Genomic DNA, 112,079 nt, shown 5'->3' with positions numbered 1-112,079 from the left:
CTTGGGATCGACGAGACCGTTGCTGCGCCCGACGATCTCATAATTCCCGGCCTTGGCGACGGCGGTGTACATCTTCATCTTGCAGTGCCGCTTGCCCGGCACCATCTCGGCGGGTCCGCCCGGACCTTCGGCGATCTTGGCATGGTCGAGCGCGGCGGCCACGGACTCGCGGTCGATCTTGCCGGCTTCCTTGACCGCGGCCTCCCACAGCTTGAGGCCGCGATAGGTGCCGGTGGCAGCGCTGCCGGCGGCGAACAGGAAGTTGCCGGGGAAATCCTTCTCGTAGGCCGCCTGGATCTTGGCGTCGAACGGGTTCTCCTTGGTCAGCACCTTGAAATAGTCGAGGCAGCTCGCGAGCCCTTCGATCTCTGCGGCCTGGTTGATGTTGAGCGTGTTCTCGTCGTAGTAGACGCAGGCCAGACGCCCGCCGTTCTTGAGGAAGCCGGCTTCATAGAGCTGCTTGAAGAACGGGCCGACGCCGGGCGGAATGACGGTGTTGAAGACGACGTCGACCTTGTTGGAGATGATGCGGTTGACGGTCGCGGAGAAGTCGACCTGGTCGAGCGGGTAATATTCCTCGAACACGACCTCGCCGCCATTGGATTCGATCACCTTGCGGGCGTAGACGTTCAGCGTGTGCGGCCAGACATAGTTGGCGCTCGGCAGCGCGAACTTCTTGCCGCCGTTCTTGATCAGCCAGGGGATGAACTCGTCGCATTGCTGCGCCGGCGTCGGGCCGGTGCAGAACAGGTACGGCGTGCACTCCTTGCCCTCGTAGAGCTGCGGATAGATGTAGAGGGTCTTGCCGCGCGCGACGATCGGGTCCTTGATCGCGTTGCGCATCGATGAGGTGATGCCGCCGAGCACCATGTCGACCTTGTCGCGCTGGATCAACTTGCGGACGTTGCCGACGGCGACGGATTCGTTGGAGGCGGTGTCCTCGATGTAGAGCTCGAGCGGACGGCCGAGCAGGCCGCCGGCTCCGTTGATCTCCTTGATCACCATTTTCGCAACGTTGGCATCGGCGTTGCCGGCATAGGCGATCGGGCCGGTGAGATCGGTGGCGATGCCGACCTTGATCGGCGCCTCGGCCGCATTGGCCCAGGGCGCCGGGATCACCCAGCTGCCGACGCCGGTTGCGACCGCGCCGGATGCAAAGGCGAAATTGGACAGGAAGCGACGTCGTGTGAGCTGAGTACGATCGAGCATGTGATTAAACCCCTTTTCCAGCGATGAGACCTTGCGGACGGAATTTGATGAAGACGATGGCCAGCACGAAGACGAGGACGTCGGCGACGACGGGTGCCATTACCCAGGGCAGCGCCGCGCTCAGCGTGCCGATGACACCGGCGCCCGCGACCGGGCCGATGAAGGAGCCGACCCCGCCGACCATGACCGCGACAAAACCCTGGATCAGGAAGCGCAGGCCGAGATCGGCAAACAGGCTGAACACCGGCACGATCAGCGCGCCAGCAAGGCCCGCGAGCGCCGCACCGAAGGCGAACGTCGCGCCGTAGATCAGCGGCGTCGAAATGCCCGACGCACGCGCCAGCGACGGGTTCTCCAGCGTCGCCCGCACGCGCAGGCCGAAGCTGGTGCGCGACAGCAAGAGATAGCAGAGGCCCATCACCAGCAGCGTGATGACGATGATGGTGAAGCGCCAGGCCGAGATATGCATGGCGCCGATGTCGATCGAGCCGCCGATCGGCTCCGGCACGGTGAGGTAGAAGCCGCCGATCAGCCCGCGAACGGCCTCGCGGATGATCAGGCCGAGCGCATAGGTGCCGAGCATGGCAACGATCGGCGCTGCGTAGAATCGCCGGATGATCAGCGCCTCCAGCACGAAGCCGAGCGCACCGACCACGAAAGGCGCTGCAACCATGCCCGCCCAGATCGGCAGGCCCTTGGCATAAGCGAGATAGGTGATGTAGGCGCCGAGCAGGACGAACTCGCCCTGCGCGAAGTTGAAGATGCCCATCATGCTGGCGATGATCCCGAGCCCCAGCACGATCAGGACGATGATCGCGCCGAAGCTCAGGATCTCGAACGCCGCGATGAACGCGTTAGCCATGCGTTGCGTTTCCGCCGAGTTGAAGCGAAGGTTTCCTCACATCTTCTTCCAGTCGCCGATCTGCTCGAAGGCATGGGCGGCGCGGTAGATGGTGGATTCCTCAAACATGCGGCCGACCAGCATCAGCCCGACCGGCAGGCCGTCGACCATGCCGCAGGGCAGCGACATCGCGGGATGGTGCGTGATGTCGAACGGCGCGGTGTTGGAGATCATCTCGAGCGCGCGAGCGACGTAGTCCTCGCGGCTGGCATTGGGCTCCGGCAGCTTGGTCGCCTTCATCGGCGTCGTCGGCAGCAGGAGCAGGTCGTAGTCCTTGAAGGCCTTGTCGTAGGCCGCGGTCAGCCGGCGCGAGATGTTGAGCGCCTTCCCGTAGAAGCGCGGGCCGAAATTGTTGTTGATGTAGGTGCCGAGCATCATGAACAGTTTGGTGGTCTCGGACAGCGAGTCGGCCTGCCTGCGCCAGCCGCGGTGGAAATCCATCAGGGAAGTCGAATAGAGATCGCCGCGGCTGAGGCCGTAGCCGTCGCCGAACATCATGGTCTGGGTCAGGCCTTCGGTGCCGATCGGCGTCCAGATCGCCCCGCCCATGAGGTGCATCGGGATCGAGACGGTCTCGACGCTGGCGCCGAGATCCTTGAAGCGCTTGGCGGCCTCGCGCACGCTTTCATTCACCGCGGACTCGGCGGTCGGCTGCTCGAAGCCCTCCTTGAGAATGCCGATCTTCATGCCTTTGACGCCCTGGCCGAGCGCCTTGGTGTATTCCTCCACTTTCGGGGCCTTGATCCTGGGATCGTAGCCGTCGTCCCCGGCGAGCACCTCGAGCAGCAGCGCATTGTCTTCAACCGTTGCCGTCATCGGGCCGGTGTGGTCGACGTAGATCTCGATCGGCATGATGCCGGTGTAGGGGACGAGGCCCCAGGTCGGCTTCATGCCGTAGATGCCGCAGAACGACGACGGCATGCGGATCGAGCCGCCCTGGTCGCCGCCAATGGCCATGTCGACCTCGCCGAGCGCGACCACGACGCCCGATCCCGACGACGAGCCGCCGGCCGAGTAGCCCATCTTGTGCGGATTATGCACCGGCCCGTAAGAGCCGGTGTGGCTGCCGCCGGACAGGCAGAAATGCTCGCAATGCACCTTGCCCTTGATCTCGGCACCGGCATCCAGCATGCGCGTGACGATGGTGGCGTCGAAATCGGGCACATAGCCTTCCAGCGTCGACGAGCCGTTGGTCATGGGCACGCCGGCCAGCATGATGTTGTCCTTCAGCGCGACGGTCTTGCCCTTGAGCTTGCCGCTGGCGGCGCCCTTCACGGTCGACTTGCGATACCAAGCATTGCGCGGGTTCTCCTCCGCCGAAGGCCGGTAGCCCGGCGTGCGCGGATATTTCACTTCGGGCAATTCGTCCGGCATCGCGGCAACGAGATTGTAGGCTTCGATCGAGCCCTGCATGAGACCGCGGAACGAGGCGACGTCATCATCGGTGAGCGAAAGGCCGCATTGCTCGGCGACACTGCGAAGTTGGGCTGGCGTGGGAAGGGCAACGGTCACGGCGCTCTCCTGGAGTTCTCTGGATCGACCTTGGGCGTGCGTCTACGTTTTGCGCGACGAGCGCACCGGCCCGGCGCAAACATTCAAAACGGAAATATTTTCCTTTTCAAGTATTATTTTGAGCTTGGCCCGGCACGGATTGCCGCGCCCTGTCAGATCGGCTTGATCAGCTTGAAGTCGAGACCATCCGCCTCGGCGAGATGCATCGCCATTCGCACGTGCCCGTTGCGGACGGTGATCGGACCGCGGGCGCCGCTGTAGACGATGTTGCGGCCGGCGGCGACCAGCGGCCGCATCGACAGCGAACCTGCCTTGTTGGCAACGGCTTCGAGGAAGCGCATGCCTTCATAGCTCGACTGCCCCACCGAGCCGATCGGCGGCGCATTCGGCCCGAACATCGCGTGATAGCGGCTCTGGAAGTCGTCATTGGCGCGCATGCCGGTGCCGGTGAAATAGCCGGAAGCACAGAACATGTTCTCGCTGTTGTCGGCGCCGATGCCAAGAAGCACGGTATCGTCCATCGCGCCCGCGAGCCGCAGCGTCGTGGCGCCGAGCCCGCATTCGCCGAAGGCTCGGTTGAAGGTGATGCTGTCGGTGCCGATCAGCGAGATCAGCACGACGTCAGGCTTGGCGGCCCGGATGCGCGCCAGATGCGGCTCGTGATTGTCTTCGCCCAGCGGTACGAACTCTTCGCCGACGACGCGGCCGCCGGTTTCCTTGATGTAATTCTTCACCGCCCGATGCGATTGCCAGGGCCATACATAGTCGCTGCCGATCAGGTACCAGCGTTTGGCGTTCTTGACGTCGGCAAGCCAATGGATGGCGGGGCGGCTCTGCCAGCGCGGCGTCTCGCCGATCGCCATCACGCCGGGCGTGCGTTCGCCGCCCTCGTAGACCGGCGTGTAGATGTAGGGAATGCGGTGGCGCGTGGTGACGTCGCGAAGGCCAACGCGGACCGCGCTGGTGTGCAAGCCGACTATCAGATCGACCTCGTCGAACGCGATCGCCTGCTCGGCGCGGTCCAGGACCTCATCCAACGGCCCGCCGGCATCGTAGATCGACAGCTCGATCTCGCGGCCGAGAATGCCGCCGCGCTTGTTGATCTCGGCGACGGCGAGCTGGGCACTGTTGGTGGCACAGGGCCCCCAGACTCCAGGCGAGCCGGTGCAGCAGATGAAGCCGCCGATGCGCAGCTTGTTGACGCCGCGCGGCTTGAACAAGGCGTGATCGCGCGGCGACAGAGCACCGCCGGCGACGGATGACGACAGATTCCTGAACAGCAAGGACGGCGGTAACGCCGGACCGCCGTGAGCCGGGAAGTTTACCGTCGCGCGCACGCCAACTCCTGTCTGAGACCAGACCCGAAAGCACATTCTCCGGGCGACCGCGGCATCCGCCCTTTTGTTGGGCAATGATCCTATTTTGAAAATATTGAATATTCAAGAATTGAAGTGCATATAGATGCAGCATCGATTGCAAGACATTCACTCATTTGGGTCAAGGCGAAGTCTCAGCCGTGGCAAAACCGCCGAAACAAAATTCCCCGATCACCGAACACCTCGCCTACCTGCTCGCGCAAGCCAACCGGGAAATCAACCGACAGCTCGAATTGCGGTTGAGCAGGGAGGGCGTGCCGGTCGAGCAATGGCGCATCCTGAAAGTGCTGTCGGATGGCGAGGGCCATTCGATGGGCGAGCTTGCGGACGCCGTCCTGCTCAACCATCCGACGCTGACCAAGATAATCGACCGCATGGTCTCCGACACGCTGGTCTACCGCGTGCAGGACCCGAACGACCGTCGCAAGGTGCTGATGTTCATCTCCGACCGCGGCAAGGTGCTGTGCAAGAAGCTCAACTCGCTCGCGGTCGACCAGGAGGAGCACATCCTGGAGAGCTACGGCGACAAGTCGACGAGCGAGCTCAAGCGGCTGCTGGAGAGCTTGATCGACAGCTCGAATTAGACCTCGTGAAGTGGAGCGTGGCGCCTTGCGAAGCGCACACACACATCTGCCGTTTCAATGCATGGCCAGAGGAAAGCACTCGCGCATCATCGCCAGCACGAGAGGCGATAGCGTTGGCCATTCCATGTCGTCCAGCCCACGGCCTTGTTGCTGACCGGCTTGGCTAGATACCATCTGTTGCCGTCGGCATGGTTGAAGTACACGCCGCCCTGGGTTCCGGTGCGTGGATTTGTCAACTTCACCCATCGCGAGCCATTATCTGAGAAGCGGCCTGACCAGCGTGCTCCCGAAGTGCTGGTGCAAGTGTTGCCGTTGCAGGTTGTCTGACTGTCATCGACGGCCGCCCATTTCATCCGCGCCGGGCGGCCGTCGATGTTGCACGACCATGTTCCGCCCCACCATCCGCCCACTTGGCTCGCAGGGGCGGAACCGCAGGCGTAAAGACTCAGGGCAAGGACACAAAAGGCGGTTGGCAGCGCGCGTTTGGGCATTGTCTGGCTCCAATTTTCAGGCCGCGTCTCGTGATCCAATCAAACCACGGATTGAGCTCTGTAGCGGTGATCCAGATCACAATGAGCAGTGGTAAAATATTGGATCGTCTACCCGAGGGCGTTCGCCGAGACACGATGCCGCGATTTGACCATTGGCTCTCCGGGCGAAGAGTTCTTCAGCGACGCAGCGGCGCGAGCGAGTGGCCGCCGGCCATCTGCAGAAGTAGCAGCACTCCGGAGTGATCACAGGAACAGGCGCTGAGGCGGGTTGCCAGATGGCTGAAGCGTGGTCAGCCGCGCGTGACGGAGACCGGACCGTGTGACAATTGTGCGCCAGCCATCCTCAATGGCGTGCGCCTACCATTCGTGATGCAACGGAAGACCAGCAGGCATCATATGGATCGGAAGCATTCGACGCCCGGCGAACTCGTGGGCAAAGACAACACCGCGAGTTCGCTGGGTTTTGAGATCATCGATCAAGCATACCGCCCGTGGCAGTGCTTGTACTTCTTGCCGGAGCCGCACGGACAGTCCTCGTTGCGGCCGACCTTGCCCCAGCTGGTCGGGTTCTTCGGATCGCGCATCGACGCATCCGTGGCCTGGGCGCCCAGGGTGACGCTGGCGAGGGCCATCTCGTCCTCGCCGGTGTTCGGATCGAACTTGTGCGCTTCCATCGGCGGCAGCACCGGGGCTTCCTGCTCCGGCGGAACGATCTCGACGCGCATCAGCTGCGCCGTGACGGCCTCGCGCAGGTGAGCGCTCATCTCCTGGAAGAGATTGAAGGCTTCGGTCTTGTACTCCTGCAGGGGATCGCGCTGGCCGTAGCCGCGCAGACCGATGACCTGGCGCAGATGGTCGAGCATGATCAGGTGCTCGCGCCAGAGATGGTCGAGCGTCTGCAAGAGGATGGTCTTCTCGACGTAACGCATCACGTCGGGACCCCATTGCGCGACCTTGGCCGCCATGTGCTCGTCGGCCTTGGTCTCGATGCGCGTCAGCAGCTCCTCGTCGGCGATGCCCTCTTCCTTGGCCCATTCGTCGACCGGCAGGTCGAGATCGAGCACGCGCTTCAATTCGTCCTTGAGCCCGGCGACGTCCCACTGCTCGGCATAGGCATGCTCGGGCACGTGCTTGGCGACGAGGTCGTCGATGAAGGCGTGGCGCATGTCGGCGACGGTCTCGGCGACGCTCTCGTCCTTCATCAGCTCGACGCGCTGGTCGAAGATCACCTTGCGCTGGTCGTTCTGGACGTTGTCGAACTTGAGCAGGTTCTTGCGGATGTCGAAGTTGCGCGCCTCGACCTTCTGCTGCGCCTTCTCCAGCGCCTTGTTGATCCAGGGATGGATGATGGCCTCGCCCTCTTGCAGGCCGAGACGCTGCAGCATGCTGTCGAGACGGTCCGACCCGAAGATGCGCATCAGGTCGTCTTCCAGCGACAGGAAGAACTTCGAGCGGCCGGGATCGCCCTGACGACCGGAACGGCCGCGCAGCTGGTTGTCGATGCGGCGGGATTCGTGGCGCTCGGAGCCGATGATGTAGAGGCCGCCCGGCTTCTTCACGGTCTTGGCAGGCTTCGAACCCTTCGCCGGCTCGACTTCGACGGTCTCTTCGGCCTTAAGCACGATGTCGCGGAAGTGCTCGATATCGGCCTTGATCTGCTCGATCTTCTTGGCCTTCTCGGCCTCGTCGGTGATAGCAGCAATCTCCTGCTGGATGCGCATCTCCAGGGAGCCGCCGAGCTTGATGTCGGTGCCCCGGCCGGCCATGTTGGTGGCAATCGTGATCGCGCCGGGCACGCCGGCTTCGGCGACGATGTAAGCTTCCTGCTCGTGGAAGCGCGCGTTCAGCACCGCGAACAGCTTCGCCGGCTTGCCGGCGCGGGCGGCGGCATAGAGCTTGTCGAGCGCGCCCTCCTTGCCGAAATCGATCTGCTTGTAGCCGTTCTTCTTGAGGAATTCGGCGAGCACTTCCGACTTCTCGATCGAGGCGGTACCGACCAGCACCGGCTGCAGGCGCGCATTGGCGCGCTCGATCTCGGCGAGGATGGCCTGATATTTTTCCTTCTGGGTCCGATAGACCTCGTCGTCCTCGTCGAGGCGCGCGATCGACAGATTGGTCGGGATCTCCACGACCTCGAGCTTGTAGATGTCGAACAATTCGTCCGCTTCGGTCGCGGCGGTGCCGGTCATGCCCGCCAGCTTCTCGTACATGCGGAAGTAGTTCTGGAAGGTGATCGAGGCCAGCGTCTGGTTCTCGGGCTGGACCTGGACGTGCTCCTTGGCTTCCAGCGCCTGATGCAGGCCTTCCGAATAGCGGCGGCCCGGCATCATGCGGCCGGTGAACTCGTCGATGATGACGACTTCGCCGTCGCGGACGATGTAGTCCTTGTCGCGCGTGAACAGCGTGTGAGCGCGCAGGGCCTGGTTGATGTGGTGCACGACGGAGACGTTCTCGACGTCGTAGAGCGACTCGCCCTTGAGCTGGCCGGCATCGCGCAGCAGCGTCTCGATCTTCTCCATGCCGCCTTCGGTCAGCGTCACCGTGCGCTGCTTCTCGTCGACCTCGTAGTCGGTCTTGTCGAGCTTGGGCAGGAACCCATCGATGGTGTTGTAGAAGTCGGAGCGGTCGTCGAGCGGGCCGGAGATGATCAGCGGCGTGCGCGCTTCGTCGATCAGGATGGAGTCGACCTCGTCGACGATGGCGAAGAAGTGCGGCCGCTGGACCATGTCCTCGAGCCGGTACTTCATATTGTCGCGGAGATAGTCGAAGCCGTATTCGTTGTTGGTGCCGTACGTGATGTCGCAGGCATAGGCCGCCTTGCGCTCGGCATCGTCGAGGCCGTGCACGATCACGCCGGTGGTCATGCCGAGGAAGCTGTAGATCTGGCCCATCCAGCCGGAGTCGCGGCGGGCGAGGTAGTCGTTGACCGTGACGACGTGGACGCCTTTGCCGGCGAGCGCGTTCAGATACACCGCAAGCGTCGCGACCAGCGTCTTGCCTTCGCCGGTCTTCATCTCGGCGATGTCGCCCTCGTGCAGCACCATGCCGCCGATCAGCTGGACGTCGAAATGGCGCTGGCCGAGCGTGCGCTTGGCGGCCTCGCGCACGGTGGCGAAGGCCGGGACGAGGAGATCGTCCAGCGTCTTGCCGTTCGCGAGCTGCTGCTTGAATTCCGCGGTGCGGGCCTTGAGCGCCTCGTCGGAGAGCTTGGCGAGCTCAGGCTCCAGCGCATTGATCGCGTTGACGCGGGACTGATATCCCTTCACCCGCCGGTCGTTGGCGGAGCCGAAAAACTTGCGGGCGAGCGCGCCGATCATGCCTGGTTCCTGTGTTCGCGATTCAACCGCGTTGGGCCTAAGAAGTTGTCACCCGCCCGCCTATCAACTCACCGTGACGCTTCGCGGCGTCAGAGCCCGGACTGCGGGGGACATCCGCCATATGGGTGGGAATTGGGCAAGTCTGGGTTCAACGGCCAAAAACGCAGCAAAATAAACGCCATCGCCATGGTCGCGACCGCGCAGAGATATGGCCCGGTCGGGGCCTTGTCAACGGCGGGCGCAGTGCGGCTAATTCATCATTTTGACAGACTTTTCGCGTTGCCAAGCCCCCCTGATTGGGCGAGTGTCCGCCCCGCTCGAGCAGCCCCCTGCTTCAACATAAGGATTTTCCATGACCACCTCGTTCCCGGCAACCCAGCGCTTCCGCTCCGCGTCCGCCCTGGCTGGCAGCCTCGCTCTGGCGCTGTCCCTGGCGTTTGCGGGCCCGCTCCGGGCCGCCGATGATCCGGTGCTGGCGAAGGTCAATGGCGCGGAAATCAAGAAGAGCGACGTCACCATGGCCGAGGAGGAACTCGGACCGAGCCTTGCCCAGATGGATCCGGCCACCAAGGACGAGAACGTCCTGTCGTTCCTGATCGACATGAAGATCGTCAGCAAGGCTGCCGAAGACAAGAAGATCGCCGACGGCGAGGAATTCAAGAAGCGCCTGGCCTTCGCCCGCAACCGGCTTCTGATGGACAGCCTGCTCGCCAGCGAGGGCAAGGCCGCCACCACGCCGGACGCCATGAAGAAGGTCTATGAGGAGGCCGCCAAGCAGATCACCGGCGAGCAGGAGGTGCGCGCCCGCCACATCCTGGTCGAAACCGAGGACGAGGCCAAGGCGGTCAAGGCCGAGCTCGCGAAGGGGGCCGATTTCGCCGAGCTCGCCAAGAAGAAGTCCAAGGACCCCGGCTCCGCCGACGGCGGCGACCTCGGCTTCTTCACCAAGGAGCAGATGGTGCCGGAATTCTCGGCCGTGGCCTTCTCGCTGGAGCCGGGCAAGATCTCTGACCCCGTGAAGTCGCAGTTCGGCTGGCACATCATCAAGGTCGAGGAAAAGCGCAACCGCAAGGCGCCCGATTTCGAGCAGGTCAAGGCCCAGATCGAGCAGTACGTGACCCGCAAGGCCCAGGCCGAGTATGTCGCCAAGCTGCGCACCGAAGCCAAGGTCGAGCGGCTGGACCAGCCGGCGGCCGATGCGTCGAAGGACGCCAAGTCCGATGCGAAGCCGTCCGACAGCAAGATGGCGCCGCCGGCGAAGAAGTAAGAATTCGCTGTCACTTCGCGGACGCCAAGTATATCTAACGTCGCAATGGCCGGGGCTCCCCCGGCCATCTGCATGTCCAGACCCTACCAAGGCGCCCGCGATGTCCTCCTCCGTCTCTCCGCTCGCCCCCAAAACCGTCCCCGATATGCCCGTGATCGCGGGCATCCGTCTGGCGACGGCCGAAGCCGGCATCCGCTACAAGAACCGCACCGACGTGCTGCTCGCGGTGATGGACAAGGGCACTGCCGTGGCCGGCGTCTTCACCAGGTCGAAGTGTCCCTCGGCCCCGGTGGAATGGTGCCGCGCCAAGCTGAAGGGCGGCAAGGCGCGCGCGCTGGTGGTCAATTCCGGCAATGCCAACGCCTTCACCGGCAAGACCGGCCGCGCCTCCACCGCGCTGACGGCGAAGATCGCGGCCAAGGCGGTCGGCTGCAGCGAGAGCGAGGTCTTCCTGGCCTCGACCGGGGTGATCGGCGAGCCGCTGGATGCCACCAAGTTCGACGGCGTGCTCGGCCGCCTCGCCGAGATTGCCGAGCCGGGCGACTATCTCGCCGCGGCCAAGGCGATCATGACCACCGACACCTTCCCGAAGGTGGCGACCGCGACCGTCAAGCTCGGCAAGGCCAAGGTCACCATCAACGGCATGGCCAAGGGCGCCGGCATGATCGCGCCCGACATGGCGACAATGCTGTCCTTCATCTTCACCGACGCGCCGATCGCGCCCGCCGCGCTCCAGGCGCTGCTCAAGAGCGGTGTGGAGGATACATTCAACGCCGTGACGATCGACGGCGACACCTCGACCTCGGATACACTGCTGGCCTTCGCCACCGGCGCCGCCGCCGAGCACGGCGCGCCGAAGATCAGCCGCGCCAGCGACCCGCGCCTGAAGGCCTTCGTCAAGGCGTTCAACCAGGTGCTCGGCAATCTCGCCGAGCAGGTCGCCCGCGACGGCGAAGGCGCGCGCAAGCTGGTCGAGATCACCGTGGAGGGCGCCAAGACCAAGGCCTCGGCTCGCAAGATCGCGATGTCGATCGCGAACTCGCCACTGGTGAAGACCGCGATCGCCGGCGAGGATGCCAATTGGGGCCGCGTGGTGATGGCCGTCGGCAAGGCCGGCGAGCCGGCTGATCGCGACAAGCTGTCGATCTCGTTCAACGGCATCCGCGTCGCCAAGCGCGGGGCGCGCGATCCCGATTATGACGAAGCGCAGGTGTCGGAAGCGATGAAGGCGCCGGAGATTGCGATTCTGGTCTCGCTCGGCCTCGGCAAAGGCCGCGACCGCGTCATGACCTGCGACCTCACCAAGGAATATGTGGCGATCAACGGGGACTACAGGTCGTAGGCCTTCTCACCTCTCCCCGTTCTTGCGGGGAGAGGTGAGCGCCATCATCCGGAGATCCGCGCGTCCGCGACCGCCTTCTTGAACAGCGCGTTCATGGCGTCCGCGATGCCTTGCGTCGGGCTGACCTCGAAATACAGGCCCGGCGAAGCGCAGCTCTGCATGTTCTGTGCGATCTGGCTGTTCGGCGACGGGCCATAGGGGCCGGCATTGAACGGATCGATCCACTTCATGTACCAGGGGTTGGTCGGCAGCGCGAGATACGTCGTGTACAACACCGCGACCTTGACGCCGCGATCCTTCATCGTCTTGCAAAGCGCGGGGTTGAGCGGCGACTGGCACCGCGTGCTGCCCGAGAGCGGTTTCAGGCATCCGGTGTTGCTCTCGTCGGCCACGCCGTCGGAGACGAAGAACAGGTATTTGAGCGGACTGGCCGACGTGCCGCTTCCGGGGGAGCTGATCTCGCCGTTGATCGCGGGAAAGACCGCGGTGAATGGGGTATCCTGATCGTTGTTCTCGTTCTGGCCGTTCACCGACATCAGGTCGATCTTGCCGGCCGCCGACTTGGCGCTGGAGAGAGAGGCCGACAACGAAAACAGGCTGCGCAGGCCGAGCGAGCTCGCAGAGCCGCCGAAATCATAGATCGCCATTCTGAACTGGTTCGAATAGGTCTCGGTGGCGTTTGCCGTATCCATCAAGGACTCCGTGGCGCTCCGAAGCACGTCGATCCGGGTGGTCACGCCAAGCTTCTTGGCCAAATCGTAATAGTTGTTCTTGTCCTTCAGATCGTGGCAGGCGAAGGCGCACTTATCCGACGTGTTGTCGACCATCTTCTTCACGTCGGCCGGGGTCGCACCGACACCCATTGACGGCGAATTGTCCAGCAGCAGATAGAAATCGATGTAGAGCGGCATGCTGGCCGTCGCCTTCGACGTGCCGCTCAACGTCAGCACGGACTTGCCGATCACGCCGAGGAACATGGTGTTCAAAGTTGCGGTGAACGAAACCGTCGCGGTGACGGTCGAGCCGGACTTGACAACCGTCGGCGTGAGGCCGGTCAGCGTGTAGCCGGTCTGACTGGCGCGATTGGCATTGAAGATGTTCGTGGCGTCCGTGACGCCGACCGAAATCGAGCCGTCCGCAGTCATGTTGCCGGCGGCCTTGAAGGCGGGCGAAGCCTTGGCGATCGAGCCGACGCTGGCGGCATCCGCCGCGGCCTGAAGCTTGGATCGGATCAGCGTCGCGCGCGAATAGTCGATGGCGCAGCCGACCGCACTGATCAGGGGAACGCAGGCGAGCGCGAAAATCACCGCGATATTGCCGCGCCGGTCGTGGACGAACCGGCGGAGGAGAGCCGAAAGCGCAGCGCGCATGGGTTGGCCTAGAGTGGTTTAAGGAGTTCCCACTCTAGGAACTGCGGATTAAATATGACTTATGGTGACTTTGGAAACTTGGACGGCAACGAGGTTAACAAACCATTGCAAACGATCTCAGCGAGCGACAGACACGCATGGCCGATCTCAAAGTGACACTGGTGGTGGCCTGCGCGCTCGTCGATGCCGACAAGCGCGTCCTGATCGCGCAGCGCCCGGAAGGAAAGGCCCTGGCCGGCCTATGGGAATTCCCCGGCGGCAAGCTCGAGCCGGGCGAGCGGCCGGAGCAGAGCCTGATCCGGGAGCTTCATGAGGAGCTCGGCATCAACGTCGCCGAGCCGTGCCTCGCGCCGCTGACCTTCGCCAGCTACGGTTACGAGACCTTCCATCTCTTGATGCCGCTCTATATCTGCCGGCGCTGGGAGGGGATGGTCACCGCACGCGAGGGCCAGAACCTCGCCTGGGTCCGCGCCAACAAGCTGCGCGACTATCCGATGCCGCCCGCGGACATCCCGCTGATTCCGCATCTGATCGATTTGTTGATGTGAGGTCGAAGGGTACCGCTCTCTGGCGTCATGCCCGGGACAAGCCCGGCCATGACGGAAGAGAGAGATCACTCCTTCCCCGCCTTCTTCACCGCCTCCGCCAGGCTCGCTTTCGCCGACCCCGGCTTCAGCGGCTGCTGCTGGCTCGCATGCGGGGCCCAGCCGGAGAGCCAGACGATGTCGAACGTCGCACGGATGCGGCCGTCGGCATCGGCAAAACGCTCGGCGTAGATCTCGGCCATCCGCAGCAGCGTCGCGCGCCGGCTCGGTGTGCGGCGCCGCTCGATCAGCACATTTGCCGCTCCCATGCGGCGCAGATCCTGCATCAAGGCGAACGCATTGGCATAGCGCACCACGACACGGTCGACGTCGGTCACCGGCAACGCAAAGCCCGCCCGCTGCAATAGCGCACCGATGTCCCGAAGGTCAGCGAACGGCGCCACGCGCGGTGACACACCGCCCTCGCATTCGGCTTCCGCCGCGGCAAACGCCTGGCGCAGCTCGGTGAGGCTGTCGCCGCCGATCATGGCAGCAAGCAGCAGCCCGTCCGGCTTGAGCGCCCGGCGGATTTGCGCGAGCACGCCGGGCAGGTCGTTGACGTATTGCAGCGCCAGCGCCGAGACGACGAGGTCGAGGCTCTCCGGCGCGAGCGACAACTTCTCGGCACCCGCCTCATCGAGCGCGATCCGTTCGATGGACGGTAGCCGAGCGCGTAGCGCCGCGAGCCCCCCGCCGGGCGTCCAGAGATCGGCCGGTGCTTGAAATTCTCGCATCACTGTGGCCAGCCGATCGGACATGTCCTCGGCGACCCGCTCGAGCAGGAATGTGACCGCGCCTTGGGCCTGGGCGCGCTGCTGCCGCCTCTGCAGCAAGGCACGATCAAACAAGGCGGGCGGGATTTGAGCGGTCCGGACCATGCCGCTGGTTACGCCGATCTCCACAGTTCTGGCAATCCGCTGCGTGCAGCGTTACCCTTCCCACATGGAAGCCGACGCTCCCCCCATCCGTTCCATCGCCGCACCGCTGCGGAGCGCGTGGACGGCCGGCCGCCAGGTGCTGGCGCGGGCGGCGCGGCTGGCGCTCGACATCGCGCTGCCGACACAGTGCGTATCCTGCCACGAGCCGGTCGATGGCGAGGGCGTTTGCGCTTCCTGCTGGGCGCGGCTGTCGTTCATCGAACGGCCCTATTGCCCGCGGCTCGGCATTCCCTTCGTTTATGACCCCGGTCCCGAGATGCTGTCGATGGAGGCGATCGCAAGCCCGCCGGCCTATCAGCGCGCCCGCGCGGCGGTACGCTACGACGACGTTGCGCGTACGCTGGTGCATGCGCTGAAGTATCAGGACCGTACCGATCTGGCGCCGGCCATGGGCCGCTGGATGGCGCGCGCGGGCGGCGAGTTGCTGACCGGCGCCGACATGCTGGTGCCCGTGCCCCTGCATTGGCGGCGGGCCTGGCGGCGCCGTTACAACCAGTCCGGCGCGCTCGCGCGTGTCATCGAGCGGCAGAGCGGGATCAAGGTGCGGGGCGACGTGCTGCGGCGGGTGCGCGCCACCGAGCAGCAGATCGGCCTGTCGCGGGCCCAGCGCGCCACCAATGTGCAGGGCGCATTTCAGGTATCTCCCGACCGTCAGGCCGAGGTCCAGGGCCGCCGCGTTGTCCTGATCGACGATGTCCTGACGTCTGGCGCGACTCTCGACACCTGCGCGCGGGCCCTGCTGCGCGCCAAAGCGGCCCAGGTCGACGTGCTGGTCTTTGCCCGGGTTGTCGAGAGCGGGCCCCGTCCCATATAATTCAATGAATTCATGACATGAGAGCGCCAGACGAATGACTGCTGCTGTCGAGATCTACACCCGGCCGGGCTGCGGCTATTGTTCCGCCGCCAAGTCACTGCTGACCCGCAAGAAGGCGACCTTCACCGAATTCGATGTCGCCAAGAACCCGTCCTGGCGCCAGGAAATGTACGGCCGCGCCGGCCAGGGTTCGACCTTTCCGCAGATCTGGATCGGCGGCACCCATGTCGGCGGCTGTGACGACCTCTATGCACTCGATCGCGAAGGCAAGCTCGATGGCATGCTCGAAAGCGTGAAGGCGGTATCATGAGCGAGAACCGCACGTTCACGGCCGCCATGGTGCAGATGCGCACCGGCCTGATGCCCGGGCCGAGCCTCGAGCAGGCCACGAAGCTGATCCGGCAGGCTGCGGCCGATGGCGCCGATTACGTGCAGACGCCCGAAGTCAGCAACATGATGCAGCTGAACCGCAAGGCGCTGTTCGAGCATCTCCAGAGCGAAGAGGATGACGCCTCGCTGAAGGCGTACCGGGCGCTCGCGGCGGAGCTGAAGATTCACCTCCATGTCGGCTCGCTGGCGCTGCGCTTCTCGCCGGAGAAGGCGGTCAACCGTTCCTTCCTGATCGGGCCCGAGGGCAACGTGCTCGCGAGCTACGACAAGATTCACATGTTCGACATCGAGCTGCCGGACGGCGAGAGCTATCGCGAATCCGCCAATTACCAGCCGGGCGAGACCGCCGTGATCTCGGATCTGCCCTGGGGCCGCATCGGCTTGACGATCTGCTACGATGTGCGCTTCCCCGCGCTGTACCGTGCGCTCGCAGAAAGCGGCGCCTATTTCATCACCGTGCCGTCCGCCTTCACCCGCAAGACCGGTGAAGCGCATTGGCACGTGCTGCTGCGAGCCCGTGCGATCGAGACCGGCTGCTTCGTCTTCGCCGCGGCGCAGGCCGGCACCCACGAGAACAAGCGCGAGACCTACGGGCATTCGCTGATCGTCGATCCCTGGGGCGAGATCCTCGCCGAAGGCGATGTCGAGCCGGGCATCATCATGGCCAAGATCGACCCGGCCAAGGTCGAGACCGCGCGCCGGGCGATTCCATCGCTCCAGCACGGCCGCCGCTTCGGCGTCTCCGATCCCAAGGCCGGGCCGGACCATTTGCACCTCGTGCGGGGCTCGGCATGATCCGCTACGCGCTCCACTGCGACCGCAATCACGCCTTCGAAAGTTGGTTCCAGAGCTCGTCGGCCTATGATTCGCAGGTGAAGCGCAAGCTCGTGACCTGCCCGATCTGCGGCTCGGCCAAGGTCGACAAGGCGATCATGGCGCCGCGCATCGTCGGCAAGAAGGGGCGCGGCCGCGCCACGCCGCCGCCGGAGCCCGTGGCCGCGACCACGCCCGAGGCTGCGCCGTCAGGGCCGACCTCGCTGCTGATGGCGCAGGAGCGCGAGCTGCGCGCCAAGCTGAAAGAGCTGCGCGACCACATCGTCAAGAACGCCGACAATGTCGGCGAGCGCTTCGCCAACGAAGCCCGCGCCATGCATTACGGCGACAAGGAGCATCGTCCGATCTATGGCGAGGCTTCGCCCGAAGAGGCGAAGTCGCTGATCGACGAAGGCATCGAGGTCTCACCGCTGCCGACCCTGCCGGAAGACCGGAATTAAGCTCCCACCAGCACAGCGACCCCGACGACGATCAGCGCGATGCCTGCAAGCTCGCGCGGCGCGATCGGCTGCTTGAACGAGTAATACGCCACGGCTTGCGCGAACAGCACCTCGATCAAGGCGAGCGTGCGGACGTTGGCGGCCGCCGTCAGCGCAAAGGCGAGGAACCAGAATTGCGAGGCGAAGGCGCCAATGAAGCCCGCGAGCATCGACGGTCGCCATAACCTGAGGATTCCTCGCAGCACGTCCGGCGTGCGCCAGAGCAGGTAGATCGTCAGGATCAGCGTCTGCACGAACAGGCCGAGCACCAGCGTGATTGACGCCGCGGTCACGAAGGACACGCCGGGCACATTGATGATGGCGCCGCGAAAGCCGACCGCTGACAGCGCGAAGGCCGCCGCGGCAACGAGGCCGGTGATGGTCGGCTTCAGCTCGGCAAAGCTCTTGTCGCCGCCGGGGCGGAGCGCGGTGATGACGACGCCGATGGTGGCGATCACAATCGCGAGCACCTTCAGCCAGGTCAGGTGATCGCCGAGAAAGACGAAGCCGAAGATCGCGGTCTGGATCGCCTCGGTCTTCAGGTAGGCCGTCGTCACGACAAAGGAGCGGTCGTTCATCGCGAGCAGCATCAGCCCGGTGGCGACGATCTGGCTGAGCGCGCCCAACAGCAGCCATGGCCAGAACACGGCCGGCGGCGCGCTGAGATGATCGCCGGTCGCGAGCAGCACCAGCCCCAGGAACAGCAGCGAGAACGGAAAGCCGAACAGGAAGCGGATATTGGTCGCGCCCCAGGTCCCCAGCGGCTTCGTCAACGACCGCTGCATCGCATTGCGCGCGACCTGCCCGAGCGCGGCAATGATGGTGAAGGGAATCCAGAGGCTGGCGATGGTGAACATGGGGGTGGCGGGCGCGAGGATGCGGGCCAACGTGCCGCTAGCGGTGAAGCAGGTCAATCACACCGATGTCATGGGTGCGATGCTCTCGCACAAACTCGGTGCCTGCGAACGCAGGGACGGCGCTTGTAATGTGGCGTCTGCCCTAAACCTGCGGCTTGGCCGTCGCGCCACGGCCATTCCGCCGGCGATAGATCCACATCCCCACGCCCAGCACGACCGCAACCCCGACGACGGTCAGCATCCAGATGTGCTTGCCGACATGCGCATGATGATGCAGCCCGGCATATTCATGCAGGGCCGATACCGCCAGCACGCCCGGCAGCACATGAGCCGGCGCCCAGACCAGGATCGCCGGGATGTTCACGGCATAGAATGTCGCGGGCGCCATGCCCAGCGCGCCGGCGGTCACCGGGACGAAGGCGCGGATCGGCGGCACGAAGCGGGCGAAGAACACGGCCCAGGTACCGAAGCGGTGAAAGAAATTCTCGCTCTCGGCGACGACGCGCGGATAATTGGTCAGCGGCCAGGTGTTGAGGATCTCGCGCTGCCGCCTGTGCCCGATCCAATAGGCCGACCCGTCGCCGAGTACGGCACCAGTTGCGGCCGCCAAGAGCACCCATGGCAGCTGCAATTCGCCGCCGGGGACCAGGGCGCTCAGCGCCAGGATGATGGTCGAGCCGGGGATCACCGATCCCACCACCGGAACGGCTTCGAGCAGCGCCGCCAGGAACAGGGTCAGATAGGCCAGCCACGCATGGGCGGAAACGAAGGCGATGAGGGGATCGAGAAAGGACGTCACGTCGTCTCTTGAAGGGCTGGAGCATGGGGCTTCGGACCCTACATAAGTAACTGCATACGGCCAAAGTACCATTCGCACGGATTGGGCGCGACCCGCCCGAATTTCGGCGTGATTCGCAAGGCAGCCCTCCAAAAACTGCGCTCCTTGCCTATCTAGATGAAAAGACAACGGAACTTTGATTGGTGGGCGGGCTTCTGCCGGCTCGTTGTCTCTGATAGGTTGATTTTCAGCACCCAGCCGCAGCCAACGTGCGAATAACCGGTTTCGGGACCGCCCGGGACCTCGGAGGATTGATGACGACCGCCGCCCTGTCCAAAGTTGAGGAAGTTTCCGGCCTGCCCGACATGAAGGTGTCGGTGCGCCAGGTGTTCGGGATCGACAGCGATCTCGAAGTCCCGGCCTATTCCGAAGTCGATCCTCATGTGCCCGAAGTGGATTCCGATTACCGCTTCGACCGCGCCACCACGCTGGCCATTCTCGCGGGCTTTGCCAGGAACCGCCGCGTGATGGTGACCGGCTATCACGGCACCGGCAAATCCACCCATATCGAGCAGGTCGCCGCCCGTCTGAACTGGCCCTGCGTGCGCGTCAACCTCGACAGCCACATCAGCCGTATCGACCTCGTCGGCAAGGATTCGATCGTGGTCCGCGACGGCAAGCAGGTCACCGAATTCCGCGACGGCATCCTGCCCTGGGCGCTGCAGAACAACGTCGCGCTGGTGTTCGACGAATACGACGCCGGCCGCCCGGACGTGATGTTCGTGATCCAGCGCGTGCTGGAGGTTTCGGGCCGCCTGACGCTCTTGGACCAGAACAAGGTGATCAAGCCGCATCCGGCGTTCCGGCTGTTCGCCACCGCCAACACCGTCGGCCTCGGCGACACCTCGGGCCTCTATCACGGCACCCAGCAGATCAACCAGGGCCAGATGGACCGCTGGTCGATCGTCACCACGCTGAACTATCTCAGCCACGACGAGGAAGTCGAGATCGTGCTGGCCAAGGCCAAGCACTATCGCACGCAGGAGGGCCGCGACATCGTCAACAAGATGGTGCGCCTCGCCGACCTCACCCGTAATGCCTTCGCCAACGGCGATCTGTCGACGGTGATGAGCCCGCGCACGGTGATCACCTGGGCGGAAAACTCCGACATCTTCGGCGATATCGGCTTCGCCTTCCGCGTCACCTTCCTCAACAAATGCGACGAGCTCGAACGGCCCCTGGTCGCCGAGTTCTACCAGCGCTGCTTCAATGCTGAGCTGCCGGAATCGGCAATCAACGTCGCGCTGAGCTGATCTCTCACGGTGTGTCGTCCCGGCGAAGGCCGGGACCCATACCGCGTGATGTCTCGATTGAAGCGACGCTGATAGTTTCCTGACACAACAGCGGCCGGTGGTTATGGTCCCGGCCTTCGCCGGGACGACAGATAGGGTCAGATGACCACCTCCAACTCCAAATTCCGCAGCAACAAGGAAGCGCCGACCGAGCCGTTCAAGCGCTCGGTCGCCTCCTGCCTGAAGGCGATCGCGAAGGCGCCCGAGCTCGACGTCTCCTTTGCCGCCGAGCGCCCGGGCCTTGCGCCCGGCAAGGCGCGGCTGCCTGAGCCCGCGCGCAAGATGACGAAGCGTGACGCCGCGATCGTGCGCGGCCATGCCGATTCCATCGCGCTCAAGCTCGCCTGTCACGATCCCAAGGTTCACCGCAAGCTGATGCCCGGCAATCCACAGGCGCGCGGCGTGTTCGAGGCGGTGGAGCAGGCCCGCGTCGAGGCGATCGGCGCGCGCCGCATGGCCGGCGTTGCCAAGAACCTCACCGCGATGCTCGACGACCATTTCCACCGCGGCAAGTTCGACGAGATCACCGACCGCGCCGACGCGCCGCTGGCGGACGCGCTGGCGATGCTGGTGCGCGAGCGCCTCACCGGCATGGCGCCGCCGACGGCCGCCAAGAAGATGGTCGACCTCTGGCGGCCGATCCTCGAAGACAAGATCGGCAAGCGGCTCGACCGGCTCGACGGCGTGCTCGAGGATCAGACCAAGTTCGGCGATGCCGTGCATGACCTGCTGTCGGCCCTCGAGCTCGGCGACGAGCGCAACGCCGACAGCGAGGACAATGACGAGAACGAGGAGAACCAGGACGGCGACAACGACCAGTCCGGCGCCGAAGGCTCGCCCGATTCCGACGCCGCGCAGGAGATGAGCGCCGACCAGGCGCAGGCAACCAGCGAGGAGATGAGCGAGAGCGCGATGGAAAGCGCGCAGGCCTCCACCTCCGACACCTTCGACGACGGCGAGCTCGGTGATGACGAGACGCCGGGCGAGGCGACGCGCCCGAACCAGCACGGCAGGAACGAGCCGCGTGGGCCGGAATATCATGCGTTCGCGCCCAAGTTCGACGAGGTCATCGCCGCCGAGGATCTCTGCGACCATGACGAGCTGGAGCGGCTGCGCGCCTATCTCGACAAGCAGCTCGCACATCTGCAGGGCATCGTCGCCCGTCTCGCCAACCGGCTGCAGCGCCGCCTGATGGCGCAGCAGAATCGCGCCTGGGAGTTCGACCTCGAAGAGGGCATCCTCGACCCTGCGCGCCTGTCGCGCGTCGTCACCGATCCCTATCACCCGCTATCCTTCATGCACGAGAAGGAGGCGACGTTCCGCGACACCGTGGTGACGCTGCTGCTCGACAATTCCGGCTCGATGCGCGGCCGCCCGATCACGGTCGCCGCGACCTGTGCCGACATCCTCGCGCGCACGCTGGAGCGTTGCGGCGTCAAGGTCGAGATTCTCGGCTTCACCACGCGGGCCTGGAAGGGCGGGCAATCGCGCGAGGCGTGGCTTGCCGCCGGCAAGCCGGCCAATCCCGGCCGCCTCAACGATCTCCGCCACATCATCTACAAGTCCGCGGACGCGCCGTGGCGTCGTGCGCGGAAAAACTTGGGCCTGATGATGCGCGAGGGCCTCTTGAAGGAGAACATCGACGGCGAGGCGCTGGACTGGGCGCACAAGCGCCTGCTCGGCCGGCCCGAGCAGCGCAAGATCCTGATGATGATCTCGGACGGCGCGCCGGTCGACGATTCCACGCTGTCGGTCAATCCGGGCAATTACCTCGAGCGGCATCTGCGCCACATCATCGAGGAGATCGAGACCCGCTCGCCGGTCGAGCTGATCGCGATCGGCATCGGCCATGACGTGACGCGCTATTATCGCCGCGCGGTGACGATCGTGGACGCGGAAGAGCTCGGCGGCGCGATCACCGAAAAGCTTGCCGAGCTCTTCAGCGAGACCAACACGGCGCCAACGCAAGCGGCCGGTCGCCCGCGACGCAAATTGCATTCGTGAGCACGCATCCATCCCGCCGCAGCTTCGTCAGCCTCGCGGCGGCGGGATTTTCCACTCTCGCGTTGCCGCGCTTGGCGCAGGCGCAGCTGCAGCCCAAGTCCGAGCCGCCGCCGCGCGCGCTCCAGCTCGAGCATGCCGTCACCGCGCCGGTCAGCGTCGAGGTGAACGCGCGCAGCATTGCCAATTTCGAGCCGCGCGACCGCTCGCGCACGCGCTTCGGCTCGCTGGATTTTCGCAGCGGCCTGGTGCTGACCTCGCCCTATCGCGGCTTCGGCGGCCTGTCGGGCCTCCGCTTCCTCGACGCCAAGGGCGAGCGTTTTCTCGCCATCTCCGATCAGGGCGGCTGGTTCACCGGCACGATCCGCTATTCCGGCCGCGAGATGGTCGGGCTCACCGATGTCGAGGCCGCGCCGGTGCTGGGCGCCGACGGGCGGCCGATCACCGAGAAGCGGCTCTGGTACGATACCGAGTCGCTCGCGCGCGACGGCAACCTCGTCTATGTCGGGCTCGAACGCGTCAACCAGATCCTGCGCTATGATTTCGCCAAGGGTGCCACGGGCGCCCGCGGCGAAGTGATCGCCGTCCCGCCGGCCTTGCGCAAGCTGCCCTACAACAAGGGGCCGGAGGCGATGGTCGTCGTGCCCAAAGCGCAGGGACCGGGCAAGAGCCAGGCCCAGCCGCTCGCGGGCACGCTGATCGCCTTTTCCGAGCGCGGGCTCGATGCCGACGGCAACCTCCTCGCTTTCCTGATCGGCGGCACCACGCCCGGCCAGTTCAGCGTGCGCCGCTCGGAGAATTTCGACATCAGCGACGCGGTGCTGCTGCCCTCGGGCGATCTCCTCATCCTCGAACGCAAATTCTCCTGGTTCACCGGCGTCAACATCCGCATCCGCGCGATCCCGCTGAAGGGAATCGCGCCGGGCGCCGTCGTCGACGGCCTGACGCTGTTCGCCGCCGATCTCGGCCACGAGATCGACAACATGGAAGGCATCGACGCCCACGTCACCGCCGACGGCGAGACCGTGCTGACCCTGATCTCCGACGACAATTTCTCGATGCTGCAGCGAACCCTGCTGCTGCAATTCACGCTGGCGGAGTAGCCGGCACTGCCCTGCGGCAAACTCCGCTGTCGTCCCGGGCTCGCGCGAGGCGCGCCCCGAGACGACGACGGAGTCTGTGGCGCAGCTGACCATCAAGCCATTGCCGGAATGCACGAACAGGCGACCCGCCATTCCCGCGCCCCGCTAGCAATCCGCCGCGCGCCCACTACACTGATCCCATCTCCCTCCATCCCCCGGAACTCCCCGCATGTCCGTCCTGTTTTCCCCGATCAAGCTGCGCGGCCTGACGTTAAAGAACCGCCTCGTGGTGTCGCCGATGTGCCAATATTCGGCCGACGACGGCGTCGCCACCGACTGGCACTTCACCCACATCAACAATCTCAGCCTGTCGGGCGCGGCGATGTTCTGCATCGAGGCGACGCATGTCGAGGCGATCGGCCGTATCACGCCGGGCTGCCTCGGACTCTACAGCGATGCTTGCGAGGCCGCGCTGAAGCCGATCCTGCATTCGGTTCGCAAGCATTCCTCCACCGCGATCGCAATGCAGCTCGCCCATGCCGGCCGCAAGGCCTCCAGCGCGCGCCCCTGGGACGGCGGTCAGCTGATCCCAGTCGAGCAGGGCGGCTGGCAGACGGTCGGGCCGTCGGCGGTGCCGCACAAGGAGGGCGAGGCCGCGCCGCTCGCGCTCGATGCCGCGGGCTTGAAGGGCATCCGCGAGGCCTTCGTCGACAGCACAAAGCGCGCCGCGCGGCTCGGCATCGACGCCATCGAGGTCCATGGCGCGCATGGTTATCTCTTGCATCAATTCCTGTCGCCGATCTCCAACAAGCGCACCGACGAATATGGCGGCAGCCTCGAGAACCGCATGCGCTTTCCGCTGGAGGTGTTCGACGCGGTGCGCGCCGCGTTCCCCGCCGACAAGCCGGTCGGCATACGGGTGTCGTCGACCGATTGGATCGAGGGCGGCTGGGATCTGGCACAGACCATCGAATTCGCGAACGCGCTGAAGGCGCGCGGCGTCGACTGGATCGATGCATCCTCCGGCGGCGTCTCGCCGCTGCAGAAGATTCCGCTCGGCCCCGGCTATCAGGTGCAGTTTGCAGAGGCGATCAAGCGCGAGACCGGCCTGCCCACCATCGCCGTCGGCCTGATCACCGAGTCGAAACACGCGGAGGAGATCGTCGCGTCGGGCAAGGCCGACATGGTCGCGCTCGCCCGCGGCCTGCTCTACGATCCGCGCTGGGGCTGGCACGCCGCCGCCGAGCTCGGCGGCGTGGTCGAGGCGCCGCCGCAATATTGGCCTCGCAGCCGTCCACGCAGAAGGCGCTGTTCGGCAAGACCACGTTCGGGGCGAGGTGACTCTCTTCACCTCTCCCCGCTTGCGGGGAGAGGTCGGATTGCGCGCAAGCGCAATCCGGGTGAGGGGGTACAGGTGCGGCGAAAATCTCATGTGTGGAGAGAAGCCCCTCACCCCAATCCTCTCAGCGCGAGCGAAGCTCGTCGCGCCCCCGTAAGAACGGGGAGAGGGAGTTAGACCCCTCACGCATCCGTAAACCTCCTCGCACCTTCCATGCCCCCCAAAACTGGCCTAACCTCTCCACACTCAACGCCTCGCGGAGGCTGGCCATGCGCTTTCGTTTTCGTAAAACTGCCCATGTGTTCGAGCGCGTTGGCCTTGCCATGGCGGGAGCCGCGTGCGGATTGTTCGTCGGCGCCTATGTCGGCTCGGCGATCCCCACGCTCACCACGCAGGGCTTCCTGCTGCTGATGATGCTGCTCGGCGGCATCGGCTTCTATCTCGGCATCGACACGCCGCAGATGCCTTTCGACGATGCGCATAGCCAGATCGACGCCGCCGAGCTCATGAGCGCCGCCGGCACGCTCTCCGCTACGCTCACCGCCTTCGCCTCGGTGGCCGTGATCGTGCTCCGGCTCGATCCGCATATGGCCTGGACCTGGCTCGTCTTGGTCGGCTGGATTGCCGGCGTCGCCATGCAGATCGTCGCCGGCGCCAAGGCCAGGCTGCGCAAGTAGCCCTCTCTATCGTGATGGGCCCGCCTCAAGCGGGCATCTCGACGACCGCGGCTAGGAAAAGCTCACAATTCCGAGAGCCCGTCGTTCACGGCAGGGTTCGGCTTGCCCCAACTGCGTTGCTTGGCACCGTCTCTCTCCCTGTCAACCCGCCATCCGGTCAGGGCGTCATTCAAAGTATTGCCCGCGCATTGGTCTTGAAGAGTTCATCTTTGCGACCCATCTTGCAGCGCCCGCAGGTAGAGGCGTACCCTGCATTTTCTGCGGCTTTGATGCGAGGACCTGGGGATGAGCGGACCGGACGGAAGCAGGCAGTTGATCAAAAAGCACGATTTCGTTCAGGTCAGCGCAGCCGCCGGGCTTCTCGCCGCCGCGTTCGCCCTGTCCGGCTGCGACAAGCCGGCATCGCAGGCTGCGGCTCCGCCGGCGCCGGCGGTGACGGTCGCCCAGCCGGTCAAGCGCACGGTCACCGATTGGGACGAGTTCACCGGCCGCTTCGAGGCGGTGGAGGAGGTCCAGGTGCGGCCGCGGGTTGGCGGCTTCGTCAATTCGGTCGAATTCCAGGACGGCGCCATCGTGCGTCAGGGTGACCTGCTCTACGTGATCGATCCGCGCCCGTTCGAGGCGGTGGCCACTCAGGCGGAGGGCCAGCTGTCCGACGCACGGGCGCGAGTGGAGCTTGCCAAGCGCGAGCTCGATCGTGGTCTCAGCCTCGTGCAGACCAGCGCGGTCTCCGAACAGGTTGTCGATCAGCGCCGCCAGGCCTTGCAGGCCGCGCACGCCGCCGAGATGCAGGCCGCAGGCGCGCTGAAGGCCGCCAAGCTTAACATCGAGTTCACGCATGTGGCAGCGCCCTTGACCGGCCGCGTCAGCCGCCATCTCGTCAGCCCCGGCAATCTCGTGCAGGGCAGCGACACCGGCACCTCGACGCTGCTGACTTCGATCGTCGCGCTCGATCCGATCTACATCTATTTCGACATGGATGAAGCGACCTTCATCAAATACAGCAAGCTGTGGTTCGAAGGCCGGCGGCCGAGCTCGCGCGATACCGCAAACCCGGTGCAGGTGACGCTGGCCGGCGAGACCAAGCCCTCGCGCGAGGGCACCGTCAACTTCCTCGACAATCGGCTGGACGTCTCGACCGGCACGCTGCGCAGCCGCGCCGTGGTGAAGAACACGGATCTCTCGATCCTGCCCGGCCAGTTCGGCCGCGTCCGCCTGATCGGCAGCGCGCCCTACGAGGCGCTGCTGATTCCAGACGTTGCTGTTGCGACCGACCAGTCCCGCAAGATCGTGTTCGTGGTCAAGGCGGATGACACGGTCGAGGCACGTCCCGTGGTGCTCGGTCCGCTCGACGACGGCCTGCGTGTGATCCGTGAAGGGTTGAAGCCGGACGATCGCGTCATCGTCAACGGCATCCAGCGCGCCCGCGTCGGCGCCAAGGTCGCTCCCCAGACCGCGCAAGCGCCGGCCGGTGGCAAGTCATGAATCTTGGCCGCCTCTCCATCAACCAGCCCATTTTGGCGATGGTGCTGTCGATCGTGCTCCTGATCGTCGGCGCGCTCGCCTACACCACGCTGCCGGTCTCCGAATATCCGCAAGTGGTGCCGCCGACCGTCGTCGTCACCACGCAATATCCCGGCGCCTCCGCCCAGACCGTGTCCGACACGGTCGCAGCTCCGATCGAGCAGGAGATCAACGGCGTCGAGGACATGCTGTATCTCTACAGCCAGGCGACGTCGAACGGCCAGCTCACCATCACCGTCACCTTCAAGCTCGGCACCGATCTCGACAAGGCCCAGGTGCTGGTGCAGAACCGGGTCGCGATTGCGCAGCCGCGCCTGCCGGAGGAAGTGCAGCGCAACGGCGTCACCACCCGCAAGAACTCGCCCGACATTCTGATGGTCGTGTTCATGCTGTCGCCGGACGACACGTTCGACCAGCTTTACATCTCCAATTATGCGCTGCTCCAGGTCCGCGACCAGCTCTTGCGCATCGACGGAGTCGGCGACATCCAGATTTTCGGCGCCCGCGACTATTCGATGCGGCTGTGGCTCGATCCTGACAGAATCGCCAATCTCGGCCTGACCTCGGCCGAGGTGCTCGCGGCCATCCGCGCCCAGAACGTGCAGATCGCGGGCGGTCAGATCGCCGAGCCGCCGATCGCCGATCGCGCCTTCCAGCCCAACCTCACCTTCACCGGACGTTTGAAGGACCAGAAGCAGTTCGAGGACATCCTGATCAAGGCCGGCCCTGACGGCCGCACGGTGCGGCTGCGCGACGTCGCCCGCATCGAGCTCGGGGCGCTGGCCTACAGCACCAACAGCTTCCTGCTGCGCAAGTCGGCGGTCGCCATGCTGGTGACGCAGCGGCCGGGCTCGAACGCGCTCGCGACCGCAAAGAACATCTCCGACACCATGACGAGGCTCAAGGAGAGCTTTCCCAGGGGGCTCGACTTCAATATCGGCTACAACCCGACCGAGTTCATCGCCCAGTCGGTCCACGAGCTGATCAAGACCATCTACGAGGCCATGCTGCTCGTGGTCATCGTCGTGCTGGTGTTCCTGCAGGGATGGCGGCCCGCGATCATTCCGATCATCGCGATTCCGGTCTCGCTGGTCGGCACGTTCGCGGTGATGGCGGCGCTCGGCTTCTCCATCAACAATCTGACCCTGTTCGGGCTCGTCCTCGCGGTCGGCATCGTGGTCGACGACGCCATTGTCGTGGTCGAGAATGTCGAGCGCCATCTCGAGCACGGCCTCAGTCGTCGCGATGCCGCGCTGAAGACGATGGAGGAGGTCGGCGGCGCACTGGTCTCGATCGCCCTGGTGCTATGCGCGGTGTTCGTCCCGACCGCGTTCCTCGGCGGCATCTCCGGGCAATTCTTCCAGCAATTCGCCGTCACCATTGCCGTTGCGACGGCGATCTCCTGCTTCTGCTCGCTGACGCTCTCGCCCGCGCTGGCCTCGCAGATCCTCACGCCACACCAAGAAAAGCGGCCGCCAGCCGCCTGGAACGTCATCGCGCGCGGCTGGAATGCGTTCACCGGCGTGTTCAACCGTCTGTTCGACCGGCTGGCGCATGGCTATGCCGGCCTCGCCAATTTCGCGATTCGCCATTCGGTGGTGATGCTGCTGATCTACGTCGTGCTGATCGGCGGCGCCGGCTGGCTGATCGTGACCACGCCGCAGGGCTTCATCCCGGCGCAGGATCGCGGCTACGTCATCATATCCGTGCAGTTGCCGGGCGCGGCGTCGCTGGCTCGCACCACCGAGGTCGTTCGCGAGATCGAGCGGATCTCGCTGGATACGCCGGGCATCGTTCGAGTCGCCGCCTTTGCCGGTTTCTCCGGCGCCACCCGCACGCAAGCCGGCAATGCGGCGGCGCTGTTCCCGGTGTTCGACGAGCCCGAGGCGCGGCTGAAGAAGGGCCTGTCCGCGAACGCCATCACGGCCGAGCTGCGCAAGCGCCTGTCCGCGATCCAGGGCGCCTTCATCATCGTGATTCCACCGCCGGCCGTGCCCGGCATCGGCACTGGCGGCGGCTTTGCCATCCGCATCCAGGACCGCCAGGGCCGCGGGCCTGAAATGCTCGCAGCCGCCACCGACGAGCTTGTCGCCGCGGCGCGCAAATCGCCCTCGCTGCTCGCCCCCTCGGTGTTTTCGCCGTTCACCGCCAACACGCCGCAGCTCTTCGTCGACATCGACCGCACCAAGGCGCAGAAGCTGGGCGTGCCCATCTCCAACATCAACGAGACGATCCAGACCTATTTCGGGTCGACCTATGTCAACGACTTCAACCTGTTCGGCCGCACCTACCACGTCACTGCGCAGGCCGACTTTCCGTTCCGGAAAGAACCGAGCGACCTTGCGCGCCTGCGCACGCGCAACGCCTCCGGCGACATGGTGATGCTCGGCAGCGTGGTCGAGTTCAAGGACGTCTCGGGACCCGACCGCGTGGCGCGCTACAATCTCTATGCAGCGTCCGAGCTCCAGGGCGAGCCGGCGCCGGGCACCAGCTCGACCACCGCTCTCAACGCCATCAAGCAGCTCGCGAACGATACCTTGCCGAGCGGCTTCACCTTCGAATGGACCGATCTGTCCTATCAGCAGGTCACCGGCGGCAATGCCGGTCTCTACGTGTTCCCGATCTGCGTGCTGTTCGTCTATCTCGTGCTCGCCGCGCAATATGGCAGCTGGACACTGCCGTTCGCGGTCATTCTGATCGTGCCGATGTGCCTGTTAGCCGCCACCATCGGCGTTCGCATCATGGGCCAGGACGTCAACATTCTGACCCAGATCGGCTTCGTCGTGCTGGTGGGACTAGCGGCAAAGAACGCGATCCTGATCGTCGAATTCGCGCGCGACATCGAGAACGAAGGCAAGCCGCGGCTGGAGGCCGTGATCGATGCCTGCCGCCTGCGCTTGCGGCCGATCCTTATGACCTCGTTCGCCTTCATCCTCGGCGTCTTGCCGCTGGTGATCTCGACCGGCTCGGGCTCGGAGATGCGCCAGGCCGTCGGCGTCGCCGTGTTCTTCGGCATGATCGGCGTCACCCTGTTCGGTCTTCTGTTCACACCGATCTTCTACGTCGTGGTGCGGAACCTGGCGGAAGGGCGGCGCGACAAGAAGCCCGAGGCGATGGCCTGATGCTGCCTCTCTATGACCGTAGCCGTCTCCGTATGTTCCGTCATCCCCGCGAAGGCGGGGATCCATAACCACAGGGAGTGGTTTGGCGCGACAGCGGCAACTCCGAGTCTTCGCCAAACACCATCCTGTGGCTATGGGTCCCGGGCTCGCGCTCCGCGCGCCCCGGGACGACAGCGAGAGCTTGGCGCGCAGAATCCCATACTAACGACCAACATGAAACGGATGGGCGCACGCGGGGTTCTTCACTACTATCCGCGCGATTTCACAGAAGAATGCCGGGAGTTAAACATATGAAATCAGCACTTTGGGCCGCAGCGGCCTTGGCCCTCTTGATTGCGGTTCCCGCCTCCGCGCAAGGCGTCAAGATCGGCATCCTGAACGACCAGTCCGGCGTCTATGCCGATTACGGCGGCAAATGGTCGGTCGAAGCGGCCAAGATGGCGATCGAGGATTTCGGCGGCGAGGTGCTCGGCCAGAAGATCGAGCTCGTCACTGCCGACCACCAGAACAAGCCTGACCTCGCAAGCTCGATCGCGCGGCGCTGGTATGACGTCGAGAACGTCGACATGATCACGGAGCTGACGACCTCCTCGGTCGCGCTCGCGATCCACGAGCTCTCCAAGGAAAAGAAGAAGATCGACATCGTCGTCGGCGCCGCGACATCGCGCCTCACCGGCGATGCCTGCCAGCCCTACGGCTTCCACTGGGCCTACGACACCCGCGCGCTCGGCGTCGGCACCGGCGGCGCGCTGACCAAAGCCGGCGGCGACACCTGGTTCTTCCTCACCGCGGACTACGCCTTCGGCTACGCGCTGGAGAAGGATACCAGCGAGATCGTCACCGCCAATGGCGGCAAGGTGCTCGGCTCGGTGCGCGTTCCGCTCAATTCGTCGGACTTCTCCTCTTTCCTGCTGCAGGCGCAGAGCTCGAAGGCGAAGATCGTCGGCCTCGCCAATGCCGGCCTCGACACCACCAATTCGATCAAGCAGGCGTCCGAGTTCGGCATCGTCGCGAGTGGCCAGAAGCTCGCGGGCCTCCTGATGACGCTTGCCGAAGTCAACGGCCTCGGCTTGCAGGCCGCACAAGGCCTGGTGCTGACGGAGGGTTATTACTGGGATCTCAACGACAGGACGCGCAATCTCGGTGAGCGCTTCCTCAAGCGCACCGGGCGGATGCCGAGCATGATCCACGCCGGTACCTATTCGGCGACGTTGAGCTATCTCAAGGCCGTCAAGGCTGCTGGGAGCAAGGATCCGGATGCCGTCGCCAAGAAGCTGAAGGAGCTGCCGGTCGACGACGACTTCGCGCAAGGCGGCAAGGTGCTCGAGAACGGCCGCATGATCCACGACATGTATCTGTTCGAGGTCAAGAAGCCCTCGGAGTCGAAGAAGCCCTGGGACTATTACAAGCTGCTCGCCACCGTCCCCGGCGACAAGGCCTTCTTCACCGCCAAGGAGAGCGGCTGTCCGCTGACGAAGTAGGGAAGTGGCACAGCGAGCGCCACACACTCGCTGTCTTCCCGGACAAGCGCGCCTCAAGCGCGCGCCGATCCTGGACCCATAGCCACAGGCACGCGTGGTTACGGGGACTCGGAGTGATCAGCTCACGTCACGACACCTTCCTGTGGTTATGGGTCCCGGATCGGCGCTTACGCTTGTCCGGGACGACACCGGAATGTGTGGCGGCGGATTGCCTCACACCAACCGCAGCACCACCGCCCCGAGCGCCCCGACCCACAGCGCCATTGCGGCGAGCGCCTGGATCGCAAAGCCGGTGCCGCGCTTGGCCACGGCTTGCGAATAGCCGATGAAATAGACGATCCGGCCGATGATCCAGATCGCGCCGATGCCCGCCGCGATGGCGTCGCTGATATAGATCGCGAACAGCCAAAGAGCTGGCAGGACGATCGGCATCCATTCCAACGTGTTCATCTGGATTCGGAAGGCCCGTTCGAAATCCGGATGCCCCGACATCGCAGGCACCTTGACGCCGGTCTTGGTGCGCGAGCGCGAGACGTTGATGGAGGTGAAGAAGTAAAACGCGATCGCCAGCAGCGTGACGAGGGCGGTGAGATGATACATCGTCGGTTCCTTCGAAGAGATCGCGCCTCAATAGCCGGTCAGCTCGAGATAGCCAACGCCGTCATGTGTGCCGGCAAAGCTGATCGGCCCTTCCCAGTACGAGAAGCCGGTCCCCATCCAGGCGTTCGGATTGAGCGGCTTGCAGAGGATCGAGAATGATCGCGCGGGTATCGCGATCTGCCATTGCACCGGCAGCTTGCGTCCCGCAACCTCAGCCGTCGCCTTCGGCATCATCTGGATGTCGCTGCCTGCAATCATCTGCGTCTCGCCGGCCGCGCTGATCCAATTGCCGAACGGATAATTTCTGCCGTCCTTCTGCCGCAGCCGGTACAGCATCAGCTTGTCTCCGGATGACAGATGCAGCGACAGCCAGTCCCAGCCGGTCTGGTCGGCGTCGAGCGGCTGGCTGCTCCATTCCCGGTCCATCCAGGCCTGGCCCGACACATCGACCGGCTTGTCGTCGATGCTGAGCGTGCCGCGCGCGCGGTAGAACGGCTGACTGTAGTAGTACGAGGCCTGCCCGCGCTCCGACTTGCGGCTGTAGCCGCGATCGCCCTGCAGTACGACCGGCCGCTCAGCCTCCAGCCTCAGCGCATAGCTGAAATCGGCGCCAGACGCCTTCAGCGTCAGCGGTGCCAAGGTGCGATCGTCGAGGCGCTCGAGACCCCTCATCTCCCAATCGTCGATCCAGGCCTCGAACGGCTTCGCCGTCACGCCGGCTTGCGCGACGCCACCGCGTGAAAACGTTTCGGAGAAGCGGTGAGTGTCGGCGCGCGTCACCGCCGCATGCGCCATCCAGACCTGTTGATTGGCCCAGCCCTCGCCTTGCGGACCTGGCTGCGCCGCCTGGCGGAACAGCGTCCATTGCAGGCCGCAAGGAGCGCCGCTCGCGTCGACGAGGTTTGCCGTGAGATACCACCATTCGATACGAAACTCCGGATGTGGACCGTGATCGGCTGGGAAGGTGAACGTCTTTCCCGGCGTCACCTTTGCAAACCCATCGGCGGTCTCGCCGAGTCCGGCATAGCCCTGCGCGCCGGCGCGGCGCGCGAGGGCGAGGGCGGCGATGCCGCCGGCGAAGGCGCGCCGCGTGATTGCTTCAGCGCTCATTGGCAAACACTTTGACGAGGTTCGCCGGCTGCATCCGCGCCAGCCGCACCATCGGCAGCAGCGCCGCAAGCAGCGAGGCGAACAGCGCCACCGCGACCAGCTCCACTAGCTGCAATGGGAAGACGTGGAACGGCAGGCGCCAGCCGAAGGCTTTCACATTGACGATGGCGATGAGGCACCAGGCGACCAGCAGTCCGAGCGGCACGGCCAGCAGTGCCGTGAACAGCGCGACCGAGAGCGTCTTGGTCAGCTCGATCGCGGCAAGGCGCGGCCGCGTCAGGCCGATCGCCCACAGCGGTGCAAGCTGCGGCAGTCGGGAGTTCGCCAGGGTCAGCAGGCTCGTGAGCAATGCGATTCCGGCGACGCCGAGCGTGAAGGCGTTCAGCGCCGACGTCACCGCAAAGGTGCGGTTGAAGATGCGAATCGATTCCGCCTTCACCGTCGCCTGGTCGGCGATTCTGCGGTCGTCGAGCCCGAACTGCTTCTGCAGGGCCGCGATCAGGCCGGGGATGTTCTCTCTCGCGACGATCAGGCCGATCCGCGTCTGCGGCGTTTGCGGAAACTGCCGGATCAATGCGGCAACGTTCACCGTGAGCTGACCCCTGGGGTTGCCGTAATCCGCGTAGATGCCGACGATGTCGAGCTCCCAGCTCCCGCCCGGCGCGGGCACCTCGACGACGTCGCCGATCTGCACGTTCAGCCGCCGGCTCAATTGCTCGCTGATGAAGGCGGCATTGCCCGGTACCAGGCGGGTCCAGGCGCGCGGCGCCGTCTCGAGCAGCGGCCAGCGCTCGCGATAGAGCGCGTGATCGGGCAGGCCGAGCAACTCGACCGGCTGGCCCCGGACCTGCGCCTCCGCGCGCCCGCCAGGGAGGATCGCCTGAACATCGCTGCGATCCTTCAGCCAGTTGCGGATCGCCGTACCTTGCGCGTTGTCGGAGGCGCTGATGTAGACATCGGCCGCAAGCCGCCCGTTGAGCCAGCCGATGAAGGTGCGGCTGAAGGTCTCCACCATGGTGGAGACCCCGACGTTGACGGCAAGCGCGAGCAAAAGCGCCATCAGCGCCAGTGACAATCCGGAGAGCTGCTGCCGGCTGTCCGCCCAGAACCACAGCGCGAGCGGGCCTCGCACGAGTCGCTGGCCTACGAGCAGGATGATGTCGAGGAAGGCCGGCAGGATCAGTGCCGCACCGAACATCAGCGCGGCCAGCACGCCGAACCCTGCGATCAGTGATTGCCCGTAGTAGAACAGCAGCAGCGCGACGGCGAACGCGCCGCAGGCCGCACAGCTCTGCAGGATCAGCCAGCGGCGTTGCCGCTGCTGCCAGGCGCCCGGCTGCGCCGTCGCCAGCACCGGCATCCTGATCGCCTTGATCAGGCTGGTCGCCGCCGCCACAAGCGCACCCGCCACGCTGATCCCGATGCCGGCGAGCCACCATTCGGGCCGCAGGCTGAGCTGCCCAGGGATCTGCGCGCCATAGAGTCCGCGCAGCGAGGCCGCGACATCGGGCAGCAGGGCGGCTGCGATGAAATAGCCGCACGCGAGCCCGATCAGGCCGGCGACCAGCGCCAGTGCAACCAGCTCGACCACCAGCACCGTATTGACCAGCTGCGCCGAGGCGCCACAGGCCCGCAAAGTGCGCAGCATTGGCAGCCGCTGCTCGAAAGCAAGGCCCACGGCCGAATTGACGATGAACAGGCCGACGAAGAACGACAGCAGGCCGAAGGCGGTGAGGTTGAGATGAAAACTGTCGGTGAGATGCTCGAGCTCCGTCTCCGCATTGGGCTCGACTCGCTCTAACTGCTCGCCGACCACGCTCGCGAGCGGTGCGGGCTTGCCCCTCGGCTTGCCGATCAGCAGCCGCGAGACCTGGTCCGGCTTGCTCAGCAGCCGCTGTGCCACGCCGATATCGACCACGAGCACATCGGGTGCGAGCTGCGGCTGGACGCGCAGCGGCGGCAGCTTTGCGCCGCTGCTGATCGCCGGGGCCGCGCCTTCTGCTTGCTGCAAGCCCCTCAACGTTTCCCGGGCCACCAATGTCTGGCCGGGCGGAGCAACGAAGCTGCTGAGATCCGCGGCACCCAGGCGTGGCGCGTTGCCGACATCGACCGGCAGCGTGACCGGCTCGATGCCGAGCAGCCGCACCGAATGCCCGTTGATCTGGACGCGCCCCTCCAGCACCGGCGACACCGGCCAGCCGGCGCGGCGGAGCTTTATGAACAGCTCCTGCGGGAAAGTCGCCGCATTGGGGGCGACCAGCATCGCCGTGCGCACGCCGCCGAATGTCGCTGCGGCGCGGTCATAGGCATTGCGGGCCTGCTGGTTGATGGCCTGCACCCCGCTCCACAGCGCGGTTGCAGCGATCAATCCGATGAGCAGCGTCGCGAATTGCATCTTGTGGCGTCGCCAATGGCTGAGCAGCACGGCGAGAACCCAGAGCGCGCGCTTCATGAAATGCGCCCCGCATGCAACGTGAGATGACGGTCGAGCGTGGCGGCGAGATGCAGGCTGTGCGTCACCATCAGGAAGCCGCAGCCGGTGCGCGCCACGAGATCGCGCGCCAGCGCCAGCACCTCCTCGGCGGTAGCTTCGTCGAGATTGCCGGTCGGCTCGTCCGCCAGCAGCAGCGCGGGCTTTGCCGCCAGCGCCCGGCCGATCGCGACGCGCTGCTGCTGGCCACCCGATATTTGCTCTGGATAACGTTTGAGCAGGCTGCCGAGTCCGAGCCGCTCGACGAGCTCTCTTGTCCAGGCCGCATCATGCCGGCCGGCGATCCGCGCCTGGAAGGCGAGATTGTCCGCGACGGAGAGGCTCGGGATCAGGTTGAACTGCTGAAAGACCAGGCCAACGCGATTCCGCCGCAAGCTGGCGCGTCCGGCATCCGATAGCGTGGTGACCTCGGCGTCACCCAGCCTGATCGAGCCGCCATCGGCGGCGTCGAGGCCGGCGATCAGGTGCAGCAGCGTGCTCTTGCCGCTGCCGGATTCACCGGTCAGCGCGACGCGCTCGCCAGCCCCGAGGTCGAGGTCGACGCCGCGCAGAACATGGACGGGCTCGCCGGCCGAAGAGAAGGTCTTTGAGAGGTTTCGGATGCTCAGCACGGGCCTGCCACTTCTCTTCCACCTCTCCCATAGGGAGAGGTAAGAATGCTGCCTAGCACACCTGATGCGGAAATGCCGGGGTTGCGTTGGCCCTGAAGCCGCTGTTAGCTTCCAAGACGGCCAAATCAAAAAGGTACCGAAAAGACATACGGGGAGAATGATGAGCGCTCAGGAAATGCCGAATGTGGCGGCTAAGACGACCAAAACGCCAAAGGGCGCCTGGACTATTACATTTCTCCTCTTTCTTTTCATGGTGGTGAACTTCGCGGACAAGATCGTGGTCGGTCTCGCCGGCGTGCCGATCATGACCGACATGAAGCTCAGCGCCGAGCAGTTCGGCCTGCTCGGGTCCTCGTTCTTCTTCCTGTTCTCGATCTCGGCCATCGTGGTCGGCTTCATCGTCAACAAGGTGCCGACGCGCTGGGTGTTGTTGACGCTGGCGGTGATCTGGGCGGTGTCGCAGTTCCCGATGGTCGGCACAGTCTCCTTCACCACGCTCTTGATCTGCCGAATCGTCTTGGGGGCGGGCGAAGGGCCGGCCTTCTCGGTCGCCGCGCACGCCATCTACAAATGGTTTCCCGACGAGAAGCGCACGCTGCCGACCGCAATCCTGTCACAGGGCTCGGCCTTCGGCGTCATCCTGGCGGTGCCGGCGCTGAACTGGATCATCGTCAACCATTCCTGGCACTACGCCTTCGGCGCGCTCGGGGTCGTCGGCTTGATCTGGGTCGCAGCCTGGCTCGCGCTCGGCAAGGAAGGCCCGCTGGAGGATACCGAGGTCCTGGCCGCCACCGAGCCGAAGATTCCGTACGTGCAGCTGCTGACCTCGCGCACCTTCCTCGGCTGCGTGGTCGCGACCTTCGGCGCTTATTGGGCGCTGTCGCTCGGCCTCACCTGGTTCACGCCCTTCATCGTCAAGGGGCTCGGCTTCTCGCAGAGCCAGGCCGGCTTCATCTCGATCCTGCCCTGGGTGTTCGGCGCCACCATCGTTCTCCTCACCGGCTGGATCTCGCAGGTGATGATGGCCCGCGGCTACACCACGCGCGTCTCGCGCGGCGTGCTCGGCTCGGTGCCGCTGGTGATCGGTGGGTTGATCCTCGCGATGATGCCGCATGTGCAGGGCGCCGGCCTGCAGATCGCGCTGCTCGTCGTCGGCTCCGGACTCTGCGGCGCGATCTACGTGGTCTGCCCGCCGATGCTCGGCGAGTTCACCCCGGCCTCGCAGCGCGGTGCAGTGCTCGCGATCTACGGCGCGCTCTACACGCTTTCAGGCATCATCGCGCCGAGCGTGATGGGCACCGTGATCCAGCGCGCCGGCAGCATGCTCGACGGCTACCTGACCGGCTTCACCATCAACGCGGTGGTCATGATCGGCTCCGGCGTCATCGGCCTGCTGCTGCTGTGGCCGAACACGGAGAAGGCCAGGCTGACGCGTGGTACGACGGCGCAGGGCACGGCGCTGAAGGGCGCAGTGTCGCCGACCTAAGTGGCGGCTCTCTCTTACCCTCCAGGGGAGGGTAAGCGGCCGCCGCGCTGGTTCGCCAAACCCTGCGCCCCGCGAATTAGATTGCCCGACCGCCGCGCCACTCAATCTGCTTTCGTCGCCCGGCGCTCCGTGAACGGCGACAGCACCACCGTCGCCACCATGAAGATCACGGACGCGCCGAACACCCAGTGCGGTGCGCTTTGATCCATGATCCAGCCGAACAGCAGCGGTGAGACGATGCCGCCGAGGTTGAAGCCGGTGGAGACGATGCCGAAGGCGCGTCCCGCGGCTCCCGGAGGCGCGGCATTGCGCACCAGCATGTCGCGCGAAGGCGCGATCACGCCGGAGAGGAAACCTGCGGTCGCCATCGTCGCGGTCAGGGCCCAGCCCGGCAGCGTCACCAGCGCGATCAGCAGCACGATGGCCGCATTCGCGGCGAAGCAGGCCGCCGCGACATAGCCGTGGCGCTCGGTGCGGTCGGCGAGGAAGCCGCCGGCGAGCACGCCTGCGGCGCTTGCCGCGAGAAACGCAGTCAGCGCGACGTTGGCGATCGAATAGGACGTGCCGTAGCCGCTCATCAGCGCCACCACGCCGAAATTGTTGATGCCGGCGACCGACAGGCTGAGCAGCATGAACAGTGCGGTCAACGTGATCAGCGCCGGCGTGATCACGGCCTGCTTCGGCGCGCTTGCGCTGCCCGATTTCTTCTTGTGTGCGCCGGCCTCGGGGATGCCCATGGCCACCAGCAGCATCGCCACCAAAATGGCGATCGCGCCAGAGGCGATCAGCGCACCGACGCCGCCCCATACCATGACCAATGCCGCCACGATCGCCGGCGTCACGGCGCCGCCGAGATAGCCGGCGAAGGTGTGGACCGAGAAGGCGCGGCCCATCCGCGCCTCGTCCATGTGCTCGGCCAGGATCGCGTAATCGGCGGGGTGATAGACGCTGTTGGCGAGCCCGAGCAGCACGGCGCAGGCGATCAGCGCAGCGTAGCTGAGGTGCAGACCGAGCAGGATCAGCGCGCAGCCGCCGAGCGTCAGCCCGATCAGTAGGATTTTGCGCGCGCCAAAATGATCGACGAGGTAGCCGGTCGGCGCTTGCGTCAGGCCGGAGACGAGGGCGAGCGTGGTCAGCGAGAAGCCGAGCTCGACATAGCCGACGCCGAGCTTTTCCTTCAGGAACGGAAACAGCATCGGCAGGACCAGCAGATGGAAATGGCTGACCCAATGCGCGATCGAGATCCCCGTCAGCGTGCGCAGCGCACTGTCCGTCTTGCCTTGTTGCGGTGCGGCGAGAACGTCGACCATTGCAGTTCCGTTTCACTCCCGATGGACCGGCAAACTATCGGGGCTGGCGGTTATTTGTCCATGAACGCAGACGCATGGCAGGTAGTGCGGGTAGGGCTCCATCCCACTAGCGCGCGATCAATCAACGTCCCCCTCAGAACGGCTCGTCGTCCGGGCCATAGCGATCACGTTTCGGCGTCGCGATGTCGCCGTCTTCGTAATCGTCGTCATCGGTCTCGCGCCGGCGCGGGGCTCTCTTCGCCTTGTTGTCCGCGGGCTTGTTCTCGGTGGTCTTGGGCGGCTCGCTCGGCTTGCCGGTCTTGGCCATGGCTGGTCCCGGATGGTGATGCTGCATCCGAATGTACCTGCCAAATATGTGCGGCGCCTGATTTATCTCAAGGGGCGACGAGGCCGTCAGTGCACCACCGGCCCGCCCGCCTTCTTCCAGGCATCGATGCCGCCGGCGATATGTGCGGTGTTGAGAAGCCCCGCCTCTTTTGCGGCCGCAACGGCCATGGCCGAGCGTTCGCCGAAGGCGCAGAAGAACACCACGCGGCGACCTGTTGCGGCCACGACCTCGCGCAGCATGCCGCCGGGCTTCAGGCTCTCTTCGACGGAGGGATAGGGCGTGTGCAGCGCGCCCTCGAGCATGCCGTGCTTCATCCGCTCATTGGTCTCGCGCAAGTCCACCAGCAGGATGTCGGGCCGGCCGAGGCTGCGGATCGCCTCGATTGCGCTGAGCGCGCGGCCTTCCTTCTCCAGCTCTTCCTGATGCAGGCCGACATGCATGTTGGCGGGGATCGCCACGTCCATCATCTTCGGATTGGGCAGCTTCAAATTGGCCATCAGCTCGACATATTCCTCGACCGAGCGCACCTGGAGCCGCGGATTGTAGCGTCTTTCCTCGCCGATGGTGGAGACGGTGTCGCCCTTGTAGTCGTGGGCCGGAAACACCATCGTCTCGTCCGGCAGCTTCAAGAGGCGGTTGAAGATCGAATCGTATTGCGCGCGCGCCGAGCCGTTCTGGAAATCGGTGCGGCCGGTGCCTCGGATCAGCAGCGTGTCACCGGTGAAGACGCGGTCGCCCATCAAATAAGAATAGGAATCGTCGGTGTGGCCCGGCGTGTACATCACGTCGAGCGACAGGCCCTCGATCGTCACCTTGTCGCCGTCGGCCACCCGCATGGCGACGACGTCGGCCTTGGTCTGGTCGCCCATCACGGTCATGCAATGGGTGCGGTCGCGCAGCTCGCCGAGGCCGGTGACGTGGTCGGCATGCAGATGCGTGTCCACCGCCTTGACCAGCTTGAGGTCGAGCTCGCGCAGCAATTGGCAGTAGCGGTCGACCTTCTCCAGCACAGGATCGAGAATCAGCGCCTCGCCGCCGGGGCGGCTGGCGAGGACGTAGCTGTACGTGCCCGAAACGCTGTCGAAGAGCTGTCGGAAGATCATGGCAGGACCCGGCTTGGAACTGACTTCCAAGATTCTACTACAATACGGGTCGGAAAGAGAAGTAAGTCACTGCATGAGCAGAAAAATTTAGAAGATTATTATTATGGCCAGCATGATCGCGGACAAAACACATCATCCCAGTCCTGCAATGCCTGGATTGCCCTCGACCCCTTTCAGCGTCACGCCGGAGCCGAGCTGTTCGGGCATCATCCGGCCCGAGCGCAGATATTTGCCGACCACGTCCCACACCGGCGCGCCCTGCTGGCCGTTGACTGAGGCCCAGCCCGCGACCTTGTAGCGGTGGCTGGCGCTGAGCGCCTTGCCGCTGCCGAGCTTCAGCTCCGAGATGCGGCTGCCGATCGCAGCGTCCGGCGTGCAGGTGTAGCTGAGCCCGCCGGCACGGACCATGTCTCCGCCCTGCTGGTAGTAGGGATCGCCGTTGAAGAGGTTGTCGCAGACGTCCTCGAGCAGGTCCTTGATCTGGGCCCCCGTCATCTCCTGCACATAGGTCTCGGGATAGGTGATCGCGGTTTCCGCCAGCAGATCCTCCATCGTCATCGCCTGGCCGGACAGCGCGGTGATGCCCCAGCGGAAGCCCGGCGACAGCGCGATTTCGGCATCGAGCTCGGTGCGCAGCGCGGTGCAGATCAATTCGTCCATGGGGCCGGAGAAATTGCCGCGGCGATAAAGCAGCCGGTCGGGCGTTGCGATCTTTTCCGACCAGTCGGCCACGTGCGGCGCACGGACCCGGCCGATCAGCTCGGCCATCGCCGGATCGGGCTTCAGCAGCTCCGAATAGACCGGCAGCAACCGATACCTGACGTCGCTGACCTTGCCGCTGTCGAGCGCGAGGTCGAGCACACCCAGAAATTTTCCGTTGGAGCCGGCATTGGTGACGAGCGTCGTGCCACCTGCGTTCTTCACTGGCATAGGCTGCGGCACGGCATCATGGGTGTGGCCGCCGAGAATGACGTCGATGCCGGTGACCCGGCTGGCGAGCTTGAGGTCCACGTCCATGCCGTTGTGCGACAGCAGCACGACGGCGTCGACCTTGTCGGTGCCGCGCAAGGCATCGACATGCTTCTGCAGCTCCTCCTCGCGGATGCCAAAGCTCCAGTCCGGTGTAAACCTCCTGGGATGCGCGATCGGAGTGTAGGGAAAGGCCTGGCCGACGATCGCGATGCGATGCCCGCCGAGCTCCTTGATGACGGAAGGCTTGAACACGCGCCCAGTGGCCTTGTCGAAGGCGGGCGCGTCGTTGAACGCGGCCTCCTCAGTCAGGAACACGTTCTGCGCCAGAAACTCGCCCTTGAAGCGTTCGAGATTGTCGCGCAGCGCCTGCTCGCCATAGGTGAATTCCCAATGCCCCGTCATCGCCTCGATGCCGAGCAGATTGGCGACCTCGACCATGTCGCGGCCCTGCATCAGGTTGGCCAGCCCCGTGCCCTGCCAGAGATCGCCGCCGTCGACAAGCAGTGAACGCCGCTCGCCGACATCGGCGCGCAGGCGATCGACCAGCGTCTTCAGATGGGCAAAGCCACCGAGCTTGCCGAAGCGGCCTGCGGACTTCTCGAACTCGAAGCAAGTGAAGGCATAGGCATCGGCGCTGTCGGAGCGGATGCCGAAGCGCTCGAGAAAGGCCCGGCCGACCAGATGCGGCGGCCGTCCCGCCATCTCGCCGATGCCGATATTGACGCTGGGCTCGCGGTAATAGACCGGATTGAGCTGCGCATGCGTGTCGGTGATGTGCAGAATCCGCGCATTGCCGAACCGTTCGAGGTCATAGATGCTGGCGGCGTCAGCGCCGCAGGCGAGCCGCGGCAGGCCGATCGTTGCGGCGGCAACGCCTGCACCTTTCAGGAAATCGCGGCGGCGGATCGCCATTCAAGAATTCTCCGCGCCTCTCGTGGGGACTGCGTTCACCGCGGGCAGTCTAGCGGATTTCCATCGCCTTCCAGGCTTCTTTTTCGGAAACAGCCTGGAAGATCGACGCTTTCGCCAGCGCTTCGGCTTCCCTGGCTGCGGCCACCGCACGGCCGAAATCGCCGCCATCGGCAGCCCTTTTCGCCGCCGCCAGCGCAGACACGGTCACCGTCCACTGGTTGCGCATGCCGGCCGCCTCCTTGGAGGCGGCTTCGGCGGCGGCATAGGCCGCCTTGTAGTCCGCCTCACTCGCCGCGCGCGCGGATGGCGCAAGGCTCAAGGCGAGCAGCATGGCCAAGCCAAGTGACAGCTTCATGGCCGTGCTCCCGGTCCCGAGATCGGCAGGCCGTTGGCGACGTAGGACAGGAAATATTCGACGTCGCGATATTCATCCGACTGCGGCTCCAGCGGAACCGCGCGGGTCTGGCTGTTGCAGGTGACGAAGCGGCGGCTGGTCGTGCCCATGCCGCTCCATTCGGAGCGGTAGATCGGCATCGCGTTGAGGATGCCGAGCGCTGGGGCGAGGGTCTCGGCGCGGATGCGCTCGCCCGGGCTCTGCACGTGGCAGCTCGCGCAGGAGAAATTCATCTGGCCGCGCCGCGTGTAGAAATAGCGCTTGCCGTTCTCGTACGCCGCCAACGCGCGGGGATCATCGGGGATCTTGATGTCCATCAGCTTGCCGCGCGAGGTGTAGGCCATGTAGGCGGTGAGCGAGGCCATCTCGTCCTTGACGTAGGAATAGGGCGCCTCGCCATTGGCCTCGCGGCAGCGGTTGAGCGCAAGCTCCAGCGTGACGACCTTGCCTTCGCCGCTGTCGAAGTACGGATAGTTCTGGCGGATGCCGATGCCGCCGTTCGGAAAGCAGTCGGCATAGGTCTTGCCGTTCTTGAACGGGGTCGAGAATATCTCCTTGCCGGCCTCGAGCGCGAACTCGTAAGGCGGGAATTCCTCCTTCTCCTGCCACTGCCGCTTCATGTCCTCGTTCATGGAATACGGACCGTTGACGAAATCCTCGTGCTTCACGTTCGGAAACTTCTGGAAGAAGAAGTTCTGGAACGCCTTGGCGTCGGCGACGGGATCGACCTTGTCGGCAGCGATCACGCGCGGCGCGGCGAGCGCGAACGCGACGAGCGCAGCGCTGAGCGAGCCAAGCAGGAGGTGGATGCGGGCGTTCATCACGCGATCTTCGCGGTGGTCGTATCCGAGCCGCCCTTGTTGTCGGTCCAAGAGATCTTGAGCTCGTCGCCCTTCTTGGCGCCCTTGAAGCTGAACTTGACGTAGGGGTCCTTAGAGACCGCTGTACCCCAATCGGCGACGAACACGTCCTTGCCGTTTACACTCGAACTTCAGCTGCTGGATGAAATGTGCCGGGATCAACTCGCCCTTGGAGTCCTTGACGAGGCCGGTGTCCATGGGGTGCTGGATCAGCGTCTGCACCTCGGTGATGTCGCCGGTCGATGTTGCGCGCACGCGAATGCTGGATGCCATGTCGAACTGCCTCGCTTAGCCGCCGCAACCGCCGACGGTGACCTTGACCTCCTTGGTCGCGCTGTAGAGCTTGCCGTCGGCCTCTACGATCGCGGTCAATTTAGTGGTCCTGGCCATCTTCAGCCGGTTGGCGACGGCAGGGATCGTGCCACCGGGAATCCTGTAGCTGGCCGCCAGCGCGTTCGGGTTCTCCGCCACGAAGAACGAGATCGAGGTGACCTTATCCAGCGTCGTCGTCACCGAGATCGGCACGACACCGCCATTCTCGGCGATCTCCGGCGCATCCAGCTTGACCTTGTCCGACGGCTCGGCGGCCTTGCCGTAGAGCGCCTTGATCGCATCCGCCTCGCTCTTCTGCCTGAAGGCCTCTTCCGGATATTTGTCGTTCGCCGCGGCGCGCGCGGGCGCGAACGGCAGATTGCCGAGGCCGAGCAGCGCCACGGAGGCAGCGCCCTGAAGGATCAGGCGCCGCGTCGGATGAGGCCTCCAATGAGGCTTGGGGGTCGTGGTCATCTCAAGTCTCCTGTGGGCCGCCGGCGGTTACAGGGTCTGCAGGAAATCAACGATCGCGTCGATCTCCTGTTCGGTCAAAATCCGGTTCCGGCCGAACGGCGGCATCATGGTTTGCGGATTGCGCTTGGTCTCGTCGAAGATGATCGCAACCAGCTCGTTGCGATCGGGGTATTTGGCCTTGATGTCCTTCAGCTCCGGTCCGATCGTCCCCGGCAGGTCGCCGCCTTTGATGACGTGGCAGGTGAGGCAATTGCCCTTGCCGCGGTCGAAGGCAAGCTTCTGGCCCTCCGTCACGGTGGATTGCGCCTCCGCCGGGGCCATTGCCGCGCCGGCGAGGAGGGCCAGCGCAGCAAGCAGAGCGGGCTTGCGAGGAAAGGCGGTCAAGGCATCGTCCCGGCGTTATCTCGATGATCTCGTTTGCGGAATTGTTCAAAAGCACAAAGGCCATCGTCTGACAATCAAGACTATGCACGCGGTGAAATGGAGTTAATATCCTGCGCATTGCAACTGACGAGATAGTTCGTTCATTCGGATGGGCGTGAACTAGCAGATTATTCTCGGACGTTTGGCCGCCTTTTCCGGTTCGCATTTTCTGGGGACGTCACTTGGCTGAATATGTGGTCGAATTTGGCAGGGATGGCGGACGGGTCGAGCCGGATGGCCGGCTCGATGCGCCGGCCTTCCATCGCAATCACGAACCGATCTGGGCAGCGCTGGAAAAGCATCTCGCGGATGCGACCGGCAACGTCGTGGAACTCGGCAGTGGAACCGGGCAGCACGTGGTGCATTTCGCCCGCCACACGCCCGGCCTGATCTGGTGGCCGAGCGATCTCAATCAGCGCCACCTCAAGAGCATCGAAGCCTGGCGCGTGCATGCCGGCCTGCCGAACATCCGCCCACCCCTGCGCATCGATCTCACCGATCCCGACTGGTGTCCGGAAATGAAAAGCGGGCAGGGGCCGACCAGCCTCGCGGCCGTATTCTGCGCCAACGTCATTCACATCGCGCCCTGGGCCGTGGCCGAAGGCCTGTTCGCCGGCGCCGGCCGTTATCTGCGCCGTGACGGCAAGCTGTTCCTCTACGGCCCCTTCAAGCGCGACGGCAAGCATACCGCGCTCAGCAACGCGGTGTTCGACACCTCCTTGCGCGAGGGCAATCCCGAATGGGGCGTGCGCGACGTCGTCGACGTCGAGAAGCTGGCGAAGGCGGCAGGCCTCGGCCTCATCGACACGATCGAGATGCCCGCGAACAATCTGACGCTGGTGTTCGCAAGAGGCTAGGAGGTCGTCATGCCCTGGCTTGTCCCGCCTGCGCGGCCGAAGCCGCTTCGGCGAGGCGAAGGCCCGGGCATCCACGTTCTTCGGGCGGTAAGGCAAGGCGTGGATGGCCGGGTCAAGCCCGGCCATGACGATGTGGAGACGTCAGCGCACCCGCCTCTAGCCTTCATCCCTCCACCCGATCTTCTCCTTCAAGAACCGATAGCCCAGCACCTCGAAACCGGCGCGCTCCTTGTTGTCCTTGCCGTAGCCGTGGCCGCCTGCCGGCGGCTCGTAGAACCAGGCCTCATAGCCCATGGCCTGCAGCTTTGCCGCCATCTTGCGGGCATGGCCGGGATGGACGCGGTCGTCGCGCCGCGTGGTCGCGATCAGGATCGGCGGGTACGCCTGGCCGCCCCTGACGTTGTGATAGGCGGAATAGGTCTTCAGCCATTCCCATTCGTCGGGCTTGTCGGGATCGCCATATTCCGCGATCCAGCTCGCGCCGGCGAGCAGCTTGGTGTAGCGGCGCATGTCGATCAGCGGGATGGTACAGAACAATGCGCCGAAACGCTCGGGGTAGCGTACCAGCATGTTGGTGATGAGGATGCCGCCGTTCGATCCGCCCTGCGCGGCGATGCGTTTTGCGCTCGTCACACCGCGGCGGACGAGATCGGCGGCGACGGCGGCGAAATCGTCGTGAGAGAGCTTCTTGCCGGCAAGCCGTCCGGCATCGTGCCAGCGCGTGCCGAACTCGCCGCCGCCGCGCAGATTCGCCTGCACAATCGTGCCGCCGCGCTCCAGCCACAGCTTGCCGAGCGAGGAATTATAGTACGGCTTCACTGAAACGCCGAAGCCGCCATAGGCGCTCAGATAGACCGGCGCATCGCCGGTCTCGCCAGCGGGGCCGGTCTGCACATAGGGGATGCGCTCGCCGTCAACCGAGATCGCCTCGTGCTGGATCACAACGAGGCCATCGGCGGTGAACGTCTTCGGCGCCTGCTTCAGCACGATCGGGCTTGCGATGCCGCGCTCGATCAGCAGCAGCGCCGGCGGCGTCAGCGGATTCTGCACATTGGCGAGCAGATCGCCATTGCTCTCCGATGCATGGCGGTCGAGCGGCCAGACATCGACGACGCCGATCTGCGGCAGGCCGCCAAGTGTCTCGCGGCTCCAGCTAGTGGCGGACGGTGTGCAGATCTCGAAGCGAGGTTTGAGCTCGTCGAGAATCGACAGCACCAGCTTTCCTGCCGCCCAGAACAACCCTTGCAGCGCGCGCCGCGGTGCGGGCTCGAACAGGACGACAAAATCGCGGCTGCCGGCGAGGAAGGCCGAGAGCGAGATGCCGAGCACGGTGTCGGTGGCATAGGTCCGGCCATCGACCTGCCAGTCCTTGCGTAGCTTCATCGCGAACCAGTCGCCATGCGCCTGCATCCAAATCCCGGTCGGCAGATCGAGCTTCGTCGTCGTGCCGGCCGCATCGCGCAGCCAGACGGTGTGGTTGAAGAAGTCGATCTGGTCGACGATCCAGACCCGGGGCGCCGCTCCGGTGTCGTCGGCCATGCCATAGATCACCATGTGATCGGCGGTGGTCTCGAGGACCATCTGCGCCTGATCGACCGGCTGGCCGCGCCGCCACAGGCGGACGGTGCGCGCATAGCCCGAGCTCGTCGCCATGTCCTCGCCATGCGCGCTTGACAGCAGCAGCGTGTCGGCATCGAGCCAGTCGACGCCGCCTTTCGCTTCCGGCAGCGCAAAGCCGTTCGCCACGAAACTTTTCGTGGCGAGGTCGAATTCCCGCAAGGTGACGGCGTCGCTGCCGCCGCGCGACAGGCTCAGGATCGCCCGCGAGCTTCCCGGCATCGTGGCGATACCGCTAAGCAACCAGTCCTCGTCTTCGCTTCTCGCGAGCTGGTCGATGTCCAGCATGGTCTCCCATGCCGGATCGGCTTTACGAAATTCCGCAAGCGAAGTCCGTCGCCACAGGCCGCGCGGGTTGGCGGCATCTTTCCAGAGATTGTGCAGGTCGTTGCCGCGCCGGCTGACATAGGGAATGTTGTCCGGTCGGTCATAGATCGCCGCGAGGATGTCGCGATCGTGCTCGAAGGCCTTGCCGCCGAACGCGGCGAGCGTCAGGCTGTTCTGCCGCTCGACAAAATCGAGCGCTTGCCGGCCCTCGATCTCCTCCAGCCACAGCCAGGGATCGTCGTCGGGCGCTTGAAGCGTGGGCCTGTCGTCGACGGACATGAAGGTAACTCCCGGGAAGATGGCGGCGGATAGGATTTGATCGAGCGCAAGCCGTCAAGGGTGCGCAGCGTTATCATTCCAGCGATTGCGTCAGGGGCATGGCCCGCGCCCGTTTGCGCCGGTTGCCGGCCCTCTCTCACCCCTCCATAGTGCCGCGAATCAACAGAGCCCTTTGGGCGGAAATGCCGATGCTGGACGTGACTGCCGCCAATGAGATCGCCGACGACGCCCGCGTGCGCGCCAACGTGGTGCGCCTCGCCGCCGCGCAGGCGCTGACCGGCGCCAACTCGGCCGTGATCTTCGCCACCGGTGCGATCGTCGGCGCCACGCTCGCGCCGGACATGTCGTTCGCGACTGTGCCGATCTCGATGTATGTGGTCGGGCTCGCCGCCGGCACACTGCCGACCGGTGCGATCTCGCGCCGCTTCGGCCGCCGCGCCGCCTTCGTCATCGGCACGGGTCTCGGTACGCTCACCGGTCTGCTCGGCTCGTTCGCGATCCTGCGCGGCTCGTTCGCGCTGTTTTGTCTGGCGACTTTCCTCGGCGGTCTCTACGGCGCGGTGGCGCAATCCTATCGCTTCGCAGCCGCCGACGGCGCCAGTGCGGCCTACCGGCCGAAGGCCGTGTCCTGGGTGATGGCGGGCGGCGTGTTCGCCGGCGTGCTCGGTCCGCAGCTCGTGCAATGGACCATGGATGTCTGGCAGCCTTATCTGTTCGCCTTCAGCTTCCTGGTGCAGGCCGCCGTCGCGCTGATCGCGATGGGCATCGTCGCCGGCGTCGATATGCCGAAGCCCGCGCCGGCCGATCTGCACGGCGGCCGGCCGCTGCTCACGATCGTGTCTCAGCCGCGCTTCATCGCGGCGGCGCTGTGCGGCGTCATCTCCTATCCCATGATGAACCTGGTCATGACCTCGGCGCCGCTTGCGATGAAGCTGTGCGGCCTGTCCGTGTCCGATTCCAATTTCGGCCTGCAATGGCACATCGTTGCGATGTACGGGCCGAGCTTCTTCACGGGCACGCTGATCGCGCGCTTCGGCGCTCCGAAGATCGTCGCCGCCGGCCTGCTGCTGGAGGCGGGTGCCGCCATCATCGGTCTCTCCGGCCTCACGGCGATGCATTTCTGGGCGACGCTGATCGTACTCGGCGTAGGCTGGAATTTCTCCTTCATCGGCGCCTCCGCGCTGGTGCTGGAGACGCATCGCCCGCAGGAGCGCAACAAGGTGCAGGCCTTCAACGATTTCCTGGTGTTCGGCATGATGGCGATCGGCTCGTTCTCGTCGGGCCAGCTGCTCGCCAATTACGGCTGGTCCGCGGTGAACCTCGTGGTGTTCCCGCCGGTGGTGCTGGGTCTTGCGGTGCTCTCGCTGGTCTCCTGGGCGAAGCGCCGCAAGGCGCGGCTGGAGGCGGCCATGGGCGAATTCCCCGACGCGGTCTAGTTTGGCAAGAGGCTGTCAGCAGCGTTGATACTTCGATGCAGGTCGAAGTGATTTTCGAGAGCCGCGTTGTTACATGATGCTCGTCATGAAGAGGCGAGCGCAGAGCCGGGCGCTTGCGGGGATGCGAAGGAGAAGCGCAAATGCTCGACAGTCCCCGCCACGCTGTGCCAATCGACGAATCCTCGCTCCGCTATGAAGGCTGGCGCATCGTCGCGGTCTGCTTCGTGCTCGCCACCTTCGGCTGGGGGCTTGGCTTCTACGGCCAGAGCGTCTATGTCGCCGAGCTGCAGCGCGCGCGGGGCTGGCCGGCCTCGCTGATCTCCTCCGGCACCACGTTCTTCTACCTATTCGGCGCGCTGTTGGTCGTCTTCGTCGGCGAGGCCGTGCGGAAATACGGCCCGCGGCTCAGCCTGATCGCCGGGACGCTGGCGATGGCGGCGGCTGCGGTCGCGATCGGCGCGGTGCGCGAGCCCTGGCAGCTCTATCTCGCCGATGCCGTGCTCGCCTTCGGCTGGGCCGGCACCAGTCTCGCCATGATCACCAACACGATCAGCCTGTGGTTCGACCGGAAGCGCGGCATGGCGATCAGCCTCGCGCTCAACGGCGCCAGCTTCGGCGGCATCGTCGGCGTGCCGCTGCTGGTGATGCTGATCGGCCATGTCGGCTTTGCCAGCGCGATGTACGCCGCCGCCGGCGCCATGCTCGTGCTGCTCCTGCCAGTCATCCTCCTTCTCGTCGGCAGCCCACCCGATCGCCAGGGCTTCCACGCGAGCGCGAAAACGAAGCCGCAATCATCGACGGAGATCCGCGCCTGGGCGCTGCGCGACGTTGGTTTCCTCACGGTGACGATCGCCTTCGCCCTGGTACTGTTCGCCCAGGTCGGCTTCATCGTGCATCTGATCTCGTTTCTCGATCCCGTGATTGGACGCGAGCGCGCCGCATTGGCCGTCGCGGTGCTGACCGCAATGGCGGTGGTCGGCCGCGTGCTGTTCTCGCTGGTGATCGACCGCATCAATCAACGCCTCGCGTCCGCGCTGTCGTTCCTCAGCCAGGCCGCCGCGCTTCTCGTCGTCGTCAACTTGCACAACGATTACGTGCTGATCGCGGCCTGCGCCGTCTTCGGCTTTTCGGTCGGCAACCTCATCACGCTGCCCTCGCTCATCGTGCAGCAGGAGTTCGACTCCGCCGCCTTCGGCGTGCTGATCAGCCTCAACACGGCGATCAACCAGGTGACCTACGCGTTCGGTCCCGGCGTGGTCGGTTTCCTGCGCGATCTCTCCGGCGGCTATACGCTGCCCTTTTACCTCTGCATCGCGCTGGAGGTGATGGCGGCGGCGCTGATCATGGTGCGGGGGAAGCCGCGTCTCTCTGAGATGACATCCGCTTAGCGCGGCGTCGGAGCATGATCCGGAAAAGTGTGTAGCGGTTTTCCGAAAAGATCATGCTCAAAGGAATAACCTAAAGCGCGATGACGATCCCAATCGCATCGCGCTTTAGTCCGCCACGATCTTGACGCGGTCGCGCACCTTCACCTGCGCGGTGCGATCGAGGCCGTTCAGGACGCGGAAGCGCTCGGCGGGATGGTCGACGCCGGCCATGCGGTGGGAGAGCGACTCCACGGTATCGCCGGGCTGCACGGTGATGACCTTGATGCGCAGCGGGCGCGCGGCCTGGATTTCCTCCAGCGTCAGCCGGCGGAACGAGTTGACCGTCTCGCGCGCATTCCGCTCGCTCTCGGTCGATTTCTGCCGTGCCGCGAAGATGAAGCGATAGACGTCGCTGCCGAAGCGCAGCGCATAGACCTTGAACTGCCACTGGTCGCCCTTGGCGGTGGCGGACGCCGCTGGAAAACCGTTGACGGTGAGATCCTCGGTCGAAGCCTTCTCGACGCCTTCCATCCAGCCGGAATTGAGGTAGTCGCCGAGCGACTGTTCGGCCGGCACGCGCACGACGTCGAAGCGCATCGCCTGCGCGCCGCCCTCGCGGACGCCGATCACGGCCTGCGCGGTGTTGTCGAGCGTGAAATTGTCCGGCGCCTGGAAGGTGAAGCCGAGCTTCGGATGCAGGAAGCGCCGGCCGCGGACAAAACCTTCGCTCGGGTCCTCGCCATAGACGAGGTTGTCGATCGCGGCGAGATAGCTTTCGCGATCGCGCTCGGCGCCTTCAGGCGCGGTGTATTGGCGGGCAATGTTCTGCGCGTTCTGGACGCGTTCCGGAGTTGCCGGATGCGACGAGGTGAAGTCCTGCGCGCGCGGATCGAGCGAGCTCTTGCCGGCCTTCAGCTCGGCATTTCGCTCCATCGCGGACAGGAAGCGCGCCGCGCCGTACGGGTCGAAATGCGCCTTGGCGGAGATGCCGACGCCGATGCCGTCGGCCTCGAACTCCTGCTTGCGCGAGAAGCTCGCCATGGTGAGCTTGGTCTTGGCTAGCGCCAGCGCGGTGAGGTCGGGATCGTTGCTCATGTCGGTGACGACGCGGGTGACGATCGCGGCCTGGCGGGCCTGATCCTCGCGCATTGCCGCGTGCTTGGACAGCACATGCGCCATCTCGTGGCTGAGCACGGAGGACAATTCGGAGGTGTCGCTGGCGAGCGCCAGCAGGCCGCGCGTGACATAGAGCTGGCCGTTGGGCAGCGCGAAGGCGTTCACCGCCCCGGAATTGAGGATGGTGACCTTGTATCCCTGGTCGGGCCGCTCGGAGGCCGCGACCAGCCGGTCGACGGTCTTGCTGACGAGCGCCTCGAGCTTGGGATCGTCATAGGTCCCGCCATAGCTCGCCAGGATGCGCTCGTGCTCCTTCTCGGTGGCCGGGGTTTGGGCGACGGCGGGCTTCGGCTTCGGCATCGCGACGGCTGCCGGGGTCGCCGCAGTCTGGAACCGGCCCATATCGCCGCAGCCAGCGAGAAGTCCGCCCAGCGCAAGGCAAAGCGCGGCCGGCGCAGCCCGCAGGCGGCGGCAATCGCCCAGTCCGTGCCGTTCTAGCACCCCATTCACGTCGTTTAACCCGTGCCCGGCCTGTCTTAAGGCCTTACCCCTGTCGGCTCGTTTGTGCCCAGCAACTCGATCTGCCCCACGAGGCGTACATCGATGCGTGGCCCCGTATTCCCCTCAACCCAGCCCCGAACGCGAATACGCCGATTCTCCAGGGACTTAAGGGCCATACCAGCGCTTTCGAACGCCGCTAGCGTGCGCTTTGAAATAGTCACGGCAAAGCCGCGTGTCCAGTTTCGTCCGAAGTTGAGGTAGGTCGTTGCCCCAGCTTGCCGGACCGACAGGACTTTGCCCTCGACCACCGTAAAGCGCCCGATCTCCGCCAAAATATCGTCCGGACTTTCCGCGTTTTTTATGGCCGACGGGTCAGCCCAGCTGCCCATTTTTTGGCGCCGCGCCGCTGCTTCGGACGCCATCAGGGCGGCCGCGCAGTCCTTGTCCAGGATCTCGGCGGAGGCGATGGCATCGCCCCGAGCGAGCAGCATGGCCTGCACCGAGATGTCGCTTTCGCCGATGAAGACAAGCGCGCTCTGGCGGCCGTAGCGATCAGGCGTGTCGTCAGCGCTCCGCAGCATCACGTCGTGACCGGCGAGCAGCGAGGTCAGCGCCTGCTTCGTGGTCGCGGTCGGCGCGATGCCGCTGAGGCGGATCTCGCGCCCGTCATCGAGCCGCACGCTGCGCGCATCGACGATGGCAGCGACGCGGCCTTCGCCTTGGGACTCGAACTGGCAGGGGCCCGCGAATGCCGAGCTACTTGCGACGAGAAGACATGCGAGGATGAAGCGAAGCTGTTGCGTCACGTGATCCGGAGAGGTTGCATTGCGCGGTAACCATACCTCATGCGTAGTGGGGCACGAAGAGGTTTCGTCGTACTCCGTCATTGCGAGCGCAGCGAAGCAATCCAGACTGCGTCTGCGGAAAGATGCTGGATTGCTTCGCTGCGCTCGCAATGACAGCGGAGATGCATCGTGCGTCTACTTACCATTCCGTTTTGCGGAAAACGCGCGCGGCAATCGTACGCTTGCATCGCACCTGCGCTTGCTGCGCTCTTGCGCATGCGGCATGATTGCGGCAACAGCGAACAGCAATAACCCAAGAGCAATAACCAAGCCGCCATCAGAGCACGGCGCGATAAGGGAGGTCGTTTTCGATGAAGACTATTTTGTCCGGCATTTTTGCCGCCGCGTTTGCCCTCAATGCGAGCGCCGCACAGGCTCAGGACAAGCCGCCGCTGAAGATCGGCGGCATCCTCGACATGTCGAGCCTTTATGCAGATATCACCGGCTCCGGCAGCGAGACTGCGGCGAAGATGGCGGTCGAGGATTTCGGCGGCGAGGTGCTGGGGCGCAAGATCCAGGTGCTGGCAGCCGATCATCAGAACAAGGCCGATCTCTCCGCCAACATTGCCCGCGACATGCTCGACAACCAGGGCGTCGAGATGATCTACGACGTCGCGGCCTCCGCGACCGCACTCGCCGCCGGCGAGATCGCAAAAGCGCGCAACAAGATCATCATGTTCAACGGGCCGGGCTCGATCCGTCTCTCCAACGAAGCCTGCGGCCCCTACACCATCCACTACGTGTTCGATACTTACGGTCAGGCCAACGTGACCGGCCTCGCAACCGTGAAGTCGGGCCTCGACAGCTGGTTCTTCCTCACCGCCGATTACGCCTTCGGCCAGGATCTGGAGAAGGACACCAGCGCCGTCGTGACCAAGACCGGCGGCAAGGTGCTCGGCAGCGTCCGCCATCCGCTCAACACGTCGGATTTCTCGTCCTTCCTGCTCCAGGCCCAGGCTTCCAAGGCCAAGGTGATCGGGCTCGCGAATGCCGGCGGCGACACCATCAACGCCATCAAGCAGGCGGCGGAGTTCGGCATCACCAAGGGCGGCCAGAAGGTCTCGCCGCTGCTCGCCTTCGTCACCGATATCGACTCGATCGGGCTCGAGACCGCGCAGGGGCTGCTGCTCGCGGAAGCGTTCTACTGGGACCTCAACGACGACACGCGTGCGTTCTCGAAGCGCTTCATGGAGCGCACCAAGCGGGTGCCGACCTCGGCCCAGGCCGGAGTCTATTCCTCCATCACGCATTACCTGAAAGCCGTGAAGGCCGCCGGCACGACCGACGCCGCGGCGGTGATCAAGCTGATGAAGGAGACGCCGATCAACGACTTCTTCGCCAAGAATGGCAAGATCCGCGAGGACGGCCGCATGATCCACGACATGTACCTGTTCGAGGTGAAGAAGCCGTCGGAGTCCAAGGGGCGCTGGGACGATTACAAGCTGCTCGCCACCGTCCCGGGCAACGAGGCGTTCCAGCCGCTGGAGCAGTCGCGCTGCCCGCTGGTGAAGAAGTGACGGCGTGACCAGCGAGCCAAATAACCGGTTGTCATCCCGGGGCGCGACGAAGTCGCGAGCCCGGGATCCATAACCACCATCGTGAGTATGGATTCCGGGCTCGCGCCAAGAGGCGCGCCCCGGAATGACGGAGCAAAATCGAAGCATTGAACAAGAGGCAAGCACCCAATGAGCAACGACATGGTCCTGCAAAAGCTCGAAGGCGGGCTGCTCACCATCACGATGAACCGGCCGGAGCGGAAGAACGCGCTCAATCCCGAGATGGTCGCCGGGCTGGTCGAGGCGGCGCGGCGCGCGGCCGATGATCCCGAGGTGCGGGCGGTGCTGTTCAAGGGCGCCGGCGGCTCGTTCTGCGTCGGCGGCGACGTCAAGTCGATGGCGCAGGGGCGCGCGCCGCTGCCGTTCGAGCAGAAGCTCGCAAACTTGCGTCGCGGCATGGAGGTTTCGCGCATCCTGCATCAGATGCCAAAGCCCGTGGTGGCGCAGCTCGACGGCGCGGCGGCCGGCGCCGGCCTGTCGATGGCGCTGTCCTGCGACCTGCGGATCGCCTCCGAATCCTGCAAGATCACCACCGCTTTTGCCAAGGTCGGCTTCTCCGGTGACTACGGCGGCACCTATTTCCTCACCCAGCTGCTCGGCAGCGCGCGGGCGCGCGAGCTCTATCTGATGTCGCCGGTGCTCACCGCGAAGGAGGCCCATGCGATCGGCATGGTAACGAAGGTCGTGCCCGATGCCGAGATCGACGCTGCCGCGCACGAGCTCGCGCTGTCGCTGGCTCAGGGGCCGTCGATCGCGCTCGGCTTCATCAAGCGCAACATCAACAACGCCGAGCACCTGGCGCTGGAGGATTGCTTCGACGGCGAGGCGATCCATCACACCCGTTGCGGCGACACCGAGGATCACAAGGAGGCGGCCAAGGCCTTCGTCGACAAGCGCAAGCCGAGCTTTAGGGGCGCATGACCATGGCGCCCTATATCCGGCTGCGTCAGATCTGCCTGGTTGCCCCGCAGCTCGAGCCCGTCATCACGGATATCGGTCGGATCATGGGTCTCGCCGTCTGCTACCGCGACGGCAATGTCGCAAAGTACGGTCTGGAGAACGCGCTGCTCCCGGTCGACACGATCCTGCTGGAGGTGGTCGCGCCGTTCAAGGACGGCACCACGGCCGGCCGCTTCATCGAGAAGACCGGCGGCCGCGGCGGCTACATGGCGATCTTCTGCTGCGACGATCCGGACGAGCGCGGCCGCAACGCCAATGCGCTCGGCGTGCGCACCGCCAATGTCATCGACCACGCGCCGTATCACGGCGTGCAGCTCCACCCCCGCGACTGCCGCGCAGCCTTCATCGAGTTCAATCACACCGAAGGCAGCGACGACATCCTCGGGCCGTATCCTCCGGCCGGACCGGACTGGCAGAAATTCATCCGCAAGGATGTGACCGAGGCACTGACGGCGGTGGAGATGCAGAGCCCGGATCCCGCGGGGCTGGCCGAGCACTGGGGCAGGATCATCGGAATTGCGCCGAGTGGCGATGCCGAATTGAAGCTGCCCAATGCGACCTTTCGCTTCGTGAAGGGCGCCAGCGAGATCATGAGTGCGCTGGAGTTTCGGGTGACCGACGCGGCGCAGGTGCTGCATACCGCCAAGGCAAAAGGGCTCGCGGTTGCGGGCAACGAGTTTCTGCTGGGCGGAGTGACGTTCCGCGTGAGTTGATCGCGTTCAAACCCTCTCCCCTCCCCTTGTGGGAGAGGGTGGCTTCGCGCCAGCGAAGCCGGGTGAGGGGGTCTCTCCGCCAGTGAATCTCTTGCGGTTGAATGCGCTGAAACAACCCCTCATCCGGCGCTTCACGCCACCTTCTCCCACAAGGGGAAAAGGAAGAAGAGGCGCTCATCGCCGCGGAACTACCGCCCTTTGAAATTCGCGACCCGCCGCTCTTCCGTGGCCTTCACGCCTTCCTTGAAATCTTCCGTCGCGCGCAGCCGCGTCTGCTCGGCGAGTTCGTGATTGGTCGCGGCCATCACGCGGTCGGCAAGGCCATTGCGCATCGTGGCGCGGGTGGAGAGAAGGCCGAGCGGGGAGCATTCGGCGATCTCGCCGGCGAGCTTCATCGCGGCCGCCTTGACCTGGTCCTGCGGCACCAACTCGTTGGCGAGGCCCCATTTGTAGGCTTCCTCGCCGGTGACGCGGCGGCTGGTGTAGAACATCAGCTCGGCGTTGTTCTTGCCAATCAGCTCCGGCAGCGTCACGGTCAGGCCGAAGCCGGGATGGAAGCCGAGTTTTGTGAAGTTTGCGGAGAAGCGCGCTTCAGGACAGGTGACGCGGAAGTCGGCCGACACTGCAAGCCCGAGACCGCCACCGATGGCCGCGCCCTGCACGGCGGCAACGATCGGCTTCTTGGCGCGGAAGATGCGCACGGCCTGGATGTAGAGATGGTTGATCGGGCCGAGACTGTCGGCGGGATCGCCCTTTTTCTCGGCCTCGCGCGCCTCCTGGGCCTGCCGCGCCGGATCGCCGAAATTGGCGCCGGCGCAGAACGCCTTGCCCTGCGCGGAGAGCACGGAGGCACGGATCTCGATGTCGCGGTCGAACTCGTCGAGCGCGTCCGCGATCTGGTTGATCAGCGAGATATCGAAGAAGTTGAGCGGCGGACGGCGGATCTCGATGGTGCCGACATGCCCGACCTTCTCGACGCCGATATCTTGATAGGTGCTCATGATGATCCTCGATTGAATTAGCGCAGACCCAAGCCGCGGGCGATGATGCCGCGCAGCACCTCGGTGGTGCCGCCCTGGATGGTGAGTTTCGGCGCGGTCTTGATCGCGAAGTCGAGCTGCCGCTCCAAGGTCTCGCGGTTGCTCGCGGTCTCCTCGACGAAGGCGGCGAGATCGCGCACGCGATGCGGCAGCTGCTGCTCCCAGACCGTGCCAATGTCCTTGACGATGGACGCCTCGACCACCGGCTCCTTGCCGGCTTCGAGCATGCCGGCCACCGAGACCGACATCCGCCGCATGGTGTGGAGCTGCGCGACCAGGCGGCCGATGCCCTCGGCGCTGCGCGTGTCGGGATTGGAGCCGACCGCGCGGACCAGCTCGGTCAGCACGTAATAGGTTTCGAGGAAGCGTTCGGGGCCCGAGCGCTCATAGGCGAGCTCGCTCGTCGCCTGCTTCCAGGCGCCGTCGACTTCGCCGAGCACATGGTCATCGGGAATGAAGTGATCGGTGAAGACCACCTCGTTGAACTCGTACTGGCCGGTGATCTGGCCGATCGGGTTCACCTTGATGCCCGGTTGCTTCATCTTGACCAGGAACTGCGTCAGGCCGTGGCGGCGGTTCTCCTTGGTCGGCGGCGAGGTCCGGAAGATCGCGATCATGTAGTCGGCGATATGCGCCGACGAGGTCCAGATCTTGGTGCCGTTGATGAGATAGCCGCCCTCGGTCTTGGTCGCGCGCGTCTTCGCCGCGAACAGGTCGGAGCCCGAGTTCGGCTCGCTCATGCCGATCGCAAAGCAGATCTCGCCGCGGCAGATCCGCGGCAGGATCTCCATCTTGATATGCTCGGGCGCGTATTTCAAAAGCACCGGCCCGCTCTGGCGGTCGGCGACAAAGAAGCGCCGCGTCGGCGCATTGGCGACGCGCATCTCCTCAGTCACTACGTAGCGCTCGAGGAAGGAGCGTTCCTGGCCGCCATACTTTTTCGGCCAGGTCATGCCGAGCCAGCCTTTGGCGCCGACCCGGCGGGAAAATTCCGGCGCGTCGGTGTCCTCGCGATTGGGCTTGTGCGGATCGAAAGTGCCGGCGGCGATTTCCTCGGCGAGGAAGGCGCGCACTTCCTTGCGCAATTGCTCGCATTTCTCCGGCAGGCGGATCGGATCGAAACGGAGGGCAGCGGTCATTGTGTCTCGTCCCCTGATCAGCGCGATGCCACGAGCGGCCACAATTCGTCGGCGCCGCGATTTGCCACGAGCTTGCCGAGTTCGACGGCCCAGTAGCTTTCCGAGCCGAAATCGTCGCGCCAGGCCAGCGCGCGCAGCGAATAGCGGTGCAGGATGTGCTCCATGGTGAAGCCGATCGCGCCATGGACTTGATGCGCGATGCCGCCGCCCTTCTCGGCAGCTTCCGCGCAGCGGATCTTTGCCGAGGCGGCTTCGAGATAGATCTCGTCGTTGAACGATCTTGCATTGGCGATGGCGTCGGCGGCGGACGTCGCCGCCGCAAGCGCCGCGGCGGATTCGCCGGCGAGGCGGGCGAGATTGTGCTGCACCGCCTGGAATTTCGAGATCTTCTTCTCGAAGGCGACGCGCTCGTTGGAATAGCGCACGGAAATGTCGAGCATGGATTCGAGGGCGCCGGCGATCTGGAGGCTACGCGCGACGCCGCCCATCAGCATAAGATGGGTCTGCTCAAAGCCCTTCGGCGCGGGCTTGATGGCGACGGGCTGGACCTTGTCGAGCATGACGGTATCGCTGTGGTCGTAGCCGACATTGAGCCCGGCCTCGATCCGCGCCTTGGCCGCGTCGATCAGGGCAATGGAAGCACCGTCCTTGCCGTGTGCCAGGACCGCAAAATGCTTCGCTGCTTTTGCAAAGGGCACGCCGCGCGCGCGACCGGAGAGCGCACCGTCGGCATCGAGGGTGATACGGTCCTTCGGGGACGCCGGCACGATCGTCATCTCGCCTTCGGGGGAAGCGATCTTCGCCTGTGCCAGCAGCCATCCCGCCAGCATGGTCTCGGCCAGCGGCACCGCGACTGCGAAACGGCCGGCGGCGTTCAGCAGCGCAAAGCCGTCGGCGAGGCTCGCGCCCGAGCCGCCGAGATCGTCCGGCACCCAGGACAGCGGCAGGCCGGCTTCGCTCAGCGCCTGCCACAGCGGCGCCTGCCAGGAATTCTTCTTGTCGTTGTTGATGGTTTGCGGATCGGCGAGATCGGCGAAGATCTTCTCCGCGGTCTCGACGACGATATTGTCACTCTCCGCCACAGCGTTCCCCGTATCTTGCCATTGGCGCGTCCGGTCTGATCGGCCAGTGCGCAGTCTCTTCTTGCGCCCGATGATCGGAAAAAGCCATGGCCCTGACAAGCGTTGATCGCAGGTCCATCTGCGGCGCCGGCATAGGGCCAGGCTTCAGGAAATGCTAATTCCGCTTAGCGGAGTTTGCTCGATTTGCAGGGCGCGGCAAACTCGCTAAACAGGACGCCACACCAGATACAGGGGAAGGAAATCCGGATGGCAAAAGACGGCTTGTGCGCAATCGTGACGGGGTCCGCATCCGGGCTGGGTGCAGCGACTGCGGAGATTCTCGCCCGCAGTGGGGCGCGGCTCGTCATCAACTATTCGTCGAGCCAGAAGGAAGCCGAGGCGACGGCCGAGACCTGCCGCAAGGCCGGCGCTGCGGAGGTGCTGGTTGCGCAGGGCGACGTCTCCAAGGATGAGGATTGCCGCAAGATCGTCGCGGCGGCGAGCGGCTGGGGCCGGCTCGACATCCTGGTCAACAATGCCGGCACCACCAAGCATGTGGCTCACGCCGATCTCGACGGTCTGTCGGCGGAAGATTTCCAGCGGGTCTATGGCGTCAACACCATCGGCCCGTTCCAGATGGTGCGCGCGGCGCGCAGCCTGCTCGAAGCCGCCGCCAAGGCTTCGGGGCGGCCATCTGCGGTCGTGAACGTCTCCTCGGTCGCCGGCATCAGCGGCGTCGGCTCGTCGATTGCGTACGCCGCGAGCAAGGGTGCACTCAACACCATGACGCTGTCGCTGTCGCGCGCGCTGGCGCCGCTGATCCGCGTCAACACGGTCTGCCCCGGCTATATCGACACGCCCTGGTTCACCAAGGGCCGCGGCGAGGCGCAGGCCAAGCAGGTGCGCGACAGCGTCGTGGCGAAAGTGCCGCTGAAGGTCGCATCATCCGCGGAGGACATCGCCCAGCTCGTCTGCTTCCTGGCGACGCCGGCCTCCAGCAACATGACCGGCGAGGTCGTGCGCATGGATGCGGGGATGCATTTGGTGACGTGATCGGTGCCGCGCTCTATCCTCCGTCATGGCCGGGCTTGACCCGGCCATCCACGCCTTGCCGCGCGGACCGAAGAACGTGGATGCCCGGGACAAGCCCGGGCATGACGATGTGGAGGCGGTTTGCCGTCTCTAGCTAGCGCTTCGAGTGCTACCCCTTGATCACGCCGCTCGATACCAGCCGGTGCCAGATGAACAGCACCACCACCGCGCCGATCGTCGCCGTGATGAAGCCGGCCCCCTGGTCCGGGCTGTAATGGCCGATGGATTGGCCGACGAAGGTGGCCAGGAAGGCGCCGGCGATGCCGAGAATGGTCGTGAGGATGAAGCCGCTCGGATTGTTCGGCCCCGGCGCCAGCCAGCGCGCGATGAGGCCGGCGACGAAGCCGACGAGGATGATCCACAACAGGCCGCCCATGCTCATGAATGTGCTCCCCCTTGCTGAGACTGCAGTCAGATCCGGCCCGAGATTTCGTTCTCGGTCGGTAGCCGTCCATCCGGCGTCAGGTGGTCGACCACCTGCGGCAGGTATTGGCTGAGGCCGGAGAGCAGCTCTTCGCGCGACAGGCCGCTCTGGGCGGACAGGCTCTCGATCTGGTCGGCGCCGAGCGCGCTGGCGAGATCGCCCGGTGCGATCGGCTTGTTCTCGCCCTTGCCGACCCAGGAATTGGCGGCATCACCGTGTCCGCTCTGCTGGAGCTGGTTGAGGAGATCGCCAAGCCCGCCGCTCAGAATGCTGCCGGCCGCACCGCCGGCGAGCAGGCCGCCGAGGCCGCCCTTGAGCATGTCGTTCAGACCGCCGCCCTGACCTACGTTCACGGGCGGAGGCGCGGGTGTCGGCAACGGTTGAGGCGCTGAGCCGGACTGGTTGCCAGTGAGATGCTTGAATGCCTTCCAGGCGAGCAGGCCGAGCAGCGCCATGGTCATCGGCGACATGCCGCCGGAGGATTTCTCGGAGCTCGGTGTGCTCTGGCCGCGCGGGCCGTTCTGCATGCCGTTGAGGACGTCGAGTAGACCCATGGTGCTCTCCTTTGGCGTCTCGTTCGGCGAGCGCTCGCCGCTGACTGCCCCCGGGGCGAGAAGATATGGGGCACTCATGACCGTTACAAGTCGGATGCGCCGCGATTGGTTGTCGGGCTCGGCTCTGCTATCGAAGGCCGGTCATTCAGGGAGTGAGCTCGGTGATTGCGGATCGACCGATCGTTGTGGCCGGCGCCGGCGCCATCGGCTGTTTCGTCGGCGGCATGCTGGCCGCCAGCGGCCGCCGCGTCGCGCTCCTGGTGCGGCCGCGGGTAAAGACCGAGATCGAGCGGTTCGGCTTGCTTCTGACTGATTTCGACGGCTCCGAGAACAAGCTCGGCGCGGGTCAACTGGCGCTGTCGGAGGATCCCTCGATCTTCCACAGCGCCGGCATCGTGCTGGTGACGGTGAAAAGCGCCGATACCGCTGCTGTCGCCGAGCAGATCGCGCAGCATGCGCCTGAGGATGCCGTCATCGTCTCGCTTCAGAACGGCATCGGCAATGTCGCTGTGCTGCGCGAGCGGCTGGGCGGCCGGTCCGTGCTGGCCGGAATGGTGCCGTTCAACGTGATCGCGATGGGCGAGGGCCGCTTCCACCGCTCGACCTCCGGCGACATTCATGTTGGCGAGGATGCGGAGAACACGGCCGGGAAGCTCTCGGTCGCCGGCCTCACGATGCGCGCGAGCGGCGACATCACCGGCGTGCAATGGGGCAAGCTGATCATCAACCTCAACAACGCGCTCAGCGCGCTGTCGGACATGCCGCTTGCGGCGCAACTGGCCAGCCGCGACTGGCGCAGGCTGTTCGCCGACCAGATGGCTGAAGGGCTGGCCGTGCTGAAGGCCGCCCACATCGTGCCGGTGTCGTCGACGCCGATCCCGATGAGCTGGTCTCCAACCCTGCTGCGGCTGCCGGATGCGATCTTCGGTGCAATCCTGGGCCGGACCATGAAGATCGATCCCGAGGCGCGCTCCTCGATGTGGCAGGATCTGAAGCAGGGCCGCAAGACCGAGATCGACTATCTGCAAGGCGCGGTCATCGCGCTCGCCGAGCGGAACCATGTTGCCGTGCCGCTGATGCGCCGCATTGTTGCGCTGATCAAGGAAGCCGAGGCGGCAGGCAACGGTCCGCTCCGTATGACGCCGCAGCAGATTCGGGGGTAGCGCCCGAAAGGAGGAGCGCGATGAAATGTGGTCTTGTGATCGGGCTCGCGCTGACCGCCTTCTGCGGCACATCGACGCTCGCCTATGCGAGGCCGCCGACGGTGATGAACTCACCTGGATATGACAGGCGATTGCAGGAGAGCCGGTCGCAGTTGGGTGCTTCGCCGATGGTAACAGCGCCGGTGGATGTGCCGAAGGTCAAATCGAAGCGCGGCAAGAAGAAGCACACGAACTAAGGCGCGACGCTCTCGTAGGGTGGGCAAAGCGCCCACCAATTCTCTCAATCGCGAATGAATGGTGGGCACGGCGCCTTGCGCCTTTGCCCACCCTACGTCATCTCGCAATGACGGGTGCCGATTCACCCCCCCTTCTTCGCGGGCTTGCTCGGGGTCGGGTTGAACAGCTTCTTCAGGTCGTTCAAGCTCTCCGACAGCCGCGGCCATTCGCAGGAGAACGAGCCCTTGGCGCAAGGTGCAGCCTTCGGCTTCGCGCCCGCGGCTTGCTGCACCTTCGGCCGCTCGACCGGCACCGGCACGCGCGCGACTTCGGTCCGCAGCGCGACCTGCTGCAGCTGCTGCAACTGTTGCTCCTGCTGTTCGCGCTGCTGCCGGGCGATAGCCTGGGCCGCTTCGTTGCTGCGGCGCTGGTTGGCGAGATAGGCCGTATAGGCTTCGTCGATCTTCTTCTGCTCCTCCGGCGTCGGATTGGGACCGGCGATGTCGAAGGTGCGATCCTGGAGGAAATCGTAATAGGAATAGCCGCCACCCGGCTTGCGGCGGCCGGCAAACTTGGCGTTGCAATCGGCAAGGGCCGCCGTTTTCTCCGCCTTGGTCGCGGCCTTCTCGGCGACGTCGGCGCATTCCTCGAAATCGACAGGTGCGCGTTTCCACCATTGCGCGTCGGCACGCCCCTGCGCCAGCAGGAAAAATCCTGCTGCGGCAACGAGAAGCAGCGCCGCGCGATGCGATGTGACCACGGCCGACATTCTAAGAGAGCATTCCCTGCAAGACGCAACCCGCACTGAGTCGAGCCGGATTTTTGCCCCTTTCTTGCCGGCTTGTCACCCATGGAACCCGGGAAATTCAGGGCTGCAATGCTGACATTTTGTGCTTGACGTGGCGTGAGAGTCACAGCGCCCTGCCGCGAGGCTGATACACTTCAACTGCGAGCGCCTCACCTCCATGGCGACGCCAAGAACACGAAATGGAAACGCTTGATGTTGCTGCCGCTCTCCGATGTGCCGCGCTGGTACGCTGAACGCAAACCACACGGCACGATTGCGATCCGTCACGGGCAGGACACGCTGACCTGGGACGAGCTCGAGCGCGGCGCCAACCGCCGCGCGCGGGCATTCATGGCCAAGGGCGTCACGCCCGGCGATTTCGTCGCGATCGGATTGCCGAACGGCAACGCGTTCTTCGAGACCTCCTTTGCGGTGTGGAAATGCGGCGCGACGCCGACCTCGCTGTCCTGGCGGCTGCCGCGCGGCGAAGCCGCCGCCGTGCTCGATATTCTCAAGCCTGCGCTGGTGGTCGGCGGCGAGGCCGACTGGAATGCGCCCAACCGGTTGCCCGCCGACTTCATGCCGGAAGGATTTTCGGATGGGCCGCTGGCGCCGCCGGTGGCGCGATATTGGAAGGCGATGACCTCAGGCGGCTCGACCGGCCGACCCAAGGTGATCCTCGATCACCAGCCGGCCGTGACCGATACCGCGGCTGCGCCGCCGCTCAATATTCCCTTCGGCGTATCGCTGCTCAATCCCGGTCCGCTCTACCACAACGCGCCGTTCATCGTGTCGCATTATGCGCTGTTCGTCGGCGGCAAGCTCACGGGCCTGACCAAGTTCGACGCCGAGGAGACGCTGCGGCAGATCGAACGCGAGCGCGTGCAATGGGTCAATTTCGTGCCGACCATGATGCACCGGATCTGGGCGCTGCCTGCGAGCGTGCGCAACTCTTACGATCTGTCGAGCCTGCAGACGGTCTTCCACATGGCTGCGCCGATGCCGCCGTGGCTGAAGGAGAACTGGATCGGCTGGCTCGGACCCGAGCGGATTTGGGAGCTCTATGGCGGCACCGAGCGGCAGGGCGCCTGCATCATCTCCGGCACTGAATGGCTGACGCACAAGGGCTCGGTTGGCAAGATCGGCGACATGGCGAAGCTTCGCATCATCGGCGAGGACGGCAACGACGTCGCGCCGGGCGAGACCGGCGAGATCTATTTCCTCAACAATGACGGCAAGGACGCCACCTACCATTATCTCGGCGCCGAGCCGAAGCGTCGCGCCGACGGCTGGGAATCGCTGGGCGATATCGGCCGGCTGGACGCCGAAGGCTACCTCTATCTCGGCGACCGCCTCGCCGACATGGTGCTGCGCGGCGGCGCCAACATCTATCCGGCCGAGGTCGAGGCCGCGGTGTCCGAGGCTCCTGGCGTGCGCTCCTGCGTCGTGGTTGGCTTGCCCGATCCGGAATTGGGCCAGCGTGTGCATGCCATCATCGAGCCGGAGCCCGATGCCGACGGGCAGGCCATTGCCGACAGCATGGCGGATTTTCTCAAGGACCGGCTCAGCCGCTATAAGCATCCCGAAAGCTTCGAATTCGTCGGCGCCCCACCGCGCGACGATTCCGGAAAAGTTCGCCGCACCCTGTTGCGCGACGAGCGTGCGGCGTGGATGAAGGAGGGGCGCGCCTTCCGGATCTTGCCATCGAAGGCGCAGGCCCATGCCGAATGAGACAAGCAAGGAAGGATTGACATGACCATCACCATCGCAGCGAGCAGCGTGCCGAAGCCGCCGGCCGATATCATCGAGGGGTTCAGGGACGCGCCGACCTCGGTGATCTCGGACAATCTCGCCCGGCTGCCCGGTGCAGTGGGGCTGAGGCCCTATCATCGCGGCGGCAAGCTGGTGGGCACGGCCTTCACCGTGCGCACCCGTCCCGGCGACAATCTCGCGATCCACCGCGCGCTGGATCTGGTCGGGCCCGGCGACGTCATCGTGGTCGACGGCGGCGGCGACGAGACGCGCGCGCTGATCGGTGAGATCATGAAGAACATCGCGCAATCGCGCAAAGCCGAAGGCTATGTCATCGACGGCGCGATCCGCGACGTCGCAGCATTCGGGGCCGACGACTTCCCCTGCTACGCCCGCGCAGTGATCCATCGCGGTCCCTACAAGAACGGCCCCGGCGAGATCAACGTGCCGGTGACGATCGGCGGCAGCGTGATTGCGCCCGGCGACATCGTCGTCGGCGACGAGGACGGCGTGGTGTCGTTTCCCGCTGCCGGCGCGGCCGCCCTGTTGGAAGCGGTGCGCGTCCAGGTCGCGCGCGAGGAGGAGACGCTGAAGGCGATCCGCGAGGGCCGTTACCAGGGCGCCTACGGCAAGTCCTGATCAGAGGAGCGTGAAGGGAGGATGGCGTGAGCCAGAAGGAAGAATTTCACAATCTCGATGATGCCAGCGACGGACTCTTCCGCGAGCTTGCCGCCGGCGTGACCACGCGCATCTTCTCCGGCGAGCAGGCGATGCTGTCGGTGGTGACGCTGGCCCCGCATGCGCAAGGCACGCTGCATCATCACCCCGAGGAGCAGTGGGGCGTGCTGCTCGACGGCTCCGCCATCCGCGTCCAGGGCGACGAGGAAATCCCGGTGAAGAAGGGCGATTTCTGGCGCACCCCCGGGAACGTGCCGCACACCATGCGCGCCGGCCCCGATGGCGCCCGCGTACTGGACATCTTCAGTCCGCCTCGGCCAGAATACAGAAAAGCAGGGTCAGGCTTCGGCACGACCTAGCGCTCAAAAGCAAAAAAGCAAAGCGCTACACATAAAGGGAGGGGACCATGACGATCACACGACGGGCGCTGCTGGCCGCGCCGGCTATTCTCGCATTGACGCCGGCGATGGCGCAGGCCGGCAAGATCACGCTGGTGGTGCCGTTCCCGCCGGGCGGATCGACCGACGCCATGGCGCGGCTGCTGCAGACGAACCTGCAGACCAAGCTTGGGCGCATCGTGGTGGTCGAGAACAAATCGGGCGCGGCCGGTGCGCTCGGCGCGGCGCAGGTAGCCAAGAGCCCGGCCGACGGCTCGACCTTCCTGGTGACGTTCGATTCCCACGCGGTGATCCCGTCGATCCTCGACAAGCCGCCGGTCGATGTCGAGCGCGAGCTGATACCGGTGCTGCTGATCGGCACCGCGCCTTACGTGATCGCGGCCGGCGCCGGCCGCCCCTACAAGACCTTCGCCGACGTGGTCGCCGCCTGCAAGGCGAGCCCCGGCGCGGTGAAATACGCCTCGGTCGGCATCGGCACGCTCGGCCATCTCGCCATGACCGTGCTCGGCAGCAAGGCCGGCGTCGAGATCATGCACGTGCCTTATCGCGGCGGCGGGCCGGCCATGAACGACGTGCTCGGCGGCCATGTCGATCTCATCGCGGGATCGGCGGCGCTGGTCGCCGCCCAGCTCGGCACCAACATGCTGCGTCCGATCCTGCAGCTCGGCCGCGAGCGGCTGCCGGCCCTGCCTGATACTCAGACCGCGATCGAGGCCGGCTTCCCGGACTTCGAGACGCTGGCCTGGTGGGGCATCTTCGCGCCCGCGGGCACGCCGCCGGACGTCGTTGCAGCCTTCGCGGCGGCATCCAAGGAGATCCTGAGCGAGCCCGCGACCGCCGCCCAGCTGAAGGAGACGCAACACATGACGCTGCTGCTCCAGGACGGCGCCGCCTTCAAGACCTTCTTCGACAAGCAGGTCGCCATTTGGGGCAAGGTGGTGAAGGACAACAATATCAGGGCGTGAGGCCCCCCGTCATGCCCGACGAAGGGGACGTGCGAAACTAAGCTCATGGCCGTCGGGGTCGGTGAGATGGAAGTAGCGCTCACCCCATTCGGCATCACGGGGCGTGGTCGACGGCTGCCATCCCGCGGCGCGCGCCTGCTCATAGGTTGCGTCGACATCGGCGACATGGAAGATGACGCGGCCCCACCAGGACCAGCGCTTGTCGTCCGGCTGTGCCGTCAGGTTTAGATAACCGGGGCCGACGCGAAAGCTCGTGAATGCGGCGGCTTCTCCACCATACAAGAGCTCGAACCCCAGCGACCGGTAGAAGTGCACGGAGCGCCCCATGTCATGCGTGCCGAGCGTGATGGCGCTGATGCTTTCGATCATGTGAGCTGCTCCGTTGGGAGGGGCCTGGAAGTATAGCCGCCCCGTTCAGGTTGACGATGGATCTCGCCCGCCTGACGGCTGGCGAACCGCATTTTGCTCTGCTATGAGGGGGCCGAGCCCGCACCCACGGGTTCCGCGGTCCCGTAGCTCAGCCGGATAGAGCGGCGGTTTCCTAAACCGTAGGTCGGAAGTTCGAGTCTTCCCGGGATCGCCATTTTCCGCGCGTTTGCGCCTCGCCAAGGGCACGCAACGCCGGTATTCCCCCAAGCGTTATTCCACTGTGACGTGTGCCGACAGCCGGCTAAAACACGGCGGGTGCAGGGGCCTTTGCATGGCGGACTCATGGTACTACGCTGAGGGCGGGCAGCGGCGCGGCCCGTTTTCGATTTCTGAACTCCTTCCGCTCCTCGCTAGTATCGCCGATCCTCGGCGTGTGCTGGTCTGGCGGCACGGCTTCGAGAATTGGAAGCCGGCCGGGGAGGTGCACGAGATCACGCAGCAGCTCCTTCAATCGCCGCCGCCAAGCCCAGCATCGCCGCCGCTTGAGGTCATTCGCGAGGCGACCGCTCCCGCAGAAGACGCCGCTTCATTCAAGGACGTCCAGCCAGAGATGACCGGCATCAGCGGCTGGCTCGGGCTTCTGGCGTTCGGCCAAATGATCGGCATCGTGCGGCTGGTCGTCAGTACTGCGCAATATGTGCAGTCGATCCGCGCCGACCTTTGGATGCAATTCTCGGCCGTGTTTTGGAGCGAGACTGCGATGAACGTTGCGCTGATCGGGCTCGCGATCTGGACAGCGGTGCTCCTGTTCAGTCATTCCCGAAAATTTCCGGCCTTCTTCATCCTGCAAATGATCTGCGCGGTGCTCATGCCTTTCGTCGACCTTCTCTGCGTCGCGTCGTTCTTCTCCGCAGCGCTGAACCGACCTTTCAGCGAGTTCTTCATCATCGAACCTCTACAGATCGGACAGACATTCGTCACTGCGATCAGCGCCGTGGTCTGGATCATTTACATCCTTCGCTCCCGGAGAGTCGCGAATACGTTCACTAGATAGGGTCCACCGGGCACCGGCAGCAGCTGATTTGCGTCGCTGGTGCGAAAATTGCTAGCAAAGGCGGCCAGGCTGAAAGGGTACTTTCTGGCCGGTCCATGCTTGCTTATCTGGAGACCCTGATGCCTTTCGACTTGATCCTGCGCGGCGGCCGTGTGGTCGACCCGTCCCAGAAGCTCGACGCCGTGACCGATGTCGCCTTTGCCGGCGGCAAGGTGGCCGCGGTCGGCAGCGCGCTCAAGGCGGATCCGGGCACGGATGTGCGCGACGTCTCGAAATACATCGTGACGCCCGGACTGATCGATCTGCACACCCATGTCTATTGGGGCGGCACCTCGCTCGGCATCGATGCCGAGGAATTCTGCCGGCTCTCCGGCGTCACCACGGCGGTCGATACCGGCAGCGCCGGACCCGGCAATTTCGCCGGCTTCCGCAAGCATGTGATCGAGCCGAGCCAGGTCCGCATCCTCGCTTATCTCCACGTCTCGCATGCCGGCATCTTCGGCTTCTCGCACCGGATCATGGTCGGTGAGAGCGAGGAGCTGCGGCTGATGAATCCGATCGAAGCCGCCGAGGTGGCCGACGCGAACCGCGATCTCATCGTCGGCATCAAGGTGCGCGTGGGCCTGCATTCCTCGGGCACTTCGGGCGCGGTGCCGCTCGACATCGCGCTCGAAGTCGCCAACGAGGTCGGCATGCCGCTGATGGCGCATATCGATCATCCGCCGCCGAGCTACGAGGAGGTGCTGGCCCGCCTGCGGCCCGGCGACGTGTTGACCCATGCCTTCCGTCCATTCCCGAACACCCCGGCGACGGCGCAAGGCACGGTGAAGAAGGCGGTGCTCGAGGCGCGCGAGCGCGGCGTGCTGTTCGACATCGGCCATGGCAAGGGCTCGTTCGCGTTCAAGACCGCGCGCGCCATGCTCGCCAACGGCTTCTATCCGGACACCATCTCCTCCGACATCCATCAGCTCTGCATCGACGGCCCGGCCTACGACCAGGTCACGACCATGTCGAAGTTCCTGTGCATGGGCATGGAGCTGTCGGATGTGATCGCGGCATCGACGGTGAACGCGGCGATGGCGCTGCGGCGTCCCGAGCTCGGCAGCCTCAAGCCGGGCAGCGTCGGCGACGCCACGTTGATCTCGGTGCGGCAGGGCCAGTTCGACTACGAGGACGTCGTCGGCGAGCACCTGATCGGCGATCGCAAGATCGCGTCCGAAGGCGTCGTTATCGGCGGGCGTTGGTGGCATCCGAATTGACGGCGCTCATGGACCGGGAGCGCCGTCGAGGGACGTTTCGTCAATCGCGTCCCGCCTCCATGATCGCCTTGGCGAGCCGCGCGGGGTCCGAGAAGCACAGCTCGTGGCTTCCCGCGACCTGCACCAGGCGAAACAGGCCGAGCTTCTCCGACAGGCGCGGATGCCAGCCATGGCTGTGCGGCAGCGCGACGTCTTCGGTGCAGTTGATGTAGGATTTGGCCAGCGGCATCTCGGCCGGATTGGTCTTCAGCGTGATCTTGTCGGTGAAGGTCGCCAGCGGATGCGGATTGAGAACCTCGTAGGCGCGCTGCGCCGTCTCCAGATCGGCATCGTTGATGAAGGCCTCGCGCCAGACCGGGAACGGCAGCACCACCGAGCCGTCGCCGCGCTCGGCCGCGATGGCGTCGAACAGCCCGATATAGTGCGGCGGCACCATGTCGTTGAGGCATTCGCCGTCGTTGGGCACGAAGGCATTCCAATAGACCAGGCGGCGGATGCGCTCGGGCGCGAGATCGGCAACGCCGGTGATGACCATGCCGCCATAGGAATGGCCGAGCAGGACGACGTCCTTCAGATCGTTCTCGGCGAGGTAGTCGGCGATCGATTGGATCGCTTCCTTCAACCCGGTCGTCTTGGCATCGCCCGGACGGTTGCCCTTGATGGTGGGGGTATGGACCTGATGGCCGGCGGCGCGGATCGGCGCGGCGACCGGCTCGAGCTCGGCACCTGTGTGCCAGGCGCCATGGACGAGAACGTAGGTCGACATATTGTGGCTCCCTTGGAAGACTGCTTAGATCGGCGCGGCGATGACCTTGTCTGGATTTGCCGGCTGAACACCGGTCGACGTCGTTGTTGCCGCCATACTGAACCGCTGGGCGCGTTGCGCGCTTGTCTGACGCTGAACCGGATTGGTCCTGGAGCGAACTGATGGAGCAGCTCAATTCCGAAAGCCGGCCCCGTCATCTGGTCTGGGACACCGGCGAGACGCGGCCCGAGGAGCAGTTCTCCTACTATCGCGAAGCGATCTGCCAGGCCTTCATGAACCTGACGCCGGAATCGGCGACCACCTCGCGGTTTCCGGCCAAGGTCGAGGCGATCAAGATCGGCAGCGGTGCCATCAACCGCGTGGTCTTTCCCGAGCACACCGTGCTTCGCTCGCGCGCGGATATCGCTGCGTCGACCGAAAGCTGCTTCTATCTGAACTTCAAGCTCGCCGGCCGCTGCCGCATGGTCCAGGGCGGCTGTGACGTCAGCCTGTCGCGCGGCCAGGTCGGCATCTGCGACAGCGACCGGGAAGTGACCTTGCTGCATGATCGCGGCCCGACGCTGCAGGTTGCATCCTTCTGGGTGCCTTCGCGCGAGCTGCGTGATCGGCTGCCACCGTCGTTCGACTTCAAGGTGGAGCGCGTGTCCGACGATCCCTTCGTCGGCCATCTCATCGTCGAGACCGCGCGGTCTCTGAATGCCGGCGCGCTGCGGATGACCGAAGGCGAAGCCGTCAGGCTGTTCGGCGTGCTGCTCGACCTCGTTGCGCTGAGCCTGTCGCGCCGCTCGCGTGCGCAGACGGCCGAAGCCGCCAGCTTTGCCGATGCGACCGCGCTCGCGCTCCGCCGCGCCGTGCATGAACGCCTCTCCGAGCAGCGCCTCGCGGTTGCGGACGTCGCACGTGCCATCGGTATCAGCGAGCGCTACGTGCACAAATTGTTTGAGCGCGCGGGTACCACATTCTCGGACTACGTCATGGACCGCAGGTTGGACGGCGCGGCGCGCGACCTGAGCGATCCCGCGAAGGCGGGCCAGGCGATCGGCTCGATCGCCTTTGATTGGGGCTTCTCGGACCTGTCCCACTTCACCCGCCGCTTCAAGCAGCGCTTCGGCTGCCGGCCGCGCGACTGGCGCGCGCGGTGATCGACAGCGACCTGATCTACAAGGATCTGGCGATCAGGAGCTTCATGATCTCGTTGGTGCCGCCATAGATCTTCTGGATGCGGGAATCGATGAAGATGCGCGAGATCGGGTATTCCTGCATGTAGCCGTAGCCGCCGAACAGCTGCAGGCATTCGTCGGCGGTCTCGACCTGCTTCTCCGAGCACCAATATTTCGCCATCGAGGCCGTCACGGTGTCGAGGTCCTTGGCGATCAGGCGCTCGATGCACCAGTCGACGAAGACGCGCGCGATCATCGCCTCGGTCTTGCGCTCGGCCAGCGTGAAGGCGGTGTTCTGGAAATCCATCAGCGGCTTGCCGAATGCCTTCCGCTCCTTGGTGTAGTCGGTGGTGAGCTTGACCGCGCGCTCCATCGAGGCGACGGCGCCGACCGCGAGCGCAAGGCGTTCCTGCGGCAATTGCTGCATCAACTGGACAAAACCCTGGCCCTCCTCCTTGCCGAGCAGGTTTTCCGGCGGCACCGTCACGTTGTCGAAGAACAGCTCCGAGGTGTCGGAGGCATGCAGGCCGATCTTGTCGAGGTTGCGCCCGCGCTTGTAGCCGTCCGCGCCCGCGGTCTCGACCACGATCAGCGAAATGCCCTTGGCACCAGCCTCGCCCGTGCGCGCGACCACGATGACGAGATCGGCGGCCTGGCCATTCGTGATGAAGGTCTTCTGGCCATTGATGACGTAGGAATTGCCCTGCTTCTTCGCCGTGGTTTTCACGGCTTGCAGGTCCGACCCGGTGCCCGGCTCGGTCATGGCGATTGCGCCGACCATCTCGCCGGACGCCATCTTCGGCAGCCAGCGTTTCTTCTGCTCCTCCGAGCCGTAGTTGAGAATGTAATGCGCGACGATGGCGCTGTGCACGGAGACGCCGGTGGTCAGCTCCGGCACCGTGCTCTCGAGATCATCGAGCACGGCGGCGTCATAGGCGAAGGTCGCGCCCAGGCCGCCATATTCCTCCGGCACGCTCGCCAGCAGCGCGCCCATCTCGCCTAGCCCGCGCCAGGCGAAGCGGTCGACCATTTTCTGCTCGCGCCATTTCTCGGCATGGGGCGCCAGGTCCTTGGCGAGATATTTGCGGAACTGGTCGCGGAAGACGTCGAGCTCTTCGGTCATCCAGGAGGATCGATAATGCATCAGCGCCTCGCTCTTAGACAATCAGGCCGCCGCCGGCGACGACCACCTGGCCGCTGATATAGTTGGATTCCGGACTGCAGAACAGATAGACGGCGTCGGCCGCCTCTTCCGGCGTACCGCCGCGGCCGAGCGGGATCATGCGCGACATGGCTTCCAGCATGTGCGGCTGCACGCCGACTTTGATGTCCCGGCCGGCGACGTCGATGGTCTTCTGCTGCGCCTCGATCGGCTGGGTCAGGCGGGTGTTGATGAGGCCAAAGGCGACGCAATTGACGTTGACCTTGTAGCGGCCCCACTCCTTGCACATGGTTCGGGTCAATCCGATCAGCGAAGCCTTGGCCGAGGAATAGCTGGCCTGCCCGGCATTGCCGTAGAGACCTGCGATGGAGGAGATGTTCACGACCTTGCGGAACACCTCGCGTCCCTCTTCGGCCTCCTTCCTGGCGAAGACGCGGATCGGCTCGGCGGCCGCGCGCAGGATCCGGAACGGCGCGACGAGGTGGACGTCGAGCATGGCTTGGAACTGCTCGTCGGTCATCTTCTGGATGGTGGAGTCCCAGGTGTAGCCGGCATTGTTGACGATGATGTCGAGCCCGCCGAACTTGTCCAGCGCGGCGCCGACGAAGCGATCGGCGAAACCCGCTTCCGAGACGCTGCCGTTCACGGCAGTGGCGTCGCCGCCCATCGCCTTGATCTCCGCCACCACGGCATTGCCAGGCTCGGCATCGAGATCGTTGACGACCACCCTGGCGCCTTCGCGCGCGAGCTTGAGCGCGATCGCGCGCCCGATGCCGCGGCCCGAGCCGGTGACGAGCGCGACCTTTCCCTGCAGTTTTGTCATCTGGATGAGTCCTCTTGCTGTCAGAGCGCGACGACGGCGCTGCCTTCGAGCTTGAGCTCGCCGCGATCGTCCCTGGTGGCGAGCGCGAGCCTTGCGCGATCCTCGCCATCCTCGGCGAAGAGCTCGGTCACGGTGCCTTCGCAAGTGAGCTTGGCGCCGAGCTGAGTTATCGAGACGAACCGGGTCGTAAAGGTGCGGAGCTTCGAGGGCGGCACCACATCCGTCAGCGCCTGCCCGAGACAGGCCATCACCAGCATGCCGTGGACGAACACATCCGGAAATCCGGCCGCCTTGGCGAAGTCGATGTCGACGTGAATCGGGTTGTGGTCGCCCGATGCGCCGCAATAGAGCGCGAGCGTGTGGCGGGTGATCGGCGGAAAGACCTTGTGGACGATGCGGTCGCCGGCCTTGATGTCTCCGGACGCTGTCATGACGTCACCTCGTTGCGGACGACGATGGTCCGCGCGGTATCGGCGACATGCACGCCGTCCTGGTTGGTCACCTCGCATCGGATGCCGATCAGCGTCATCGCGCCACCCTTCTTGTCCGTTACGCTGGTTACGCGCGGCCGAAACGTCAGGGTGTCGCCGACCAGAACCGGCGCATGATAGGCGAAGCTCTGCTCGCCATGCAGCACGCGGGCGAGATCAATGCCGAGCGTGCTGAACATCTCGAATGGGTCGTCGACGTCCATCATCTCCAGGCAGAACAGATAGGTCGGCGGCACTGGGGTGCCAGCGAATCCAGCCGCTCGCGCGGCATCCGCATTGCGGTAGACCGGATTCTGTTCACCCAGCGTGTTGAGGAAGTAGCGGAGACGGCCGGGCTCCACGCGCGCGGTGACCGGCGTGAAGCTGCGCCCTACGGCGGACTGGTCGACCATGGCCGATATCAGTGCCGCTTGTAGAGCGTGACGACGCAGGCCCCGCCGAGGCCCAGATTGTGCTGAAGTGCGACCTTCGCACCCTCGACTTGGGTGGAGCCTGCCGTGCCGCGCAGCTGCCGCGTCAGCTCGTAACACTGCGCGAGCCCGGTGGCGCCGAGCGGATGTCCCTTGGACAGCAATCCGCCGGACGGATTGGTCACGATCCGGCCGCCATAGGTATTGTCGCCGTCATTGATGAACTTGCCGGCTTCACCCTCGCTGCAGAGGCCGAGCGCCTCGTAGGTGATGAGCTCGTTATGGGCGAAGCAGTCGTGCAGTTCGACGACATCGAGATCGTCAGGCCCGATGCCGGCGCTTTCATAAACTCGGCCTGCCGCCTCTTTTGCCATGTCGTAGCCGACCAGCTGCATCATGTCGCCTGCCTTGAAGGTCGAGGGCTTGTCGGTTGTCATGGCCTGCGCCGCGATGCGTACTTCTTTGCCGATGCCATGCTTGTCGGCAAACCGCTCGGAGACCAGCACGGCGGCGGCGCCGCCGCAGGTCGGCGGGCACGCCATCAGGCGCGTCATCACGCCCGGCCAGATCACCTGATCGTTCATGACGTCGTCCGCGCTGACTTCCTTGCGGAAGAGTGCGAGTGGATTGTTCTTGGCGTGACGGCTCGCCTTGGCGCGCACCTTGGCGAAGGCGTCGAGCGGGGTGCCGTATTTCTTCATGTGGCTGAGCCCGGCGCCGCCGAAATAGCGCAGCGCCAGCGGAATGCCGGGGGCGTCGATCAGCCGGTCCGCGGCGGCGTCGAAGTCCTCGAACGCGCTCGGGCGATCGGTGTAGACGCTGCCGAGCGCGCCGGGCTTCATCTGCTCGAAGCCAACCGCCAGCACGCAATCCAGCGCCCCGCTTGCGATCATTTGCCGCGCCATGAACAGCGCGGTCGATCCGGTCGAGCAATTGTTGTTGACGTTGACGATGGGGATGCCGGTCATCCCGACGGGGTAGAGCGCGCGCTGCCCGCAGGTGGAATCGCCATAGACGTATCCGACATAGGCCTGCTCGATCCTCTCGTAGCCGAGGCCGGCATCGGCGAGCGCGAGCTTGACCGCTTCCGTTCCCATCTCGTGATAGGGCGCGCTGGCGCCCGGCTTGGCGAACGGAATCATGCCGACCCCGGCGACGACGACGTCAGACATCGCTTCCTCCCAATAAATTACCCGTTGGACTTTTTCTTACCCCTGGGTAACATATCGTCCGATCTCCACCAGAGTCAACCGATCGACCATGGATTCAGCTCCGCCGTCATCGCCTTCGCCCTGGCTGCCGTTCGAGAGCCGGCGCCGCGCCCGCGATGAGAAGCGCGAGGCGGTGCTGCGCGCCGCCGTGCAGCTGTTCCTGGAGCAGGGCTATCATCGCGTAACGCTGAACGAGGTTGCGGACCGGCTGAACATCACCAAGCCCGCGCTGTACAATTACTTCCGGGGCAAGGACGAAATCCTGTTCGAATGCTGGTCAATGGGCGCCGAGCTCGTCGACGGCGTGATCACGGAGATCAACGCCGGCGGCGGTTCGGGTCTCGCCAAGCTGCGCAAGCTGGTGCATGCCTATGCCGAACTGATGGCGACTGATTTCGGCGCGAGCCTGGTGCGTTTCGATCTGCGCGACCTGACCGAGCGGAACGCCGGTGTCGCACGCGCCGCCAAGAGGCGGATCGACGCCACCTTTCGGCGATACATTGCCGCGGGCATTGCCGACGGTTCGATCAGACCTTGCGATCCCAAGCTTGCAGCCTTCGCGATCGCGGGTTCGCTCAATTGGATCGGCCATTGGTATCGGCGGGAGGGCAACCTGTCGCCGACCGCGATCGCCGACGAGTTCACGGTGCGGCTGACGGACGGCCTGGCGGCCGAGGTTCGGCTGCAAATGGCAAGGAAGACGCCGAGGGCGCCGCAAGGGCGCAACTCAGGACGCAAAGCAACAGGGAAGAAACGCACGGGAGGAGGAACGGGATGAACATCACGCACGGACTGCGCAGGGCGCTGCAGATCAATCCGAATGGGCTGGCGACCGTTTATGGCCAGCGGCGGCGCAGCTGGGGCGAGCTCGGCGAGCGCGTTACACGGCTGGCCGGCGGCCTGCGCACGCGCGGCGTCGGGAACGGCGACCGTGTTGCGGTGCTGTCCTTCAATTCCGACCGCTATCTCGAACTCTACCTGGCGACCGGCTGGGCGGGCGGCGTGATCGTGCCGCTCAACATCCGCTGGAGCGCTTTGGAAAACGAGGATGCGCTGCGCGACTGCCGTGCCTCCGTTCTCTTGGTCGACAAGGCCTTTGCGCAGGTCGGTGCGCAGCTCGCCGGCGCCATTCCGGGGCTGAAGCTGATCTATGCCGACGATGGCGAGGCGCCGGCGGGGATGGAGAGCTATGAGGATTTGGTTGCGGGCAGCGCTCCGGTGCCCGACGCCATGCGCAAAGGCGATGATCTCGCCGGCATCTTCTACACCGGCGGCACCACCGGCCGTTCCAAAGGCGTGATGCTCGGTCACCGGAATCTGATGGCCAATGCGCTCAACGCACTCGGCGAAGGCCTGTTTCCGGCAAGTGCGATCTATCTGCATGCGGCACCGATGTTTCACCTTGCCAACGGGGCGGCGATGTATTCGCTGCTGCTCTCCGGCGGCTCGAACGTGATCGTTCAGGGCTTCACGCCCGAAGGCGTGATGGCTGCGATGCAGAACGAGCGCGTCACAGACGTGCTGCTGGTGCCCACGATGATCCAGATGTTCGTCGATCACCCCGCGATCGGCAAATATGACCTGTCGTCCCTGAAGAACATCATTTACGGGGCCTCGCCGATCAGCGAGGCGGTGCTCGACCGTGCCGCGCGCGCGCTGCCGCATGTGCGCTTCACGCAGGCCTATGGCATGACCGAATTGTCGCCGATCGCGACGCTGCTGCACCCCGACGAGCATGTCGGGGAGGGGCGCAAAAAGGGGCGCCATCGCGGCGCCGGCCGCGCCACGATCGGTTGCGAGGTGCGGATCGTCGACGAGAACGACCAGCCGCTGCCGGCGGGCGCCGTCGGCGAGATCGTGGTGCGCGGCGACACAGTGATGATGGGCTATTGGGAGCGGCCGGAGGAGACCGCGCGCGCCGTCGTCGACGGCTGGATGCACACGGGCGACGGCGGCTACATGGACGAGGACGGATTCATCTATGTCGTCGACCGCGTGAAAGACATGATCATCTCTGGGGGCGAGAATGTGTACTCGGTCGAGGTGGAGAACGCGCTGGCGCAGCATCCGTCGGTGCTGCAATGCGCCGTGATCGGAGTTCCCAATGAGCAATGGGGCGAGCAGGTCCATGCCGTCGTGGTCAAACGCAGCGGCGTAGAGGTTTCGACCGGCGAGCTGATCGAGTTCACGAAGACGTTGATTGCCGGCTACAAATGTCCCCGCAGCATCGAGATCACCGAGACGCCGCTGCCGTTGTCCGGTGCCGGCAAGGTGCTGAAGCGCGAGCTGCGCAGGCCGTTCTGGGAGGGGCGGGAGCGGCGGGTCAGCTGACGGCTCCCGCGCGTTACGGCATGCGCGCCGAGGACGGCGGCAGGTACGCCCACGGGATCGCCATGAATTGTGTTTTCAGGCTGCGTCCGATCTAGCCATGAGCCGTCTTGCCTCCGTCGATCACGAACTGGCCGCCGGTCGTGTAGGGATGATCGTCTGAGGCGAGCACCAGCGCAAAAGCCGCGATCTCCTCGGGCGTCGCCAGGCGCTGCAACCCCGGGACGTTGGATTTAGCCCATTGCGCGATGCCGACGTGCCAGGCGGCATCGGGCAGGCCCTCCATGCCGGCGAGCCGGCGGATCATCGGGGTATCCGTGGTGCCGGGGATCAAGGTGTTGATGCGGATGCCATGCTTTGCGTAGTCGAGTGCTGCGGCCTGCACCAGGCCGACCAGTCCGCGCTTGGCCGCAGAATAGGCCGAGCGCTTGGCCGAGGTCGCAATGGCGTTCGACGAGGAGGTGACGACGATCGATCCGCCTTTCTCCAGCATGTGCGGGATTTGGTACTTCATTGACAGGAACACGCCGCGCAGATCCGTGCCGATCACGTCGTCGAATTCGGCCGCGCTAAATTCATGCAGCGGCTTCTCGATGGAGATGCCGGCATTGTTGAAGGCGACGTCGAGCCGTCCGTAGCGCGCGATCGTCGTGTCGACCAGCGCCTTCACCTCGGATTCGTGGCGCAGGTCGGCGCGAATGAAGACGGCCTCGCCGCCGGACGCGCGCACCTCGGTCTCCACCTGCTTGCCACGGTCGGCGTTGCGCCCGCAAAAGGCGACCCGGCCGCCCTCGGCGGCGAACATCAGCGTTGCGGCCCGCCCGATTCCGGAGGTGCCGCCCGTGACGATGACGATCTTGCCCGCGAACCTTTGCTTGCCGCTCGGCTTCTGCTGCGGCAGCGCTGCGCCCTGGCCGAGCGCCACGCCGCCGGCGAGGCCGCCGACGGCACCTGCGAGCATGCCGAGGGCCGCGCTCCCGACCAGATGACGCCGCTTTACGGGATTGCTCGCGGTGATATTCTGTATTTCGGTCATTTCGAACTCCGGTCCGCTCAATCTGAACAGTGTTAAGATAGATATGCTGCAATCTGAACAGTGTCAAGTTACATGAAGAAACGGGCCCCCGCCGCCAAGCGCAGCACTGCTCCGACCCGGCCAAAGCCGGAGGTCGGATACCATCACGGCGAATTGCAGGAGGCGCTGATCGCCGCGAGCGAAGCCATTCTCGCCGAGCAGGGTGCGGAAGCCTTCACGCTGCGCGAAGCCGCACGCCGCGCCGGCGTTTCGCCGGCCGCGCCGTCGCATCATTTCGGCAACGCCCAGGGCCTTCTCACCGAAGTGGCGATCCGCGGCTACGACGCGCTTGCCGGCGCCTTGCGCGAGGCGGCCTCCGGCGAGCAGGGCGTCCGCGACAAGCTCCATGCCCAGGGGCTTGCCTATGTCGATTTTGCGTTGAGGCATCCCGGCCGTTTTCAGATGATGTTTGCCAACAAGCGGCTGGTTGCCGACGATGCGCGCCTGAAGCAGGCGAGCAGGGCCGCCGGCCATGCGTTCGAGGTCGTCGTCGCCGAGCTCACCGGCGGCACCGCGAAGGAGGCGAAGACGGCGGCTGCGGCGGCCTGGTCAACCGTTCACGGCTTTGCCAAGCTTGCGCTCGAGGAGAAATTCGGCTCTGTGAAGAACGAGGCCGGACGCCGCGAGATCATGATGACGCTCGATCAGGTCCTGAACTATCTCTGGCCCGCGAGCGGCACGCGTCGCTAGAGCATGATCCGGAAAAGTGTGAAGCGGTTTTCCGGAAAGATCATGCGCAAACAACAACCTAAAGCGCGATGACGTTCATCCAGATCTCATTGCGCTTTAGATGCAAATCGAGGCGGTCATGACGGGCAAGACGACAGAGCTCAAGTTTGACATCGAGCGCATCGGCACGGTCTCGGCGATCCTGACGCAGCCGACCCACGCGCGCGCCTGCTACGTCCTGGCGCACGGCGCCGGGGCTGATATGCGGCATTCCTTCATGGAGAAGGTTGCAGCCGGCCTTGCCCAGCGCGGCATTGCGACGTTCCGCTTCAATTTTCCTTACATGGAAGCGAAGAAGGGACGTCCTGACCCGCCCGCAATCGCCCACGCGAGCGTGCGCGCAGCGGTCGCGGAGGCGGGGCGGCTCTGCCCCGGGCTGAAGCTCGTTGCCGGCGGAAAATCGTTCGGAGGCCGCATGACCTCGCAGGCGCAGTCGAAGTCGCCGCTCCCCGATGTCAAAGGGCTGGCCTTCCTCGGCTTTCCCCTCCATGCTGCCAAGAAGCCGTCGAGCGAGCGCGCCGAGCACCTCGCTGCAATCGCGATTCCCATGCTGTTCCTGCAAGGCACACGCGATGAGCTTGCCGATCTTGCCCATCTCGAGCCCGTCATCGAGCGGCTCGGGCGTAAGGCGACACTGCATGAGGTCGCAGGCGGCGACCATTCGTTTGCGGTGCTCAAGAAGTCCGGCCGGACCAATGACGAGGCGCTCGGCGAGGTTCTGGACACGCTCGGGGCCTGGATCGATGCGCTCTGAGGCTCACGCGGAATAAAGCCCCTTGTCGCGTGCCTTCTGAATCGCGAGGGCGGCGATCAGGTCGAGCGTCGGCGTCGACAGGCCGGCGGTGCGCGCGAAGGCCTGGGGCGCCTTCACCAGCACGTCGATCTCCATGGCACGGCCGAGTTCGTAGTCCTGCAGCAGCGAGGGCTTGTGGTTGGGGGCGGGGCCGCTGCGGCTGGCACGCTTGACCTCGGGAATGAAGTATTGGGCGATCTCATTGGCCTCGTTCAGCATGCGCGGAATCACCTCCGTGAAGGCGGAGTCGTCGCGCACGCCGCGCGCGGTCTGGCCGGTGAGCAGGCACAGCACCGACAGCGACATGTTGGTCAGCAGCTTTGACCAGATCGCCTCGCGGATCTCGGCCACCGGCGGCGATTCCAGCCGCGCGTCGTTGAAGACACCGCGCAGCCTGGTGATGCGCTCGCAATTGCGGTCGTCGCACTCGCCGATCAGGAGCCTATTGCGGTCCGGGGTCAGGTTCTGCACCACGCCGGGCGCGATCACCTCGTTGGAGGAGAAGATCACGCCGCCGACGATCCGCTCCTTCGGGATGCAGGCACGCAGGCGTCCGCCGGGATCGAGGAATGAAATGTCCGGCGGTGCCGGGTGCCGCGGAGGCAGGCCGATGCCGTACCACCAGGGAATGCCGTTTTGAGCGAACACGATCGCAGTGTCGTCCTGGAGCAGCGGCTTGATGCTGGAAACCAGCCCTTGAAGCGCGGTCGCCTTCAAGGTCGAGATCACGACGTCCTGCGGGCCGAGCTGGGCCGGATCGCCTGACGCGTTCACCTTGGCGCCGACCTCGGAATCGCCGACGCGCAGCTTGAGGCCACCCGCGCGGGCTGCCTCCAGATGCGCCCCCCGCATCACGCAACTGACCTCATGGCCGGCGCGCGCCAGCCGTACCGCAATGTGGCTGCCGACGGCGCCTGCGCCGAAAATGCAGATGCGCATATTGATATCCCGTATCCATCCCGTGGTGTCGCCCGCAGCCAGCATGACACAAGCCGCCATGCGATGGACGCGGCCACCCTACGCCGGAAAGATATGGATCAGGGCAGGCGCGCTCAGCCATAGTGTGCGGCAAACAACCGGAGGACCGCCGATGACTGCCAGCCCCGTCCTGTGGAGCCTCGATGAACGCGGGGTTGCGACCGTCACGTTGAACCGGCCGGAGGTCAACAACGCCTATGACGGCGCGCTGATCTCAGGCGTGCTCGCGGCCATGGACGACCTCGGCAGCAAGCCCAATTTGCGCGTCGTCGTGCTCCGGGGCAACGGCAAGCACTTCCAGGCCGGTGCCGACCTCAAATGGATCAACAGTGTGCGTCCGCAATCGCGCGAGGCAAACGAGGTGGCCTCGCGGGCGACGTTCGAAGCCGTGCAGCGGCTCAACACGTTGCCGATTCCCACCGTCGCGTTGGTGCAGGGCGGCTGTTTCGGAGGGGGTACCGGCGTCATCGCGGCCTGCGATGTCGTGATTGCCGCCGACAACGCCCTGTTCTCGATCGCCGAGGTGCGCTGGGGCCTGACCGCCGCGATCATCATCCCGCAGCTCTGCGATGCCATTAGTGTACGGCAAGTCCGCCGTTACGCGCTCACCGGCGAACGCTTCGGCGCCGAAGACGCCCGCCGCATCGGCCTCGTCCACGAGGTGGTGCCGCTCGCCGATCTCGAGGCTGCAGGCGCCAAGATCGTCGAGCAGCTGCTCGCCAACGGACCAGAGGCCATGGCCGAAACCAAGCGGCTCGCGCTGGAGAGCTCGTTCGGCGGCATGGCCGTGGACGATGACGCTTACACCCGGCTCGTGCAATTGCACTCGCTCAAGCGCCAGAGCGCCGAGGCAGCGGAGGGACTGGCGTCATTCGCCGAGAAACGGGCAGCGAGGTGGGGCGCCGACAAAAGCTGAGGGATGCGACGAGGTGCGGCTCGAAAAAGTGGGCTATGGGGGTATCGCGCGGAACTGCGGACGGGGCAGAAGATTTACCCGATTCAGCCTTATGGAGCGCGCCGATGTTCATTGTGATTGGGGCAAACGGGCGTATCGGATCGGCCGTCGCGTCGAGGTTGCTCAATGCGGGGCGACCGGTTACAGCCGTGCTTCACAGCAACAACAACGAGGCCGATTGGCGCAGTCGCGGTGCGCAGACCGCGGTTGTCGATGTGCGCGACACCGACGGCTTGCGCGCGGTGTTCAGAACGGGCAAGCGCGCTTTCCTGCTCAATCCGAACGCCGACATCTCCACCGACACCGATCGTGAAGAGCATGCGACCGTCAGGAGCATCGTGGCGGCGCTCGAAGGATCCGGGCTCGAAAAGGTCGTCGCCGCATCTACCTATGGCGCCCAGCCGGGAGAGCGCTGCGGCGATCTCAATGTTCTCTATCATTTCGAGCAGGCGCTTGCCGCCCAACCGATACCAGCGACCATCCAGCGAGGCGCCTACTACATGAGCAACTGGGACCAACTGCTCGATGCGGCGAAGTGCGGCATGTTGCCGACCATGCTGCCCGCAGACATGAAGATCCCAATGGTCGCGCCCCCCGATCTTGGCAAGGCGGCCGCGCGCCATTTGTTGGAGCTGCCCCGCGATCAGGACGTGCATCATGTCGAAGGACCCGAGCGGTATTCGCCGCGGGATGTCGCGGATGCTTTCGCGGCCGTGCTCGGCCATCCGGTGAAGGTCGAGGTCATCCCGCGTGATCAATGGATCGCGGCTTATAGAAAGCTCGGCTTGTCCGCCGCGGCGGCGGAGTCTTATGCGCGAATGACCGCGGTCAGCGTCGACAGCGGCTTTGCCATGTCGGAGCCGTTCGAACGCGGCGAGACGACGCTCGAAGACTATATCGGCGCTCTTGTCGCCCAGTCGCGCGGCTCGCACGCTGCTGCCAGCAGAGTCCTGTGACCGCCCAAATTGCAGTGCTCGTGGTCAGCAGCCGCGGCAGATGTTGTTGATGCTGCGATAGACGGCATCATCATCCTGTCGCAATTGGCGCAGCGTTTCGAGCGCTTTGCCGTCGTCGACCGCAGGTGCAGGCTTGCGCTTCGCGGCTAGCTCCTCCTCCTGCCGCTTGTAGCAGGCCTCGCGATCGGGCTTGGCGGGGATGAAGCGGCAGTTTTGCTCCACGGCCGGGGCGGGAACGGCCGAGATCGCGAGGGCGATAGAAGCGGCGAAGCAGTATCTGACGATGATCGACTCCATGCCTGCACTTGTCTCAGATCGACCGTTAGCGAGCAACCGCGATCTTGCGGGCATGAGGGCCGCCGGCTAAGCCGTGATCCAGTTCGAACCAGATTCCGGGAAGGAACGCGCCATGCGGGCCACGACGATCGACGAACCAGCGCGCAAAGTACCGCTCTACGGCGAGTATGAAGTCGTCGTGCTCGGCGGCGGCCCGGCCGGCATCGTGGCGGCGGCCGCAGCGGCGCGCGCGGGGCGGAAGACGCTGCTGATCGAACGTTACGGTTTTCTCGGCGGCATGGGCACTGCGGCCGGCGTCACCAATTTCTGCGGCCTCCACGGCAATGTCCATGGCGAGCACCGGCGGCTTGTGCAGGGTCTGGCGTCGGCGCTGTTGGCGCGGATCGATCGCTTGAACGGCCTCAATGCGCCGCATCTGATCCTCGGCAAGGTTTTTGCCCAGGCCTATGACACCGCCGCCTACAAGATCGCGGCCGACGAGCTGCTCGCCAGCCACAAGGTGAATATGCTGTTCCACGCGCTCGGCGCCGGCGTCGTCATGGCCGAGGAGCGCCGCATCGACGCGATGCTGGTCGAGACCAAGGCCGGCCGGCAGGCGGTGCGCGCGGAGATCTTCATCGACTGCTCCGGCGACGGCGATCTTGCTGTGTGGGCCGGCGCGCCGTTCGAGATCGGCGACGCGCACGGCCATCCGCTCTACCCCTCGATGATGCTGCGTCTCAACGGCATCGACCCCGCCAAGGCCGGCGAAGCCTGGCGCACCATTCCGCAATTGATGGAAAAGGCCTCCGCGGCCGGCACCCACACATTCCCGCGCAAAAGCGCGATCGTGCGGCCACAGAAATCCGGCATCGAATGGCGGGTAAACTTCACCCAGATGGCGCGCGAGGACGGCCACGCCATCAACGGGATCGAGCCCGACGATCTCACCCGCGGCGAGATCGAGGGCCGCAAGCAGGCGCTCGCCGCGTACGAATTCCTGCGCAGCGCGGTGCCGGGCTTCGAGAAGTCCTACATCGTCGACCTGCCGCCACAGCTCGGCATCCGCGAGACACGCCGCATCAAGGGTGGCTACCAGCTCAGCGGTGAGGACGTGCTCGGCTGTGCCTCGTTCGCGGATTCCATCGGCGTCAACGGCTGGCCGATCGAGGCCCATGTGCCCGGCGACGTCGTCTTCACCTTCCCGCCGATCCCGGAATCGCGCGGCTATAATGAGCTGCCTTACCGGATGCTGGTCCCTGAGGGCGTCGACAACCTCCTGGTCGCCGGTCGCTGTGCCTCGATGACCCACGAGGGCCAGTCGGCCGCGCGGGTCTCCGGGGCCTGCTTCGCGATGGGTGAAGCCGCCGGTTCCGCCGCCGCGCTGGCGCTGTCCGGAAACCGGATTCCGCGCGAAATCCCCATTGAAAAGTTGCAGGAAACGTTGAAACAACAGGGCGCCTTCATCGGACGGGACCAGGCGGTGCCCGAAGGCCTGTAACGCACTGCAAGACAAAGCGGAGGAAACGGGATGATCGGGATTGCGCGGCTCGCAGTAGCGGGCCTGATGGCGATCATGGCTATGGGCACGGCACGGGCCGAGGATGCGCTGAAAGCCAAGGTCGGCGTGCTCCGCCTGTCCTCGTCGGCGCCGGTCTTCATCGCGCTGGACAAGGGCTATTTCCGTGAGGCCGGCCTGGAGGTCGAGCTGAAGTTCTTCGACGCGGCGCAGCCGATTGCAGTCGCCACCACCTCGGGCGACGTCGATTTCGGCGTCACCGCCTTCACCGCCGGGCTCTACAATCTCGGCGGCAAGGGGGTGCTGAAGGTGATCGGCGGCATGAGCCGCGAGAAGCCGGGCTATCCCCTGATCGGCTATTTCGCCAGCAACAATGCCTATGCGAGCGGCTTGAAGACGCCGAAGGACCTTGCGGGCAAGCGCGTGGCGATGACGCAGGTCGGATCGAGCTTCCATTATTCGCTCGGCCTGCTCGCCGACAAATACGGCTTCAAGCTCGCGGACGTGAAAATCGTGCCGCTGCAATCGCTGTCGAATGCCGCCGCTGCGCTCAAGGGCGAGACCGTCGATGCCGCGTTGCTGCCGATCTCGACCGCACGAAAGCTGATGGACGAGGGCGGCGCGAAATTCCTAGGCTGGGTCGGTGACGAGACGCCGTGGCAGCTGGGCGCGGTATTCGCCGCGCCGAAGACGCTGGCCAACAAGGCGCTGGTGACGAAATTCCTCGGCGTGCTCGCGAAAGCCGACCGCGAATATCACGACGTCATCCTCACAGCGATGAAAGACGGTGTCGCCCCGATCAACGACAAGACCAGGCCGCTCCTGGAGATCATCGCAAAGTACACCAACCTGCCGGTCGAGCAGGTGGTCGGCAACTGCGCCTATATCGATCCCGACGGCAAGCTCGACGTGAAGAACGTCGACAACCAGATCAAATGGCTGCAGGAGCAGGGCTTCGTCGACAAGGGCTTTGATGCGGAAGCGATCATCGCGAAGGACTATGTGAAGGCGGATTGATGCTGATTGTGCAAACTCCCGCGGCAGGCGATCTGCCACCCTCCCCTGGAGGGGGAGGGTCGATCGCACCGGCGATGCGCAGCATCGTCCCGAGCGAGCGGGGCGGGGTGAGCCACGGCGGTGGTCTATCTGTCGTTTGCTCAGGCCAGTCGTGGAAAGTTCGAGAGCAGGCATCAGCGCAGTCGTGGATAGACTGTCACCCCACCCCGGTTTGCATTTCGCTTCGCTGCATGCAAACCGATGCTCCCCCTCCAGGGGAGGGTGAAGAAAGTGGGTGCGCTTCATGGACCTGATCGCCAGCCACATCTCCCATCGCTTCGGCGATCTCGCCGTGCTCGACGACGTCTCCTTCGCCGTCAGTGCCGGCGAGGTGGTGGCGATCGTCGGGCCGTCCGGCTGCGGCAAGAGCACGCTGCTGTCGATCCTCGGCGGGCTGCTGCAGCCGACCTCCGGCGCGCCGGAGCTGCGCGGCGCGCCGCCGGCGGACAGTCTCAATCCGCTGACTTTCGTGTTCCAGGACTTTGCGCTGCTACCCTGGGCGACGGTGGAGGAGAATGTTGAATTCCCGCTGCTGCACACAAAGCTCTCGGCCGCGCAGCGCCGCGCGCTGGTCGAGGATGCGCTGCGCCGCACCGGCCTCACCGATTTTCGCCAGACCTATCCAAAGCAGCTCTCGGGCGGCATGCGCCAGCGCGTCGGCATCTCGCGCGCGCTCGCGGTGAAGCCCGCGATCCTCTTGATGGACGAGCCGCTCTCGGCGCTGGATTCGCAGACCCGCGAGCTGCTGCTGGAGGATTTCATCCGCCTGCTCGCCGATGGCGGCATGGGCGCGGTCTACGTCACCCACAATCTCGAAGAGGCCGCGCGGCTTGCCGATCGCATCGTGGTGCTGTCACGCCGGCCCGGTCGTATCCGCGAGGTCGTCACCGTGCCGATGACGCGCGCGGCCCGCGGCGAAGCGGGGGCCCGCGAACAACTGCTGGCCCTGCAGAACCAGATCTGGTCGCTGATCCGCAACGAGGCGATCGATGCCGAGCGCGAGGTCCAGCATGCTTGATCGCGCGGCGACGGGCACGACGGCCAAGGATGAGCCGACGCGGCGCGTCCACTTTCGTGGCGCCGGCTTCGTGCCCGCGTCGAGCCGGTATGGCGGCTGGATCGCGCTCGGCCTCCTCCTCGCGATCTGGCAAGCCGCCGGCAGCGCCGGCCTTGTCAATGCGCTGTTTCTGCCGACTCCTTCCGCAATTGTCCGCGCGATCTATCAGCTCGCCGTTTCCGGGGCACTCTGGCAGCATGTTTCGGCTTCGCTGCTGCGGATCGGCGTCGGCTGGCTGTTGGGAACGGCGGCCGGAATCGCCGTCGGCTTCGCCATCGGCCTGTCGCGTCTCGCGCGCAGCGTCGGCATCACCTTCATCTCGGCGCTGTTTCCGATCCCGAAGATCGCGCTGCTGCCGCTGCTGATTCTCTGGCTCGGCATCGGCGAAGAGCCGAAGATCGCGACCATTGCGTTAGGGGTGTTCTTCTCGACTGCGATCTCGGTCTATAGCGGTGTCGATGCGGTGCCGCGCAACCTGATCCGCATGGCGCAGAGCTTCAACGTTCCGTTCGCCACCATCGTGCGCAAGGTGATCTGGCCCGGCGCGCTGCCGGCGATCCTCGCGGGCTTCCGCATCACCGCCTCCGTCGCGCTGCTGCTGGTCGTCAGCGCCGAGATGATCGGCGCCCAATACGGCATCGGCGCCTTCGTGCTGCAGGCGGGCAACCTGATGCAGACCGATCAGCTGCTCGCGGGCGTCGTGATCCTGTCGGTGTTTGGGCTGGCGGTGGGCAAGGTGATCGGCTGGCTGGAGATGCGGCTGTTGCACTGGCGCTAGATACGATCACCGGCGCCGTAGGGTGGGCAAAGCGAAGCGTGCCCACCATTCCTTCATGAGTCGCGAAAACGTGGGCACGGCGCAAGGGCGCCTTTGCCCACCCTACGAGACCGGCGACCGTCACGCGTTTCCACGATCTTCCCTGAACAGATCCAGCTTCTGCTGCACCGGCCGATCCGAGAAGCTGAACAGCACGGCGTCCTCATCCGCCTCGTGTGTCACCCAGTGCCAGCTCGGCACCACGAATAGATCGCGCGGGCCCCATTCGAACACGGTATCGCCGATGCGGCTGCGACCGCGTCCTTCGATCGGGCAGAACACGGTGGCGTCCGTCGAACGATAGCGCGTGGTCTTAAAACCCTTGGGCAGCAGCTGGATGAAGGTGCCGATGGTCGGCATTGCGAAATCGCCGGTCTCGGGGTTGCTGAACTTCAGCTTGAGGCCGTGGCAGGCGTCCCATTCCTGGCTCGTCCTGGCCTTCTCCAGCGCCTCGCGGGTGTAGGCATAGGGATAGCTGAAGATGGGCGACGTCTTCGAGCTCCGCTTCACATCGACGGGCAGGAGGTTGTGGCCGTAGCGGGCAAAGCTGTCGCCAGCAGGCTTTGTGATCTTCTGCTGGTCTTCGTTCGCGCCTTCGGCAAAGGAGCAGTCGAAGAACTGCACCAGGGGGATGTCGAGGCCGTCGAGCCAGAACATTGGCTGGTCGGTCTCGTTGGAATGATCGTGCCAGGTCATCGAGGGCGTGATGATGAAGTCGCCGGGCTCCATCGCGGTGCGCTCGCCGTCCACCGCGGTGTGGGCGCCCCTGCCTTCGAGCACGAAGCGCAGCGCCGACTGGCTGTGCCGGTGCGCAGGCGCGACGTCGCCGGGCACCACCATCTGCACGCCGGCATAGAGGGAGGTCGTGATCTTGGATTGCCCGCGCAGCCCCGGGTTCTCCAGCACCAGCACGCGCCGCTCGGCTTCCTTGGCGGTAATGAGCTTGCCGGCCTCCGTCATGTAATCGCGGATGACGTCGAACTTCCAGAGGTGAGGCCGGCACGCGCTTTTCGGCTCCGGCGTGATCAGGTCGCTCATCACCGTCCACAGCGCGGTGAGATTCTCGCCGTCGATCTTCCGGTAGAACGCCTCGCGTTCCGGCGTCTTGGTCACGGCTTCCATGAATGAGCCTCCCGTTCATTGTTGATTGACAGTATACTGACAATCTATATAGCGTCAACTTGACGAACGACACACAAAGGTCGTGTCATTCCGGGGCGCACCGCAAGGCGCGAGCTAGGGTGCGCAATTGCGCACCTGAGAATCCATACTCCCGATCGTGGTTATGGATTCCGGGCTCGACGCTGGCGCGTCGCCCCGGAATGACAAAAGCAGGGAGGCTCTCAATGAAGCTGCACGGCTATTTCCGCTCCAGCGCCGCCTATCGCGTGCGGATCGCGCTGAACCTGAAGGGGCTCGGCGCCGAGCATCTGCCGCATCATCTGCGCAAGGGCGAGCAATGCGCCCCCGGCTATCTCGCCATCAACCCGCAGGGCCTGGTGCCGGCGCTGGAGGACGATGCGGGTGGCGTGCTGACGCAATCGGTGGCCATCATCGAATGGCTCGACGAGACCCATCCCAATCCGCCGCTGCTGCCGAAGGATCCGCTGCGCCGCGCCAGGGTGCGGGCGTTTGCGCTAGCGATCGCCTGCGACACCCATCCGGTGCAGAACCTGAAAGTGCTGGCGCGGCTGCGTGAGCTGGGTCTGCCCGAAGAGAAGGTCCAGGACTGGGCCGCCTGGGTCAACCGCGAGGGCCTGTCGGCCTGTGAGATGCTGATCAAGGACGAGAAGGGCCCGTTCTGCTTCGGCGATGCGCCGACGCTGGCCGATCTCTGCCTCGTGCCGCAGCTCGGCAATGCCCGCCGCTTCGGCGTCGACGTCTCCGCCTATCCGCGCCTGCTCCAGGCCGAGGCCGCCGCCAAGGCGCTGCCGGCATTTGCCGATGCCGCGCCGGAGAAGCAGCCCGATGCCGAGTAAGCCGCCCCCTCCGATCACGATCGACGCGGTCTATGCCGCGCCGGGCTATCTGTTCCGGCGCATGCAGCAGATCGCGGTCTCGATCTTCATGGAGGAGTGCAAGGCGTTTGATCTCACGCCGGTGCAATATGCCGCGCTGGTCGCAATCCACACCCATCCCGGCATCGACGCGACGCGGCTGTCGGCGGTGATCGCCTTCGACCGCTCGACGCTCGGCAGCGTGATCGAACGTCTGCAGGCCAAGGCCTATATCGAGCGCAAGCCGGCACCCGAGGACAAGCGGATCAAGCTGCTCTATCTGACCAAGTCGGGCGCTGCGATCCTGCGCGAGATCATCCCCGCCGTCGAGCGCGCACAGGCCCGGATGCTGGAGCCGCTCAAGCCCGCCGATCGCAAGGCGCTGATGGGGCTGCTGGCGCAGCTGGTTGATCTCAACAACGAAGCCTCCCGCGTGCCGCTGCGCGCGGAGGACGCGCTGGAGCATCTTGGGAAGGGTGCGTGAGGGGGCGCCCCGGCCAGCCCAGAGCGCGATCTCGTAGGGTGGGCAAAGGCGCGAAGCGCCGTGCTCACGATCTCTCTCCTATTGGGGAATGGTGGGCACGCCCGCTTTGCCCACCCTACGATCGCGGTGCGCGGAACTCCGTCCTCGCCTCACATCCGCAGCAACGCCTGCCGATCGATCTTCCCCGTGCCGGTCTTCGGCAACTCGTCGATGAAGATCACCTCGCGCGGATATTTGTACGGCAGCAGCCTGCCCTTGACATAGTCCTGCAGCCTGCGCGTCGCCTCACTCTGGTCGACCGCGCGGTTGTTCATCACCACCACCGCCTTCAGTGTCATGCGACGGTCCGGCAGCTCGGCGGCGAACACCGCGCATTCGCGGATGTCGGGGTGATCGGCGAGGCACAGCTCGACCTCGAGCGGATAGACCCACTGGCCGGAGATCTTGATGAGATCGTCGGCGCGGCCGCGGAAGAAGTGGAAGCCGTCGGCATCCCGCACGAAGCGATCACCGGTGTAGATCCAGCCGCCCTCGCGGATCGTCTCGGCGGATTTGTCCGGCCGATTCCAGTACAGCGGCGTGTTGGAATCGCCGCGCACCCACAGAATCCCTTCCTCGTTGTCGCCGACGTCGCGGCCGTCCTTGTCGCGCAGCGCGACCTCGTAGCCGGGAACGCGCAGACCCGCGGCGCCGAGCTTCTTCTGCTCGGGCCGGTTGGAGAGATAGATGTGCAGCACCTCGGTCGAGCCGAGGCCTTCGACGATTTCGAGCCCCGTGAGCGTCTTCCAGCCGTTGAAGACCTCGGCCGAGAGCACCTCGGCGGCGGAGAGCGCCATGCGCAGCGACGAGAAATCCGTCTTGTCCGCGCCCTCGGCCTTGGTCAGCGCGGTGTACAGCGTCGGCAGGCCGAAGAAGACCGTCGGCTTGTACTGCTCGATCGCCGCGAAGATCGACGTAGGCTTCGGCTGGCCCGGCAGCAGCAATGTTGCGGCGCCGGCCGAGAACGGGAAGGTGACGGAATTGCCGAAGCCATAGGCGAAGAAAATCTTCGGCACCGAGAAGCAGATGTCGTCAGGCGTCAGCTTCAGCACGTTCCGCGCAAAGGCGGCATCGGTGTAGGCCATGTCGTGCTGCAGATGCACGATGCCCTTGGGCCGCCCGGTCGAGCCGGAGGAGTACATCCAGAACGCCATTTCGTCGCGCTGTGTCGGCGCTTCCGCCAGCTCGGCAGGGAATTGCGCGAGCCAGTTCTCTACCGCGAGCGCCTGCGGCGCCGCGTGCTCGCCGGCCACGCCATTGGCGACGATCAGCGTATGCAGCTTGGTCTCCCTGCAAGCCTCGGCATTGAAGCGGGCTACGAATTCTGCATCCGCCACCGCGACGGTCGCGCCGGAATCGGCGAGGTAGAATTGCAAGAGGTCCGGCGGCGTCAGCGTGTTGATCAGGAGCGGCACGAAGCCGGCGCGCACCGCGCCGAAGAAGGCGGCCGGATAGGCCGGTGTGTCGTCGAGGAACAGCAGCACGCGGTCGCCGCGCTTCAGGCCGAGCGACGCAAGGCCGTTGCCCCAGCGGCAAGCCTCGTCGCAGAGCTCGGCATAAGTCCGTGTGCCCGCGGAGCCGATCAACGCGCGCTTGTGGCCGCGGCCCTTGGCGAGATTCTCGAACAGGATGCGGCTGGCGTTGTAGATGTCAGGGACGGCAAAGCCGATCTCGCGTGCGCCCTCGCTGTCGGCGGGCACCTGATCGAAAATCGCGTTGCTCATGCCTCGCCTCCGCCATTGTCCCCGCCATTCCTGGCCGCTTGATAGCGGGCCATGAAGGCCGGCGACATCGCACGCAGCCGGGAATCGTCGATGCGGCCGGAGCGGGTGATGTAGCTGTAGGCGAAGTCCATCAGGGGAAGCTTCATGTGCTCGGCGAAATGTTCGTACCAGAACGCACTGGTGCGCGCCGCGTTGACGAGCTTCTGCACGATGGGCTTGCGCGCGGCCTGATAGCGATGCAGCGCGGTCGCAAGATGCGCATCCGACTCCAGCGCCTTGACGAGGGCGATGGCGTCCTCGATCGCGAGCCGCGTGCCCGAGCCGATCGAGAAATGTGCCGAATGCAGGGCGTCGCCGAGCAGCACCATGTTCTTGAACGACCAGTGCTCGTTCCAGATCCAGGGAAAATTGCGCCAGACCGATTTGTTGGAGACGAGGCAATGGCCGCCGAGCGTGTCGGCGAACACCTCCTCGCAGACGCCCTTGGACTGCTCGACGTCCTTGTAGGCGAACCCATAGGCCTGCCAGGTGGCGTAATCGCATTCGACCAGGAAGGTGCTCATGGTCGGCGAATAGCGGTAGTGATGGGCGTTGAAGGCGCCGCGCTCGGTCTTTACGAAGGTCTGCGACAGCGTGTCGAAGCGCTTCGAGGTGCCGTACCAGACGAACTTGTTGGATGAGTAGGACAGCGAGGTGCCGAAATCGCCCTCATAGGCGCGGCGCACCAGCGAGTTCAGTCCGTCGGCGGCGACGATCAGATCGTGGCCGTTGAGCTGGTCGATCGCCTGGATCTGCGTGTCGAAGCGCGGGGTCACGCCGACATCAAGCGCGCGCTGCTGCAGGAATCTGAGCAGATCCAGCCGCCCGATCGATGAGAAGCCGACGCCGTCGATTGCGACGCTGTCGCCATGCAGGTGCAGCGTGATGTTCTCCCAGCTCTCCATGTGCGGGGCGATCGCATCGACCGTCTCGGGGTCGTCCGCGCGCAAGAAGTCCAGCGCTTGGTCGGAGAACACGACGCCAAAGCCCCAGGTCGCGTCGGCCGGGTTCTGTTCGAACAGGTCGACCTGATCCTCGGGGTGACGCTTCTTCCAGAGATAGGCAAAGTAGAGCCCGCCGGGCCCCCCGCCAATCACGGCGATCCGCAACGTCTGCCTCCCTAATTGACAGTATACTTACTATCTAGGGGTAGACTAATGTGCTCCGGCGTCCGGCGCCAGCGGAATTATCGGCAGCGCGCGGCACGCCAAAGCACGTGTCCGGACACGCGTTTTGCGGGTCCGAAACCGTCAGGTGCGAATCATAGCCAAACCGGGGCGGATTGGCCACCAGGGGTCAGACGCAGCGCTTCACATAGACCCCGTTCACCAGAACCCTGGTGCAGCGGACCGCCGGCACCGGCTTGCGGACGACCACGGCCGCATTCGGTCCGACGCAGCCGGCGCGAACGACGCCGCGTGCGCACACCACCGCATTGGCGTCGGTGGCCTCGAAGGTCATGGTGGCGGCGAAGGCGAAGAGCGCAGAAGCAACGAGCAGCAATGAACGCATGTTGTCCTCCCGGGGCTTGTCGTGGTCGTAGCGGCCTTTCAAACAAGGATCGGTTAGTTTACGCCTCAGCACGCGAAAACCTTCGCGTCACGCACCGCAATTCATGCCGCGGACGAATTAAGCCCGCTCGGTCTCATCGCGCCGCGAAAGGCGCGAGCACCTCTTTGCAGGCCGGCGAGAGCGATGCCGCCCGGTTGGAAATGCATTGGATGATCCGGCCGCCGCCGGGCGCCACGCCGGCGCAGAGGGTGCGGATGTCGGCGCCGCAAGCTGACCTGACGATGAACAGCTCTTCGCGCGGCAGCAATGGTCGCAGCGTGATCGTGGCCGGCGCCGCGGCGGCCGCGGGAGCTGCTGCGGTCGGAGCCGCGCCTGCGGGCGCTGCGGCTGCTCCGCCACCGAATGCTGCATTCACGGCCTTGGCGCAACCGGCCGACACCTTCGCCTTGTTCTTCTCCAGGCATTCGATCGCGGGCGCGCCGCCGGGCGGCACGCTGGCGCAGACCTTGGGATAATCGCTGCGGCAGGCGCTCTTGATCGCCGAAACCTGTGCGGGGCTCGGCTGCTTTGCTGCTGCCGCCTTCGGCGCCGCCGCCGCTCCCGGCTTGGAAGCTGGCGCGGCAGCGGGCGCCGCTTCCGTTTTCGCCGGTTCAGACTTGGCAGGTTCAGACTTGGCAGGTTCAGATTTGGCCGGTTCAGATTTGGCGGGCGCTGCTTCGGTCTTCGGCGCGGCGGCCGGTTCGACCGCGCGAACCGCAGTCTGGCAGCCCGACGACAGGCTCGACATGTTCTTGGCGAGGCATTGATACGCCTCCACTCCGCCAGGCGTCACGCTCGAGCAATGCGCCATGAAGTCGGAGCGGCATGCGGACCGGATGGCGCTTTTCTGGGCCTCGGTCTGCGCGAACGCTCCCGTTGCAGTTGCGAAGAGTGCTGTCGCCAGCAACGCCGTGCGCGTCGATGCATGCTTCAACGTGTTGAACATTTGAATGAATTCCTGCCCGATCGGGAATACCGACCATTCTGAAAAAGATATGCATGCGCAATCGTCGCGAGGGTCAGCTCGCGAGCGGCATCTTTGGCCGCTTCGGCCTCTACCGCAAGTCAATTATGCCGACGCAATTGGGGGCGCGACTACGTCGTCAGTCTCACCATGCGCTTGCCGCGATTCTCGCCTGCGAGCAATCCGATCAGCGCTTTCGGCGTGTTCTCGAGTCCGTCGAGAATGTCCTCCTGCACCTTGAGCTTGCCGGATTTCACCCAGGCCTGGAGATCGGCGAGCGCGCGCTCGCTGTCCTTCATGTAGTCCATCACGATGAAGCCCTGCATGGTCAGCCGCTTCACCACGATCAGGCCGGGCACGCCGCGCGGGCCATGTGCGGCAGGCGCGCCGTCATATTGCGAGATCGCGCCACAACAGGCGATGCGGCCGTAGTTGTTCATCTGCGGCAGGCAGGCTTCGAGGATGTCGCCGCCGACATTGTCGAAATAGACGTCGATGCCTTTCGGCGCCGCTGCGCGCAGCGCCTTGAACACCGCGCCGTCCTTGTAGTCCACGGCGGCATCGAAGCCGAGCTCGGAGGTCAGCCAGTTGCACTTGGCGGCGCCGCCGGCGATGCCGACGACGCGGCATCCCCTGATCTTGGCGATCTGTCCGACGATCGAGCCGACCGAGCCTGCGGCCGCGGAGACCACGACCGTCTCGCCCTCCCTGGGCTTGCCGATCTCAAGCAGGCCGAAATAAGCGGTGAGGCCCGCGATGCCGAACACGCTGAGCAGGTGCGTCATCGGCTCGAGCTTCGGCATTCTGGTCAGATGCTTCGCCGGCACGGCGGCAAATTCCTGCCAGCCGGTGTCGCCGAACACGATGTCGCCGGGCGCAAGCCCCGCTGCCTTCGAGTTGACGACCTCGGCGATGGCGCCGCCGGCCATGACGCTGTTGGCTTCGACGGCGGAACGATAGGTCGCGCCGTGCATCCAGGCGCGGTTGGCCGCGTCGAGCGAGATGTAGCGTACGCGCAGCAAGGCCTCGCCGTCCTTCGGCTCCGGCATCGCGCCTTCGACCATCCTGAAATGTTCGGGACCGAGCTTGCCGCTGGGCTTTTCCACCAGCAGGATCTGGCGATTGATGTTGCCGCTCATGGCGTTTCCCTTTTCATTTGCTTGACGATCATTGATGCAGCCGCCGCAAGGAAAGCGTGCAAGCCGCATGCGTCGTGCGCTGCATGAAGGCTAGATCGCCGCTTTCCATTTCACAATGGGAACATCCCGAAAACGCGACCGCACGCAGAAGGGATTGCAGCTTGCGCTTGGCGCTCGGAGCGTCACGCAAACACCCGGTCAAGCGCCGCGTCATATGTCGCCTGCACCAGCTCCGGGTGCAGCTTGCCGAGCGCCTCCATCATCACGCCGGAATTGATCTCGAGTACCTTCCATTCGCGGTTCACCCGAACCACGTCGATCGAAGCAAAGACGATGCCGATGGCGCGCGCGGCATCGATCGCGAGCTTTGCGCAGGCCGCGCGGACTGCGCCGTGCTCCAGCAGCACCGGCTTTGCGCCGGCATCGAGATTGTGCCGCCAATCCGGGCCGCGCTGCTTGCTATAGACGACGAGCGGAGCATCATCGAGCAGCACCACGCGGACCTCCTCCTCGATCGCGACATAGGGCGAGATCACGAGCCCCGTGCTCATCGAGAAGACCTCGTCGGCGGCGTGGTCGAGCTCCGCCTCCGTCGTCACCTTGAAGACCGAGCGCCCCGATGTTCCCTCGTTCGGCTTCACCACCACACCGTGCGGATTTTCGGCGAGCAGCGCCAGCATCCCCTCGCGCCAATCGGCGCCGGCGACATGCACGCCCAGCTTCGGGTTGAGGAACAGCCGATGCGGAACGCAGGGCACGGCCGCCAGCGTCAGCGCCTCGGCGGTCGCAGACTTGTCGTTGGCGAGCCGATGGGCAATGGCGCTGTTCAGGCCGATGTCGTAGCCGAAGGCGAAATGGCGTGTCGGTCCCCGGCGCATCGCGATGAGCCAGCCACCGGAGCGGACATCGACCGCGATGCCCCGCTCCGCGCAATAGCGCCTGATCGCCTGAACGAAGATCCGCTCGCCGCTTGCCATGGTGTTTCGTCGTTCCTGGCGCCAAAAACCGCAAAAATGCGGGCGCCGGCGCCAAGCCGGGTGAGAATTCAGAGCTATTCTTAATGAAATTCTTGCGAGCGCGCCGGAAATTAAGTGCTGCAATGAAGGCCGGGAGGGAAAAGAAATTATCCTCCGCGCGCGCCAGGCAGCAGATTCCTTAATGATGTGACCAGTTCTGCCGCAAATGCTGGTTTGACCGGCATCAATTGCATCCGAAAGGAGGTTGATTATTGGTCTCAATGGCGTAGATCACACACGCGAATCCTCCGCCATGGCAAATGGTGACCGCCCGATTTCAGGGCCGGGCAACGCTTTTGCCCTAAAACCGCAGTTATTCGGAATATCGAGAATCATGAGCGCGTTTTACCGAGAGAAGGTTCTTTCCGTCCACCACTGGACCGACACGCTGTTCAGCTTCCGCGCCACCCGCGATACCGGCTTCCGGTTCCAGAACGGCCAGTTCGCCATGATCGGCCTCGAGGTCGATGGCCGGCCGCTGCTGCGGGCCTACAGCATGGCGAGCGCCAACCACGAGGAAGAGCTCGAGTTCTTCTCGATCAAGGTGCAGGACGGTCCGTTGACCTCGCGCCTGCAGAAGATCAAGGAAGGCGACACCATCCTGGTCGGCCGCAAGGCGACCGGCACGTTGATCACCGACAACCTGCTTCCCGGCAAGCGGCTGATGCTGCTCTCGACCGGCACCGGCCTTGCGCCCTTCGCCAGCCTGATCAAGGACCCCGAGGTCTACGACCAGTTCGAGTCTATCGTGCTGGTGCATGGCTGCCGCCAGGTCTCCGAGCTCGCCTATGGCGAGAAGCTGGTCGCGACCCTGCGCGAGGATGAGCTGTTCGGCGAGCTGCTCGCGGATAAGCTCGTCTATTATCCGACCGTCACCCGCGAGCCGTTCAAGAACCGCGGTCGCATCACCGACCTCATCAGCTCCGAGCAGATCTTCAACGACATCGGGCAGGGCCCGCTCGACATCGCAACCGACCGCATCATGATGTGCGGCAGCCCGGCGATGCTGGAAGAGCTGAAGCAGATGTTCGAGAGCCGCGACTTCGTCGAAGGAAGCGGCAACAAGCCCGGCCATTTCGTGATCGAGAAGGCCTTCGTCGAGCGCTGAGCGCTACGCGCTCGCGTCCGCAGCGCCCCTTCGCCGGTGCGCTGCAGAGCCGGGGTCCATCTCGCCGCATCGTATGCTGTTGCATTCTGGGTCCCGGGTCTGCGCTTGCGCTTGCCCGGGACACTGCATGGCTTGCGCCGCCTCCAGCCTGACCCCATCCGACCCCTCTGCTGCACCGCAAAATCCGTCCATCCGGCTGATTGATTTGTCTCGGCCGAATTCGCTAGCCTGAAACAAGGGCGGCGTCATATCCGTATGACAGGCGCGGGCGTATCGTGACGCCTTCTGCTGGCGAGAGGATCGGAATCGTGGCCGACGACAACAAGACGCATGCATCCCCGAAACGCCTGCCGCTGGCGGAGGAGGGGATCATGGAAACCCTGCTGCTGCCCTTCTCGCCGCGCTTCATCGTGCTGACGATCTGCGCGGTGGTCACCGCGCTCCTGATCGGTATCGGCATCTCCGACGGCAAGATCTTCGACATCCTGCTGATTCCGATCCTCATCTTCGGCGCGCTGACCCTGCTCGGCGTCCGCGATCTTCTGCAGAAGAGCCACGCGGTGCTGCGCAACTACCCGATTTCGGCGCATATCCGCTTCTTGCTCGAAGAGATTCGCCCCGAGATGCGGCAATATTTCTTCGAGAGCGAGAAGGACGGCATGCCGTTCTCGCGCGACACCCGCGCGGTGGTCTATCAGCGCGCCAAGATGGAGCTCGACAAGCGTCCTTTCGGCACCCAGGAGGACGTCTATCGCGAGGGCTACGAGTGGATGCATCACTCGGTCTCGCCGAAGGCGCATGCCACGGAGAAATTCCGTGTGGTGATCGGTGGGCCGGACTGCGCAAAGCCCTATTCGGCCTCGGTGTTCAATATCTCGGCGATGAGCTTCGGCGCGCTCAGCCCGAATGCGGTGCGGGCATTGAATGCCGGCGCCAGGAAGGGCGGTTTCGCGCACGACACCGGCGAGGGCGGCGTCAGCCCCTATCACCGCGAGATGGGCGGCGACATCATCTGGGAGATCGGCTCGGGCTATTTCGGCTGCCGTCATCTCGACGGCAGCTTCGATCCCGAAGCGTTCGCGCGCGTCGCCGGCGACGACCAGATCAAGATGGTCGAGCTCAAGGTCAGCCAGGGTGCCAAGCCAGGCCATGGCGGCGTGCTGCCGGCGGCCAAGGTCTCCGAGGAGATCTCCAAGATCCGCGGCGTCGCCATGGGCGAGGACTGCATCTCGCCGGCCTCGCACCGCGCCTTCTCGACGCCCGTGGGCATGATGCAGTTCATCGCCGAGATGCGCCGCCTTTCGGGCGGCAAGCCGGCCGGCTTCAAGCTCTGCATCGGCCATCCCTGGGAGTTCCTGGCGATCTGCAAGGCGATGCTTCAGACCGGAATCTATCCCGATTTCATCGTCGTCGACGGCAATGAGGGCGGCACCGGCGCGGCGCCGCTTGAGTTCATGGATCATCTGGGCATGCCGATGCGCGAGGGCGTCAATTTCGTCCACAACGCGCTGGTCGGCATCAATGCGCGCGACCGCATCAAGATCGGCGCCTCCGGCAAGATCGCGACCGCCTTCGACATGGCGCGCGCCATGGCGATCGGCGCCGATTGGTGCAATTCGGCGCGCGGCTTCATGTTCTCGCTCGGCTGCATCCAGTCGTTGAGCTGCCACACCGACCGCTGCCCGACCGGCGTGGCGACGCAGGATCCGACGCGGGCGCGCGCGCTCTACGTGCCGCTCAAGATCGACCGCGTGCACAATTATCACCATGCCACGCTGCACTCGCTGACCGAGCTGATCGCCGCGGCAGGGCTCGAACATCCGCAGCAGCTGCGGCCGATCCATTTCAGCCAACGGACGTCGACGACCCAGGTGAAGTCGTTCGCGCAGCTCTATCCGGCGCTGCGTCCGGGCGAGCTGCTCGAAGGCACGGAAGACCCGCGCTTCCGCGACGCCTGGCAGATGGCGCGCGCCGAGACGTTCCAGCCGGCGTTGTAAGATGCGGGCTGCGGCTGCCGTCGGCCGGGGACCTCAAACTGCCGAGAGCGGAGGGTAGGGTTTAACGGCTGGTTCAACTTTGGGTGTAGATTCGGCCCATGGACGAGCGACGCGACAAGGCCCGACATCGCGTGCTGAAGGCCGGGACGATCGAGTTCGGCGGTGGCGCGATCGACTGCACCGTCCGCAATCTCTCCGATACCGGCGCCGCACTCGACGTTGCCAGCCCCGTCGGCATTCCCGATCACTTCACCCTCTTCGTCCAGGCCGACGGCACGCATCGGACCTGCACAGTGGTCTGGCGCAAGGAAAAGCGGATCGGGGTCAGGTTCGGGTGACGCTCGGCGTTCGACGCGCGCTCTAGCGTCAAACTCCGCTGTCGTCCCGGGGCGCGACGAAGTCGCGAGCCCGGGACCCATAACCCCAGGGAGAAGTTGCAAGCGCGAGCTGGCAACTCCGAGCCTTCGCCAAACTCTTCCCTGTGGTAATGAGTCCCGGATCAGCGCTCCGCTCTCGACAACGCAACGCGTTGTCGAGAGCTGCGCTTGTCCGGGACGACGGCGGAGGGTGATCACCCCGTCTCGACCTCAGTCAATCGGCTCGCCAATATCTTGTCGATCCTTCGCCCGTCGAGATCGACCACCTCGATGTGCCAGCCGCCGAAATCGAAGGCATCGCCGACATTGGGCAGCATGTTGAATTGTTGCAGCACGAGGCCTGCGACCGTGTTGTAGCGATGCGGCGGCAGCTTGATGCCGAGCAGTTCGCCGAACTCGTCGACCGGCATCCAGCCGGAGATCAGCAGCGAATCGTCGTCGCGCCTGACGAAGGCCGGCTCGGGCGGTCCCTCCTCGGAATGAAAGGCGCCGACGATCGAGTAGAGGATGTCGGCGGCGGTCACCATGCCTTCGAAGGCGCCGTATTCGTCGTAGACGAGCCCGACGTGAACCGGGGCCGCTTTCAGGATGGTCAGCACGTCGCGCGCATCTGCCGACACCGGGATGCCGGGCGCCTCGCGCACGAGCGCGCGCAGGTCCGGATTGCGTTCGTTCATATAGGCGATCAGCAGGTCCTTGGCCTGCAGCACGCCGATCGGCTTGTCGCGGTCGCCGTCGGACACGGGAAAGCGCGAATGCGGGCTCTTGGCGATGATGTCCTGGATGGCGGCGGGATCGTCGTTCAGGTCGATCTCGTCGACCTCGGTGCGCGGCGTCATGACCGCGCCGACCGGCCGGTCGCCGAGCCGCATCACGCCGGCGATCATCTCCTTCTCGCCGGGCTCGAGCACGCCTGCGCTCTCGGCCTCGCTGACGAGGTGATGGATCTCGTCCTCCGAGACTTTCTCCTCGGCCTTGCCGCCGCGGCCGAGCAGCGTGAGGATCAGCTTGCCGGAGACGTCGAGCAGAAACACGAGCGGCAGCGATATTTTCGCAAGCGCGTGCATCGCCGGCGCGACCCGCACCGCGATGCTCTCGGGGTCGCGCAGCGCCACCTGCTTCGGCACCAGCTCGCCGACGATCAGGGTGCCGTAGGTGATGAGCGTGACCACGATGCCGACGCCGACGATGTCGGCAATGCCTGGCGACAGGCCGAGCTCGAGCAGCCATTGCGTCAGCCGCTGCCCGAGCGTCGCGCCCGAGAACGCGCCGGAGAGCACGCCGACCAGCGTGATGCCGATCTGCACCGTCGAGAGGAACTTGCCGGGATCGGCCGCCAGCGTCAGCGCTCGCTCGGCGCCGCGCACGCCCTTGGCCGCGAGCAGCGACAGCCGCGCTGGGCGCGATGACACCACGGCCAGCTCCGACATGGAGAGCAGGCCGTTGATGACGATCAGGACGACGACGATGGCGAGTTCGAGCGAAAGCATTGACGTTCCGGAGGTAAGCAAGTGTGGCCGGGATGCCGGCAAGCCACTGATATAGGTATTCAGTGCGGAAGTGCTGGCGATTCTGCTTATTCATCGCCGAAAGGGAACCCGTGCGCGACGGCGTTCCCAAAGGCGTCCGCGACGACTTGACACCCCGCGGAACTACGGATCGTTGCTTAACGAGCCCTTAGTGGCCGCCCGCTAGCTTTTGCGCTTGCAAGAAGACCCGGGGGACCTGAGGATGCGGATGGGAAAGCTTTTCGCGCTGTCGATGCTGACGGTGACGGTGTTTGCAGTCATCCTCGGCGCCGAGGTGCTGATACCGCAGACGCGCATCTTCGCCAATCGCTCCGATGCGATCAAGACGGTGGAGGCATTTGGCGCGACGCTGATGGCCAGCCAACACGTCGCCAGCCTTCGCGCTCCCTATATCGGACCGATCTTCCAGGAAGGCGCTGCAACGCAGGCGCAGCTCGAAGTTGCCGCGAAGGCCGCGAAAACGGCCGAGGAGGGCTTCGAGGCCGCAAGGCGCGCCGTCATGGTGCTGGACGGCGGCGGCGCCATCGCCGAGAATCTCGACCGTGCCGCGCGGCGGCTGAAGGAAATCACCACCGCGGCCGGTCGCGCGATGAGCGTTCCGCTGGCGGAGCGCGACGGCGCCGCGACAAAGGCCTTCCTGCCCGGCGTCGCCGAGGTCCTCGCCAATCTCGAACCCGTCATGAACAAGCTCGAGGCAAAGGTGATCAACGCCGATTCCTCGCTTGCGGCGCTGTTGAACCTGGCGCGGACGGCGCAGGATCTGCGCGTTTCGGCCGGCAGCCGCGCGGCCACGCTGTCGCCTGCGCTCTCCGCGCGCCGTCCGCTCACCGCGGCCGAACTGTCGCTGATGGATCGCATGCAGGGGCGCGTGGAGGTCGATCGCGAGCGCATCGAGGCCGGTCTCGAACAGCTCGAAAATCCCGTCCGGATCGCCACCGCGCTGAAGGCGGCGACGGAATCCTATTTTGGAAAAGCCGCAGTTGCCGTGGACAAGGAGATTCCTGCAGCACGGACTGACGGTAAGTACGCCGGCACCGCCGATGAGCTGGCGAAGGTCATCGTGCCGGCCATCCAGATGTTCTACGGCGTGCGCGACGCCGCGCTGGCGGAAGCCGCCGAGCGCGCCTCGTCCGCGCGCGACGGCGCGCTGGCGATGCTCGCGCTCGCCGGTGTCGCCGTGCTGGCCCTGCTCGGCACGCTCGGTGGCGTGACCATCATGCTGCGCAGGCGCGTGGTGACGCCGCTCGGCCGGATCGCCGACGTGATCGGCGCGCTCGCCGCCGGGCAGCACGAGGTCGAGATTCCCGCGACGGGCCGCAGCGACGAGATCGGCCAGGTCGCAGGCTCGCTCCAGCATTTCAAGGATTCGCTGTTCGCCAAGAAATCCGCCGACGAGGCGGCCGCGATCGAAGCGGAAGCGAAGCTGAAGCGCAGCCAGCGCATGGATCAGATCGCGCGGGAGTTCGAAGCCATGATCGGCGACGTGATCAACACCGTCTCGTCGGCATCCTCGGAGCTGGAAACCTCCGCGGGAACGCTGACGAGCACGGCCGAGCAATCGGAAAAGGTCACGGCGACGGTTGCCGCCGCATCCGAGCAGGCTTCCACCAACGTGCAGACCGTTGCCGCCGCGGCCGAGGAGATGGCCTCCTCGGTCGACGAGATCAGTCGTCAGGTTCAGGATTCCGCGCGCATCGCCGGCGAGGCCGTGCAGCAGGCCGGGCGGACCAACGAGCATGTCGGCGAGCTCGCCAGGGCTGCGGGGCGGATCGGCGACGTCGTCGAGCTCATCAGCCAGATCGCCGGCCAGACCAACCTTCTGGCGCTCAACGCCACCATCGAGGCGGCGCGCGCCGGCGAGGCCGGTCGCGGCTTCGCCGTCGTCGCGTCCGAGGTCAAGGCGCTGGCCGAGCAGACCGCCAAGGCCACCGGCGAGATCAGCCAGCAGATCTCGGGCATCCAGACGGCGACGGAGGACTCCGTCGGCGCCATCAAGTCGATCGGCGACACCATCTCCCGCATGTCCGAGATCGCGTCCGCCATCGCCGCGGCGGTCGAGGAGCAGGGCGCAGCGACGCGCGAGATCTCACGCAATGTGCAGCAGGCCGCGCGCGGCACCCAGCAGGTCTCCGCCAGCATCGTCGACGTGCAGCGCGGCGCGAGCCAAACCGGATCGGCCTCCTCCAACGTGCTCGCATCGGCAAGGTCGCTGTCCGGCGAGAGCAGCCGGCTCAAGACCGAGGTCGGGAAATTCCTCGACGCGATCCGCGTGGCATAACAAGGTCATTGTGCAAGAAGGCCGTTTCACCTAGACTTGCATCCCGGGGATGTCGCAGCCTCCCCGTGAAGTGGTGATCCCACGCAAGCGCTGCTCGCTTATCCATGGAGCGAGCAATGGACGGGATCGCAATCGAGCTTCCGCTGTTTTTGTTGGCCACCTTCGCCGGCGCGTTCGTCGCGGGCCTCTCCGGCTTCGCCTTCGGCCTGGTCGCGGCATCGTTGTGGCTTTACGTGCTGACGCCGCTTCAGAGTGCCAGCCTGATCGTCGGCTTCGGCCTTCTGGTGCAGGGCTATTCGGTCTGGAAGCTGCGCAGCGCGCTCGACTGGCACCGGCTGTGGCCGTTCATCGTCGGTGCAATCATCGGTGTGCCGGCGGGGGTGTCGCTCCTGACCTGGGCCGATCCGAAGAGCGTTCGCATCGCGGTCGGTGCTATCCTGATCGCCTACAGCCTCTATGCATTCTTCCGGCCGCAGCTCAAGCTCGCGGCCGCCATGCCGCCGACCGCCGACATGACGGTCGGTTTCGTCAACGGACTGCTCGGCGGCCTCACCGGTCTTGCGGGCATCGTCGTCACCATCTGGTGCAATTTGCGCGGCCTGCCCAGGGACGCGCAGCGCGCCACGTTCCAGCCGGTCGCCGTCGTGGTATTCGCCATGGCGGCGTTCTGGCTCGGTGCCAAGGGATCGCTCACATCAGACACGGCGAAGCTGTTCGCGCTCGGTCTGCCCTTTCTGTTCGCCGGAACGTGGCTCGGGCTGAAGCTGTTCGGCCGGATCGACGAGGCCACGTTCCGCAAGATCGTGCTGGCGCTGCTGTTCGTCTCGGGCGTTGCGCTCCTGTTCTGAGCCGCGGGCTCAGAACTCCCCGTGCAGCCGCCCCGAAAACACCGATATCGGTCCGCGGTCGGCATTGTAGGCGGGGTTGACGATGAGCTGGTAGTCGGCGGTGAGGGTGATGTTCTTGTTCACCGCGTAGGCGTAATAGGTTTCGAGGATACGTTCCTTGCGGTAGTTCAGCGCGCCGTCGCCGACCAGCACGCCGAGGCCGCCGGCGGCGAGGAAGTCGCGGTAATCCTGTGAGATCGCGTTGATCGCGCCGCCGACGCCGATCACGTCGTCGGGTCGGCCCCAAGTCGTGCCCTTGATCGAAACGCCGCCGGACAGGCTGCGATGAATGTCGGTGAAGGCCAGCGTTTCTGTCTTGCCGTCGTTCCAGCTCCAGCGGCCGAACAGGCCGACATCGTCGGTGATCGCCTGCTCGAGGTTGAGCACGTAGCCGTACTTCAGGCGGCCGCGCCGGGTCTGCGCGATGTCGAGATTGAGCGCGGGATTGTCCAGCGTCTCGCGGAAGCTGCCCATGTTGGCGCTATCGAGCCAGCCGATGGTCCTGAGCTTGCCCGGTCGGCCGAACAGCGAGAAGCGCGTCTCGAGCTCGAGCAAATATTGACCGCGCTCCCCGACCCTGGTGTCGAAGTGATTGGCGTTGGACTCGGAGACCATCAGGAAATAGCCGCCGCGCAGCGCCCATTGCTTCTGGTTGAGCTCGGCGGTGATGCCGTAGGTGAGGCCTACCTTGTCGGCGGAATAGTCGAAGGCACCGGGCGCCCAGATCGACCAGTTCATGAAATCCCGGCGCGTGTCTTTGGCGTAGGCATTACCGTCGAACACGTCGACCACCGGGAATTTGCCGGCCTGAATCGTGAGGCGCGACACGTCGACCTTCTGGCCGAGTTGGAGCTGACCGCTCGCAAGCTCCTCCTGCTCGCCGCCGAAGCCGAAGGTCTGGCGCACGAACAGGCGCGAGGTGTTGTAATGCGGATAGGGGAAGTTCGACTTCTGCGCTTCGCCGTTCGGGAAGCCGGCCGCACCGACCGTGTCGTTCAGTCCAAATCCCTGCAGCAATTCGGGATTGTAATAGACTTCGCCGCCGTCCCACAGCCGCGCGTTCAGGAACAGGCTGTTGCTCCAGGTCGCCTTGGCCTGCCGCGACGGCGACAGCGAGTTCGGCCCGGTATAGAGCGCGGGAAAGGATGGATAGCCTTGCGGCAGATAGGTGGTCTGGCCGTGGATCTCCCAGCGGTCCGATTCCGGGTCGATCAGCGAGCTCTTCGGGTCATAGCTCGGCAGGCCCGGCCAATCGACCTTGCGGTTGAGGCCGAGCCTGACCTGCTGGAAATCGACCGACGAGGAGGTGTACTGCGCGCCCGTAGAGAAGGCGACGTTGGCGCCGTCGAAGCGGCTGTAGAGATATTCGAGCCGTGCGCTCCAATGCGGCGCGAAGGCGTATTCTAGGCCGGCGCCTGCGACCCAGCCGGGCCGCGTGTTCAGGATCTTCGGGATTTCGGCGCCGGAGGCCGGCGCGTCGAAATAGCGCTCGCCCATCCAGGCGAAGCCGCCGGTGGCGTAGATGAGCCAGGGACCGCTGGTGTAGCCGACGCGGCCGCGCACGCTCGCGGTGTAGTCCCATTGCTGGGTGACGGTGTTGGCGGGCGTCGCCAGGAACGAGACGATCGAATTCGACGTGATGTAGTTGGGAAACGTAAAATCGCCTTCGACGCCGACCAGCCAGCCGGAGTTGAGGCGGTGATTGTAGCCCGCCTGCACGCCGCCGATCATGCCGCTGAAGACGCCGCTGTCGCTGATGGCGGTACCGTCGTTCAGCGCGAAGCGCGACGAGCCGTGGCTGTAGCCGGCATGCGCGCCGATATAGAGGCCGGTCCAGTCATAGACCGCTCTCAAGGCTGGCGCCTTCAGCGGCAGATCGGCCGCGCGGCTGGCCGCGGGAAGGGCAAGCACGCCTGTGGCGATCGCCGCGGCCGTTCGCAAGCACCGGTGTCTGTGACCTCTCAACGCCAAAACGCACGCCCCCAAACGCGAATGTGTCTCACCTGCCGCGATATCCCTGCCGTGTCGCGGCGATTCTGTCACCACGTCTCCGCGCTCGAGGCGAATGGCCGAGATAATCTCGATTGACCTCGACTTCGTCCCATGTTCCTGAATCTACGACTAGTCTTATTGCGAATAATTCGCAAGAGCAACTCACCTTGCGTTGTCGCAGAGGAGAGTTCGCACCACTGTGTGACGCGGGTGCAACAAAATCCGGGAATCCAAAACGGAATGACCCCGCCCGGGGGGGACAGCCGGGCGGGGTCGGGGGCACGACACGGGGTGGATGAGGCGCCCGTGTCGGACGCAGGATCCACGTGGAGATCGGCCTCAGATACTCAGATCAGTAGCAGGTGCGAACGCGGCCGACGTACTGGCCGAAGGCGTTGTACTGCGCGACCCAGCCGCAGCGGCGATAGCCGTGATAGTAGGGGTCGTGCGTGGCGGCGATCGCGGAGCCGACGACGGCGGCGGTGGCGATGCCGGCGCCCACACCATAGACCCAGGCGGGCTGCTTGGCTTCGGCCGAGGAGGTGGTGGACGCGATGCTGCCGGTCACGGCGAGAGCAGCGAGAGCTGCGGCGGCAAACTTGGTCTTGATCGACATGTGAAACTCCATCCGGGGTTGAGGCGGTCCGTTGTGGCCCGCGTGCCCAGTTGGACGGAGGCTCCTCGCGTCCGGTTCGAAGACCGCAAATGTGCTCGCCAAAGCTCGATCTTTCCTGAATGAATCCAGGAAGATGCCCCCTAGCCGAGGGGGCCCTTGGCGAGCCTGTTCACGTCGAAGTTATCGATCTCCGCCAGCAGCTCGCAGAACGCCGTCGCACCCTGATCGAGCAGCTGCTCGCCCTTCGCGGGGTCAGCCAGCGTCGCGTTGCCGACGGCACCGCTGGCGTTGAGATCCTGCGCCTGCCAGGCGAACGGCGCCGGCCGCTGCGTCGACAGCCAGCGATACTGCTGCTCGATCGCAATACTGCTCGCTGGAAAATCGGCGATTGCATCCTTGCGCACCTGATCGGGATAGCTCGCCAGCATGATCGAAGTCTCGACGGCGCCGCCGTGAATGCCGTGCCGCACTTCATCGGCCGGGAACAATTTGTCGGCGCCTGAGAGCCGCGACCACGAGGTCGTCACCACGAACAGCTTGTGATGCGCACGCAGGTCCTGCGCGACCAGCATCATCGCTGCACTGTTGCCGCCATGGCTGGTGACGATGACAAGCTTCCGCACGCCGCGGCTTGCAACGTCCGCGCCGATCGCTGTCCATTTCCTCAGCGCAATTTCGGTCGGCAGCGTCTGCGTGCCGGGATAGTCGATATGTTCGGTCGAAATCCCGACCGGTTCGACCGGGAGGAAGCTCGCCGGAATCCTGGTTGGTAACAGCTGACGCACACGTGCCAGATAGGCGTCCGCGATCAACACGTCCGTCGTCAGCGGCAGATGCGGACCGTGCTGCTCGGTTGCCGCCAGCGGCAGCACCGCGATCCAGCGCGACACCTCGCCGGGGCTCGCATCAGCCCAGTCGATGTCGATCCAGTCGCGGGAGGGCGTCATCGAGGTTTCCTTGCCCGAATTTGTCACGTAATTTGCGGTATGAGGGGATGCGGGCCCGGGCGGCTCGCATCCCCTGATGTCATGCGGTTCTATCGCGTTGCCTTCACCCGGACCAGTCGCGATTGGGCCAGCCACGATCGACGGAGTGCCATTATGACCCCCTTTCATCTGCGGCGAGCGTTAGTTGCGGGCTTGTTGGCCGCTCTCGCCTCTTTTGCGCCGGCGCGCGCCCAAACGCTCGACAAGGTCACCTTCGGCACCAACTGGGTCGCCGAGGCCGAGCATGGCGGCTTCTTCCAGGCGGTCGCCGACGGCACCTACAAGAAATACGGCCTCGACGTCACCATCGTCCCCGGCGGCCCGAACGAGAACAACCGGATGCTGCTGATCGCCGGCAAGATCGATTTCTTCATGGCCGCGAACACGCTGATGTCGTTCGACGCCGTCGCCAACAACGTTCCCGTCATCACCATCGCCGCGATTTTCCAGAAGGATCCGCAGGTGATGCTGACGCAGCCTGATGCCAAGGTCGCCAAGATCGAGGACCTCAAGCCGCTGACGCTGTTCGTCTCCAAGGAAGGCATGACCAGCTACTTCCAATGGCTGAAGTCCGAATACGGCTTCAGCGAGAAGAACGTGCGCCCCCTACAATTTCAATCCGCAGCCCTTCATCGCCAATCCCAAGAGCGCCATGCAGGGTTACGTCACCTCCGAGCCGTTTGCGGTGGAGAAGGCCGCCGGCTTCAAGCCCAATGTGCTGCTGCTCGCCGATTACGGCTTCAACACCTATTCCACCCTGATCGAAACCCGCCGCGAGATTGTCGAGAAGAAGCCCGACCTCGTGCAGCGCTTCGTCGATGCCTCCATGATCGGCTGGTACAACTACCTTTACCGGGACAATTCCGCCGGCAACGCCCTGATCAAGCAGCTCAACCCGGAGATGACCGACGATCTCCTGGCCTATTCCGTCGTCAAGATGAAGGAGCACGGCATCGTCGATTCCGGTGACAGCTTGAAGAACGGCATCGGCGCGATGAGCGACGAGCGCTACGCCTCCTTCTTCAACAAGATGGTCAAGGCCGGGGTCGTGAAGGCGGATCTCGACTACCGCAAATCCTACACGCTGCGCTTCGTCAACAAGGGCGTCGGCGTCGAGCTGCGCCCGAACAAGCCGTAACGCATGGTGAGATCCGGCACGGCGGTGCGGCTGGGGCCCACCTCTCCCGAAGGGAGAGGTCGCATCGCATCACAAGATGCGATGCGGGTGAGGGGTTACGCTCTCTCGTTGGACCTCTTCCCCCTCACCCGGCGCTACGCGCCGACCTCTCCCCGTCGGGGAGAGGTGAAGAGCGGCCGAAACGCGGCAGCCCGCTCTCAATGGTAGAGCGCAATCCATCGCCCGCCGTCGAGGCCAGCCTGACGCATCTCGCCGTCAGCCTGCGCGGCGTGACGAAAACTTACGACAACGGCGTGATGGCGCTCGGCCCGTTCGACCTTGCCGTCCGCAAGGGCGAGTTCATCTCGCTGCTGGGCCCCTCCGGCTGCGGCAAGTCGACGGTGTTGCGGCTGATCGCCGAGCTCGGGGCGCCGTCGTCGGGCACGGTGCGGGTGGCACGGCACGAGGGCGTGCCGCAGCCGGGCCACGGCATCGGCTTCGTGTTCCAGGAGCCGACCCTGATGCCCTGGGCCAACGTCCGCGAGAACGTGCGCCTGCCGCTGAAGCTCGGCGGCGTGCCGAAGGCGGAAGGGCGCGCGCGTGCCGACGCGGCGCTCGCCAGCGTCGGCCTCGCCGATTTCGCCGATGCCTTTCCGCGCGAGCTCTCCGGCGGCATGAAGATGCGGGTGTCGCTGGCCCGTGCGCTCGTCACCGATCCCGATATCCTCCTGATGGACGAGCCGTTCGCCGCGCTCGACGAGATCACGCGCTTCCGCCTCAACAACGATCTGCTCGCGCTGTGGCGACGCTTACGCAAGACCGTCATCTTCGTCACCCATTCGGTGTTCGAGTCCGTCTATCTGTCGCAACGTGTCGTCGTCATGACGGCGCGCCCCGGCCGCATCCAGGCCGACATCCGTATCGAGACGGTCGAGCCGCGGGCCGAGGAGTTTCGCACCTCGACGGCCTATTCCGATTATTGCCGACGCGTGTCGGCCGCGCTGGCCCCGTCCTATTCAGGGCAGTCGACGCTATGAACGCGCAAGCTCCCGTGCCTGCAAAGTCGTCCGGCGCGCAACGCGCGATGCGCTTTGTGCTGCCCGTCATCGTCTTCGCAGCCGGCCTCCTTGCCTGGGAACTCGTGG

At 65.1% G+C, this 112,079-nt stretch carries 104 protein-coding genes, 1 tRNA gene and 3 pseudogenes (2 of these 108 running past the window's edge); 55 read left to right on the top strand and 53 right to left on the bottom strand.

Going from position 1 to position 112,079, the window contains the following annotated elements; all coding sequences use genetic code 11:
- The 4 genes from ABIA45_RS25860 to ABIA45_RS25845 form a co-directional block, all read right to left on the bottom strand.
- Positions 1-1,209: the 5' portion of a substrate-binding protein gene (locus ABIA45_RS25860; RefSeq protein ID WP_157285754.1), read on the bottom strand. The gene continues 9 nt to the left of window position 1, outside the view; 1,209 of the gene's 1,218 nt are visible here — the first part of the coding sequence; the start codon lies at positions 1,207-1,209; its stop codon lies beyond the left edge, outside the window.
- Between the two features lie 4 nt (positions 1,210-1,213).
- Complete coding sequence (locus ABIA45_RS25855) at positions 1,214-2,071, bottom strand: branched-chain amino acid ABC transporter permease (RefSeq protein ID WP_404654253.1); 858 nt, start codon at positions 2,069-2,071, stop codon at positions 1,214-1,216.
- A gap of 36 nt (positions 2,072-2,107) precedes the next feature.
- Positions 2,108-3,622 carry an amidase gene (locus tag ABIA45_RS25850; protein WP_404654252.1) on the bottom strand — a complete coding sequence of 505 codons (1,515 nt, stop codon included), beginning with the start codon at positions 3,620-3,622 and terminating at the stop codon, positions 2,108-2,110.
- A 152-nt stretch (positions 3,623-3,774) separates the two neighbouring features.
- On the bottom strand, positions 3,775-4,959 hold the full coding sequence (locus ABIA45_RS25845) for a substrate-binding domain-containing protein (protein ID WP_275507746.1): 1,185 nt from the start codon (positions 4,957-4,959) through the stop codon (positions 3,775-3,777).
- A gap of 179 nt (positions 4,960-5,138) precedes the next feature.
- On the opposite strand from ABIA45_RS25845, the gene ABIA45_RS25840 reads away from it, so the two are divergent.
- The gene (locus tag ABIA45_RS25840; RefSeq protein ID WP_404654251.1) at positions 5,139-5,582 is read left to right on the top strand and encodes a MarR family winged helix-turn-helix transcriptional regulator; all 444 of its coding nucleotides are present in this window, start codon (positions 5,139-5,141) and stop codon (positions 5,580-5,582) included.
- Positions 5,583-5,668: 86 nt separating this feature from the next.
- Here ABIA45_RS25840 and ABIA45_RS25835 read toward each other — a convergent pair whose 3' ends face one another.
- Both ABIA45_RS25835 and secA read right to left on the bottom strand, forming a co-directional pair.
- On the bottom strand, positions 5,669-6,073 hold the full coding sequence (locus ABIA45_RS25835) for a DUF6006 family protein (RefSeq protein ID WP_404654250.1): 405 nt from the start codon (positions 6,071-6,073) through the stop codon (positions 5,669-5,671).
- A gap of 476 nt (positions 6,074-6,549) precedes the next feature.
- Positions 6,550-9,390, bottom strand: coding sequence for a preprotein translocase subunit SecA (gene secA / locus ABIA45_RS25830; protein WP_404654249.1), 2,841 nt, complete (start codon positions 9,388-9,390; stop codon positions 6,550-6,552).
- A 352-nt stretch (positions 9,391-9,742) separates the two neighbouring features.
- On the opposite strand from secA, the gene ABIA45_RS25825 reads away from it, so the two are divergent.
- Both ABIA45_RS25825 and argJ read left to right on the top strand, forming a co-directional pair.
- Positions 9,743-10,657 (top strand): peptidylprolyl isomerase, encoded by a 915-nt coding sequence (locus ABIA45_RS25825; protein ID WP_157285759.1) that lies wholly within the window; start codon positions 9,743-9,745, stop codon positions 10,655-10,657.
- Between the two features lie 100 nt (positions 10,658-10,757).
- The gene (argJ, locus tag ABIA45_RS25820; RefSeq protein WP_404654248.1) at positions 10,758-11,999 is read left to right on the top strand and encodes a bifunctional glutamate N-acetyltransferase/amino-acid acetyltransferase ArgJ; all 1,242 of its coding nucleotides are present in this window, start codon (positions 10,758-10,760) and stop codon (positions 11,997-11,999) included.
- 44 nt (positions 12,000-12,043) lie between these two features.
- Here argJ and ABIA45_RS25815 read toward each other — a convergent pair whose 3' ends face one another.
- Positions 12,044-13,369 (bottom strand): TadE/TadG family type IV pilus assembly protein, encoded by a 1,326-nt coding sequence (locus ABIA45_RS25815; protein WP_404654247.1) that lies wholly within the window; start codon positions 13,367-13,369, stop codon positions 12,044-12,046.
- A gap of 137 nt (positions 13,370-13,506) precedes the next feature.
- On the opposite strand from ABIA45_RS25815, the gene ABIA45_RS25810 reads away from it, so the two are divergent.
- Entirely contained in the window at positions 13,507-13,917 is a 411-nt protein-coding gene (locus ABIA45_RS25810; RefSeq protein WP_404654246.1) for a (deoxy)nucleoside triphosphate pyrophosphohydrolase, read from the top strand.
- 65 nt (positions 13,918-13,982) lie between these two features.
- Here the strand turns inward: ABIA45_RS25810 and ABIA45_RS25805 are convergent, their stop codons facing one another.
- Entirely contained in the window at positions 13,983-14,831 is an 849-nt protein-coding gene (locus ABIA45_RS25805) for a methyltransferase domain-containing protein (protein ID WP_404654245.1), read from the bottom strand.
- Positions 14,832-14,895: 64 nt separating this feature from the next.
- On the opposite strand from ABIA45_RS25805, the gene ABIA45_RS25800 reads away from it, so the two are divergent.
- Genes ABIA45_RS25800 through ABIA45_RS25785 form a run of 4 tightly spaced genes read left to right on the top strand, consistent with a single transcriptional unit; the run spans position 14,896 to position 17,369 of the window.
- Positions 14,896-15,705 carry a ComF family protein gene (locus ABIA45_RS25800; protein WP_157285833.1) on the top strand — a complete coding sequence of 270 codons (810 nt, stop codon included), beginning with the start codon at positions 14,896-14,898 and terminating at the stop codon, positions 15,703-15,705.
- A 34-nt stretch (positions 15,706-15,739) separates the two neighbouring features.
- Positions 15,740-16,015, top strand: coding sequence for a glutaredoxin 3 (gene grxC, locus ABIA45_RS25795; RefSeq protein WP_036026245.1), 276 nt, complete (start codon positions 15,740-15,742; stop codon positions 16,013-16,015).
- Positions 16,012-16,890, top strand: a complete 879-nt coding sequence (locus ABIA45_RS25790; protein ID WP_404654244.1) for a carbon-nitrogen hydrolase family protein — start codon at positions 16,012-16,014, stop codon at positions 16,888-16,890. The genes grxC and ABIA45_RS25790 overlap by 4 nt, the downstream gene beginning before the upstream one ends.
- Positions 16,887-17,369: a DUF1178 family protein gene (locus ABIA45_RS25785; RefSeq protein WP_036014648.1), complete on the top strand. Its 483-nt coding sequence runs from the start codon at positions 16,887-16,889 to the stop codon at positions 17,367-17,369. Before ABIA45_RS25790 ends, ABIA45_RS25785 begins: the two co-directional genes overlap by 4 nt.
- Here the strand turns inward: ABIA45_RS25785 and ABIA45_RS25780 are convergent.
- Positions 17,366-18,265, bottom strand: a complete 900-nt coding sequence (locus ABIA45_RS25780; protein ID WP_404655745.1) for an EamA family transporter — start codon at positions 18,263-18,265, stop codon at positions 17,366-17,368. The genes ABIA45_RS25785 and ABIA45_RS25780 overlap by 4 nt on opposite strands.
- 142 nt (positions 18,266-18,407) lie before the next feature.
- Complete coding sequence (locus ABIA45_RS25775) at positions 18,408-19,064, bottom strand: DedA family protein (protein WP_404654243.1); 657 nt, start codon at positions 19,062-19,064, stop codon at positions 18,408-18,410.
- Positions 19,065-19,357: 293 nt separating this feature from the next.
- Here ABIA45_RS25775 and cobS point away from each other — a divergent pair, with 293 nt between their 5' ends.
- From cobS to ABIA45_RS25735, 8 genes and pseudogenes are all read left to right on the top strand, one after another.
- Positions 19,358-20,356: a cobaltochelatase subunit CobS gene (cobS, locus tag ABIA45_RS25770; protein WP_036014642.1), complete on the top strand. Its 999-nt coding sequence runs from the start codon at positions 19,358-19,360 to the stop codon at positions 20,354-20,356.
- A gap of 141 nt (positions 20,357-20,497) precedes the next feature.
- Positions 20,498-22,399, top strand: a complete 1,902-nt coding sequence (cobT, locus tag ABIA45_RS25765) for a cobaltochelatase subunit CobT (protein WP_128265522.1) — start codon at positions 20,498-20,500, stop codon at positions 22,397-22,399.
- Positions 22,396-23,499 (top strand): esterase-like activity of phytase family protein, encoded by a 1,104-nt coding sequence (locus ABIA45_RS25760; RefSeq protein WP_404654242.1) that lies wholly within the window; start codon positions 22,396-22,398, stop codon positions 23,497-23,499. The genes cobT and ABIA45_RS25760 overlap by 4 nt, the downstream gene beginning before the upstream one ends.
- A gap of 208 nt (positions 23,500-23,707) precedes the next feature.
- Positions 23,708-24,819 (top strand): annotated as a pseudogene (locus ABIA45_RS25755) (NADH:flavin oxidoreductase/NADH oxidase).
- Positions 24,820-25,086: 267 nt separating this feature from the next.
- Positions 25,087-25,494: a hypothetical protein gene (locus tag ABIA45_RS25750; RefSeq protein WP_157285767.1), complete on the top strand. Its 408-nt coding sequence runs from the start codon at positions 25,087-25,089 to the stop codon at positions 25,492-25,494.
- A gap of 285 nt (positions 25,495-25,779) precedes the next feature.
- Positions 25,780-26,979 (top strand): efflux RND transporter periplasmic adaptor subunit, encoded by a 1,200-nt coding sequence (locus ABIA45_RS25745; RefSeq protein ID WP_271539710.1) that lies wholly within the window; start codon positions 25,780-25,782, stop codon positions 26,977-26,979.
- Positions 26,976-30,140 (top strand): efflux RND transporter permease subunit, encoded by a 3,165-nt coding sequence (locus tag ABIA45_RS25740; protein WP_404544521.1) that lies wholly within the window; start codon positions 26,976-26,978, stop codon positions 30,138-30,140. Before ABIA45_RS25745 ends, ABIA45_RS25740 begins: the two co-directional genes overlap by 4 nt.
- A 290-nt stretch (positions 30,141-30,430) precedes the next feature.
- Entirely contained in the window at positions 30,431-31,621 is a 1,191-nt protein-coding gene (locus tag ABIA45_RS25735) for an ABC transporter substrate-binding protein (protein WP_404654241.1), read from the top strand.
- 213 nt (positions 31,622-31,834) lie between these two features.
- Here ABIA45_RS25735 and ABIA45_RS25730 read toward each other — a convergent pair whose 3' ends face one another.
- The 4 genes from ABIA45_RS25730 to ABIA45_RS25715 are packed head-to-tail and all read right to left on the bottom strand — an operon-like array spanning position 31,835 to position 36,433.
- Complete coding sequence (locus tag ABIA45_RS25730) at positions 31,835-32,221, bottom strand: MAPEG family protein (RefSeq protein WP_157285771.1); 387 nt, start codon at positions 32,219-32,221, stop codon at positions 31,835-31,837.
- A 27-nt stretch (positions 32,222-32,248) separates the two neighbouring features.
- Positions 32,249-33,331: a lipocalin-like domain-containing protein gene (locus tag ABIA45_RS25725; RefSeq protein ID WP_271539707.1), complete on the bottom strand. Its 1,083-nt coding sequence runs from the start codon at positions 33,329-33,331 to the stop codon at positions 32,249-32,251.
- Positions 33,321-35,783, bottom strand: coding sequence for an FtsX-like permease family protein (locus tag ABIA45_RS25720; protein ID WP_271539706.1), 2,463 nt, complete (start codon positions 35,781-35,783; stop codon positions 33,321-33,323). The genes ABIA45_RS25725 and ABIA45_RS25720 overlap by 11 nt, the downstream gene beginning before the upstream one ends.
- On the bottom strand, positions 35,780-36,433 hold the full coding sequence (locus tag ABIA45_RS25715; RefSeq protein WP_271539705.1) for an ABC transporter ATP-binding protein: 654 nt from the start codon (positions 36,431-36,433) through the stop codon (positions 35,780-35,782). The genes ABIA45_RS25720 and ABIA45_RS25715 overlap by 4 nt, the downstream gene beginning before the upstream one ends.
- 160 nt (positions 36,434-36,593) lie before the next feature.
- On the opposite strand from ABIA45_RS25715, the gene ABIA45_RS25710 reads away from it, so the two are divergent.
- Positions 36,594-37,919: an MFS transporter gene (locus ABIA45_RS25710; protein WP_404654238.1), complete on the top strand. Its 1,326-nt coding sequence runs from the start codon at positions 36,594-36,596 to the stop codon at positions 37,917-37,919.
- Between the two features lie 101 nt (positions 37,920-38,020).
- Here ABIA45_RS25710 and ABIA45_RS25705 read toward each other — a convergent pair whose 3' ends face one another.
- The 9 genes and pseudogenes from ABIA45_RS25705 to soxX all read right to left on the bottom strand — a co-directional run bounded on the left by ABIA45_RS25705 (position 38,021) and on the right by soxX (position 44,968).
- Positions 38,021-39,229, bottom strand: a complete 1,209-nt coding sequence (locus tag ABIA45_RS25705) for an MFS transporter (RefSeq protein WP_404654236.1) — start codon at positions 39,227-39,229, stop codon at positions 38,021-38,023.
- Positions 39,230-39,362: 133 nt separating this feature from the next.
- Positions 39,363-39,536 (bottom strand): hypothetical protein, encoded by a 174-nt coding sequence (locus tag ABIA45_RS25700; protein WP_197950838.1) that lies wholly within the window; start codon positions 39,534-39,536, stop codon positions 39,363-39,365.
- Positions 39,537-39,622: 86 nt separating this feature from the next.
- On the bottom strand, positions 39,623-40,660 hold the full coding sequence (locus ABIA45_RS25695; protein WP_404654234.1) for an MBL fold metallo-hydrolase: 1,038 nt from the start codon (positions 40,658-40,660) through the stop codon (positions 39,623-39,625).
- Positions 40,661-40,792: 132 nt separating this feature from the next.
- Positions 40,793-42,544 carry a thiosulfohydrolase SoxB gene (gene soxB, locus ABIA45_RS25690; RefSeq protein ID WP_404654231.1) on the bottom strand — a complete coding sequence of 584 codons (1,752 nt, stop codon included), beginning with the start codon at positions 42,542-42,544 and terminating at the stop codon, positions 40,793-40,795.
- Positions 42,545-42,593: 49 nt separating this feature from the next.
- Positions 42,594-42,899: a hypothetical protein gene (locus tag ABIA45_RS25685; protein ID WP_036042510.1), complete on the bottom strand. Its 306-nt coding sequence runs from the start codon at positions 42,897-42,899 to the stop codon at positions 42,594-42,596.
- The gene (soxA, locus tag ABIA45_RS25680) at positions 42,896-43,759 is read right to left on the bottom strand and encodes a sulfur oxidation c-type cytochrome SoxA (protein ID WP_404654229.1); all 864 of its coding nucleotides are present in this window, start codon (positions 43,757-43,759) and stop codon (positions 42,896-42,898) included. Before soxA ends, ABIA45_RS25685 begins: the two co-directional genes overlap by 4 nt.
- Positions 43,759-44,071: pseudogene (soxZ, locus tag ABIA45_RS25675) on the bottom strand (thiosulfate oxidation carrier complex protein SoxZ). The gene soxA and the pseudogene soxZ overlap by 1 nt, the downstream one beginning before the upstream one ends.
- Before the next feature lie 15 nt (positions 44,072-44,086).
- On the bottom strand, positions 44,087-44,584 hold the full coding sequence (gene soxY / locus ABIA45_RS25670; RefSeq protein WP_157285780.1) for a thiosulfate oxidation carrier protein SoxY: 498 nt from the start codon (positions 44,582-44,584) through the stop codon (positions 44,087-44,089).
- Between the two features lie 27 nt (positions 44,585-44,611).
- Positions 44,612-44,968, bottom strand: a complete 357-nt coding sequence (gene soxX, locus ABIA45_RS25665) for a sulfur oxidation c-type cytochrome SoxX (protein ID WP_157285781.1) — start codon at positions 44,966-44,968, stop codon at positions 44,612-44,614.
- Positions 44,969-45,189: 221 nt separating this feature from the next.
- Here soxX and ABIA45_RS25660 point away from each other — a divergent pair, with 221 nt between their 5' ends.
- Positions 45,190-45,864, top strand: a complete 675-nt coding sequence (locus tag ABIA45_RS25660) for a DUF938 domain-containing protein (protein WP_275507764.1) — start codon at positions 45,190-45,192, stop codon at positions 45,862-45,864.
- A 156-nt stretch (positions 45,865-46,020) separates the two neighbouring features.
- On the opposite strand, the gene ABIA45_RS25655 is transcribed toward ABIA45_RS25660, so the two are convergent.
- Entirely contained in the window at positions 46,021-48,087 is a 2,067-nt protein-coding gene (locus ABIA45_RS25655; RefSeq protein WP_404654227.1) for a prolyl oligopeptidase family protein, read from the bottom strand.
- Between the two features lie 188 nt (positions 48,088-48,275).
- Here ABIA45_RS25655 and ABIA45_RS25650 point away from each other — a divergent pair, with 188 nt between their 5' ends.
- Both ABIA45_RS25650 and ABIA45_RS25645 read left to right on the top strand, forming a co-directional pair.
- The gene (locus ABIA45_RS25650; protein ID WP_198399894.1) at positions 48,276-49,523 is read left to right on the top strand and encodes an MFS transporter; all 1,248 of its coding nucleotides are present in this window, start codon (positions 48,276-48,278) and stop codon (positions 49,521-49,523) included.
- A 140-nt stretch (positions 49,524-49,663) separates the two neighbouring features.
- On the top strand, positions 49,664-50,911 hold the full coding sequence (locus ABIA45_RS25645; RefSeq protein ID WP_404654225.1) for an MFS transporter: 1,248 nt from the start codon (positions 49,664-49,666) through the stop codon (positions 50,909-50,911).
- A 105-nt stretch (positions 50,912-51,016) separates the two neighbouring features.
- Here ABIA45_RS25645 and ABIA45_RS25640 read toward each other — a convergent pair whose 3' ends face one another.
- Both ABIA45_RS25640 and ABIA45_RS25635 read right to left on the bottom strand, forming a co-directional pair.
- Positions 51,017-52,408 carry a M48 family metalloprotease gene (locus ABIA45_RS25640; RefSeq protein ID WP_074448070.1) on the bottom strand — a complete coding sequence of 464 codons (1,392 nt, stop codon included), beginning with the start codon at positions 52,406-52,408 and terminating at the stop codon, positions 51,017-51,019.
- A gap of 134 nt (positions 52,409-52,542) precedes the next feature.
- The gene (locus ABIA45_RS25635; RefSeq protein ID WP_404544488.1) at positions 52,543-53,394 is read right to left on the bottom strand and encodes a thermonuclease family protein; all 852 of its coding nucleotides are present in this window, start codon (positions 53,392-53,394) and stop codon (positions 52,543-52,545) included.
- 269 nt (positions 53,395-53,663) lie between these two features.
- On the opposite strand from ABIA45_RS25635, the gene ABIA45_RS25630 reads away from it, so the two are divergent.
- The 3 genes from ABIA45_RS25630 to ABIA45_RS25620 all read left to right on the top strand — a co-directional run bounded on the left by ABIA45_RS25630 (position 53,664) and on the right by ABIA45_RS25620 (position 56,581).
- Entirely contained in the window at positions 53,664-54,869 is a 1,206-nt protein-coding gene (locus tag ABIA45_RS25630) for an ABC transporter substrate-binding protein (RefSeq protein ID WP_157285787.1), read from the top strand.
- A gap of 168 nt (positions 54,870-55,037) precedes the next feature.
- On the top strand, positions 55,038-55,829 hold the full coding sequence (locus ABIA45_RS25625) for an enoyl-CoA hydratase (RefSeq protein WP_404654224.1): 792 nt from the start codon (positions 55,038-55,040) through the stop codon (positions 55,827-55,829).
- A gap of 2 nt (positions 55,830-55,831) precedes the next feature.
- Complete coding sequence (locus ABIA45_RS25620) at positions 55,832-56,581, top strand: hypothetical protein (RefSeq protein ID WP_404654223.1); 750 nt, start codon at positions 55,832-55,834, stop codon at positions 56,579-56,581.
- Between the two features lie 188 nt (positions 56,582-56,769).
- On the opposite strand, the gene ABIA45_RS25615 is transcribed toward ABIA45_RS25620, so the two are convergent.
- The 3 genes from ABIA45_RS25615 to ABIA45_RS25605 are packed head-to-tail and all read right to left on the bottom strand — an operon-like array spanning position 56,770 to position 59,842.
- Positions 56,770-57,582 carry an enoyl-CoA hydratase/isomerase family protein gene (locus ABIA45_RS25615; protein ID WP_404654222.1) on the bottom strand — a complete coding sequence of 271 codons (813 nt, stop codon included), beginning with the start codon at positions 57,580-57,582 and terminating at the stop codon, positions 56,770-56,772.
- Positions 57,583-57,599: 17 nt separating this feature from the next.
- A complete protein-coding gene (locus ABIA45_RS25610) occupies positions 57,600-58,760 on the bottom strand; it encodes an acyl-CoA dehydrogenase family protein (protein WP_404654220.1) in 1,161 nt (386 codons plus the stop codon).
- 17 nt (positions 58,761-58,777) lie between these two features.
- Positions 58,778-59,842 (bottom strand): acyl-CoA dehydrogenase family protein, encoded by a 1,065-nt coding sequence (locus ABIA45_RS25605; protein WP_275498186.1) that lies wholly within the window; start codon positions 59,840-59,842, stop codon positions 58,778-58,780.
- A 246-nt stretch (positions 59,843-60,088) separates the two neighbouring features.
- Between ABIA45_RS25605 and ABIA45_RS25600 the strand changes: the two genes are divergently transcribed.
- Positions 60,089-60,874 (top strand): SDR family NAD(P)-dependent oxidoreductase, encoded by a 786-nt coding sequence (locus ABIA45_RS25600; RefSeq protein ID WP_404654219.1) that lies wholly within the window; start codon positions 60,089-60,091, stop codon positions 60,872-60,874.
- Between the two features lie 148 nt (positions 60,875-61,022).
- Here the strand turns inward: ABIA45_RS25600 and ABIA45_RS25595 are convergent, their stop codons facing one another.
- Positions 61,023-61,295: a GlsB/YeaQ/YmgE family stress response membrane protein gene (locus ABIA45_RS25595; RefSeq protein WP_275498187.1), complete on the bottom strand. Its 273-nt coding sequence runs from the start codon at positions 61,293-61,295 to the stop codon at positions 61,023-61,025.
- Between the two features lie 29 nt (positions 61,296-61,324).
- Entirely contained in the window at positions 61,325-61,891 is a 567-nt protein-coding gene (locus ABIA45_RS25590) for a YidB family protein (RefSeq protein WP_404654218.1), read from the bottom strand.
- A 161-nt stretch (positions 61,892-62,052) separates the two neighbouring features.
- Between ABIA45_RS25590 and ABIA45_RS25585 the strand changes: the two genes are divergently transcribed.
- Entirely contained in the window at positions 62,053-63,054 is a 1,002-nt protein-coding gene (locus ABIA45_RS25585) for a 2-dehydropantoate 2-reductase (protein ID WP_275498190.1), read from the top strand.
- Positions 63,055-63,074: 20 nt separating this feature from the next.
- Positions 63,075-63,290 carry a hypothetical protein gene (locus ABIA45_RS25580; RefSeq protein WP_157285793.1) on the top strand — a complete coding sequence of 72 codons (216 nt, stop codon included), beginning with the start codon at positions 63,075-63,077 and terminating at the stop codon, positions 63,288-63,290.
- 122 nt (positions 63,291-63,412) lie between these two features.
- Here the strand turns inward: ABIA45_RS25580 and ABIA45_RS25575 are convergent, their stop codons facing one another.
- Positions 63,413-64,039 (bottom strand): hypothetical protein, encoded by a 627-nt coding sequence (locus tag ABIA45_RS25575; RefSeq protein WP_404654216.1) that lies wholly within the window; start codon positions 64,037-64,039, stop codon positions 63,413-63,415.
- A gap of 231 nt (positions 64,040-64,270) precedes the next feature.
- Here ABIA45_RS25575 and ABIA45_RS25570 point away from each other — a divergent pair, with 231 nt between their 5' ends.
- The 4 genes from ABIA45_RS25570 to ABIA45_RS25555 are packed head-to-tail and all read left to right on the top strand — an operon-like array spanning position 64,271 to position 67,850.
- Positions 64,271-65,788 (top strand): AMP-binding protein, encoded by a 1,518-nt coding sequence (locus ABIA45_RS25570; RefSeq protein WP_404654214.1) that lies wholly within the window; start codon positions 64,271-64,273, stop codon positions 65,786-65,788.
- A gap of 21 nt (positions 65,789-65,809) precedes the next feature.
- Positions 65,810-66,448, top strand: a complete 639-nt coding sequence (locus ABIA45_RS25565; RefSeq protein WP_271539687.1) for an RraA family protein — start codon at positions 65,810-65,812, stop codon at positions 66,446-66,448.
- Positions 66,449-66,474: 26 nt separating this feature from the next.
- A complete protein-coding gene (locus ABIA45_RS25560) occupies positions 66,475-66,846 on the top strand; it encodes a cupin domain-containing protein (protein ID WP_036042482.1) in 372 nt (123 codons plus the stop codon).
- A 47-nt stretch (positions 66,847-66,893) separates the two neighbouring features.
- A complete protein-coding gene (locus tag ABIA45_RS25555) occupies positions 66,894-67,850 on the top strand; it encodes a tripartite tricarboxylate transporter substrate-binding protein (RefSeq protein ID WP_404654211.1) in 957 nt (318 codons plus the stop codon).
- A 9-nt stretch (positions 67,851-67,859) separates the two neighbouring features.
- Here ABIA45_RS25555 and ABIA45_RS25550 read toward each other — a convergent pair whose 3' ends face one another.
- A complete protein-coding gene (locus ABIA45_RS25550) occupies positions 67,860-68,219 on the bottom strand; it encodes a VOC family protein (protein ID WP_271539683.1) in 360 nt (119 codons plus the stop codon).
- A 137-nt stretch (positions 68,220-68,356) separates the two neighbouring features.
- Here ABIA45_RS25550 and ABIA45_RS25545 point away from each other — a divergent pair.
- The 3 genes from ABIA45_RS25545 (at position 68,357) to ABIA45_RS25535 (ending at position 70,532) form a co-directional block, all read left to right on the top strand.
- A tRNA-Arg gene (locus tag ABIA45_RS25545) sits at positions 68,357-68,433 on the top strand.
- Positions 68,434-68,445: 12 nt separating this feature from the next.
- Positions 68,446-69,273, top strand: a complete 828-nt coding sequence (locus ABIA45_RS25540) for a DUF2569 family protein (RefSeq protein ID WP_404654210.1) — start codon at positions 68,446-68,448, stop codon at positions 69,271-69,273.
- 119 nt (positions 69,274-69,392) lie between these two features.
- Positions 69,393-70,532 carry an amidohydrolase/deacetylase family metallohydrolase gene (locus ABIA45_RS25535; protein WP_271539680.1) on the top strand — a complete coding sequence of 380 codons (1,140 nt, stop codon included), beginning with the start codon at positions 69,393-69,395 and terminating at the stop codon, positions 70,530-70,532.
- 40 nt (positions 70,533-70,572) lie between these two features.
- On the opposite strand, the gene ABIA45_RS25530 is transcribed toward ABIA45_RS25535, so the two are convergent.
- Positions 70,573-71,298 carry an alpha/beta fold hydrolase gene (locus tag ABIA45_RS25530; protein WP_271539678.1) on the bottom strand — a complete coding sequence of 242 codons (726 nt, stop codon included), beginning with the start codon at positions 71,296-71,298 and terminating at the stop codon, positions 70,573-70,575.
- Between the two features lie 161 nt (positions 71,299-71,459).
- Here ABIA45_RS25530 and ABIA45_RS25525 point away from each other — a divergent pair, with 161 nt between their 5' ends.
- The gene (locus ABIA45_RS25525; RefSeq protein ID WP_157285801.1) at positions 71,460-72,440 is read left to right on the top strand and encodes a helix-turn-helix domain-containing protein; all 981 of its coding nucleotides are present in this window, start codon (positions 71,460-71,462) and stop codon (positions 72,438-72,440) included.
- A 16-nt stretch (positions 72,441-72,456) separates the two neighbouring features.
- Here ABIA45_RS25525 and ABIA45_RS25520 read toward each other — a convergent pair whose 3' ends face one another.
- The 5 genes from ABIA45_RS25520 to ABIA45_RS25500 are packed head-to-tail and all read right to left on the bottom strand — an operon-like array spanning position 72,457 to position 76,516.
- Complete coding sequence (locus tag ABIA45_RS25520) at positions 72,457-73,602, bottom strand: acyl-CoA dehydrogenase family protein (RefSeq protein ID WP_157285802.1); 1,146 nt, start codon at positions 73,600-73,602, stop codon at positions 72,457-72,459.
- A 13-nt stretch (positions 73,603-73,615) separates the two neighbouring features.
- The gene (locus ABIA45_RS25515) at positions 73,616-74,443 is read right to left on the bottom strand and encodes an SDR family NAD(P)-dependent oxidoreductase (RefSeq protein WP_157285803.1); all 828 of its coding nucleotides are present in this window, start codon (positions 74,441-74,443) and stop codon (positions 73,616-73,618) included.
- A gap of 20 nt (positions 74,444-74,463) precedes the next feature.
- Positions 74,464-74,874 carry a MaoC family dehydratase gene (locus tag ABIA45_RS25510; protein WP_271539673.1) on the bottom strand — a complete coding sequence of 137 codons (411 nt, stop codon included), beginning with the start codon at positions 74,872-74,874 and terminating at the stop codon, positions 74,464-74,466.
- Positions 74,871-75,326 (bottom strand): MaoC family dehydratase N-terminal domain-containing protein, encoded by a 456-nt coding sequence (locus ABIA45_RS25505; protein ID WP_404544471.1) that lies wholly within the window; start codon positions 75,324-75,326, stop codon positions 74,871-74,873. The genes ABIA45_RS25510 and ABIA45_RS25505 overlap by 4 nt, the downstream gene beginning before the upstream one ends.
- An 8-nt stretch (positions 75,327-75,334) precedes the next feature.
- On the bottom strand, positions 75,335-76,516 hold the full coding sequence (locus ABIA45_RS25500) for a lipid-transfer protein (protein WP_404654206.1): 1,182 nt from the start codon (positions 76,514-76,516) through the stop codon (positions 75,335-75,337).
- 88 nt (positions 76,517-76,604) lie between these two features.
- Between ABIA45_RS25500 and ABIA45_RS25495 the strand changes: the two genes are divergently transcribed.
- Positions 76,605-77,333, top strand: coding sequence for a TetR/AcrR family transcriptional regulator (locus tag ABIA45_RS25495; protein WP_404654204.1), 729 nt, complete (start codon positions 76,605-76,607; stop codon positions 77,331-77,333).
- Positions 77,330-78,886 (top strand): long-chain fatty acid--CoA ligase, encoded by a 1,557-nt coding sequence (locus tag ABIA45_RS25490; protein ID WP_404654202.1) that lies wholly within the window; start codon positions 77,330-77,332, stop codon positions 78,884-78,886. Before ABIA45_RS25495 ends, ABIA45_RS25490 begins: the two co-directional genes overlap by 4 nt.
- A gap of 91 nt (positions 78,887-78,977) precedes the next feature.
- On the opposite strand, the gene ABIA45_RS25485 is transcribed toward ABIA45_RS25490, so the two are convergent.
- Positions 78,978-79,919, bottom strand: a complete 942-nt coding sequence (locus tag ABIA45_RS25485; RefSeq protein ID WP_404544467.1) for an SDR family NAD(P)-dependent oxidoreductase — start codon at positions 79,917-79,919, stop codon at positions 78,978-78,980.
- A 72-nt stretch (positions 79,920-79,991) separates the two neighbouring features.
- Between ABIA45_RS25485 and ABIA45_RS25480 the strand changes: the two genes are divergently transcribed.
- Together ABIA45_RS25480 and ABIA45_RS25475 are read left to right on the top strand one after the other, a co-directional pair.
- Entirely contained in the window at positions 79,992-80,648 is a 657-nt protein-coding gene (locus tag ABIA45_RS25480; RefSeq protein ID WP_404544464.1) for a TetR/AcrR family transcriptional regulator, read from the top strand.
- 118 nt (positions 80,649-80,766) lie between these two features.
- On the top strand, positions 80,767-81,441 hold the full coding sequence (locus ABIA45_RS25475) for an alpha/beta family hydrolase (RefSeq protein ID WP_271539659.1): 675 nt from the start codon (positions 80,767-80,769) through the stop codon (positions 81,439-81,441).
- Positions 81,442-81,444: 3 nt separating this feature from the next.
- Here ABIA45_RS25475 and ABIA45_RS25470 read toward each other — a convergent pair whose 3' ends face one another.
- Positions 81,445-82,419: a ketopantoate reductase family protein gene (locus tag ABIA45_RS25470; RefSeq protein ID WP_271539658.1), complete on the bottom strand. Its 975-nt coding sequence runs from the start codon at positions 82,417-82,419 to the stop codon at positions 81,445-81,447.
- 151 nt (positions 82,420-82,570) lie between these two features.
- Between ABIA45_RS25470 and ABIA45_RS25465 the strand changes: the two genes are divergently transcribed.
- Both ABIA45_RS25465 and ABIA45_RS25460 read left to right on the top strand, forming a co-directional pair.
- The gene (locus tag ABIA45_RS25465) at positions 82,571-83,374 is read left to right on the top strand and encodes an enoyl-CoA hydratase-related protein (protein ID WP_404654201.1); all 804 of its coding nucleotides are present in this window, start codon (positions 82,571-82,573) and stop codon (positions 83,372-83,374) included.
- A gap of 104 nt (positions 83,375-83,478) precedes the next feature.
- Complete coding sequence (locus ABIA45_RS25460) at positions 83,479-84,369, top strand: NmrA family NAD(P)-binding protein (protein WP_404654200.1); 891 nt, start codon at positions 83,479-83,481, stop codon at positions 84,367-84,369.
- A gap of 24 nt (positions 84,370-84,393) precedes the next feature.
- On the opposite strand, the gene ABIA45_RS25455 is transcribed toward ABIA45_RS25460, so the two are convergent.
- A complete protein-coding gene (locus ABIA45_RS25455) occupies positions 84,394-84,666 on the bottom strand; it encodes a hypothetical protein (protein ID WP_404654199.1) in 273 nt (90 codons plus the stop codon).
- A 112-nt stretch (positions 84,667-84,778) separates the two neighbouring features.
- Here ABIA45_RS25455 and ABIA45_RS25450 point away from each other — a divergent pair, with 112 nt between their 5' ends.
- The 4 genes from ABIA45_RS25450 (at position 84,779) to ABIA45_RS25435 (ending at position 89,055) form a co-directional block, all read left to right on the top strand.
- Positions 84,779-86,146: an FAD-dependent oxidoreductase gene (locus ABIA45_RS25450; RefSeq protein WP_404654197.1), complete on the top strand. Its 1,368-nt coding sequence runs from the start codon at positions 84,779-84,781 to the stop codon at positions 86,144-86,146.
- A 30-nt stretch (positions 86,147-86,176) separates the two neighbouring features.
- Entirely contained in the window at positions 86,177-87,181 is a 1,005-nt protein-coding gene (locus tag ABIA45_RS25445; protein ID WP_404654195.1) for an ABC transporter substrate-binding protein, read from the top strand.
- 283 nt (positions 87,182-87,464) lie between these two features.
- Complete coding sequence (locus tag ABIA45_RS25440) at positions 87,465-88,238, top strand: ABC transporter ATP-binding protein (RefSeq protein WP_404654194.1); 774 nt, start codon at positions 87,465-87,467, stop codon at positions 88,236-88,238.
- On the top strand, positions 88,231-89,055 hold the full coding sequence (locus ABIA45_RS25435; protein ID WP_271539627.1) for an ABC transporter permease: 825 nt from the start codon (positions 88,231-88,233) through the stop codon (positions 89,053-89,055). The genes ABIA45_RS25440 and ABIA45_RS25435 overlap by 8 nt, the downstream gene beginning before the upstream one ends.
- Before the next feature lie 120 nt (positions 89,056-89,175).
- Here ABIA45_RS25435 and gtdA read toward each other — a convergent pair whose 3' ends face one another.
- Positions 89,176-90,216 carry a gentisate 1,2-dioxygenase gene (gtdA, locus tag ABIA45_RS25430; protein WP_271539625.1) on the bottom strand — a complete coding sequence of 347 codons (1,041 nt, stop codon included), beginning with the start codon at positions 90,214-90,216 and terminating at the stop codon, positions 89,176-89,178.
- Positions 90,217-90,440: 224 nt separating this feature from the next.
- Here gtdA and maiA point away from each other — a divergent pair, with 224 nt between their 5' ends.
- Together maiA and ABIA45_RS25420 are read left to right on the top strand one after the other, a co-directional pair.
- Positions 90,441-91,073, top strand: coding sequence for a maleylacetoacetate isomerase (gene maiA, locus ABIA45_RS25425; RefSeq protein WP_157285820.1), 633 nt, complete (start codon positions 90,441-90,443; stop codon positions 91,071-91,073).
- Entirely contained in the window at positions 91,063-91,575 is a 513-nt protein-coding gene (locus tag ABIA45_RS25420; protein WP_198399897.1) for a MarR family winged helix-turn-helix transcriptional regulator, read from the top strand. The genes maiA and ABIA45_RS25420 overlap by 11 nt, the downstream gene beginning before the upstream one ends.
- 149 nt (positions 91,576-91,724) lie before the next feature.
- Here the strand turns inward: ABIA45_RS25420 and ABIA45_RS25415 are convergent, their stop codons facing one another.
- The 4 genes from ABIA45_RS25415 to ABIA45_RS25400 all read right to left on the bottom strand — a co-directional run bounded on the left by ABIA45_RS25415 (position 91,725) and on the right by ABIA45_RS25400 (position 95,382).
- Entirely contained in the window at positions 91,725-93,338 is a 1,614-nt protein-coding gene (locus ABIA45_RS25415; protein ID WP_404654193.1) for a benzoate-CoA ligase family protein, read from the bottom strand.
- Positions 93,335-94,486, bottom strand: a complete 1,152-nt coding sequence (locus ABIA45_RS25410; protein ID WP_404654192.1) for an FAD-dependent monooxygenase — start codon at positions 94,484-94,486, stop codon at positions 93,335-93,337. The genes ABIA45_RS25415 and ABIA45_RS25410 overlap by 4 nt, the downstream gene beginning before the upstream one ends.
- Positions 94,487-94,673: 187 nt before the next feature.
- A complete protein-coding gene (locus ABIA45_RS25405) occupies positions 94,674-94,889 on the bottom strand; it encodes a hypothetical protein (protein WP_128265055.1) in 216 nt (71 codons plus the stop codon).
- A 133-nt stretch (positions 94,890-95,022) separates the two neighbouring features.
- Positions 95,023-95,382, bottom strand: coding sequence for a hypothetical protein (locus ABIA45_RS25400; protein ID WP_404654191.1), 360 nt, complete (start codon positions 95,380-95,382; stop codon positions 95,023-95,025).
- 40 nt (positions 95,383-95,422) lie between these two features.
- Here ABIA45_RS25400 and ABIA45_RS25395 point away from each other — a divergent pair, with 40 nt between their 5' ends.
- On the top strand, positions 95,423-95,695 hold the full coding sequence (locus ABIA45_RS25395; protein WP_404654190.1) for a pentapeptide repeat-containing protein: 273 nt from the start codon (positions 95,423-95,425) through the stop codon (positions 95,693-95,695).
- Positions 95,696-96,023: 328 nt separating this feature from the next.
- Here ABIA45_RS25395 and ABIA45_RS25390 read toward each other — a convergent pair whose 3' ends face one another.
- On the bottom strand, positions 96,024-97,031 hold the full coding sequence (locus ABIA45_RS25390; protein ID WP_404654189.1) for an NADP-dependent oxidoreductase: 1,008 nt from the start codon (positions 97,029-97,031) through the stop codon (positions 96,024-96,026).
- A 182-nt stretch (positions 97,032-97,213) separates the two neighbouring features.
- Complete coding sequence (locus tag ABIA45_RS25385; protein ID WP_404654187.1) at positions 97,214-98,008, bottom strand: RimK family alpha-L-glutamate ligase; 795 nt, start codon at positions 98,006-98,008, stop codon at positions 97,214-97,216.
- A gap of 373 nt (positions 98,009-98,381) precedes the next feature.
- Here ABIA45_RS25385 and ABIA45_RS25380 point away from each other — a divergent pair, with 373 nt between their 5' ends.
- The 3 genes from ABIA45_RS25380 (at position 98,382) to ABIA45_RS25370 (ending at position 101,490) form a co-directional block, all read left to right on the top strand.
- Positions 98,382-99,155 carry a ferredoxin--NADP reductase gene (locus ABIA45_RS25380; protein WP_128265051.1) on the top strand — a complete coding sequence of 258 codons (774 nt, stop codon included), beginning with the start codon at positions 98,382-98,384 and terminating at the stop codon, positions 99,153-99,155.
- A gap of 308 nt (positions 99,156-99,463) precedes the next feature.
- Entirely contained in the window at positions 99,464-101,152 is a 1,689-nt protein-coding gene (locus ABIA45_RS25375; protein WP_404544432.1) for an FMN-binding glutamate synthase family protein, read from the top strand.
- Positions 101,153-101,250: 98 nt separating this feature from the next.
- A complete protein-coding gene (locus ABIA45_RS25370; RefSeq protein WP_036014228.1) occupies positions 101,251-101,490 on the top strand; it encodes a PilZ domain-containing protein in 240 nt (79 codons plus the stop codon).
- A gap of 233 nt (positions 101,491-101,723) precedes the next feature.
- On the opposite strand, the gene ABIA45_RS25365 is transcribed toward ABIA45_RS25370, so the two are convergent.
- On the bottom strand, positions 101,724-103,019 hold the full coding sequence (locus tag ABIA45_RS25365) for a hemolysin family protein (RefSeq protein WP_157285827.1): 1,296 nt from the start codon (positions 103,017-103,019) through the stop codon (positions 101,724-101,726).
- Between the two features lie 241 nt (positions 103,020-103,260).
- On the opposite strand from ABIA45_RS25365, the gene ABIA45_RS25360 reads away from it, so the two are divergent.
- Together ABIA45_RS25360 and ABIA45_RS25355 are read left to right on the top strand one after the other, a co-directional pair.
- Positions 103,261-105,336 carry a methyl-accepting chemotaxis protein gene (locus ABIA45_RS25360; protein ID WP_404654184.1) on the top strand — a complete coding sequence of 692 codons (2,076 nt, stop codon included), beginning with the start codon at positions 103,261-103,263 and terminating at the stop codon, positions 105,334-105,336.
- A gap of 116 nt (positions 105,337-105,452) precedes the next feature.
- Positions 105,453-106,184, top strand: a complete 732-nt coding sequence (locus ABIA45_RS25355) for a sulfite exporter TauE/SafE family protein (RefSeq protein WP_404654182.1) — start codon at positions 105,453-105,455, stop codon at positions 106,182-106,184.
- Between the two features lie 9 nt (positions 106,185-106,193).
- Here the strand turns inward: ABIA45_RS25355 and ABIA45_RS25350 are convergent, their stop codons facing one another.
- The 3 genes from ABIA45_RS25350 to ABIA45_RS25340 all read right to left on the bottom strand — a co-directional run bounded on the left by ABIA45_RS25350 (position 106,194) and on the right by ABIA45_RS25340 (position 109,778).
- Entirely contained in the window at positions 106,194-108,164 is a 1,971-nt protein-coding gene (locus tag ABIA45_RS25350) for a carbohydrate porin (RefSeq protein ID WP_404654181.1), read from the bottom strand.
- A 403-nt stretch (positions 108,165-108,567) separates the two neighbouring features.
- The gene (locus ABIA45_RS25345; protein ID WP_271539602.1) at positions 108,568-108,831 is read right to left on the bottom strand and encodes a hypothetical protein; all 264 of its coding nucleotides are present in this window, start codon (positions 108,829-108,831) and stop codon (positions 108,568-108,570) included.
- Positions 108,832-108,971: 140 nt separating this feature from the next.
- Entirely contained in the window at positions 108,972-109,778 is an 807-nt protein-coding gene (locus ABIA45_RS25340; protein ID WP_275498249.1) for a creatininase family protein, read from the bottom strand.
- A 153-nt stretch (positions 109,779-109,931) separates the two neighbouring features.
- On the opposite strand from ABIA45_RS25340, the pseudogene ABIA45_RS25335 reads away from it, so the two are divergent.
- The 3 genes and pseudogenes from ABIA45_RS25335 to ABIA45_RS25325 all read left to right on the top strand — a co-directional run.
- Positions 109,932-110,955: pseudogene (locus ABIA45_RS25335) on the top strand (ABC transporter substrate-binding protein).
- Between the two features lie 200 nt (positions 110,956-111,155).
- Entirely contained in the window at positions 111,156-111,971 is an 816-nt protein-coding gene (locus tag ABIA45_RS25330) for an ABC transporter ATP-binding protein (protein ID WP_404544422.1), read from the top strand.
- On the top strand, positions 111,968-112,079 hold the 5' portion of the coding sequence (locus tag ABIA45_RS25325) for an ABC transporter permease (protein ID WP_157283451.1). Its footprint extends 707 nt past the window's final position; the window shows 112 of its 819 coding nt (coding positions 1-112); its start codon is at positions 111,968-111,970; its stop codon lies beyond the right edge, outside the window. Before ABIA45_RS25330 ends, ABIA45_RS25325 begins: the two co-directional genes overlap by 4 nt.

This window comes from Bradyrhizobium sp. USDA 336 (genome assembly GCF_044908355.1).
Classification (GTDB): Bacteria; Pseudomonadota; Alphaproteobacteria; order Rhizobiales; family Xanthobacteraceae; genus Bradyrhizobium; species Bradyrhizobium yuanmingense.
This window is presented reverse-complemented; position numbering and strand designations above follow the sequence as displayed.

Bases quoted from the DNA above. Each gene is read 5' to 3' on its own strand.
- ABIA45_RS25385 (WP_404654187.1), bottom strand. From the start codon at position 98,008: ATGGCAAGCGGCGAGCGGATCTTCGTTCAGGCGATCAGGCGCTATTGC.
- ABIA45_RS25700 (WP_197950838.1), bottom strand. From the start codon at position 39,536: ATGGCCAAGACCGGCAAGCCGAGCGAGCCGCCCAAGACCACCGAGAAC.
- ABIA45_RS25810 (WP_404654246.1), top strand. From the start codon at position 13,507: ATGGCCGATCTCAAAGTGACACTGGTGGTGGCCTGCGCGCTCGTCGAT.
- ABIA45_RS25800 (WP_157285833.1), top strand. From the start codon at position 14,896: ATGGAAGCCGACGCTCCCCCCATCCGTTCCATCGCCGCACCGCTGCGG.
- soxB (WP_404654231.1), bottom strand. From the start codon at position 42,544: ATGGCGATCCGCCGCCGCGATTTCCTGAAAGGTGCAGGCGTTGCCGCC.
- ABIA45_RS25355 (WP_404654182.1), top strand. From the start codon at position 105,453: ATGGACGGGATCGCAATCGAGCTTCCGCTGTTTTTGTTGGCCACCTTC.
- ABIA45_RS25550 (WP_271539683.1), bottom strand. From the start codon at position 68,219: ATGATCGAAAGCATCAGCGCCATCACGCTCGGCACGCATGACATGGGG.
- ABIA45_RS25570 (WP_404654214.1), top strand. From the start codon at position 64,271: ATGTTGCTGCCGCTCTCCGATGTGCCGCGCTGGTACGCTGAACGCAAA.
- gtdA (WP_271539625.1), bottom strand. From the start codon at position 90,216: ATGGAAGCCGTGACCAAGACGCCGGAACGCGAGGCGTTCTACCGGAAG.
- ABIA45_RS25510 (WP_271539673.1), bottom strand. From the start codon at position 74,874: ATGACAGCGTCCGGAGACATCAAGGCCGGCGACCGCATCGTCCACAAG.
- ABIA45_RS25465 (WP_404654201.1), top strand. From the start codon at position 82,571: ATGACTGCCAGCCCCGTCCTGTGGAGCCTCGATGAACGCGGGGTTGCG.
- ABIA45_RS25835 (WP_404654250.1), bottom strand. From the start codon at position 6,073: ATGCCCAAACGCGCGCTGCCAACCGCCTTTTGTGTCCTTGCCCTGAGT.
- ABIA45_RS25370 (WP_036014228.1), top strand. From the start codon at position 101,251: ATGGACGAGCGACGCGACAAGGCCCGACATCGCGTGCTGAAGGCCGGG.
- ABIA45_RS25405 (WP_128265055.1), bottom strand. From the start codon at position 94,889: ATGCGTTCATTGCTGCTCGTTGCTTCTGCGCTCTTCGCCTTCGCCGCC.
- ABIA45_RS25630 (WP_157285787.1), top strand. From the start codon at position 53,664: ATGAAGACTATTTTGTCCGGCATTTTTGCCGCCGCGTTTGCCCTCAAT.
- ABIA45_RS25790 (WP_404654244.1), top strand. From the start codon at position 16,012: ATGAGCGAGAACCGCACGTTCACGGCCGCCATGGTGCAGATGCGCACC.
- ABIA45_RS25475 (WP_271539659.1), top strand. From the start codon at position 80,767: ATGACGGGCAAGACGACAGAGCTCAAGTTTGACATCGAGCGCATCGGC.
- ABIA45_RS25785 (WP_036014648.1), top strand. From the start codon at position 16,887: ATGATCCGCTACGCGCTCCACTGCGACCGCAATCACGCCTTCGAAAGT.
- ABIA45_RS25725 (WP_271539707.1), bottom strand. From the start codon at position 33,331: ATGAGCGCTGAAGCAATCACGCGGCGCGCCTTCGCCGGCGGCATCGCC.
- ABIA45_RS25390 (WP_404654189.1), bottom strand. From the start codon at position 97,031: ATGAGCGGCAACATCAATCGCCAGATCCTGCTGGTGGAAAAGCCCAGC.
- ABIA45_RS25740 (WP_404544521.1), top strand. From the start codon at position 26,976: ATGAATCTTGGCCGCCTCTCCATCAACCAGCCCATTTTGGCGATGGTG.
- grxC (WP_036026245.1), top strand. From the start codon at position 15,740: ATGACTGCTGCTGTCGAGATCTACACCCGGCCGGGCTGCGGCTATTGT.
- ABIA45_RS25640 (WP_074448070.1), bottom strand. From the start codon at position 52,408: ATGGGCCGGTTCCAGACTGCGGCGACCCCGGCAGCCGTCGCGATGCCG.
- ABIA45_RS25685 (WP_036042510.1), bottom strand. From the start codon at position 42,899: ATGAAGCTGTCACTTGGCTTGGCCATGCTGCTCGCCTTGAGCCTTGCG.
- ABIA45_RS25555 (WP_404654211.1), top strand. From the start codon at position 66,894: ATGACGATCACACGACGGGCGCTGCTGGCCGCGCCGGCTATTCTCGCA.
- ABIA45_RS25825 (WP_157285759.1), top strand. From the start codon at position 9,743: ATGACCACCTCGTTCCCGGCAACCCAGCGCTTCCGCTCCGCGTCCGCC.
- ABIA45_RS25535 (WP_271539680.1), top strand. From the start codon at position 69,393: ATGCCTTTCGACTTGATCCTGCGCGGCGGCCGTGTGGTCGACCCGTCC.
- ABIA45_RS25515 (WP_157285803.1), bottom strand. From the start codon at position 74,443: ATGACAAAACTGCAGGGAAAGGTCGCGCTCGTCACCGGCTCGGGCCGC.
- ABIA45_RS25745 (WP_271539710.1), top strand. From the start codon at position 25,780: ATGAGCGGACCGGACGGAAGCAGGCAGTTGATCAAAAAGCACGATTTC.
- ABIA45_RS25525 (WP_157285801.1), top strand. From the start codon at position 71,460: ATGGAGCAGCTCAATTCCGAAAGCCGGCCCCGTCATCTGGTCTGGGAC.
- ABIA45_RS25635 (WP_404544488.1), bottom strand. From the start codon at position 53,394: ATGACGGAGTACGACGAAACCTCTTCGTGCCCCACTACGCATGAGGTA.
- cobS (WP_036014642.1), top strand. From the start codon at position 19,358: ATGACGACCGCCGCCCTGTCCAAAGTTGAGGAAGTTTCCGGCCTGCCC.
- ABIA45_RS25720 (WP_271539706.1), bottom strand. From the start codon at position 35,783: ATGAAGCGCGCGCTCTGGGTTCTCGCCGTGCTGCTCAGCCATTGGCGA.
- ABIA45_RS25595 (WP_275498187.1), bottom strand. From the start codon at position 61,295: ATGAGCATGGGCGGCCTGTTGTGGATCATCCTCGTCGGCTTCGTCGCC.
- ABIA45_RS25645 (WP_404654225.1), top strand. From the start codon at position 49,664: ATGCTCGACAGTCCCCGCCACGCTGTGCCAATCGACGAATCCTCGCTC.
- ABIA45_RS25480 (WP_404544464.1), top strand. From the start codon at position 79,992: ATGAAGAAACGGGCCCCCGCCGCCAAGCGCAGCACTGCTCCGACCCGG.
- ABIA45_RS25610 (WP_404654220.1), bottom strand. From the start codon at position 58,760: ATGACCGCTGCCCTCCGTTTCGATCCGATCCGCCTGCCGGAGAAATGC.
- ABIA45_RS25735 (WP_404654241.1), top strand. From the start codon at position 30,431: ATGAAATCAGCACTTTGGGCCGCAGCGGCCTTGGCCCTCTTGATTGCG.
- ABIA45_RS25600 (WP_404654219.1), top strand. From the start codon at position 60,089: ATGGCAAAAGACGGCTTGTGCGCAATCGTGACGGGGTCCGCATCCGGG.
- ABIA45_RS25780 (WP_404655745.1), bottom strand. From the start codon at position 18,265: ATGTTCACCATCGCCAGCCTCTGGATTCCCTTCACCATCATTGCCGCG.
- ABIA45_RS25695 (WP_404654234.1), bottom strand. From the start codon at position 40,660: ATGATCTTCCGACAGCTCTTCGACAGCGTTTCGGGCACGTACAGCTAC.
- soxY (WP_157285780.1), bottom strand. From the start codon at position 44,584: ATGACCACGACCCCCAAGCCTCATTGGAGGCCTCATCCGACGCGGCGC.
- ABIA45_RS25470 (WP_271539658.1), bottom strand. From the start codon at position 82,419: ATGCGCATCTGCATTTTCGGCGCAGGCGCCGTCGGCAGCCACATTGCG.
- ABIA45_RS25445 (WP_404654195.1), top strand. From the start codon at position 86,177: ATGATCGGGATTGCGCGGCTCGCAGTAGCGGGCCTGATGGCGATCATG.
- ABIA45_RS25460 (WP_404654200.1), top strand. From the start codon at position 83,479: ATGTTCATTGTGATTGGGGCAAACGGGCGTATCGGATCGGCCGTCGCG.
- ABIA45_RS25620 (WP_404654223.1), top strand. From the start codon at position 55,832: ATGGCGCCCTATATCCGGCTGCGTCAGATCTGCCTGGTTGCCCCGCAG.
- ABIA45_RS25655 (WP_404654227.1), bottom strand. From the start codon at position 48,087: ATGTCCGTCGACGACAGGCCCACGCTTCAAGCGCCCGACGACGATCCC.
- ABIA45_RS25435 (WP_271539627.1), top strand. From the start codon at position 88,231: ATGCTTGATCGCGCGGCGACGGGCACGACGGCCAAGGATGAGCCGACG.
- ABIA45_RS25485 (WP_404544467.1), bottom strand. From the start codon at position 79,919: ATGACCGAAATACAGAATATCACCGCGAGCAATCCCGTAAAGCGGCGT.
- ABIA45_RS25495 (WP_404654204.1), top strand. From the start codon at position 76,605: ATGGATTCAGCTCCGCCGTCATCGCCTTCGCCCTGGCTGCCGTTCGAG.
- ABIA45_RS25575 (WP_404654216.1), bottom strand. From the start codon at position 64,039: ATGTCGGCCGTGGTCACATCGCATCGCGCGGCGCTGCTTCTCGTTGCC.
- ABIA45_RS25450 (WP_404654197.1), top strand. From the start codon at position 84,779: ATGCGGGCCACGACGATCGACGAACCAGCGCGCAAAGTACCGCTCTAC.
- ABIA45_RS25855 (WP_404654253.1), bottom strand. From the start codon at position 2,071: ATGGCTAACGCGTTCATCGCGGCGTTCGAGATCCTGAGCTTCGGCGCG.
- ABIA45_RS25490 (WP_404654202.1), top strand. From the start codon at position 77,330: ATGAACATCACGCACGGACTGCGCAGGGCGCTGCAGATCAATCCGAAT.
- ABIA45_RS25730 (WP_157285771.1), bottom strand. From the start codon at position 32,221: ATGTATCATCTCACCGCCCTCGTCACGCTGCTGGCGATCGCGTTTTAC.
- secA (WP_404654249.1), bottom strand. From the start codon at position 9,390: ATGATCGGCGCGCTCGCCCGCAAGTTTTTCGGCTCCGCCAACGACCGG.
- ABIA45_RS25650 (WP_198399894.1), top strand. From the start codon at position 48,276: ATGCTGGACGTGACTGCCGCCAATGAGATCGCCGACGACGCCCGCGTG.
- ABIA45_RS25710 (WP_404654238.1), top strand. From the start codon at position 36,594: ATGAGCGCTCAGGAAATGCCGAATGTGGCGGCTAAGACGACCAAAACG.
- maiA (WP_157285820.1), top strand. From the start codon at position 90,441: ATGAAGCTGCACGGCTATTTCCGCTCCAGCGCCGCCTATCGCGTGCGG.
- ABIA45_RS25415 (WP_404654193.1), bottom strand. From the start codon at position 93,338: ATGAGCAACGCGATTTTCGATCAGGTGCCCGCCGACAGCGAGGGCGCA.
- ABIA45_RS25440 (WP_404654194.1), top strand. From the start codon at position 87,465: ATGGACCTGATCGCCAGCCACATCTCCCATCGCTTCGGCGATCTCGCC.
- argJ (WP_404654248.1), top strand. From the start codon at position 10,758: ATGTCCTCCTCCGTCTCTCCGCTCGCCCCCAAAACCGTCCCCGATATG.
- ABIA45_RS25580 (WP_157285793.1), top strand. From the start codon at position 63,075: ATGAAATGTGGTCTTGTGATCGGGCTCGCGCTGACCGCCTTCTGCGGC.
- ABIA45_RS25565 (WP_271539687.1), top strand. From the start codon at position 65,810: ATGACCATCACCATCGCAGCGAGCAGCGTGCCGAAGCCGCCGGCCGAT.
- ABIA45_RS25750 (WP_157285767.1), top strand. From the start codon at position 25,087: ATGCGCTTTCGTTTTCGTAAAACTGCCCATGTGTTCGAGCGCGTTGGC.
- ABIA45_RS25500 (WP_404654206.1), bottom strand. From the start codon at position 76,516: ATGTCTGACGTCGTCGTCGCCGGGGTCGGCATGATTCCGTTCGCCAAG.
- ABIA45_RS25805 (WP_404654245.1), bottom strand. From the start codon at position 14,831: ATGGTCCGGACCGCTCAAATCCCGCCCGCCTTGTTTGATCGTGCCTTG.
- ABIA45_RS25505 (WP_404544471.1), bottom strand. From the start codon at position 75,326: ATGGTCGACCAGTCCGCCGTAGGGCGCAGCTTCACGCCGGTCACCGCG.
- ABIA45_RS25530 (WP_271539678.1), bottom strand. From the start codon at position 71,298: ATGTCGACCTACGTTCTCGTCCATGGCGCCTGGCACACAGGTGCCGAG.
- ABIA45_RS25520 (WP_157285802.1), bottom strand. From the start codon at position 73,602: ATGCATTATCGATCCTCCTGGATGACCGAAGAGCTCGACGTCTTCCGC.
- ABIA45_RS25340 (WP_275498249.1), bottom strand. From the start codon at position 109,778: ATGACGCCCTCCCGCGACTGGATCGACATCGACTGGGCTGATGCGAGC.
- ABIA45_RS25625 (WP_404654224.1), top strand. From the start codon at position 55,038: ATGAGCAACGACATGGTCCTGCAAAAGCTCGAAGGCGGGCTGCTCACC.
- ABIA45_RS25815 (WP_404654247.1), bottom strand. From the start codon at position 13,369: ATGCGCGCTGCGCTTTCGGCTCTCCTCCGCCGGTTCGTCCACGACCGG.
- ABIA45_RS25345 (WP_271539602.1), bottom strand. From the start codon at position 108,831: ATGTCGATCAAGACCAAGTTTGCCGCCGCAGCTCTCGCTGCTCTCGCC.
- ABIA45_RS25420 (WP_198399897.1), top strand. From the start codon at position 91,063: ATGCCGAGTAAGCCGCCCCCTCCGATCACGATCGACGCGGTCTATGCC.
- ABIA45_RS25615 (WP_404654222.1), bottom strand. From the start codon at position 57,582: ATGAGCACCTATCAAGATATCGGCGTCGAGAAGGTCGGGCATGTCGGC.
- cobT (WP_128265522.1), top strand. From the start codon at position 20,498: ATGACCACCTCCAACTCCAAATTCCGCAGCAACAAGGAAGCGCCGACC.
- ABIA45_RS25705 (WP_404654236.1), bottom strand. From the start codon at position 39,229: ATGGTCGACGTTCTCGCCGCACCGCAACAAGGCAAGACGGACAGTGCG.
- ABIA45_RS25455 (WP_404654199.1), bottom strand. From the start codon at position 84,666: ATGGAGTCGATCATCGTCAGATACTGCTTCGCCGCTTCTATCGCCCTC.
- ABIA45_RS25330 (WP_404544422.1), top strand. From the start codon at position 111,156: ATGGTAGAGCGCAATCCATCGCCCGCCGTCGAGGCCAGCCTGACGCAT.
- ABIA45_RS25590 (WP_404654218.1), bottom strand. From the start codon at position 61,891: ATGGGTCTACTCGACGTCCTCAACGGCATGCAGAACGGCCCGCGCGGC.
- ABIA45_RS25380 (WP_128265051.1), top strand. From the start codon at position 98,382: ATGAGCGCGTTTTACCGAGAGAAGGTTCTTTCCGTCCACCACTGGACC.
- ABIA45_RS25365 (WP_157285827.1), bottom strand. From the start codon at position 103,019: ATGCTTTCGCTCGAACTCGCCATCGTCGTCGTCCTGATCGTCATCAAC.
- soxA (WP_404654229.1), bottom strand. From the start codon at position 43,759: ATGAACGCCCGCATCCACCTCCTGCTTGGCTCGCTCAGCGCTGCGCTC.
- ABIA45_RS25360 (WP_404654184.1), top strand. From the start codon at position 103,261: ATGCGGATGGGAAAGCTTTTCGCGCTGTCGATGCTGACGGTGACGGTG.